Source organism: Bradyrhizobium sp. 26S5 (assembly GCF_036923295.1).
Lineage (GTDB): Bacteria > Pseudomonadota > Alphaproteobacteria > Rhizobiales > Xanthobacteraceae > Bradyrhizobium > Bradyrhizobium septentrionale.
On the sequence record NZ_CP145948.1, the window covers coordinates 8912349 to 9027691 of the forward strand.

Consider the following 115343-nt stretch of genomic DNA (forward strand, 5'->3'; position numbering starts at 1 on the left):
CGGTCTTGTAGACGCCCTTCCACGGCGTGATGTGGTCGGTCATGCCGGCGACGACGTAGCTGTCGGCCTTGACCTTGCTCATGTCGATGGTCTTGTCGTTGAGCTTGAGCTTGCCGGCGTTGACGAACGGGTTGGAGAAATAGAGATCGAGATAGTCGCCATGCAGCGCCGCCGGCAGGCGGGTCGTGTCCGCGTTCCAGTACAGGATGTCAAAGGCCGGCGGCTGGTTGCCGAGCAGATAGTTGTTGACCCAGTAGTTCCAGATCAGATCGTTGGGCCGCATCCAGGCGAACATCCGCGCCAGGTCATGGCCGTCGACGATGCCGCGCAGCTGCGACGAGGCCTTCGCCGCGCGCATGGTCTCGGGTGTCATCAGGCAGCCGAACGTGCTCTCCTCGGCCGAGTTGGGGTCGAGCAGGCAGACCGCCAGCACCAGGTTCTTGATCTTCTTCTCGGCGGCGCTGCCAAGCGTCGCGAAATAGGCTGACGCGGTGATACCGCCGGAGCAGGATCCCATCATCGAGATGTCCTCGCTGCCGGAAATCTCGCGCGCTGCGTCGACGGCCTCGTCCAGCGCTGCGACATAGGTGTCGAGCCCCCAGTCGCGGTGCGCCGCGGTCGGGTTGCGCCAGCTCACCGCAAACACCTGGATGCCGCTCTCGAGCAGGAAGCGCACCATGCTCTTGTCCGGCGAGAGGTCGAGCGCGTAGTACTTGTTGATCTGCGGCGGCGTGATCACCAGCGGCCGCTTCCGAACCGTCGGCGTCGTCGGCGTATACTGGATCAATTCGAGCAGCTCGTTGCGGAAGATCACGGCGCCCGGGGTGGTCGCGAGGTTCTCGCCGACCTTGAAGGCGCTCATGTCCACCATCGACGGCATGCCGCGATTCTGCGTCAGATCCCCGATGTAGTTCTTCAGGCCGGACCACAGGCTCTGTCCGCCGGTGTCGATGAACTTGCGGACCGCCGCCGGGTTGGTGAGCATCGTGTTGGTCGGCGCGACGGCGTCGATCAGGATTTCCGTGATCAGGTGCGCGCGCTGCTTGTCGATATCGCTGAGGCTGGTCTTGTCGACCAGGCCGTTGACCGCCTCGCCCCAGGCCAGATAGGCCTTGAGCAGGCCAGAGTGCAGCGAGCTCTCCTTCCAGGTCGGATCGGCGAACCGCTTGTCGCCCGCCTTCGGCGCGCGCTCGGACTTGCCGGACACGATGGAGCCGAGTTCGCCGACGAAGGACAGCCACTGCTCGGTCGCGACCTTGGGTTCGTTGATGACGGCCTTGAACAGGATGCCGGCGCCCTCGACCAGGTCCTGGCCCTGGATGCCGACCAGTGGATTGAGCGCCAGCGTATTCCTGGACGCCGCCTCGGACACGTCAGACGCCGGCGAATCCGGACCGCGATTTTCTGTGCTCATTGCTTTGCTCCCGCCGCGGGAATCAGAAGGGCCAGCGTTTCGGCGATCAGCGCTGGCTTCTCCGAGCCTTCGACCTCCAGCGTGTTCTGGGTTTTCATGATCACCTGACCGCCGTCCTTCGGCTCGATGCCGGCAAGCACGACGCGCAACCTGACGCGGGCGCCGGACGGCACCGGCGCCAGAAAGCGGACCTTGTCGATCCCGTAGTTCAGGCCGGCTGCGGCGTCGCGCGGGATGATGCCGACCTGCATCGCAAGCGGCGCCACCATCGCGAGCGTCAGATAGCCATGCGCGATCGGACCGCGGAACGGGCTCTCGCGCCTGGCCCGCTCAACGTCGACATGAATCCACTGGTGATCGCCGGTGCAGGACGCAAAGGCGTCGATACGTTGCTGGTCGACCGTGACCCAGTCGGAGATTCCGAGCTCCCGTCCGACATGTTCGCCCAGGCCGGCAAGCGTGAGGTTGCTCATCTTGTGGTCCTCCTCGATCCCTTCTCGGCTGCGCCTGCGCGCTCACATGTTGCCGTACTGCTCGCGCAGCTCCTTCTTGTTGATCTTGCCGACGCTGGTCTTGGGGATGCTGTCGATGAACAGGATCGTCCCGGGGATGCCGTATTTCGAGATGACGCCCTTGTCGGCGAACACCTTGAGGTGGTCCTTGATGGCGACGTCGCTGAGGCCGTCGGCACCGGAGGGCTTCTTGACCACCAGCGCGAGCGGCCGCTCGCCCCATTTCTCGTCCTTGACGCCGATCACCGCGGCCTCGGCAACACCGGCGCATTGCGTGATCAGATCCTCGATCTGCAGCGACGAGACCCATTCACCGCCGGTCTTGATCACATCCTTGATGCGGTCGGTGATCTGGACGTAGCCGCCCGGGCTGACCACCGCGATGTCGCTGGTGTGCAGATAGCCGCCCTCCCAGAGCTGCTCCGAGCCCTCGGGATTGTTGAAGTAGCCCTGGGTGAGCCAGGGTGCCCGCAGCACGATCTCGCCGGCGGACTTGCCGTCATGCGGCACGTCCTTCATGTCGGGATCGACGATGCGCAGGTCGACCAGCGGGCCGGCGATGCCGGCGCGGGTGCGGAATTCGACCTCGCCGTCGGGATCGCCGCCGAGGTCCTTGGATTGGACATGGGAGACCGCGGCGAGCGGGCCGGTCTCCGACATGCCGTAACCGGCGAAGATGTCGATGCCCGCCGCCAGCGCCTGCTTGGCCAGCGCCTTCGGCAACGCCGAGCCGCCGATCACCATCTTGAGACCTTTGAGATCGACGTTCGCCGCAGCGGCGGCGTTGAGCAGCATCTGCAGGATGGTCGGCACGCCGTGGGTGAAGGTGACGCCTTCGCTCTTGATCAGCTTGACCAGCATCGCCGGCTCGTAGCGGCCGGGATAGACCTGCTTGGTGCCGGCCAGCGTCGCCGACCAGGGGAAGCCCCAGGCGTGGACGTGGAACATCGGCGTAATCGGCATGTAGACGTCGTCGCGCGAGAAACGCCCTTGCGTCCCCGCCATGCCGAACAGCGCGAGCCCGGCGAGCGAGTGCAGCACGAGCTGGCGGTGGCTGTAATAGACCCCTTTCGGCAGGCCGGTCGTCCCGGTCGTGTAGAAGGTGGTGGCCTGGGTGTTCTCGTCGAAATCGGGAAAGTCGTAGTCGGGCGAAGCGGCAGCCAGCAGGCTTTCATATTCACCGATGAAGGACAGGCTGCCGGTCTGCGGCGACGGCTTGTCCGACATCACGATCATCCGCTTGACCTTGGGCAGTTGCGCCTTGATGCCTTCAAGCAATCCAACGAACTCGTCGTTGACGAGCAGCGTCGATGCGCCGGCGTGATCGATCGTGTAGGCGATCTGCTCCGGCGACAGACGGACATTCACCGTCTGCAGCACCGCCGCCATCATCGGGATCGCGAAGAAGGCTTCGAGGAAGCGGTGGCTGTCCCATTCGAGCACGCCGACGGTGTCGCCGGGTTCGACGCCTGCCTTGCGGAGCGCCGAGGCGAGGCGGCCGATCCGCTCTCTGGTCTGCCGGTAGGTGAAGCGCTTGAGATCGCGATAGACGATCTCCTGGTCCGGCGCCTGCACGCGCGGCGTGTGCCAGAGCTGCTTGAAGATGAGTGGATATTGATAGGCGGATTGGGCAGTCTGAATCAGTCTTCCAACCATGGAAGCCTCCCTCGACCTGGCATGTCCTCCGGCCAACGTCCGCATTTCTTAAGCGAGCGGATCGCGTGGTCTGCCGTCTTTTGTCACGACGGCCTGACCGTATGACATTAGGACGAAGCCTCGCGTGACGCCCGAGATTTGTGAAGGTCCGAAACGGACATCGGCGGGGTCTTAGCCGGACAAGCTGCTCTCATTGACGGCAGCCGTCTTGAACAAAGCTGCTCTCTCTGACGCCGGCGGCGTCTTTTCGACGCGCTTTCTGCTGCCTTGCAACAAGGGCGAACCCGCTGATATGTCTGCGGATATGACTGGTGATATTTCTTGGGTTGTGCCGCGAACCAGTTATGTTCCGTGATGATGGCGAACGGCCGCCGCTTCGGAGAAGCTGGATCGTCTCAAGCGTTGTCATCTCTATTTGCTGCGCCGCAGGAAAGGCTGGTGCGAGTTGCAACCAACCACGCGACCGAAGAGACCCCTGGGCCCTCGCAGCGACATGCTGAGCGTCGGCGCCGGCGACAAGGTCTACGAGACAACCAAGCTCGGCGCCGTCTTCGACATGCTGGCGAGTCACGGCGTCCCGGCCGACGCCATCCTGCGCAACACGAACATTCCGCTTGCCGAGGTTCATTCGCCGCAAGCGCGGATCTCGCTGACGCAGCTGATAACGGTCTGTCAAAACGCGTTGCGCCTGTCGACCGACCGTCATCTGCCCTATCGAATCGGTGCGTCGATCCACATCTCGACGTACGGAATGTACGGCTATGCGCTGCTGTGCTGCCCGGACTTCCGCAAGGCGATGGAATTCGCGATGCGTTATCACGCGCTCGCGGCGCCACTGGCTGCGATCGACTTCACTGAAGACAAGGCCCATGCGAGATGGACCATCGAGCCCAATCTGCACGCGTTTGCCGATCCCGCGCTCTACCGCTTCGTCGCCGAGATGCAGATCGGCATCCACATCTCTCTGATGCGCGACATCATGGGGCCGGGCTTTGTCCCCTCCGAAATCACGCTCGCTTACCCGCAGGCGGCGGACTTCGATCTCCCGCTCGACCATGTCGGATGTCCGGTGCGCTTCGATCAGCCCGCCAACCAGATCGTCTTCAAGGCGCAATTGCTGGACCGGAGCGCGGATCTCGGCAACAAGACGACATATCCGACCATCGTGGCGCTCTGCGACGACTTGCTCGGAGACTTGAGATTACGAACCGGCGTTGCCGGCAAAATTCGCGCCATCCTGCTCCGCGACATCGCAAATCCCCCGACGTTCGAGGCCATCGCCAAGCAGCTCGGCGTGAACGACCGGTCGTTGCGGCGTCAGCTTCGTCAGCAGGGCTTTTCCTTTCGCGGACTGCACGACGAGCTGCGCACCCAGATTGCCCTGAAATATCTCCGCAACACCACGCTGGCCAACGAAGACATCGCGCTGGCGCTCGGCTTCAGCGACGCGGCAAACTTCCGGCGCGCGTTCCACCGCTGGACCAACAAGGCGCCGAGCGACATCCGCGGCGAATAGTTGCGGGACCGTCGCATCATCTCGCGCGCGAACGCACAGCTTCTAGAAGGCGTAGGACGTCTTGCTCGGCTGCACGGTCAGCCGAAACGCGACATCGGTCGAACCATCCATCAGCTCGATCATGTGGCCGCACACCAGGCAGCGAAACTCACCTGCGGTGCCACCCTTCGACGTCAATTCGATCCGGCGATAGCCGGCCTCGCAATGGGGACAAGTCACATCGGATTTGCGCATCGAATCAGCAAGCGGTTGCTCTCTGCAGTTTTCCCACACACCCATCGTCGGAAATGTGACGGCCGCCTAGCTGGATGTAGGTCGACCGGAGCACCGGGAATTTGTGCTGTCCTTTCAACCGAAAAATTCCCGAGAGCCGCAAGAGCAATGCTGGGCCACAGGCAAACAAAGCGAATGCGCTAAAAAACGAGCGAGCGCTCTCTCAGAAAATTTGCTCATCCCCCTTTTCCGACGGCCGTTTCGTAGGCTAGGAATGACGCAAGGGCGCAAAGCCCACACCCGGACCAGCAACAAAATGAAATGGTCCGGGAACATAGCCAGGGAGGCAATTTGGGTCTCGCGCGTCAGCGGCCGGGGACGAATGCGTTCGCGATGGAGGTGCTTTGCGCACGCATCCTCGAACGTCATCGCGATTCCATCCGGGTCCAGAAAACGCATCTCGCCCTTCCGAACCTCACGCGCATCATCGGCGCGACGCTCACGCTTTCCAACAAGCACGGCTTTCACGCCACCACCCTGCGCCAGCTCGCAGAGGCCTCCGGCCTCAGCATGGGCGGCCTCTACACCTATTTCGACAGCAAACCGACGCTGCTGTCGATGATCCTCGGCGAGGTCGCCGAGACGGCGGCGGAGGTCCTCAACTCGCCGCCCGCCAACGTCAAGCAGGATGCGCGCAAGCATCTGCACTGGATCATCGCGACCCATATTCGCATGAGCGAGGCGATGCAGCCCTGGTTCGTGTTCTGCTTCATGGAAGCGAAGTCGTTTCCGGCCGCAGAACGCCAGCGCGCCATCGAGATGGAGGTGATGACCGAGAAGATCATCGCCGACGTCCTCAGGCAGGGCGTTGCCAGCGGGGTCTTCGCGATCGATCAGATCATGCTGACGGCCTCGCTGATCAAGCCGCTGCTGCAGGACTGGTACGTCAAACGCTGGAAATACCGCAGACGCGGCACCTCGATCGAGGCCTACATCAACGCCGTCGGCACGTTTATCGACGCCGCGGTCGCCGGCAGAGCGCGGCCGAGCCGCGTCGCGACCACCTCCCGCGCAAAATCCAGGCAGACGGGAACAGCCATAGCCGCAGGAAGGACGAGGCAATGAAGCGATTGCGGTTCAATCAGCAGGAGATCGTCTTCGCGGTATTTGCTGCCCTCTTCCTGGCGTTCTCGATTTTCCTGCGCGGCTTTCTGACCCCGGAGAACATGCTGACGCTGCTGCAGAACGTGGCGGTGCTCGGCATCCTCGGGCTTGCGATGGCGATCGTCGTGATCGGGCGCGGCATCGACATCTCCCTGATCGCAGCCCTCGCGGTACCTCCGGGGCTCGTGCTGCAGATGGTGCAGAACGGCCACTCGCTGCCGGCCTCGCTGCTGACGGCCGTGCTGCTCACGATCGGCTTCGGTCTGGTCAATGGCTGGCTGATTGCCTACGCCGAAGTTCCGTCGCTGTTCGCGACACTGGCGAGCGGCCTGCTGCTCGCCGGCCTCGGCCAGACCGCGCTGTTCCAGCTCGACGTCGTGCAGTGGAGCGACGGCATGGCCGGCTTCGAGCGGCTCGGACAAGGTACCATCGTCGGCATTCCGACCTCGATCGTGATGTTCGCGATCGCCTGCGCGGTGGTTGCGTTCCTGCTGCGCCGGACCCGCTGGGGCGCCTACATCTACGCGATCGGCGACAATCCCTATGCGGCCCGCGTCACCGGCATCCCCTCGCGCCCGATCATCGTGCTGCAATATGTCGTCGCGGCGCTGATCGGCTGCTTCGCGGGTCTGGTGATGGCGGCCTCCGTCAACTCGATGCCGACCCGCATCTTCAATTCGACCCTGATCTATGACGTCATCCTGGTCGTCGTGCTCGGCGGCATCGGGCTGTCCGGCGGCCGCGGCGGCGTGCTCAACGTCATCATCGGAACGTTGCTGATCGGCACCATGCTGAACGGCATGACCATCATGGACATCTCCTACGCCGGACAAAATCTCGTCAAGGGTGTCGTCCTGCTGCTCGCGGTCATCACGGATTCATTCCTGAACCCGCGCAACGAAGAAACCGCACAGCAGGGCGACATCTGATCAAGCAGAGAAACAACCATAACCAAGGAGGAAGCGATGAAGCGCATTGTCAGTTCTGCAAAGGTGACCGCCATAGCACTGGGGCTTGCGGCCATCGCCGCACCGGCCCTGGCCCAGCAGGGCCTCGACGAGCCGTTCCAGAAGCCGTTCAAGGAGGCTCTCGCCGGCAAGACGGTGGCCTACGTTCCGGTCGCCATGAACTTCGACCTCACCGAAGGCTGGTACGCCGGCATGAAGAAGGAGCTTGAGCCGTTCGGCGTCAAGTTCGAGATCCGCGATCCGAACTGGAACACCAATGCCGGCGCGCAGGCGGTGACCTCGCTGATCTCGGAAAAGCCGGCCGTGATGGTGATCCACAATCCGGACGTGCAGACCTATGCCAAGCTGCTGCAGCGCGCCGAGAACGAAGGCATCTACGTCATCCAGATCAACATGGGCTCGGCCTATCGCTCTTCGGCCTTCGTCGGCGCCAACTGGATCGAGATCGGCGAGAAAGACACTGAGGCGGTGGTGAAGGCCTGCCAGGGCAAGTCGAACAAGATCGCCATCGTGCAGGGCGCGCTCTCGGCGGCGGCCAGCGCCTACACGCTCAAGGGCGTTGAGAACGCGCTCGCCAAGCATCCTGAGATCAAGGTAGTGTCGAGCCAGGCGGCCGACTGGGATGCCGCGAAGGCCAAGGCGATCACCCAGACGGTGCTGAAGCAGAATCCCGACCTCTGCGGCATCGTCGGCTTCTGGGACGGCATGGACATCGGCACCGCAGCCGCGGTGAAGGAAGCCGGCCTGACCGGCAAGGTGTTCGTGGCGACCTCCGGCGGCGGTGAACGCAAGGGCGCCTGCGAGCTCGTGAAGTCCGGCGCCTTCGACCTCAACCTGAGCTACGACGTGCCGACCCAGGCCGCGCAGATGGCCGGCACGATCAAGTGGCTGCTGTCGTCGGGCGCCAAGGCCGGTTCGATCAAGGGCTCGGAATACACGACCCTGATTCCGATCACCAAGGAGAACGCGGACAGCCAGACCGCGTGCTGGAACCTCAGTGACCTGAAGAAATAGCCTCGCCATTCCCGCTCGACGTCCCGGGTCACGCCCGGGACGTCGACCTCCCAAATCGAACGCCTTTGGAATGCCGATGCGCGACACCTTGACGAGCCTGCGTTACCGCTATTGGCCGGATCATCTCCTCGGCGAGATCCTGTCGAAGCGTTGGACCGAGACCGCAATTCCGGTGATCCTGCTCTTGATCGTCGGCTTCGCGCTCAGCCGCTCCATCGATCATTTCCTGTCGCCGTCGAGCCTCGCCGATACCGCGCGGCAGGCCGGCGAAATCGGCTTCATCGGGCTCGGCATGGCGCTGGTGGTCATCGTCGGCGGCATCGATCTGTCGGTCGGATCGATCTTCGCGCTGACGGATTTCTGCGCGCTCTATCTGCTCGACGTGCTGAACTGGCCGGTGCCGGCAGTGGTGGTGGCCACCCTCCTCTGCGGCGCATTGCTCGGTGCCGTCAATGGCGTGCTGATCGGATACTTGCGGCTACGTGCCTTCATCACCACGCTGATCACCCTGATCATCTACCGTTCGGCGTTCGATCTCCTGATCCAGCGCTATTCGAATTCGATCGCCGCGGCCTTCCCCGACATCCCGTCCTGGAATTTCATCGGCGGCGGCGACGTGTTCGGGATTCCGAGCGTCGCACTGGTCTACATCGTGATCGCGATCTTCGGCCATATCTTCATGACCCGGCTGCGCCCGGGCTGGCACATCACCGCGATCGGCGGCTCGCGCCGCTCGGCCTACAATTCCGGGATTCCGGTTCGCCGCACCATCGCGCTCTGCTATGTCGCAAACGGCGTGCTGACCAGCATCGCCGCACTGTTCTTCGCGGCACGGCTCGGCACCGTTGGCGGCGACATCGGTGTCGGCCTCGAGGTGATCGTGCTGACCGCGACCGTGCTCGGCGGCATCACGCTCGGCGGCGGCAAGGGCTCGGTCGCCAAATCGCTGGTCGGCGTGCTGATCGTGCTCCTGATCACCAACGGCCTGACCACGCTCAACGCGCGGGGCGGCATCAACCGCATGGCGCTGGCGGGAATTCTGCTGATCGCGGCCATGGTCGACATCCGCTGGCAGAAGAACCGCACCCGCATCACCAGCAAGGTCTATGTCGCGCCGACCTATCACGCCTTGCCGCCGCCACCCGCGACCGAGATCGGCCAGGGCGGCCCGTTCGAGCAGAACGACAAGCTGCGCGACGTCGAACTGATCGGCCTCGGCCGCATAGAGGCGCCGGAGGACGTGATCCTCGATCGCAACAACAATCTCTATGCCGGCTCGCGCCATGGCGACATCATGCGCTTCTACGCGCCCGACTATCAGCGGATGGAGGTGTTCGCCCATATCGGCGGTCAGCCGCTCGGCATGGCCTTCGACCGGCAGGACAATCTCTATGTCTGCATCGGCGGCATGGGCCTCTACCGTATCAAGCCGGACGGTACGGTCGAGAAGGCCACCGATGAGACCAACCGCAGCATGCATTCGGTGAACGACGACAGCCGCCTCAGGCTGGCCGACGACCTCGACATCACCGACGACGGCCTGATCTTTTTCTCGGAAGCCACCGTGCGCTACGAGATGGACGAATGGCCGATCGATGGCCTCGAGGCGCGCGGCAACGGCCGCATCATCTGCTACGACACCAAAACCGGCGCCACGCACACCGCGCTGCGCGGCCTCAAATTCCCCAACGGCATCTGCGTCGCCAGCGACGGCCAGTCGATCCTGTTCGCCGAAACCTTCGGCTGCTCGATCAAGCGGCTGTGGTTCGCCGGGCCGAAGAAGGGCCAGGTCGAGGTGGTGATGGACAATCTGCCGGGCTATCCCGACAACATCAATCTCGCCTCCGACGGCAATTACTGGCTGGCGCTGGTCGGCATGCGCAGCCCCTCGCTCGACCTCGCCTGGAAGATGCCCGGCTTCCGCCGCCGCATGGCCAAGCGCGTCCCGGTCGACGAATGGCTGTTCCCGAACATCAACACCGGCTGCGTCGTCAAGTTCAACGAGCAGGGCAAGATTCTCGAATCGCTCTGGGACCTGCGCGGCGAGAACCATCCGATGATCACCTCGATGCGCGAGCATCGCGGCTATCTCTATCTCGGCGGCATCATGAACAACCGGATCGGCCGTTACAAACTCGACAACGCGGACCCGAACTACGTGCAGTATGACAAGCGCTGGGGGAAGCTGTCGTGATCGCGGCTGTCAGGGAATTCGCCAACCGCTTTCTCGGCCGTGGCGAGGCCACCATCACCGTGCCGTCGTTCGACGGTGCGCTGAAGCCGAACCAGAAACTGGAGGCCGCGACCACCGTGCTGGAATGCGAGGCGCCCGAAGACCTCGCAACCGACGGCCGCAATCTCTATGTCGCCGACGGCCGGCGCCTGCTGCGCCTCGACGGCAGTGCCGCGACCGAGCTGCGCAGCTTCGATCGGCCGATCTCGGCGCTCTGCACGCTCGCCGACGGCGGCATCGCGGTCGCGCTTGGCGGCCGCGAGGTGCGACTCTATGCCAACCCCTCGTCTGGCGAGCCGAGCGTGACGTTCAGCGACGCCGCCTTTAATGCGATCAATGCGCTGACGCCGGCGGGTGACGGCGCCTTGATTGCAACCGACGGCTCGGCGACCTGCGGCGTCGACGATTGGGCGCGCGACCTGATGGAGCTCAACCGGAGCGGCCGCGTGTTCCGGCTTGATCCCAGGACCAAGTCGGTGAAGCCGCTGGCGTCGAAGCTCGGCTACGCCTTCGGCGCTTGCGCGCGCGGCGATGGCGTGCTGGTCAGCGAGAGCTGGCGGCATCGTCTCGTCCTGGTCGCGGACGGCAGGCCGCCGCAGATCGTGCTCGGTCACCTGCCCGTCTATCCGTCGCGGCTGTCGAAGGCCGCGGGCGGCGGCTATTGGCTCACCGCATTCACCGCACGCACCCAGCTGATCGAATTCGTGCTGCGCGAGCCGGGCTACCGCCGCCGCATGATGGCCGAGATCGATCCGGCCTATTGGGTGGCGCCGCGGCTGCGCTCGGGCTTCTCGTTCAAGGAGCCGATGCAGGGAGCACACATCAAGACGATGGGCGTCATCAAGCCATGGGCGCCGCCACGCTCCTACGGTCTCGTGATCCGGCTGAGCGAAGACGGCAAGCCAATGTATTCGCTGCACAGCCGGGTCGACGGCATCAATCACGGCGTCGTCGCGGCGATTGAGGTGGGCGACGACCTTGTGCTGATCGCCAAGGGACCGGGCCGCGTGCTGAAACTGCCCCTCGCCGGGCTCGCCGAGGAGGTCGGCTCATGATCGACACCGTGCTGTCCCTGCGCAAGGCCACCAAGCTTTATGCCGGCGTGCCCGCCATCGAGGGCGTCGACTTCGACCTGCGCCGTGGCGAGATCCACGCGCTGGTCGGCGAGAACGGCGCCGGCAAGTCGACGCTGACCAAGGTGATGGCCGGCGTCGTAGCGTTGACCTCGGGCGGCATGACGGTCGATGGCGCGGAGGTCGCGCCGCGGACGCCGCTGGAGGCCCGCAATCTCGGCATCGCCATGGTGTTCCAGGAGAACAGCCTGGTGCCGACCATGACGGTGGCGCAAAATCTCTTCCTCGGGCAGGAGAAATTCTACAACCGGCTACGCGGCATCTACATCGCCGCCCAGCAATTCCTGCAATCGCTCAATTTCGACGTCACGCCGACCGCGACCGTGAGCGGGCTCGGCGCAGCCAAGAAGCAGATGGTGGAGATCGCCCGTGCCGTCCTGCACAAGGCCAAGGTCATCATCTTCGACGAACCGACCGCGTCGCTGACGCCGGAAGAGAAGAAGTACTTCTTCGACCTGGTCCGCGACCTCAAGAAGCGCGGCGTTTCGATCATCTTCATCTCGCACGCCCTGGAAGAGGCTCTGCTGCTCGCCGACCGCATCACCGTGTTGCGCGACGGCAAGCACGTGATCACCGACGACGCGGCGAAATTCGACCGCGCGGCGATCGTGCAGGCGATGGTCGGACGCGACTTGTCCAACACGCTGTACGGCGCGCGGAAGACCAGCGTCCGGCCGGCAGGCGCCCGCGTGCTCACCGTGCAGAACCTCAAGATGGCGCCGATGGTGAAGAACAATTCGCTCTCGGTGTTTGCCGGGCAGATCACCGGCGTGTTCGGCCTGGTCGGCGCGGGCCGCACCGAGACCTTCAAGATCGTCTCCGGCGTGCTGAAGCGCGACTTCTTCCACGGCGGCGAGATCCTGCTGCATGACAAGCCGGTGCGCTACCGGGTCCCGGCGCCGGCGGTCAAAGCCGGCATTGCCTACGTGACCGAGGACCGCAAGGTGGAGGGCTTCTTCGAGACCGCCTCGATCGCCCGCAACATCTATCTCGGCCTGCTCTCCAAGTTCCCCGGCGGGCGGATGCTGCTGTCGGGGCGCGAGACCAACTCGGTCGGCAAGACCTGGACCCAGCGGCTGAAGGTCCGCGCCATCGGCGACGAGGCCAAGGTGGTCGAGCTCTCAGGCGGCAACCAGCAGAAGGTGGTGATCGCCAAGTCGCTGGTGCAGGAGCCTGAGCTGATCATCTTCGACGAGCCGACGCGCGGCGTCGACGTCGGCGCCATCGTCGAGATCCACGAGTTGATCAACCAGCTCGCCGACGAGGGCAAGGCGGTGGTGGTGATCTCGTCCTATCTGCCCGAGATCATGGCGCTCTCGGACCGCATCCTGGTGTCACGCCAGGGCAAGGTGGTCGAGGAATTCTCCGCGCTCGAAGCCACCGAGGAGAGGATCATGTACGCGGCGATCCACTGATGCCGCGACGCGCAAGCGTCACGGCCAGCTCGCGATGCCATCGCCGGAGCACGATCGCATTGAGCGAGCCCGCCGCATCAGCCGCGATCCTGACCGCCTACTGCTTTGGACCAACGGTTCCGGTTGTCTTCAGCCTCGCCGACCGCACCCAACCCGAGACGTCGTTGCCCGTCCGCGGATTGATGTACATCACCGACGACCAGCCATCACTGGTTTGCGCATAGGCGACGAGCTCGTCATTCGGAATGACGAAGACACCGCTGACCGGACAGTGCAGATTCGGCGCCGAATAGAATTGCAGCCGCCCCGTGCCCGTCACCACATTGGCGAGCGGCGGCGAGAATATCGGGACCCGACTGGTGCCGGTCTGCGGCTCCTTGCAGCCCGACGGCGTCTGCGCATGCACGGACGCGCCCAGAGCACCGAGCATCACGGCGCTGCAGACGATGCAGGCGAGTATGGACTTGTCCGACATCATTTCATCCTCCCGGACGCACTGAAGGCCGCCGCCCGTTGGCTTGAGATGTTTGTCGCCGGACATGGCGAACAGGTTCTGCGGCCTGGCTCTCGCAAAAAGCAAATCCGTCGAAGAGAAGGACCGGCAAGTAATCCTGACGGCACTGTTTAGGCCCGGCTCAGACGGAATAGTTAAAGATGATGCAGCTCCAGAAGTCGGCGGACTGCTACAGGCGCTCATTAGAAAACCATGACGCCAGCACGGGGGGCGTGAGAGCGTGAGAACCTTGGCGACGAGGTTGCCGGACGACCCGTCAGCCCCCCGTCAGGTTTGACGCTTACACTCCTCTACTTTTGAGGAGGGTTTCATGTTCAGCCTTTCGAAGCCTGCGACGGATGATTTCGACGCCTCGCGCCCGGTGTCCACCCTCGCCACGGTTACGCTGTTCAGCGTTATCGGCTTGGTTTTGTCTCTCGCTCTCGCGCGCTATGGGATTGATATCGCCGCCAGCATGTAGCGGCGAGCTGCCAGCCTTTTCCGGGAAGAACAATTGACCAACCAATAGCGCAACGGGCCGTTCGATCGCCAAATCCTAGCGGCTTCTCTACGCGTGCGATCGGCGCGATCATCCGCTTATGCCGTCACGCCGCTACACAAAATGGTCCGGCCGCTCCTTCCCGCCCGGTAGCCCCGGGGAATGGCTCGCGGACGGACATGTGACGTGCAACATAAAATGCCATGGCGACTGCAACAGGATGGTGGACGTCCGTCTGGACGCATTGCCGCAGGATCAGTCCTGGTCGCGCGTCGGCTGGCGTTTGGTCTGCACCACCGGTGGCGTTGCTGGCGCTGTGCACATCGTTCCGAACTGGCATGACATGGGGGGCGCCGTGCCATTTTGAGAAAACTGGAGATCGTGATCGAGATCGCTGCCTCAGGCCAGGCGCACGTAGCGATAGCTTAAAACCAGCGCCCCCAGCGCCGGACGTTAGTCACAGCGCCAGGGATCGCTACTCCCAGGGGCTGAGGAGCGACTGGGAGCTGGAACGCCGACTCTTGCCGTATCCATTCGTTCCTACGAACAACGATCAGCGAGCTGCCCCCTCCGAGGTACGAAACGATTGCGCGCCTGCGCGGTATTCTACTCGTCAGGATTTTGCACTTTACATCCTGGGGCTAGAGCCAACGCTGCCCGCGTGCATTTTAAGCGGGCAGCGTTGAGCCCTAATCCCCCGACTGAGATTCGTACGACATCTGGGCGCACCTGAAGTGCACCGCTTGCGGCAAGGTCGGTTGGGTCGATACGCGGCTAGACTGGGGCGAGGTGATAAATTTCAGCAAAGGCGTCTCTGGCTAGGCCACTCCAAAAAGAACCGGCCCCAGCGAGGGGACACAAGCCGGGGCCTAGTTTGGACTTGAAGGATCAGGCGCGCGGTGTTGCGCCCTAGCGGCAACCACGCGAATGGACCGCATATGAATCGTACCGTGCATAGGCGCCGCGACAACCCAGCCGATGCGCATAGGCCTATGCTTTAATTCCTTGGCGGCGTTGAAGCGAAACGGCCCCGGTCGGGCTTGGGGAGCACACCGGGGCCGCTTCGTGGGGCGCCCCTTTCCGGAGGAGCGCCATTCACAGTATCGGGAAAAAGTGGCAATCGGTACTACGCTGGCGGGCTACTCCAGAAGATGCGTGCAACAGAAAGAACCCCAGAGCGTCGGAGCACTGGGGCCAAGTTTTTCCTATGCATCAATGAAAATCGGGGCGTGACACCCGAGATTCCAAATCTAACATGGCTGTCAGGAATTGCCATTTTTTCCCGAATTCGCTGTAGGTAAGGAACGATCGGACCGACCGAACGTCTATATGAAGCTTCCAGCCAAGGGCGCCCCCCCGACTGCTGGAAGAAAACCCGTATCGCTCGGGTTGGCGGCCCCAGGTTGGGGCCGCTTTCGTTGAGTTCGCCAAACGGGCCCCCGATACCTATCTTCCGGGGATGCCGATTACCCGAAAACCGATCGAGATCCCGCCCGAAGTCGCCCGCCAGTTCCGGCCGACATATTACGTTCCATGCCGCGCACGCCTCGATCAAGCGCGACGAGATCGCCACTAATACTCAACACCTGCTCTTGAGCACTTGCCGAAGGGCACGAAGCTCCGACTGGCAAACTGCCCTCGAGTTGTAGTTGATGAGCTGAAGCGCACCCCATTCACGGGCGTGAAAGCCTTGGCGACGACGTTGCCGGACGACACACGCCAAGGCTCACCACACAACGGATTGCCCCTTGAAGGGCCAGCCCCCCGCGTGAGGCCCGCTAACGCACTAGCTCTGAGGTTTGGTCAGGAACGAGTCCTGTGTCCAGGCGGCGGCGCCCATCGCTACAGCGATCGAACCCCCATCGACCCGACCGGAGCTACTGGTCAGATACTGGTTCAGCAACGCAGAGCTGTTGCTTGCCTGAGACGCCGCCGTGCCCTGATCTCCAGACCAAGAGGCCGTCTGCCGTGCGGGGTCTGCCAACGAGCTCGGTTGCGCAAAATCTTGGTTTGCCCAGCTTCCAGTGCTTGCGCCGGTCGTGCTCGCCGACCAGCCGGACGGTGAAGCCAGTCCCATGGCGCTTAGGAAGCTGGGGACGGTCGTTGTAGTAGCCGTTCCCGGGTCGACTGCCGCGGTACTCGGCGAAGTCGTGTCCGAGGTTGCAGTCGGCGTGACAACAGTGGTCGGAGTGGTAGTTGAGGTAGCGGTCGTGTCCGAAGTGCTGGTCGTGGTCGGCTGGGACGGTGGCGTGACCGGCGAGGAGGTGTCGACCCTCGCTCCAGTAACGGAGCCGGCGCCGCCGGGCAATCGATAGAGCTGGATCTCGTCGATCTGCATCTGCATCGTCGAGGGGGTAGAGCCATCAAGTGCAGTATGCCAGCCGGCCGCGTTTGAATTCGCGACCTGATTGCTCATGATCAGCTGCATCGGCTGGTTCGGAATCTGCGCCTGCGCGCTGGTCACCGTCGCGATCTGTCTTCCGTCGAGGTACCAGGTGATCGATTGGCCGGGCACCCAATTGATGCCGTAGGTATGGAAGCCGGCCGTGAGATCGACGCCGGTGTCGACAACACCGCCGACCGTCCCTGACGGCGAGTGAAGATGCCAGGAGAAGGCCTGGTTTGCCGGTCCCGAGCCGGTATATCCCCCCTCCTGGATATCGATCTCGAAATTGTCGCCGCTGTTCGAGCCTGCGCCGGGCATCAGCCAAAGCCCTGGCCATGCACCATTGCCGCTCGGCGCCTTCATGCTGATCTGAAGGTAACCGCCGTTAAACTCGAAGTTGCCGTAGCTGCTGACGGCGCCCGACGTAATCGGAAATGACTGCACCGAGCCCTGATTCATGCCGGTGACGGTCTGCTTGGCCGCCGTGAGATTCAGCAGACCGTTGCTCACGGTCACCTGGCTCGGCATGTCGTAATCGGCATCGTACGCGCCGCCCGGCCCGCTTCCACCCGATCCATAGCTGTTCCACGCCCAACCGTTGGCGGCGCGACTCGTGATGTAGGTGTGCCAGTCGCTGTCTAGCGAACTGGAAAAGCTGTCCTGATAGACGAGATTGCTTGACGTAAAGCCTGCTGGTGCGGCAAGGGCCATTCCATGTTCCTTCCGAGGATTGAACCGAGAATTCCACCGTCGCGAACCGCGCGACCATTCCACTGCCGCGAATTGCGCGACCATTCCAGCGTCGCGAATTGCGCGACGGACCCCCGTGCCCGCAGCGGGTGATGCGGGCAGATTTCAACGCAGTGGAGATTTGAAGGTACGCCCCCCACTGCTAGACTAGCTTGGCTAGTGAGGGAGTATGGCGAAAAAAATAAGGTAGCATGGCGACAATTAGACGAGGTGCGTAGGCGACTGACCCGGCTCAATCGATCATAGCCGGCGGCGAGCATGAAGGCCGCCCCGGCTGATATGGAGTTGATAGTGCTGAAGTCCGTGGCGTTTTTGACCCAACCGATCCTTCCGTTTCTTCTACCCGTGGGCCGAAGCAAGCGGCCAGCTGCCCGTTGAGAAGCACGGAGTTGAAGGTCGCGAATTACGTCGATCGTTTCGTTGTAATTGCGATCAAGGCACATAACTGGGCGCAGGCGCTTCTCGCTAAGAACGCGGACGAAACGAGTGCCGGGAGACGTCGTCAGCCGGGCGACTTTTGGCGTCGGCCGACGCCGTCGAAGAGCGACGCGGCAACGATAGATCAGCCAGCGATGATATCTTCGAACACTGACCGAGGCACGCCACGCTGCGGCCACTGCTCGTACGGGACCGCCCAAGGAACGAAAGGCGTACCTTCGAGACGCAGGTGTTCAGCCTCAAGACGCTCCATCTCATCTCGACCGCCAAAGCGAACACGCTCGTCCCAAGCCAGCGCCTTGGCGTACACGTACTCGGCCATGCGCTTGATCTCGGTGTCATTCAGGCTGGTGCGCTTGATCGTCGGCATGATGGCGGCTGCGAGGCGCGCCTTTGCCTTGGCGATGACGCGGTCAAATTCTGCCAACACGGGCTTGGCGCGTATGTTGACCTCTCGGAGGTCCTTGGTGCCCAGCGAACGCTTCAGGTGTTTCTGCGCGGCCTTGCCGTTGTTCAGCTCGCGCGCAACCGCAGCCTGCAGTCCCTTGGGCTTCTCTGGCACCGTCTTCGGGCACAGTACGTCCCGTGCCGATCCTTGATAACGCCCATCAACATGCGCACGATTTAGCACCACCGCTTGTGACCACCACGCGGCAGCTAAACGCTTGTATCTGCGTTAGTTCTTGATTTTCAATGGGAACTTGCGTGAATGGCGCGCCCGGAACGACTCGAACGTCCGACCCTCAGATTCGTAGTCTGTTGTTCCCTATTGATATTATGGTGTAATTTGGTATTTTGTCGCAAATTTGTTGCATAAGTTGAGACTGCGACGTAATACATCGTGGTCACACCTGCTACAGGACTGGGCCATGTCGATCCGAAAGCGGACGTGGAAAACTGGGAAAGGCGACCTACGCACGGCTTGGGTGCTCGATTACTCCGATCAGAATCGCAAGAGACGCCTACGCACGTTCGACCGCAAACAGGATGCGGAGAAGTTCGAGGCCACAATCCGCATCGAGATCGGTAAGGGCATTCACGTTGCCGATCGTGACTCCATCACGGTTAAAGAGGCTGGAGACATGTGGCTCGCGGAATGTCGGGCGGAAAACCTGGAACCAACGACCCTTGAACAATACGATCAGCACCTTCGGCTGCACATCGTGCCGTTCATCGGGTCAGAGAAGTTGTCGCATCTCAATGTACCGTTCGTCAGTTCCTTCAGGACCAAGCTACGAGATGAAGGGAGGTCCCCCGCAATGGTCCGCGGAGTCATGGGATCGTTGGGATCATTGATTTCGGTCGCTCAGCAACGCGGCCAAGCCGCGCACAACCCCGTCCGTGAATTGAAGCGATCACGACGGAAAGGCAGCGCGAGCCAGCAGCGTCACAAGCCAAAGCTAAAGATCGGCGTGGATATTCCGACGCGTGACGAGATTCGGGCACTGCTTGCGACAGCGAAAGGTCGATACCTGCCTTTGCTGATGACAGCCGTCGTCACTGGACTGCGCGCCTCCGAACTACGCGGCTTGCGATGGGAGGATGTCGATCTAGACACTGAGAAACCCGAACTGCATGTTCGACAGCGTGCTGATCGGCACGGTATCATCGGTCCACCAAAATCGGCATCAGGCTATCGCACGATCCCCCTGCCTCCTGACACTGCTCAAGTGTTGCGCGAATGGAAACTGATTTGCCCGAGAAAGCGAGATCACAAGAAGGATCCGGGCAAGCTAAGCCTCGTCTTTCCGAATGGTGCCGGCAACGTCGAATTGACAGGCAACATCATCAAGCGCGGCCTGATTCCGACCATGATCGCGGCCAAACTCGTCGTACCCGCCCTCGATGAACACAAGAAAATAAAGCGCGACGAGAGCGGCAAGGCGATCTTTGAACCCAAATATACGGGGATGCATGCCCTGCGGCATTTCTTCGCGTCATGGTGCATCAATCGCAAGGTCGATGGTGGTCACGAATTGCCACCGAAAATCGTGCAGGAGCGACTGGGTCATTCGACCATCGCAATGACGCTCGATATCTATGGACATCTCTTCCCGCGTGGTGACGACACTGCCGAATTGGCGGCGGCCGAACAATCGCTGTTTCGCCGCTCTGAAAGAAGTCGTCCTTAATCGCAATGCGAAGCGAGTTTCGCGTTGAACAGCGTAGCAGGCAGCCTCATTACCACCCTCCCCTGGCAGCAACGACCAAAAAAACACCCTCCGCGATCCGCAGCTCGGGCATTTCGGGCCTTCGCCGAAGTGGAAAGATGCTGCCGCACGTCCAAATGAGCGTGCGGAGGTCGAGTTCGTAACTGTAGATGCATGGCCGAATCGACTTCATCCCGTCGCGACGCCCGGCGTTACAGCGAGCGGTCACCCGCCACCCGAGTTGCCAAGCCTCGCCAATCGTCTCGATCATGAGAACCAATAGCGAACACCCACAGCGGAAGTCAGTCGGCGGGTAGACGGTTTTTGCGCAATGTACGATTGTAACCCTCACTACCAGTGGGGGAATTTAGTGGCTGAGAGCGAGCAGAACCGGGAGCGGTTCCAGGTCGCCTACGTCGGCGACGATGACAACAACCACAGCATGGATGTGGAGGCGTTAGGCCCTGCGCTCCTGGCGTTTGGGCAACTCCTCCGCGCTGCGAATACCGAACTCAATCAGAACCGAGCGACCATGAAGGTGCTCGTGGACTCGCGGTTTGAGCACAAGTGCTTCCTTATCAATTTTGAAACGCTGCAAACCATTCTCGATACGGTCAAAGACTTCCTCGACGATGAAGGCGTCAAACACGCCGCCGATGTTCTGCAGAAGCTCGGCGTCACTGCCGGCACAACGGCGGCGGGTCTATTCGGCTATCTCAAATGGCGCAACGGGCGAAAAGTCGAGTCAGCACAAGAGGTAAAGGATTCGCCGGGCGCTGTCGTAATCAAGGTTGAGGGCGACAACAACACGTTCCAGATAGGCAGCGACGTTTTCCGACTGTCGAAAAATCCCGAGGTCTTGGAAGCCGTCGAGGGTACTCTGGCGCCGATAGAACACACGGAAGCCAAAGCGATTGAGTTTCGCAAAGAGGACAAGCCACTCGTCACGTTCAAAGAGAGAGACATCAAAGCGATCGTCGCTTCATGTGAGGATCCTGGCGGTGTCGATCTCGTCGAGAAAGACGAAGAAGAGCCAAAGATTGTCACGGCCGTCTTGTACTCTCATGGACCGGTGTTCGAACCCAAGGCACCTAACTGGCGCTTCCTGTATCGGAAAAAGCCGATCTATGCCGACGTCAGGCAAACGAACATCGCAAAGGAAGCGGTGAAGCGCGGCGCCTCGTTCATGAACGACCGATACAAAGTGAAGATGGAGGTCACGCCGCCGACCGAGGAGCATCCCGAGACGCACTACAAGATCATCGAGGTGTTGGACTTCACGCCTGCCGAGCAGCAAATCAGCATGAAGCTCCGGGCAGCAAAAAGGAAACCGACGAAGAGGGGTGCGACCAAATGAAAAGGCCTCCCCTTTCGGAGAGGCCCAATCATTAGATCAACCGCGCAAGTGCGGCCATTACCGAAGCAACAGTCGGATGGAAACTCCATCCGAAACCGAAGCGGTAAGACCTACCGCACGGCTGACTGGCTTCGAGAACCAGGAACACGCTCAAAAGCGCCTCCTATCTCTCGTGTGCGCGAGGGTCCCTTACGGTGCGTGCCATCGCGACATTAGGCCGGTAGCCCGGGGATTTTTTTGTTGAGTGCACTCGTGACTCCCCAAACACACTGCACGCATTTCGATCCAAATTTTATGTAAGGACGATTTTCCGGTCTTCAAGAGGAGATGAATTGCTGCATCGCAACACAAGAATATCAAAAATATCTTTCCTGGCGCATATGATGAGAGTAAGCTATTTTGCGCAACTTAACCCGCAATGGAGGCAATTATGCGCATCACGGTGAGAGGTTGGGGCCGGGACCTGGGCGAGACGGTCATTTTGTCGGAAGGGCTCGATGCCGCCGAGGAGGTTGGCGAGACCTATCAGCGCGGCAAGCTCTACAAGAAAGTGCTCGAGCCCGAGAACAAGCGGCGCACCAAAGTGCGCATTTCGAGCGGCATCGATGTGCGGCTCGGCGGCCGGTACCTCATGCACGTTGAGCTCTCCCGACAGGAAATCTCGCGGCTGTTCTTCGAGACGCACACCGGCGCGATGGTCCGGATGATCAAGTCGTTCATCGAAGAAGAAGCCCGCGAAGATCGCGAGGAAGATCTCGCCGCTCTACAAGAGCGGATTGAACGGCGCAAGAAGATCGCGGCGGAGATTGCAGCCGCGGAAGCCGAGGCCGGCGAATCCTGCCGAATGAAGCGCGGAGCGTGATGTGGTCGAGATATTGAACGAGCACTACGACCATCCGGCATTCCCGCAGCCGGCAGACCGCAACGCGCTCGTGTGGCGTTATCAAGATTTTGATAAGTTCGCATCACTAGTGACAACAGGCCGCCTGTATATGCGGCGTGCCGATCTCTTCAACAAAGACCAGTTTGAAGGGACAACGCCGCAGGGCGAGATCGACTACTGGGCACAGCGCGCGGCAGATGCCGCTACGCCCCAAGAACGAGCCGCAATCGAGCATAGCCGTGCTGAGCTTGCGGAATATGCCGAACACTTCCGCCGCAACTATTTCGTGAATTGCTGGAACATGGCGCCGGACGAGAATGTCGCCATGTGGGAGCGCTATACTTCGGGCCCGGAATCGGTCGTCATCCGATCGCGATACAGCACGTTCCTCAAGCAATTCCACTTCGGCGTCACCATGTCGGGCAAGTGACTTACATTGACTACAGCCTCGACGCCCTTCCGGGCATGAACATGCTGCATCGGATCACACACAAGCGGCACTTCTTTCGCGACGAGCAGGAAGTCCGCGCGGTCGTCTGCGCGGTCTGCCCCGACCAGGTTAGAAAGCAACTGATCGACCCCTATATGATGCCGGATGGCTGCGGATATGCGCCGCCAGTGAATGTCGCGGAGCTGATCGAGGCAGTGATACTGCACCCGGAGGCGACGCCAGAATTCGCGGCGAAGGTCACCGCATTCTGCGCCAAGCATGGTCCACCGGCGCCGATTCCCTCTGCCATGTCAGCTTCGCCGCGATTTTGAACACAGAACAGCCCGGCGCGTGGCTCGGCTGTAATCAGTAGCACCCCGCCGACCTCGACATGAGGACGACGAACATAGCCAGATTGACGCCTTCAAGGATTCCGTAGGTAACGCAAAGCGGTAAGCTTCATAGAACCATGAAAGCGCTTATCCCAGGCGCCGTGTTCATCGGCTTGAGGACTGTACGACGTAACCAACGCGCACGTTCCCTTGAATACGGTTTTCTGAAACAGCTCGTAATATTTCGCGGCTTCATAGATGCTCGAAGCTACGAGCATGTCATACGAAAGGAGATAAAAAACGTTCATCTGAGCGTGCACCCACCGACGGGCCGCATCCGGGTCGCTGCGCCTCAGAGAATGACACTCGAAGTCCTGCGGGTTTTCGCTATCGCAAAGCTACCCTGGATCAAGAAGCAGCAGAAAAGACTGCGAGAGCAGGAGCGCGAGACGCCTCGGGAATACATCGATCGGGAGAGCCACTATGTTTGGGGCTCGCGCTATCTCCTAAAGGTGGTCGAAGGGGACGAAAAGCCCTCAGTCGAAATCAGTGGCAGACAACTCTTGCTTCGCGTTCGTCGCGACACAAGTTCAGAACGGCGCGAGGCTATTCTCGAAGAGTGGCAACGCGAATTGCTGCACGCGGCAATTCCTCCGCTCATCGCAAAGTGGCAAAAGCTCATGAACACGCGAGTAAACCGCTACTTCGTCCAACGCATGAAGACTAAATGGGGAAGCTGCAATCACCGGGCCGCGACTATTCGGTTAAATACCGACCTCGCTCGCAAGCCTAGGGAGTGCCTAGAGTATATCGTTGTGCACGAAATGGTACATCTGCTCTGATGGACCAATTCATGCCCAAGTGGCAATCCCATCGCGAGGTTCTAAATAGACTACCAATTCGGCACGAGAACTGGGACTACTAAACCATTTCATGTTGTCGGAAGAGAATACTTTTTGACCTTCTCGCGTCCAATCTTAAAAATGACTTGCCGTAATTCATGACCTGCCACACTCTACCTGTGCTTGCAGCACTCGCACAACTGTCTAAGGCACATGTCGATCCTAGCGATGCGCCACTGCGGTCGGCAAAGTGACGTTGGGTGGATACGCCGCGAGCAATCGCTCCAAAGAAGCAGTCAGCTTACAGACTCAAGTGCCAAATGCCCTCGCGCAACGAGTACCATTATGAACCCAACGACTTGGCTTGAGAAGACAGTACCCGGCTTTCGCTTGCTGTCGGAGCCTGAGCGCGCCGCAATCAAGGATTTTGCGGTCCTATGGACGGTCTACGAAGGCAATGTTCTCAACGCTTCGGCTAATGCTGCTGCCATTGTTCGAGTCACAAACTCGCTTGCTACCACCGCCAAATTCTCACTGGATGAACTTTCACTTCCAATAAAGTATTTCAAGGATAGATACTTCGACGGCGCCGAACTGACTGATGCATTTCTGGGTCTTCACATGAGGCGCAATGATCACCCTCAGCTGGTCGAGACCGTACTCCGTGACAGGTCGAAAAACGAAGCCGAGATCTTGTCTGCCATCTTGATCATCATCTATCGTCTACGGAACAATTTATTCCATGGGGTAAAATGGAGCTACGGAATTAGGGATCAACTAGCCAACTTTCAGAATGCCAACGCTGTGCTCATGTGGGTGATCGAAGCCCATTTGAGTGCTGCCGCGGGTTAGTCGTTGCATCTCGTAGGCCGATGGCACTGACCTCGGCACTATTCCTTGTTTCATTCCGTAGAACACAAATCAAGCCTCGCAGTTCTATGAACCCCTATTCGTGTGACCGCAGAGATCACGAGCCATGGCCACTCAGTACGGTGACTACATCAAAGCTCTTCAACGCGGTTTTCGCGAGTACCGAAACACGCACTATGGCAATAGGCCCGAGCTCTTTAAGAGCTACAACGAAGATGGACCCGTCGTATGGACCGACCTGTCTCGTGATCTTAACGTAATGACACCGACATGTGCGCCATCTCTGCGCGAAATGGTCGTGAAGAAAATACCCCGATCCAAGCGTCACAGGCATTTTGGAAGTATGCAAAGCTCGCAAGCCTTGGTGCAATCGACATTCGGGGTAATTGAGGCGTTCGATCGGCTTGCTGTGCTTGCAAATGTTAGGGACGAAGAAGGTGGCCATGCATTTGGTCCTTCTGCGGCAACGGGCAATCTGACCTTTGAGAAGCAAATCACTGCCCTCGGCGAAGATCAAAGGGGGCCACCTCTGTCGATGTCTGGATCGGGGGAGCTTATCGGGTCGCCGTTGAATGCAAGTTGTCCGAGGCAAGCTTCGGAACCTGTTCGAGACCCGGATTGCGCGCTGAGGACCCGAAATACTGCAATGGCAGCTATGAGTATCAAGGCGATCGAACCATCCAACGATGCTCATTGACAGGCGCCGGGGTGCGTTATTGGGATTTTGCTGAATTGGCGTTCGGCTGGTCGCCAACGATCGACCACCGCCCCTGTCCGATGCGATCGCCGTATCAACTCATCAGAAATGTACTAGCTGCCTGCGTATCGTCGGACGGCACCTTCGAAGAGAATAGCGGACATGCTCTCGTCATCTATGACGAACGCAACCCAAGTACGTTCAGGGATGGCGCGTGTGAAATGCAATGGGGGGAGGCACGTTTCGCACTACGGATGCCGCATCTGCTAAGACGGCTTTCCTGGCAGTCGTTCCTCCGTCAATTACCTGATGATGACATCTATAACTGGCTGGCGCACGCGCTGCGCGACAAGTACGGACTTGTTGCCTAAGCCGAAAAGTGATCGATCTAGCGCGCGCCTCAAGAGTCGGAGGCACTGTTCAGTATTTCGTCCTCAAACAAACCAAGCAAAAAGAGCATCAGAGAGCGCTCTTACCGTTATGGCATTGGGAGAAAGCAATGACGCTCAACGAAATCAACATTTGGGGCATACACGGTGGCCGCACTGGGGATGCCGACGGCCTCTTCTTGAAGAAGAACTGCATCGCCGTTGGTTGGGCATCTATGGGTGATCTTAGTGCACTTTCGGCAGATCGGGAGGCGTTCAAATCGAAGGTTGCGCAGGTCTATCCAGAAAAGAAGCCGGGTGCCTGGCCGGTCAACGCGGGACAGTTATTCCGGTTTGTTCATGAAATGAAGGGCGGCGATATCGTTGTCTACCCATCGAAGCGGGATCGCCAAATTCATATTGGCAAAGTGCAGGGTGACTACAAGTACGACCCGACTGGGGAAGCAACCTATCCAAACCGCAGGGCAGTTAAGTGGCTTCATGCCGTGCCACGAACGAAGTTCACGCAAGGTGCGCTTCACGAAATCGGTTCTGCGATGAGCCTGTTCTTGGTCAAAAACTATGCCGAAGAATTTCGTGCCATGCTGGAGGGCACTACAACGCCTGTCACCCCGTTGGCACAGGATGAATCGGTCGCCGCCGTGACCGAAGATATTGAGGAAACGACGAGAGATTTCGTTTTGAAGAGGCTCGCTCAAGAGCTCAAAGGCGCTCCGCTCGAAGGCTTCATCGTCCACCTTCTAGAGTGTATGGGATACCACGCGCGGCTGACCCGAAAAAATGAACCCAGCGTAGATGTTATTGCCCACAAGGATCACCTCGGTGTTGAACCGCCCATCATCAAAGTACAGGTCAAGAGCAGCGACGGTGTAGCAACGGACAAGGACGTCTCCGCCCTTTACGGAAAATTGTCATCCGACGGAGAGTTCGGCCTCTTTATTACACTCGGAACGTTCAGTCCTGCTTCTCGAAACTATGAACAGAGCAAGAGCAATTTGCGCTTGATTGACGGTGATGAGTTGGTTCAACTAATTTTTCAGCACTACGAACACTTCGACTCCCGTCACAAGGGATTACTTCCATTACGCCGCGTCTATGTGCCGGAAGCCATCGAAACTGAAGATGATCAATGAACATGCCGACCTTACAAACCGTTGCCGAGCAACGTTGCGAGCTCGTAGGGCTCGTCTAGAAAATATTCCCGCAGCTCTCGATTCACTCTGGCGTCACCCCTTGCGTACCGGTCATACATCCCTCTCAGCCAGAGATAGCGATCGAGATCGATATAGTCGCTTGAATACAACGCGTAACGATCGCGGAGCTGATGTATGTTTTTGACAAAGCCTCCGTACGTTGTCGACCTGTCGAGATCTCTCGACGAGAGATGATGTTTGATCGCTTCACGTGCCGCGTCGTCGTAGATTGGAAACAGATTGCGATCGACAAAAAATGCACAGAACTTGGAGGCGAAGCTACGAAACTGACGCTTCCTCTGCTGATCCGGTGCAGACGGGGTATCTAGATCAACTGCATCGTCGAGCTGCCGTGGCGGCGTGAGGTCGGCGATGGCTTCGACTAACTCGATCGAATTGGCTGGAGTGATCTCCCGAAATCGCTCCTGTTGTAACACGGTATGAACGTGCCTCCCCATCCGAGTGATGGCAAGAACGTGGGTGGAATAGAGAGCGTTTACGGTTGCGGCCTTCACCAAGCACGCGCCAAGACTATGGCCTGGGTAGCACTGATTTAGAGTGAGTAGCGCATCTTCGGTAGTGCGCCAGAGAGCCAATCTCCCATGCATCTGCTGGGCAATCTTGATTTGGCCGCGCGAAATCGCCGATATCTGTCTTCGCTGCATCCTCACCTCTGAGTAAGCGCTGTTTTCAGGCCACAGCTTTGAGGTCGTGACGGCAATAGGCCCACGGCAGCAGGTGATCGATCTCGTTATTCGGATGACCGTTGACGATCCTGGTGAGCGCGTCGGTCAAGTAGGCAAGCGGATCGACATCGTTCAGCTTACAGGTTTCGACCAGGGAGGCGATGATAGCCCAGTGCTCGGCACCACCGTCGGAGCCTGCGAACAGCGCATTTTTCCGGTTGAGCGTGATCGGACGGATCGAGCGCTCTACGGCGTTGTTGTCGAGCTCGATACGGCCATCATCGATAAAGCGCGTCAGGCCCTCCCAGCGTGAGAGCGCATAGCGGATGGCGTCGGCCAGCTTGCCCTTTTGGCTGATCAACGCGAGCTTTGCGCGGAGCCACTGCTCGAAGGCTTCCGCCAGCGGTCGGCTTTTCTGTTGCCGAACGAGACAGCGCTCCTCGGCGCTACGGCCACGGATGTCCTTCTCGATGGCATAGAACTCGGCGATATGCTTGAGCGCCTCGCCCGCAATGGGCGCGGGACCGGGGGCGGCGAGTTCGTAGAAGTTACGCCGCATGTGGGACCAGCAGAATGCAAGCTGAACGTCGCCACGCTCGGCCAGCTTGCCATAGCCAGCATAGCCATCGACCTGCAGGATCCCCTTGAAGCCTGCCAGATGGGCGATTGGTCGGTCGGCTTTGCGATCGGGAGCATAGACATAGGCGACGCCCGGCGGATCGGCGCCGCCCCATGGCTGGTCGTCCGCTGCATTGTCATTCGGCCTGCAATATTGAGCCCCTAAGCCGGGGGATCGGCGTCCAAAATTGACCCCCTACAGATTGGTCTGTTGCGCTGCCTGCTTTGGAACGAAGCAGGTGGTGGGGGATGCTGATCGTGGAGACGATTGCCCGGATCCGGCGCGAGCACTTCATCAAGGGCAAGACAATCAAGGAGATCGCCCGTGACCTGAAGGTGTCGCGGAACACGGTCCGGAAGGTGCTGAGGTCGGGAGAGACCTCCTTCGAGTACGAGCGGCAGGTGCAGCCGCGGCCAAAGCTGGGACGATGGGCAGTAGAGCTTGACGGATTGCTGGCGGCGAACGCGGCCAAATCGGCTCGTGAACAGCTGACGTTGATCCGGATCTTCGAAGAGCTGCGCGGCCGCGGCTATGACGGCGGTTACGATGCGGTGCGGCGTTACGCCAGGCGGTGGAGCAAAGAACGCGGGCAATCGACCGCGGCCGCTTATGTCCCGCTGAGCTTTGCCCCAGGCGAAGCCTATCAGTTCGACTGGAGCCACGAGGTGGTCTTGCTGAGCGGCACCACGGTAATGGTGAAGGCCGCCCATGTCCGGCTCTGCCACAGCCGCATGCTGTTCGTGCGGGCCTATCCGCGGGAGACGCAGGAGATGGTGTTCGACGCCCACGACCGGGCGTTCGCCCTGTTCAAAGGTACCTGCACCCGCGGCATCTACGACAACATGAAGACTGCCGTAGAGACGATCTTCGTCGGTAAAGGGCGTCTCTACAATCGCCGCTTCCTGCAGATGTGCAGCCACTATCTGGTCGATCCGGTCGCCTGCACGCCAGCGTCGGGCTGGGAGAAGGGGCAGGTCGAGAACCAGGTCGGGCTGGTCAGGGAACGCTTCTTCACGCCGCGGCTGCGGTTCAAAAACCTCGACGAGTTAAACGCCTGGCTGCTCGACAAATGCATCGCCTACGCCAAGGCTCATCGCCATCCGGAGCTGGTCGATCAGACGATCTGGGAAGTGTTCGAAGCCGAACGCCCCAAACTCGTTCCCTATGCCGGCCGCTTCGACGGCTTCCATGCGGTGACGGCATCGGTCTCGAAGACCTGCCTGGTGCGCTTCGACAACAACAAGTACTCGGTCGCAGCCAGCGCAGTCGGACGACCGGTCGAGGTTCAAGCCTATGCCGATCGCATCGTGATCCGTCAGGATGGATGCATCGTTGCCGAGCACCCGCGATCCTTTGGCCGCGGCGATACCGTCTACGACCCCTGGCATTATGTGCCGGTGCTCGCCCGCAAACCCGGCGCCTTGCGCAACGGTGCTCCCTTCAAAGACTGGGTGCTGCCGGCCGCGATCGAGCGGATCCGGCGCAAGCTTGCCAGCACCGACGATGGCAATCGGCAGATGGTCGACATCCTCAACGCGGTGCTGACTGACGGTCTGCCCGCGGTGGAAGCGGCCTGTGCCGAAGCGCTCGGTCATGGCGTCCATTCCGCCGATGTCGTGCTCAATATCCTGGCCCGTCAACGTGAACCCGCCCCACCGGCCAACATCATGACGCCGGCCGCACTGACGCTCCGTCATGCACCGATCGCCGATTGTGCCCGCTACGACAACCTCCGGAGGACCATCTGATGGAACGAACCCAAATCTTCGACCTCATGGGCGAACTGAAGCTCTACGGCATGAAGGCCGCCTTCGACGAGATCATGGCAACCGCCGTCAAGCGCCAGCACGAACCTCAGCGCATTGTCGGCGACCTGCTCAACGCCGAGATCAACGAGAAGCAAGCAAGGTCGATCAAATACCAGCTCACCATTGCCAAGCTGCCGCTTGCCAAGGACATCGCCGACTTCCAGTTCGACGGCACGCCGATCAATCAGACGCTCGTCAATGATCTCGCTGGCGGCGGCTTCATCGCCCAACAACGCAACGTCGTGCTGGTTGGCGGAACCGGCACAGGCAAGACCCACCTGGCCATTGCCATCGCCAGAAGCTGCATCCGATCCGGTGCCCGCGGCCGCTTCTTCAACGTAGTCGACCTCGTCAATCGCCTCGAGACCGAGACCCGCAACGGACGGCAAGGACGGCTCGCCGAGCATCTGACCCGGATGGACTTCATCGTGCTGGATGAACTCGGCTATTTGCCCTTCGCCCAGTCCGGTGGACAGCTTCTCTTCCACCTCGTCAGCCGGCTCTATGAGCGGGCCTCCATCATCGTGACCACCAATCTCGCCTTCGGCGAATGGCCGAGCGTGTTCGGCGACGCCAAAATGACCACCGCGCTGCTCGACCGATTGACCCATCACTGCGACATCGTCGAGACCGGCAACGACAGCTGGCGATTCAAGAGCCGAGACGACGATCACGCCACCCGCGCTCGTCTCGCCTCCGCTATCCCGGCCAGCTCCGACGAGACGAGCGCTACCAGCAAACCCCGCCGCACGAAGGGGTCAAAATTGGACGCCGATGAGGGGTCAAATTTGCAGGCCGATTGACATTGAAGGAAAAACGATGAGCGCTAACGCACCCAACGAACCCGCAGACAGTGCCGACGTTAGTCTACACCGGTGTCGTGAGGACGGGCGTCGAAAGACCAAGGTACGCGAATTGTTCGAAAGCCAAGGTGCCGACGCTGCCTGGGTACTTGGTCTGCGGTTGGGCTTGAAGGAGAGCACACTCCACAACTGGTTCGCTCGCTGGAGACAGAAACGCTGATCAGCGTCGAGAGGACATGCACCGGTCTTTGCTATCCGACGTGCTCCTCGCTTTCGTGGGAGATCGAAATGGTCCAAGTACCGAAGAGCTACCCCTAGTGCGATTTATCGCGGGTACTGCCCCTTCTTGGCTAGCTATTCATTTCACACCATAAAAGGCGCGTCCGATGCTGGCTCCAACTGCGGCTCGTAGCCGCTCCTCTTGTGGAATGCGTCGTCCGCGGGATTGGCCGTTCATGAACTTATCGAACTCGTCGGCACTGACGCCTCCAGCACTCACCAACATGTTCTAATCGCCCGCTACTGCGCGCTCTCACAGGCACGATCCATCGCATTTGTTTGCGTGGCGACGCAAGGTGTAGGCGTCGGGGGTGGCGCCATTACCGGAGGCGTTCGCTTCAGTCGCGCAAGGGCGGTAAATTGACAATGTGCGTCATCAAGCGATCGAACGTGTGTCGCTGCAAACTGCGAATCTCTTGTCGTGAGGCCAATCCTCTGAGATGCTGAAGCTGCTGCAGGTCCCTACAAACCGACGTTACGGTCTGGTCCGCTCGCGTGAAGCGCTTGCGGGAGATCTGGTCCGGTTCTCCTTGTGCGCATCCAGCGTCGAAATAGAAAAATCCCATGTCAAGCTCCTGTCAAATCATAGAAATGATAGGATATCCTCCTCTTTTCGTAAAACTATTAGCAACCTCATCATGTTTTTCTCCTTTAGAGGTTTTCGTCAAAATACAAACGGTCCTATCATTCCTATCACCTCACATTGCGTTTTTCTTTTCGTACTGATTTCGTCCTAAAGTGTTCAGTTCGATGCCGCGATAGAACCGCTTTGCCCCTCTCCCGCCGTATGTGATTTCTGGACAACGCGCATGTAGATCGCGACCAAATACGATAGCACTGCCCGGCGGAATGCCGTTCGCTTCGCACCAGTATTTCCAGGCGTTGTAGAGAACTTTGACGTTGACTTGCGCTTCCGGAGATCGCGCGCACCAGTCCCTTAGGAAAGCGCTGATGGGACTAGCCAAATCAGAGAGCCGCTGCATTGCGTCTGTAGATGACTGGGGCATCCTAAAGAAGCCGCGGCTTCGGAGCCGTTCTAAGCCGCGAAGCGACCAATTGAGAATGCCGCTCAGTTCCTTCGACAGCGTGTGTGTTAAATTGGTATCCTCTTTACCAAGGAACGAGTTGGTCAATGTCAAAATTACGAAACGCGACGCGAACGCTCCTGATGCATCGGCAATGTTGGGGAGCTCATTCGTCAGCATCAGAAATCGCGTTGTGAGGCGACCGCTCCAGTAGTTCTTGTGTTTTCGATTTATGGTCTGAGCGTCTTCGCCCGATACGGATAAGAGGCGCTCGGCCACCGCGTGACTTGTCGCGCGAGTACCGTGTCGCGCATCGGAGATGATCGCCAGATTCTTGTCGATCAACTGCGACAACCCGAAATCCCCACTCAAGCTCGCCATCGACGGACTCGCGATATTGTCAGCTCCTAGCAAAAGCCCGAGGACGCGACCGATGGTACCTTTACCGGACCTCGGCGGGCCTACGAGCATGAATAATTTCTGGAAGCTCGTGTCGGACGTCAGTAGAAGGCCAAAAATTTCCTGCAACGCCAGTCGGGCCGTTTTTCCGTCGTCATCGTCAGGCCAAAGCTGCCTAAGGAATGCTCGCCAGGGCCGTGGAGTAAGCGCATCGGCAACATAGTCAAAGGGCAAGCAGTTGACATTGAAGAACCTCGGACTATGCGGCGTCAAAATGCGAGCATTGGGGTCAAGTAGCCCATTTCGACACGCGATCAGGTGTCCGCAACGCGTATTTGGTTCATCTAACCAGAATGGTACATTCCATCTCGCATCGACCTCCACCACCGCCTGTAGGGCATCAATGACTTGATTGACCTTTGTAGCAGTGGCGTTGAAGGGAGTGCCATTGGATTTGAGGGCGTCGTCTAAGAATTCATACACCTGCGACCGCAGGTGGTCTGCGTCACATTCAACCCAATGGGTACACGTCCACTCGTAGAAGGCGCCCCGATAGTAGACGAGTCCTTGAGCATCGTTTCGCACAAACAATCTTCGCACGAATTCTTTCGCGCTCTCGACGGGGCTTTCCGCTTGGAGCATCAATTTGCCAGCGCGCCGCCATTTTAGATCGGCACGATCCGCCTCAAAGAAAATCGTGCCCGCACCAATCCGTGTTGGTGGTGAACGATATATAGAGTCCCATTCTCTTCGAGTATTTGCTTCGTCATATTTCGAAGACTTGCGCGACCATTGATCGAAAATATGAAAACCTTGATCGCTACCGGATGTTGCTCGAAAAATCGCTAGCCCTAATCTCTTCCAGTCGTCCCAACCAAGATTGTCATTCGGGATCACGGCCATTGCGGCAGTAATGCGTTCGGGATCAGCTTCGGGCTGAGTGTTGCTCTCAAGCGAGTCTTTTGGGCCGCTCCTGTCCAGTAACTTGGTCGGAAAATTGGGCAGCTTGTCGAGGTCGCCTAGGCTACCTCGCATAAATTCGTAGCGCGCACGATCATGATTCGCTGACGGTGGCACGATCACGTAGCCGCCATCCCCGCGAGTATCGATGCCTGGTGCGAGGCGATCCGTTGAGTTGCGGACCTTGCCATCCGATTTGAACCAGAGATGAGCGCCCCCAGAAGGGGTCCGCACAATTAGCAGTGACAAGCTCTCCCACTGAGGGAGAAACGTAAATCCATCGATGAATTCCTGCGGCTTCACATCGATGTCGATGACATCGATGCCGGAGGCAGGACCTGTTGGAACACCGATCATCGCATCAGGCCACTGAGCCCACCAATCTCTGATCTGTTTCTCGTTGCGGGTCGCAGCCTTGAAACCCCTCTTTACTATTGGCGCCTTGGTTTGTCGCTTGCACGGGAATACCGGGAGCCCGAGCCGCGCATATCGGAGAGCATGCATAACCATTGCGCTCCCCGACTCAGAAGGGCTGTTCTTTGTGGGAGCTACCATCGTCAGGCTCCCTTGGTCTTTTTGGCTGGTTGATGCCGCGCAGCGCCTAGTTTGGTCGACAGCGAAACGTCTTCATCAAAGCAGGCGATTTTCGCGTCGTCTCGCGACAGTGCGTGGTCGAGTTCAGACGCCCGTGCGACGATAGTTCTCGGGCCAAGCTTCTTCGCCGGGATCAGGCCCTTTTCGATCAGGTAGTACGTTGTTCGTAGTGGTCGATTGATGTAGCGGGCGATGGATTGCGCGCCCCAAATGAGATCGTTCGGCAAAATGGTCGTTTTCGTCATGGTGGTCTCCGTTATCACCAGGACGAAATTATTGGGACGATGTGTGGGTGTCTTTACGTGCTTAGTCGCGACTAGGGGCCATCGCTATTCTGATCGCACTGACGCTGAAGTCGCATCCGTAATGCTGTCGATCGTAGTCGCGAGCATCCTCGATCGCCTTATCCTCGGCGCTGTTTGCTCCTGTCGCCGCAATGCCCTCCTCTTCGGCCTGTTTCATTAGCTTGGCCCGCGCCGCGAAGCTTTCAGTGCAAGCCGCCTGGTCAAGCAAAACACGAGCATTGTTCAAGCGTTCCTGCTTGCGCTTGCGTGCATGCCCAGCAACGTCGGAGAGAGCCGCTTCCTTAAACTGGGTGGTGAGATGGCTGTCGTTCGGATGGCGGCGGCCGCCGCCTTTGTACATGCCGTTCCGAGCATACTCATTAATCTGCCGATGGAGCGCGGTTGGCAGCGGGAGCAACTCCTGGCCTAAGCGTTCGCGTTCTGCGTTCACCGCGGCCAGAGCCAAGGAGAAGTCTAGGGCACTACGAGGCTTTGGATCTCGCGTCGTCCATTCTGGGAGCATTTCCTTGATCAGGTCGCCATACAGAACAAAAAGGTCGTTCTCCGAGAACTCCGTTGTCATGTCGCATCCATGTTGCATGGAGACATTGTCAGTCTGTGTAAGCCATTGATATCACGAAACATCATCCGGGAGATCATGCAACATACAATTGGAGGAATGACGCCGGGAAATGCCGATAACCAATTGATTTACGTGAGCTTTAAATGGCGCGCCCGGAACGATTCGAACGTCCGACCCTCAGATTCGTAGTCTGATGCTCTATCCAGCTGAGCTACGGGCGCATTTTCGCGGCAGGGCTTGAAGCCCAGACGGCTCCGAGAGGCCCGGAACGTCGCGAAAGAGCGCTCTAGCTACAGGCTCCCGGTCCGGTTGGCAAGGTCTGGAAACGCCAATTTCGGCGCGGTTTTGGCCCGCGCTTCCGGCATACCGGGACGCGTTTACGCCCGCGCCCGCTCGCTGCGGACCGAGAGCAGTTCCACCGGACGATCCGGGATCGAGATCCGGAAGGTGGCGCCGATGGTGCCCTCGACCAGATGGATGTGGCCGCCATGGGCGCGGATCAGCTCGGCGGCAATCGCGAGGCCAAGCCCGCTGCCGCCGGGGCGGCCGGAGGTCTGGAACGCCTCGAACAGGTGCTCGCGCGCCTTGGCGGGCACGCCGGGACCGGTGTCGGAGACCTCGATGATCGCAACCGTCCCCTCGCGGCGGCCGGTGATGCGGATCTGCTGGGCGCCGCCGTCGCTGGCGGTGCGACTTTCCAGCGCCTGCGTCGCGTTGCGGACCAGATTGAGCAGCACGCGGAACAGCTGGTCCGGATCGGCGTCGATGGTGAGCCCGCGTTCGATCGCGCTGATCCAGGTGATCGAGACATCGGTCGCAAGCCCGGCCGACTCGCGGACCTCGGCAACCGCCGGTTCGACCATGATGACGCGGCGATCGGGTGCCGCCTCCTGCGCGCGGCCATAGGACAATGTCGACTGGCAGAAGGCGATGGCGCGCTCGAGCGAGCGCAGCAGTTTCGGCGCGAAGCGCTGCACCCGCGGGTCGGGCACGCTGGCAAGCTGGTCCGACAGCAGCTGTGACGAGGCCAGCAGGTTGCGCAGATCGTGATTGATCTTGGAGACGGCGAGCCCGAGCGCGGCGAGCCGGCTCTTCTGATGCAGCATCGAGACGAGGTCGCGCTGCATGTCCGACAGCTCACGCTCCGCAACGCCGATCTCGTCGCCGCGCTGGCTTGGCACGATGATTCGCGCTGAGCTTTCTGGATTCTCGTGGAAGCCGATCAGGCTCGCGGTCAGCCGCCGCATCGGGCGGACGAACAGATAATGCAGCGCCAGATAGACCAGGCCGGCGGTGAGGCCGGCAATCAGGAGGGCAACGACCAGCACGTTGCGCGAGAAGCGATACATCGCCTGCCGCAGCGGCTTCTCGTCGATCACCACCTCGATGAATTGCGCCTGGCCCGGCGCGGCGCCGACTACGCGGATGGTCTGGTCACCGTGTTCCAGCATGATCTCGAAGGCATCGACGATCGCCGACCACACCGTCATGGTCCGCATGTCGACGTCATGGTCGATCGCGGCCGGCAAATCGGCGCTGGCAAGCAGGCGGCGCTGCTGCCCGAGCTTGATGGCGACGGCGCGGGCACCGATGCTGGTCAGGATCTGCCGCGCCAGCGAATCCGGCACAAGGCCGGAGGGGGCGGCGTCGAGCACCAGCGCCGCGGTATTGGCGGCTGCCAGGCGGTCATTGAGCCGGTTCATCCGGAAGTTGGCGATCGCCGGCACGTAGATCAGGAGCCCGGCGATCATCACCAGGGGGATCGTCAGCAGCAACAGCTTGCCCGACAGCCCGAGCCGAAGGGACGGCTTGGGCCGCTGCTTCTGCGCGGGCGCCTGATCGTCAGTTAGAGCCACAAGATAAGGCCTTGCTTGGCTTAGGGGTCGGAAGATGCCGCCCGGCCCCCAAGCCGGTCAAATTACGGATCGCTAATGTCGGCGGTTCCTAGAGCATTTTCGGTTCTGATTGAATCAGAACCGAAGCTCTAGCTTCTTGTTTTGACGCGTGTTCTTCACGCGAACCGGTGCCCACTTCGCTCGAAAACGCTCTAGAGCGCCCCACAGCGCCCCTCACCGTCAAAAACCCCGCGAAAACAGATATATTCGCCCTAATTGCGACGTTTCGAAGAAGCCCGTTTGCGACGCCCTGTGACATTGACGAAAACAAGACGCTCCCTTATAAGCCGCGCCAACTGTCCGCGATGGCCCGGTTCTTGACCCGGGGGCGGCTCGTTCGGGGCCGTAATCGGCGCGTTTGAGCCCGCCAGCATCACCGGACTTCATCTCAATACAACGGCAAATTGCCCGGTCAGCGGAGAATTACCCGTGAAGCGGACTTATCAACCCAGCAAACTGGTGCGCAAGCGCCGTCACGGCTTCCGCGCCCGTCTCGCCACGGCCGGCGGCCGCAAGGTCCTCGCTGCGCGCCGCGCGCGTGGCCGCAAGCGCCTGAGCGCCTGAGCCCGGACGTCTCCACTCCGGAGATACCCATTATGGATCGGCTGAGGCAGCGGGCGGATTTCCTCGCCGTTGCCAATGGCGCGCGGGCGAATACCGCAGCTTTTGTGCTGCAGGGCCGCCGCCGCGACGATCAGGGCCCGATCCGCGTCGGCTATACCGTCACCAAGAAGAATGGCACCGCGACCGAGCGCAACCGCATTCGCCGCCGGCTTCGCGAAGTGATTAGACGGGTCGGTGCCATATACATGCGGCCGCACCATGATTATGTGCTAGTCGGCCGTCGTGACGCGCTGACCCGCGACTTTGCGACCATGCTTGACGACCTGCGGTCGGCGCTGCGCCGCCTCGACCGGCCTGCGCCAAAGGCGGGTAACACAAGCGCGCCCAATCCGAACGGAATGACGAGACCATAAGAGATGTCCGACAACCGCAACACGATCCTTGCCGTCATTCTGTCCGGCTTCGTCCTGATCGCCTGGCAATATTTCTACAATGTGCCGCAGATGGAGAAGCAGCGCGAGGTCCAGCGCCAGGCCGAGGTGCAGAAGCCAGCGGCGCAGCCGGCGGCTCCGGGTGCCACTCCTGGCGCCGCTCCGGGGACTTCTGCGTCGCCGGCGCCGGGCGCGCCTGCCGCCGACGCCCCGGTGGCGAGCCGCGAGACGGTGCTCGCTTCCGGCCCGCGCATCAAGATCGACACGCCGCGCGTCACCGGCAGCATCGCGTTGAAGGGCGCCCGGATCGACGACCTGGCGCTGGTCCAGTTCCGCGAGACGGTCGACCCCAAATCGCCGGCTGTCGTGCTGCTGTCGCCGTCTGGCACGGCCGAGCCTTATTACGCCGAGTTCCTGTGGCTGACCGCCAACGGCTCGTCGGTGAAGACCCCGAACGGCGAAACCGTCTGGCAGCAGGAAGGCTCGAACAGCCTGTCGCCGACGAGCCCGGTGACGCTGAAATACGATAACGGCCAGGGGCTGATCTTCCGCCGCACCATCGCGATCGACGATCGCTACCTCTTCACCATCAAGGACGAGGTCAACAATCTCGGCAGTGCGCCGGTCACGCTGTATCCGTTTGGGTTGATCTCGCGCGGCGGCAAGCCGCCGGTCTCCGGCTACGCGATCCTGCACGAAGGCCCGATCGGCTATCTCGGCGAACACGGTCTGCAGGAATACACCTACAAGAATCTCGACGAGAGCAAGACCTCGACCGGCGGAAACTCGCGCGGCGTCGTGTTCTCGAAGGTCACCAACGGCTGGCTCGGCATCACCGACAAATACTGGGCCACGGCGCTGCTGCCCGAGACCGACGCAACGCTCGAAACCGCAAGGTTCACCACCGGCGACAAGCGCTACCAGGCCGACTACATGCTCGGCGGGCAGACCATCCCAATAGGCGGCACCGCCGTCGCCAGTGGGCGGCTGTTCGCCGGCGCGAAGGAGGCCGCTGTCGTCGGCCTCAACTTCCCGCTGGTCGGCTTCGGCGGCTACAACAAGCAGCTCGGCCTCAACCATTTCGATCTGCTGATCGACTGGGGCCACTTCTACTTCATCACCAAGCCGATGTTCCTGGCGCTCGACTGGTTCTATCGCCTGGTCGGCAATTTCGGCATCGCGATCCTGCTGGTGACGGTGATCGTGAAGCTGCTGTTCTTCCCGCTCGCCAACAAGTCCTACGCCTCGATGGCGAAGATGAAGTCGGTGCAGCCGCAGCTGGCCGCGCTCAAGGAACGCTATCCTGACGACCGCGTGAAGCAGCAGCAGGAGATGATGGAGATCTACAAGAAGGAGAAGATCAATCCGATCGCCGGCTGTCTTCCCGTCGTTGTCCAGATCCCGGTGTTCTTCTCGCTCTACAAGGTGCTGTTCATCACCATCGAAATGCGGCACGCGCCGTTCTTCGGCTGGATCAAGGACCTCTCGGCGCCCGATCCGACCAACCTGTTCACGCTGTTCGGGCTGATTCCGTTCGATCCGATCGCGCTGCTCGGACCGCATATCGGGGCCTATCTGGTGATGGGCATCTGGCCGATCATCATGGGCATCACGATGTGGGTCCAGATGAAGCTCAACCCGGCGCCGCCGGATCCGACCCAGAAAATGATCTTCGACTGGATGCCGCTGATCTTCACCTTCATGCTGGCGGGTTTCCCGGCGGGTCTCGTGATCTACTGGGCCTGGAACAACCTGCTGTCGGTGCTGCAGCAGAGCTTCATCATGCGCAAGAACGGCGTAAAAGTAGAGTTGTTCGACAATCTCAAATCCACGTTTCAAAAAAAAAGCGTGACGACTGAGACCAAGAAAGCGACGTAGCTTCCGGCAACAACGCTTCAACGCCACGTCATGCCCGGCCTCGTGCCGGGCATCGACGTATTGGAGGGCGGCAGGACGTTGACCTGGATGGCCGGGTCGTCTTACGCCAAAGACACGCCTTGGGCCTTTGCCTGGCCACCACGAGATGGGATCCTTCGCATGAGCACCGAACCCGATGCGGAGCTGATCGAGCAGGGACGAAAGCTGTTCGCCGGCGACTGGCGATTCATCTGGGCCTCGCCCTCGATCGAGACGCTGCCGCCGATGGCCGGCCTCGAGGTCGCCTTTGCCGGCCGTTCCAATGTCGGCAAATCGAGCCTGATCAACGCGCTGACCGGCCGCAATGCGCTAGCTCGCACCTCGCATACGCCGGGCCGCACCCAGGAACTGATCTTCTTCGAGGGCCCGGAAAACGCGGACTTTCGTCTCGTCGACATGCCCGGTTACGGCTACGCCTCGGCGCCGAAGACCAAGGTGGCGTCATGGACGGCGCTGATCCACAAGTTCCTGCTCGGGCGCGCGACGCTGGCGCGGGTCTATGTGCTGATCGACGCGCGCCACGGCATCAAGGACGTCGATCTCGACGTGCTGAAGACGCTGGATAAGTCCGCGGTCAGCTACCAGGTCGTGCTGACCAAGGCCGACCAGGTCAAGGCAGGCGAACTGAAGACTGTGATCGCCGACACGTCAGCGACGCTGGCAAAGCATCCCGCCGCGTTCCCCGAACTGCTGGTGACCTCGTCGCGGACCGGCGACGGCATGCCGGAGTTGCGCGCCGCGATGGTGCGCCTGATCGAGGAACGGCGGCGATGAACGGCCTATCCCGCCTTCTGATCTGCGTTGCCGCCGTCATGGGCGCCTGCGGCGTGATGCTGGCGGCGGGCGCAGCCCATATGCCTGATGCCACGCGGCTGGCGGCGGCGTCCTCGATGCTGCTGTTCCATGCACCCGCCGCCATCGCGACCATTGCCGTTGCGGACCGCGCTGTCATCCATGCCACGTTCGGAATTGCGGCAGCGGCCGGTTTCGTCATCGCGGCGTCATTGTTCGCCGGCGACCTCGTGCTGCGCCAATATGCCGGCCATGGATTGTTTCCAATGGCCGCCCCGACTGGCGGAACGCTGCTGATCCTGAGCTGGCTGGCGCTGGCGGTCGCTGCGATGTGGCCGAAGCGTTGATCACTGCCTTCCTTCTCCCCTTGTGGGAGAAGGTGGCGCGGATGCAATCCGCGCCGGATGAGGGGTCTCTATCCGCGGAGACAGACCCCTCACCCGTCTCAATCGCGCGTTGCGCGATTGATCCACCCTCTCGCACAGGGGGAGAGGGTTTGAAGACCACTTTGCGCCCCGCCCGCCAATCAGATAGAACCCTGCGCGCCCCTCCGCTGACGACGAGACCAGTCCCATGACCGACCAGCACATCAGCCCGCTCGATCAGGCCCGCATCCTGTCCGAGGCGCTGCCGCACATGCAGGAATATGACGAGGAAACCATCGTCATCAAGTATGGCGGCCATGCCATGGGCGCCGAGGACACCGCCAAGGCGTTCGCGCGCGACATCGTGCTGCTGGAGCAGACCGCGATCAACCCGGTGGTCGTGCATGGCGGCGGGCCGCAGATCGCGACCATGCTGAAGCGCCTCGGCATCCAGTCGGAATTCGCCGCCGGCCTGCGCATCACCGACGCCGCGACCATCGAGATCGTCGAGATGGTGCTGGCTGGCTCGGTCAACAAGCAGATCGTCGGTTACATCAATGAGGCCGGCGGCAAGGCCGTGGGCCTCTCCGGCAAGGACGGCAACATGGTGAAGGCGTCGAAGACGACGCGCACCATGGTCGATCCGGATTCCAACATCGAGAAGGCGGTCGATCTCGGCTTCGTCGGCGACCCCGAAAAGGTCGACCTCACGCTGCTCAATCAGCTGATCGGCTATGAGCTGATCCCGGTGCTGGCGCCGCTGGCGACCTCGCAGGACGGTCAGACGCTGAACATCAACGCCGACACCTTTGCCGGCGCGATCGCGGGCGCGCTGAAGGCCAAGCGCCTGCTGCTGCTGACCGACGTGCCCGGCGTGCTCGACAAGTCCAAGAAACTGATCCCGGACCTCTCGATCAAGGAAGCCCGCAAGCTGATCGCCGACGGCACGATCTCCGGCGGCATGATCCCGAAGGTCGAGACCTGCATCTATGCGCTCGAACAGGGCGTGCAGGGCGTCGTGATCATCGACGGCAAGACGCAGCACGCGGTGCTGCTCGAGCTCTTCACCAACCAGGGCACCGGCACGCTGATCCATAAGTAATGGCAGACGCGGCAGCGCGACCAGAGCGTTTTCGAGCGAAGTGGATACCGGTTCGCGTCAAGAAAACGCGTCAAGGCAAAGATCCAGAGCCCCGTTCCGATTCCATCGGAACGGAAAAGGCTCTGAAGGCCGTCATCGCGGGACTTGTGGCGAGAATGCCTCGCCGGTCGCCGGCGACGCGGCTCGCGATGTCGCTGCCGGCCGCGCTGGTATCAATCCTGTTCTCGGCGGCGCCGGCGCATGCCGACCTCAAGCTCTGCAACCGCATGAGCTATGTGATCGAGGCCGCGATCGGCATCGACGACAAGGCGGCGACAGCGACACGCGGCTGGTTCCGCATCGATCCCGCCACCTGCCGGGTGGTGGTGCAGGGCACGCTGACCGCCGACCGCGTGCTGCTCAATGCGCGCGCGCTCGGCGTCTACGGCGCCTCGCCGATCCCGCAGAACGGCACCGACACGCTCTGCGTCGCGCAGGACAATTTCGTGATCGCCGCCGCGCGCCAATGCCGCTCCGGCCAGACGCCGGCGCAATTTACCCAGATCACGCCAACGCAGACCGACGACGGCAATCTCGTCGCCTATCTCGCCGAGGACAGCGAATATGACGATGAGCAGGCGCGGCTCGCCGGCATCCAACGCCTGCTGGTGATCGCAGGCTACGACGCGGCGCCGATCGATGGCGTCGACGGGCCGAAGACCCAGAGCGCGCTGTCGGCGTTCCTGAGGAGCCGCGGGCTCGCCAGCGACATCGTGCAGTCGCCGAATTTCTTCGCCACCATGATCGATGCCGTGCAGAAGCCGTCGGCGTCGGGGCTGACCTGGTGCAACGACACGCAGTACAAGGTGATGGTCGCAGTTGCGACCGATGACGGCAAGGTGGTGACCAGCCGCGGCTGGTATCGAATCGACCCCGGCAAGTGCCTGCATCCCGACGTCACGGGCATGCCGAAGCAGATCTATTCGTTCGCCGAGGCCGTCGACAGCGACAACCGCGCCATCCGCATCAAGGACAAGCCGCTGAACTGGGGCGGCGCGGTGCAGCTCTGCACCCGCGAGAGCAAGTTCGAGATCAACGAGCAGGGCGACTGCGCCACCCGCGGCCTCGCCGCGCTTGGCTTCACCACCGTCGACATGACCAGCGGCGGCAAGACGCTGCGCTTTGCGATGCCGTGATGCGCGGGACGAGAGATTGAGCAAACCATGAAAACTCCCCGCAGCTTCGGCCATGTCGAGACCTGGGTGTTCGACCTCGACAACACGCTGTACCCGCATCACGTCAATCTGTGGCAGCAGGTCGATGCGCGGATCGGCGAATTCGTCAGCAACTGGCTGAAGGTGACGCCAGAGGACGCGCGGCGGATCCAGAAGGACTATTATCTGCGCTACGGCACCACGATGCGCGGCATGATGACGGAGCATGGCGTGCAGGCCGACGACTACCTCGCCTATGTGCACAAGATCGATCATTCCCCGCTGCAGCCGAATCCGGCGATGGGGGCTGCCATCGCCAAACTCACCGGGCGCAAGCTGATCTTGACCAACGGCTCGGTCGACCATGTCGATGCGGTGCTGGGCCGGCTCGGCATCACCAACCATTTCGACGGCGTGTTCGACATCATCGCGGCCGATCTCGAGCCGAAACCGGCGCCGCAGACCTATCAGAAGTTCCTCAGGCTGCACGACGTCGATCCGGCGAAAGCTGCGATGTTCGAGGACCTCGCGCGCAATTTGGTGGTGCCGCATGAGCTCGGCATGACCACCGTGCTGGTGGTGCCCGACGGCAGCCAGGAGGTGGTGCGCGAGACCTGGGAGCTCGAAGGCCGCGACGCTGCCCATGTCGACCATGTCACGGATGATTTGACCGGGTTCTTGCAGCGGCTGAACGGATAGCCCTGATCTCTCCACACGTCGTCCCGGCGAAGGCCGGGACCCATTACCATCAGTCTCTGTATGGCTACGCGCTGTGGCCCCATCGTGCTGCACCGCTGGCATTCGTGGTAATGGGTCCCGGCTGCGCCGGGACGACGTTGAGTTTGCCTTGACTCTCCTGCCCCAAATTCCGAAAAAGCCCTGCAAAATTCCCGTCATAATCACCGATACGCCCAAGGATTGTCCCGATGTCGCTGGCCGCCCTCGAAACCACCGTCAACGCCGCGTTCGACGCCCGCGAAGGCATTTCGACCTCGACCAAGGGCGAGGTCCGCGAGGCCGTCGATCACGCGCTGGAACTGCTCGACAAGGGCGAGACTCGCGTTGCCGAGCGCGAGGCCGGCGGCAAGTGGAAGGTCAATCAGTGGCTGAAGAAGGCGGTGCTGCTCTCGTTCCGCCTCAACGACATGGGCCAGATCGCGGGCGGCCCGGGCAAGGCGTCGTGGTGGGACAAGGTGCCCTCGAAGTTCGAGGGCTGGGGCGAGAACCGCTTCCGCGACGCCGGCTTCCGCGCCGTGCCGGGTGCGATCGTGCGCCGCTCGGCCTTCATCGCCCGCAACGTCGTGCTGATGCCCTCCTTCGTCAATCTCGGCGCCTATGTCGATGAAGCCACCATGATCGACACCTGGTCGACGGTCGGCTCCTGCGCCCAGATCGGCAAGCGCGTGCACATCTCCGGCGGCGTCGGCATCGGCGGCGTGCTCGAGCCGCTGCAGGCCGAGCCCGTCATCGTCGAGGACGACTGCTTCATCGGCGCGCGCAGCGAGGTCGCCGAGGGCGTGATCGTGCGCAAGGGCGCGGTGCTGGCGATGGGCGTGTTCCTGGGCGCCTCCACCAAGATCGTCGACCGCGAGACCGGCGAGATCTTCGTCGGCGAGGTCCCGGAATATGCCGTCGTGGTGCCCGGCACGATGCCGGCCAAGCCGCTGAAGAACGGCCAGCCCGGCCCGGCGGTCGCCTGCGCCGTGATCGTCAAGCGCGTCGACGAGCGCACCCGCGCCAAGACCAGCATCAACGAGCTGCTGCGAGACTGAGAAGCGCTGCGCTAAATTCCTCATCCCGTCACCCTGAGGAGCGCGAAGCGCGTCTCGAAGGGCGACGGCCCGGCTCTCGGCCGTTCACCCTTCGAGGCTCGCTCCGCTCGCACCTCAGGATGACGGGTCCAACGGAGGATCGAACCAATTTCCATCCGACGTCGACAAAACTCCGGGCCGCGAAAATTGCCGCCGCCCGGAGTTTTTTCATGGACTGGGCCAATTACCTGTTCGGCTTCAAGGGCCGCGTCAACCGGGCCAAATTCTGGCTCGCAGGGCTGATCATCGTCTGCTGGATGATGTTCCTCGCCCTGCTGGTGGTCTCGGTCGGCCTTGGCAGCAAGGATGGGTTTGGCTTCAATGTCGACGACATCTTCCGGGCGTTCGACCCGGACAGCTACAAGTCGCTGACTTGGGCCGGATTGCCGGCGCTGCTGGTCAAGGCCTGCGGAACGGCGCTGTTCGTCTGGGTCTATATCGCTGTCTCGATCAAGCGCCTGCACGACCGCGACAAGAGCGGCTGGTGGATGATCCCGTTCTTTGCGATCCCGGGTCTCATGAGCCAATTCTCGGACCGGCTTCCCGACGAATCCTATTGGATCATGGCCGCGGGCTCGGTCGTGTTCGTGCTCTATATCTGGGGCTTCATCGAGCTCGCCTTCCTGCGGGGCACGTCGTACCCAAATCGATACGGTCCCAATCCGCTGGGAAAAACCCATGAGAGGCGAGGAGGCGACCGCGGCAGTGGGTCGCGCTCCGGGAGGGGCTGGGATCAGCAGAGCGAGCTCGATATGGTGCCGCACAAAGCTGGTCCACCCGCGGTGTGACGTGTTAAGCGAGACGCATGAATGATGCCGTCTCGATCACCCGCGATCTCGTTCGCTGCCCCTCCGTCACCCCGGCCGACGCCGGCGCGCTCGGCGTTCTCGAAAGCCTGCTGAAGGCGGCAGGTTTCGAGGTCCATCGCGTGACGTTCTCCGACCCCGGCACCGCCGATGTCGACAATCTCTACGCCCGCATCGGCAGCTCCGCGCCGCACATCACCTTCGCCGGCCACACCGACGTGGTGCCGCCCGGCGATGAATCAGCGTGGACGATCGGCGCATTCTCCGGCGAGGTGAAGGACGGCTTTCTCTACGGCCGCGGCGCCGTCGACATGAAGGGCGGCATCGCCTGCAGCGTCGCCGCGGTGCTGCAATATCTGCAGGACCATGGCGGCAAGCCACAAGACAACGGCAACGGCTCGATCTCCTTCCTGATCACCGGCGACGAGGAAGACGTCTCGATCAACGGCACCGTCAAGCTATTGAAATGGTGCGCCGAGCGCGGCGAGAAATTCGATCATTGCGTGCTCGGCGAGCCCTCCAATGTCGAGGTACTCGGTGACATGATCAAGATCGGCCGGCGCGGCTCACAGTCCGGCACGCTGGTGGTCGATGGCGTGCAGGGCCACGTCGCCTATCCGCACCGCGCCTCGAATCCGGTGCCTGACATCTCGCGGCTGATCGTGGCGCTGAGCGACGAGCCGCTCGATCACGGCAGCGCGCAATTCCAGGCGAGCAACCTCGAATTCACCACGGTCGATGTCGGCAACACCGCCGGCAATGTGATCCCCGGCCAGGCACGGGCGAAATTCAACATCCGCTTCAACGACAATCACACCCAGGAGAGCCTGCGGCAGCTGGTCGACGAGCGGCTGGCAAAAGCCTGCGGCAACCGCATCCGCGCCCACATCGACTGGATGCCGTCGAACTCGAACGTGTTCGTCACCAAGCCGGGGCCGTTCACCGACCTCGCCGTCGCTGCGATCGAGGAGATCACCGGCCGCAAGCCGGAGCTCTCGACCTCGGGCGGCACTTCGGATGCGCGCTTCATCTCGAGCCATTGCCCGGTGATCGAATTCGGCCTGGTCGGCCAGACCATGCACCAGATCGACGAGCGCACGCCGGTGGCCGATCTGGAGAAGCTGACGCGGATATATCGGGGCGTGCTGGATCGGTATTTCGGCTAGCCTCGCGACCGTAGGATGGGTGGAGCGCAGCGATACCCATCGCGTTCGCGGTGAGATGATGGGTATCGCTTCGCTCCACCCATCCTACGAAGCTACTCGCGCCAGACAAAAACATCGAAAACAACCCCATGCACAGTAGGGATTGGGGCCGCTAATAATCCACCCGCATCAGATAGAGCCCGTCCGGTGGCGCGACCGGGCCGCAGGCGGCGCGGTTGCGGGCGGCGAGCGCAGCAGCGAGATCGTCCGCGCTCCAGCGGCCCTCGCCGACCCAGACCAGCGAACCCACCATCGAGCGCACCTGGCTGTGCAGGAACGAGCGCGCCGAAGTGAGGATCGAAACCGCGTCGCCTTCCCTGACCACGTCGAGCTGATCGAGCGTCTTCTCCGGCGACTTGGCCTGGCACTCGGTGTCGCGGAAGGTGGTGAAATCGTGCTTGCCGAGCAACCGCTGCGCAGCCTCGTGCATCGCTGCCGCATCGAGCGCGCGCGGCACGCGCCAGACGCGGCTGATGTCGAGCGCGAGGTTCGCACGCGTGTTGGTGATACGATAGAGGTAGTGCCGCCTGGTCGCGGAGAAGCGCGCCTCGAAATCGTCTGATACGATATCCGCCGCCAACACGCCGATCGGATTGGGCCGCAGATGCGCGTTCAGCCCGTCGCGAAAACGGCCGGGCGGAAAATGCTTGGCGATGTCGCAATGCGCGACCTGGCCGCGCGCGTGCACGCCGGCGTCGGTACGGCCGGCGCCATGGACGCGCACGTCCTCGCCGCAGATCGCTTTCACCGCCGTCTCCAGCGCGCCCTGCACGGTCGGCGCGGTGTCCTGGATCTGCCAGCCGGAGAACGGCGTGCCGTCATATTCGATGGTGAGCTTGTAGCGCGGCATCAGGCGAGCCGCGCAGGCGGCTTCAGCGGCGTGCCGCGCAGAAAATCCGCCGCTTTCATCGGCGCCTTGCCGGCGCGCTGCAATTCGAGAATCCGGACCGCGCCGTCGCCACAGGCGATCGCAAATTTGTCGTCGAGCACATCGCCCGGCTCGCCCGAGCCCTTGGCGAATTCGCAACGCAGGATTTTCAGCCGCACCGGCTCGCCTTCGCCTGATAGCTCGCACCAGGCACCGGGGAATGGCGAGAGCCCGTGAATGTGCCGCAGCACCGCATGCGCCGGCTGCGTCCAGTCGATTCGCGCCTCGGCCTTCTCGATCTTGGCGGCGTAGGTGACGCCGTCCTCGCTCTGCTTCGTAAGCTGCAAGCCGCCACGCTGCAGCGCGCCCATCGCGCGCACCATCAAATCGGCACCGAGCGGCGCCAGCGCGTCGTGCAGATCGGATGCCGTCATGCTGTCTGAGATCGGCAGCCGCTCGGCCATCGCGACGTCGCCCGTGTCGAGACCGACATCCATCTTCATCACCATCACGCCGCTCTCGGCGTCACCCGCCATGATGGCGCGGTTGATCGGCGCGGCGCCGCGCCAGCGCGGCAGCAGTGAGGCGTGCAGGTTGAAGCAGCCGAGCCTGGGCGCGTCGAGAATCGCCTGCGGCAGGATCATGCCATAGGCGACGACGACTGCTGCATCCGCGTCATGCGCGCGAAATTCCTCGAGCGCTTCCGGCGTCTTCAACGTCTTCGGCGTCAGCACCGGAATGCCGAGGCGGCGCGCCTCCTGCTCGACCGGCGTCGGCTGCAACTGCAGCCCGCGCCGCCCGCCCGGCTTCGGCGCGCGAGTGTAGACCGCGGCGACCTCATGGCCATGGGCCACAAGCTCCAGCAGCGTCGGCACTGCGAAATCGGGCGTGCCCATGAAGATCAGACGGAGCGGCATCAACAGCACTCGCTGCGCTCCCTCCCCCCTTGTGGGGGAGGGTTAGGGAGGGGGGTAGCCGCAACGGCGGTGCTTGCGGCTACCCCCCTCTCCGGCTCTCCCCCACAAGGGGGGAGAGGGCGCATCGCACAAGCGGAAACGCTGTTCACGCTACACTCACTCCGCCGCGCGCTTGGCGGCCTTCTCGAATTTCTTGAAAACGCGGTCGCGCTTCAGCTTCGACAGATAGTCCACGAACAGCACGCCGTTGAGGTGGTCGATCTCGTGCTGGATGCAGGTGGCGTAGAGCCCTTCGGCGTCCTCTTCATGCACCTTGCCGTCGAGGTCGGTGAAGCGCAGGCGCACCCGCGCCGGACGCTCGACCTCCTCGTAATATTCGGGGATCGACAGGCAGCCCTCTTCGTAGACCGACAGCTCTTCCGAATGCGAAATGATCTCCGGATTGATGAACACCCGCGGCTGCGGCGTGGTCTCGCCGTTCTCGTCGCGCTTGGCGAGGTCCATGGTGATCAGCCGCAGCGGCTGCGCGACCTGGATTGCCGCGAGCCCGATGCCGGGCGCGTCATACATGGTCTCGAGCATGTCGTCGGCGAGCTTGCGGATCTCCGGCGTCACCTTCTCGATCGCCTTCGACACCAGCCGCAACTGCTTGTCCGGCAGAATGATGATTTCTCTGATAGCCATGGCCGCGATTTAAGCTGCGGGCATGATGCGGTCAATGCGTTCGGGAACCCCTTAAGGCGGCCTTAACCACGTTTCTTTACACAGCGTTAACCAGGAAAATTGAGGGAGCGTTTACCATAAATGTTCCCTTTTCGTTCGGCAGCGACGCCGAATCGGCTACAACGGCTGGCATGAACGAGATTCTCCTCACGATCGGCGACCTCCCGGTCCGCGTCTCCGACGCGTTGATCGGCCTTGGCGCGCTGGCGCTGATGCTGCTGTTCGCCATCGCGGTGGTGATCGCACGAGCCAGCCGGCGCAGCGCGGAACTGGCGATGGCCCAGGCCATTCGGGCCGACGAGCTGGAAGAGCGGCTCGCCGACATGCTGCGAGCCCAGAGCGAGGCCTCCGGGCGGGTCGATGCCATGGGGCAGGCGCTGGCCGGCCGCCAGGCCGAGATGGCCCGTGCCGTCAACGAGCGGCTGGATTCGGTGACCCACCGGGTCGGCCAGTCGATGGAACAGACCACGCGCAACACGATGGATTCGCTGCGTGTGCTGCATGAGCGACTCGGCATCATCGACCACGCCCACAAGAACCTCAACGAACTCACCACCCAGGTCACGACGCTGCGCGACGTGCTCGCCAACAAGCAATCCCGCGGCGCGTTCGGCCAGGCGCGGATGGAGGCGATCGTCCAGGACGGCATGCCGAAGGGCTCGTTCGAGTTCCAGTACACGCTGACCACCGGGAAGCGGCCGGATTGCGTGGTGTTCCTGCCCGACCAGCGCCCGCTCTGCATCGACGCGAAATTCCCGCTCGAAGCCATGACCGCGCTGCACGATGCGCGCAGCGACGAAGAGCGCAAATTCGCCAGCCAGCGGCTGCGCGCCGACGTGCTGAAGCATGTCAGCGACATCGCGGAGAAGTACCTGATCCCCGGCGAGACCCAGGACACCGCGCTGATGTTCGTGCCGTCGGAGTCGGTCTATGCCGAAATCCATGACGGCTTCGACGACGTGATCCAGAAGGCCTATCGCGCCCGCGTCGTGCTGGTATCGCCCTCGCTGCTGATGCTGGCGATCCAGGTGATGCAGCAGATCCTGAAGGACGCCCGCATCCGCGACGCCGCCGACCAGATCCGCAACGAGGTGATGCATCTCGGCGATGATCTGGCCCGCCTGCGCGAGCGCGTGCTCAAGCTGCAGAACCATTTCGGCCAGGTGAACGAGGACGTCAGGCAGATCCTGATCTCCGCCGACAAGATCGAAAAGCGCGCTGGCCGCATCGAGGAACTCGACTTCAGCAAGTCCGAGACCCCGATCGAAGTCCCCCGCTTCGTCAAGCCAGCCGCCCCCGAGCTGTTCCCCGCCCCGCGCAAGCTGCAGGCGGGGGAGTAGGTGTTGTCTTTAGAAGTTGTTTAGCGCGCTCGCGCCACCCAATCGGGGTCATCGCCCGGCTTGACCGGGCAATCCAGTATCCCAGAGACGGAAGTTGGGAACACGTAGCTACTACATCTACATTCTCGCCAGCCGCCTCGGCGGCACACTCTACATCGGTGTGACAAATGACCTCATTCGCCGCGTCGGCGAGCACAGACTGAAACTCATCGAGAGTTTCACTGAGAAATATGATGTGGTGAAGCTCGTTTATTTCGAGCAATTCGATGATCCTGAGAGCGCGATCCATCGCGAGAAGCGGCTCAAGAAATGGCCGCGCGCGTGGAAGATTTCGCTGATTGAGAAGGATAATCCGGACTGGAACGACCTCTATCAGGAAATTGCCGCAGGCGGCGGATAGGCCTCTGGGATACTGGATCGCCCGGTCAAGCCGGGCGATGACAGTCTTTTTGGGGCCGAATCTGGTAACACCGGTTTTATGACAGCACCCGAAGCTACGTCAGACGCGTCCGCGAAGCCGCAGGAACTTGCCGCCACCTCCTGGCGCGACAGCTTCGCGGTCTATCTGCAGCCGCGGGTGCTGATCGTGCTGCTGCTCGGCTTCTCCTCAGGCCTGCCGCTGGCGCTGTCGGGCTCGACGCTGCAGGTGTGGATGAAGGAGGCCGGGGTCGATCTCGGCACCATCGGGCTGCTCGCGCTGATCGGCACCCCCTACACGCTGAAATTCCTCTGGGCGCCGCTGGTCGACGCACTGCATGTGCCGCTGTTCACGCAAATGTTCGGTCGCCGTCGCGGCTGGCTGCTGTTCTCGCAGCTGTTGCTGATCGCGACGATCCTGGTGCTGGCGATGGCCGATCCGGCGCGATCGCCATGGTTCGCGGCCTTTGCCGCGCTGCTGGTTGCAGCCGCCTCATCGACGCAGGACATCGTGGTCGATGCCTTCCGCGTCGAAAGCCTGCCGGAAAGCGAGCAGGCCGCCGGCATGGCGTCCTATGTCGCGGCCTACCGCATCGGCATGCTGGTCTCGACCGCCGGCGCGCTGTTCATCGTCAGCGGTTTCGAGTCCGCCGGAGTGGCGCGCCCGTCGGCCTGGATGTGGGGCTATGTGGTGATGGCCGCGCTGGTCGTGATCGGCATCATCACGGCGCTGGCTGCGACCGAGCCGGCCCAATCGAAAGGCGCGCAGGCGGTCACGCATGCGCAGACCGCAGCCGAACGCGTATGGCACGCGGCGCTCGGCGCGTTCTCCGAGTTCCTCAGCCGCAAGGATGCATTCGCGGCGCTCGCCTTTGTGGTGCTGTTCAAGTTCACCGACGCATTCTCGGGCACCATGACCGCGCCGTTCGTGATCGACATCGGCTTTTCCAAGGTCGATTACGCGGCGATCGTGAAAGGCGTCGGGCTTGCCGCAACCTTGATCGGCGGCTTTGCCGGCGGCTTCGTGGCGCGGCGCTATTCGCTCGCCACCAGCCTCTGGATCGGCGGCGTGCTGCAGGCGATCGCCAACCTCTCGTTCTCATGGCTCGCGCATGTCGGCGTCGATCAATGGGCGCTGGCGCTTGCGATCACGGCGGAGAATTTCACAAGTGCGATCGGCACCGTGATCTTCGTCGCCTATCTCTCGGCGCTGTGCCGCAATCCGCTGCACACCGCGACCCAGTATGCGCTGCTCACGGCGCTGGCGGCGGTCGGCCGCACCTATCTGTCGTCGGGCGCGGGCTATGTGGCCAAGGCCGTCGGCTGGCCGGTGTTCTTCGCGATCTGCGTGCTGGTCGCGATCCCGAGCCTGATCCTGCTCGCCTGGCTGCAGCGCCGCGGGCATTTTGATGAGCTGGGGCCGGTGAGGATTTGACGCTCCACTGTCATCACCCGCGAAGGCGGGTGATCCAGTATTCCAGAGACAGTTGTGCTTGAATCGAGAGGCCGCGGCGTACTGGATCGCCCGGTCCCGTCTACGCCAAGGCTTCGACGAGGCTTGCGGTTCAGGCGCCCGAAGCTTTAGCGGAGGCGGCGAGCCGGGCGATGACATCGTAATTGAGGCACGGCCCTACTTCGCCACCACGCTCCACTTGGTGACGATGGCTTCGCTCATCTGGCCGGCGTCCTGGGCGCAGGCGACCTCGTCGACCTTCACCGAGATTTCCTTGCCGGTAAGACTCTTCAGCTGCGCGGCCTGGGCATCGTTGGTCGGAATGAGCTGGAAGGTTTCCGGCCCGGTCTCGAGGTTGCAGAGACCGTTCGGCGGCGGCAGACGACGCGGCTCGCTGGTGATCTGGTAGGTCGCGACGCGCTTGCCACGGTTCTTGGCATCGCGCACCTTCAGGGCGCTGAGTTCTCCCGACAGCACGTCGCCGGCCCGGATCATCTTGCCGGGCTTCTGCGGCGCGTCGCTCTGCTGCGCAATGGCGCAAGGCGCGGCGAAGGTGGCTGCCAGAAACGCAAAGCCCAAGCGTACGCCGAATCGGTGTGTCGTCATTTTCAGGAGTTCCGTATCTAGATTCGTCAGAGCGTGAATGACCGTCCCCGAATCGCCATCCACCCTATCATTTTGTTTCAGCGCGATCTTTTCGGCTGTCGCCGATCGCCTGGCGAACGTCGCCGTGCCGGCTCTCGATCGCGCGCTAGAACAGCGTCCGCTGCCGCATGGCTGCGGATAGCGTACCTTCATCGAGGTAATCAAGCTCTCCGCCGACCGGCACGCCATGCGCCAGCCGCGTCACCCGCACCTTGGCCTCCGACAGCAGGTCGGTGATGTAATGCGCGGTGGTCTGGCCGTCGACGGTCGCATTCAGCGCGAGAATGATCTCGCTGACCTCAGGCGCATGCGCCCGCGCCACCAGCTGATCGATGGTGAGATCCTGCGGGCCGACGCCGTCGAGCGGCGACAGCGTTGCGCCCAGCACGTGATAGCGGCCATTGGTCGCATTGGCGCGTTCCAGCGCCCAGAGATCGGCGACATCGGCGACCACGACGATGATCGAGGGATCGCGGCGCGGATCGGTGCAGACCGTGCAGGGATTTTGTGTATCGATGTTTCCGCAGGTCTTGCAGACCTGGATCTTGTCGATGGCGACCTGCAACGCCGCGGTCAGCGGCGTCATCAGAGCCTCGCGCTTCTTGATCAGGTGCAGCGCCGCGCGCCGCGCCGAGCGCGGGCCCAGCCCGGGCAGCCGCGCCAGCAGCTGGATCAGGCGTTCAATCTCGGGGCCGGCAACGCTTGCAGCCATTTAGGTCGGACCAAATCCCGGCGGCAGGCCGAGCCCGCCGGTGATAGCCATCATCTTCTCCTGCATCGCGGTCTCCGCCTTGCGGCGGGCGTCGCCGAGCGCGGTGACCAGCAAATCCTCGAGCACCTCGCGTTCCTCCGGCTTCATCAGCGACGGATCGATCTTGATGCCCTTCACGTCCATCTTGGCGGTCATGCGCACCGCGACCAGGCCGCCGCCGGAAATGCCCTCGACCTCGACATTGCCGAGCTCGTCCTGCATCGCCTGCATCTTGGATTGCAGCTGCGCTGCCTGCTTCATCATGCCGAGAAAATCAGCCATGCGTGCGTTCCTATAATCTGATCAATCGTCGTCGCTGTCGGAAGTTTCAATCGGATCCTCGCCGGTCGCATCCGCGACCGGAACCTCGGCGGCCAGGCGGCGGACCTCGACCACCTTCGTGCCGGGGAAGCGCGCCAGCACCTCCTGCACGCGCGGATCGGCTTCCGCAGCGCGCTGATGCTCGCTGCGCGCGAGTTCGTTCTGCGAGCGTACGGTGGGCTGGCCGGCCTCGTTCGAGATGATCACGGTCCAGCGCCGCCCGGTCCACAGTTCGAGCTTGCGCGACAGATCGGTGACGAGCGCGCGCTGCGCCTTCGGCTCAAGCGCGATCTCGAGCTGGCCATCCTCGATGCGCACAAGCCGCACATCGGCCTCCAGCGCACTTTTGGTCATGATATCGCGCTTCTCGCCGGCGAGCGCGATCAGCTGCGGGAAGCTTGATATCCGCAGCGCCGGCGCGGCATCGGCGGCCGGCGCCGCCATCTGCGGACGCGCGGCGAAATCGGCGCGTGGCGCCCCCTGCGGGGCACGGACCGGCGCCGACGACATCGCAGACATCGCCGAGGACGGCGCGCCGCGCGACGGCTGCGACGCGGCCGAGCCTGAGGTCGCGGGCGCTGAGCCACCGCCGTTCTGCTCGATCATCCGGATCGCTTCATCCGGCGTCGGCAGGTCGGCGACATAGGCGATCCGCACCAGCACCATCTCGGCGGCAGCTGCCGGACGCGTCGCGGTCTGCACCTCGGTGATGCCCTTGAACAGCATCTGCCACATCCGCGACAGCACGCGAAACGACAGCTTTGCGGCGAATTCGCGCGCGCGCACCCGCTCGGTCTCGCCGAACGCGACATTGTCGGCGGTCGGCGGCACGGCCTTCACGCGGGTGACGAAATTGACGAACTCGGCAAGGTCGGACAGCACCACCACCGGATCGGCGCCGACGTCATACTGCGCGCGGAATTCGGCGAAGGCTGAGGCGAGATCGCCGCGCGCCAGCGAATCAAAGAGATCGATGACGCGGGTGCGATCGGCGAGGCCGAGCATCTGCCTGACCGCGTCGGCCTTCACAATGCCCGCGGCATGCGCGATCGCCTGGTCGAACAGCGACAGCGAGTCGCGCACTGAGCCTTCGGCCGCGCGCGCGATGATGCCAAGCGCCTCCGGTTCGACCGCGACGCCCTCCTTCGCGGCAATATTGCCGAGATGCTTCATCAGCACGTCGGCCTCGACGCGGCGCAGATCGAAACGCTGGCAGCGCGACAGCACCGTGATCGGCACTTTACGGATTTCGGTGGTGGCGAACACGAACTTGGCGTGCTCCGGCGGCTCCTCCAGCGTCTTCAGGAAGGCGTTGAAGGCCGCCGTCGACAGCATGTGGACTTCGTCGATGATGTAGACCTTGTAGCGCGCGCTCGCCGGCGCATAGCGCACGCTGTCATTGATCTGGCGAACGTCGTCGACGCCGGTGTGGGAGGCGGCGTCCATCTCCAGCACGTCCATGTGCCGGCTTTCCATGATCGCCTGGCAGTGCACGCCGAGGTCGGGCATATGGATGGTCGGCCCCTTCACCGAGCCGTCCGGCTTCGCGTAATTCAAGGCACGGGCGAGGATGCGCGCGGTGGTGGTCTTGCCGACCCCGCGGACGCCGGTGAGGATCCAGGCCTGCGGAATCCGCCCGGTCTCGAACGCGTTCGAGACGGTGCGGACCATGGCCTCCTGGCCGATCAGATCCTCGAAGCTGGAGGGGCGGTATTTGCGGGCGAGAACGCGGTACGGCTTGGCCGTATCCGGCGCGCCACCCAAATCAAAGCCGCTCTGGCTTGCGCCGTCGGACGGTTGGGAGGGGTCGCCAGCGTCATTCATGCATCGATCCGCAACTTGGGAATTGTCTCTTGCAGCCGGCGTGCGGATAGGAGCCGAAATCGAGCGCCGGGCGCGGAGACCGCCATTCCAGCACGATTCGCTCGGAAAAACAGGTAGGAGACTGACGAGCGACCCGATCCGGACCTCGTTAGGGCTGCTTCCTTCCGGACCTGACCCGGTTGGCGAGTGGCTCGTCCACCGCCAATCTCCCGGTCCCTATTTGGGGCCAAAACCGCCGGAAAGCAAGCGGGCTGACCGTGCTTTGTGGGACTTGTGTGGAAACACGGAAAGGCATTATTTGCCCCTCATGTCCGCCTCCAATTGGTCGCTGCATTCGCAGCTCAAAAAAGACACCATCGACATCGGCGACCTGCCGCTGTGCAAGGTGCTCGTCATCAAGGATGCGCATTATCCCTGGCTGCTGCTGGTGCCGCGGCGCGACGGCGCGGTCGAGATCATCGACCTCGGCGAGGTCGAGCAGGCGCAGCTGATGACGGAGATCACCCGCGTCTCGCGGGCCCTGAAAGAGGTCACCAAGTGCGACAAGCTGAATGTCGCCGCGCTCGGCAACCTCGTCCCGCAGCTTCACGTCCATGTCATCGCGCGCCGTACCAGCGACGCTGCATGGCCGCGTCCCGTTTGGGGCGTGATGCCGCCGCTGGCGCATGACGCCGAGGAAGTGCAGAATTTCATCAGCGCGCTTCGCCGCAACATCTGGTTGGGTTGAACTTCAATGTCCGCATCCGATTCCTTTCCGCTCGGCCAGCCGGCCTTCGTCACCCATGTGCTGGACCGCGCCGCCCATCTGCGCAGCAATGACGAAAAACTGTTCGCGCTCGAAGGCCATCGTGAGGCCCGCGCCTATGTGATCTATCGCGACTCGCTGGTGGTGAAGCAGGAGGATGGCGGCGCCCGCGCGCTGCTCTCGCTGGAGGAGGCCCGCGGCTTTGGCGCCAATCCCCGCACGATCTTCCTGGGCTTGCGCGATGCCGCGCCGATCTTCGGCATGGGGATCGCACCACAGGCCGCGGAAAAGCTGGTCGGACGTCCCGACGTCGCGATCACCGAATTGCGCGGCATGGCGATGCAGGGCGTGGTGCCGCCCGAGCAGCTCTCGGCGATCGCGATGGCGAAATCGATGGTGACCTGGCATCAGCGCCACGGCTTCTGCGCGAACTGCGGCACCCGCACGGCGATGAAGGACGGCGGCTGGAAGCGCGAATGCCCGAGCTGCAAGGCCGAGCACTTTCCGCGCACCGATCCGGTCGTGATCATGCTGGTCACGTCAGGCGACAAGGTGCTGCTGGGACGGCAGAAGCAGTTCATGCCCGGCATGTATTCCTGCCTCGCCGGCTTCGTCGAGGCGGCCGAGACCATCGAGGACGCGGTCCGGCGCGAGATTTTCGAGGAGGCCGGCATCCGCTGCACCGACGTCAATTACTACATGACGCAGCCTTGGCCCTATCCGTCGTCGCTGATGATCGGCTGCACAGCGCGCGCGACCAACGAGGACATCGTGGTCGACCGCACCGAGCTGGAGGATGCGCGCTGGTTCGACCACGCCGAGGCGACGCTGATGCTCAAGCGCCAGCACCCCGACGGCCTTGCCGGTCCGCATCCGTTCGCGATTGCCCATCATTTGCTCGGCCGCTGGGTGCATCACCGAAACCCGTTGGACCAGTAGCGGGAACCGGACATCGTTCTGCCGATTAGTCCAGACACAGGTTGTGGCAGTTGGAGCATGATCCGGAAAAGTGCGAAGCGGTTTTCCGAAAAGATCATGCTCAAATAACGGGCTAAAGCGCGGTGAGCATTCAACCTGATCGCATCGCGCTTTAGCGGAACCATTGCGACGGACCCCTGCATGAATTTTCCGAACGGCGCCTCGAAAGTCCCGCCCCGCATCCTCTGCATCGGCCTGCCGGTGCGCGACCTGACCTTCCGCGTCAATGTCCCGGCGCGCGGCTCCAAGGAGAGCGCGACGCATTTCGACGAGATCTGCGGGGGCAATGCGCTGAACGCCGCGATCGGCATCGTCCGGCTGGGCGGCCGCGCCTCGATCTGCGGACCGATGGGCGATTCGCGGGAGACCTCGAGCCGCTACATCTTCGACAAGCTCGGCGAGGAGGGCATCGAGACCAACCATCTCATCCACATGCCGAACCTGGTGACCCCGATCTCGGCGATCATGATCGACGACACCGGCGAGCGCACCATCGTCACCTTCCGCGATCCCGAGCTCTGGAAGGTCAAGCTGCCGCCGACCGAGCTGTTGCTGGAAGATTGCGCGGCGATCCTGACCGAGAGCCGCTGCGCGCCGTTCTGCACCGAGCTGTGCGCCGAGGCCGTCAGGCGCGGCATTCCCGTGGTTGTCGACGTCGACCGCGCGATGTCGATGCGGGAAGGGCTGCTCACCGCCTCCTCCCATCTGGTGTTTTCCAGCGAGCCGCTGCAGGAGACCGCCGACGTCACCGACGACGGCCAAGCGCTGCAGAAGCTCGCCAAGCTCACCCCCTCCTTCCTGGCCGGCACCCGCGGGCCGATGGGGACGATCTGGCTCAACGAGCAGGGCGAGCTCGAGGAAACCCCGGCCTTCCCGGTCCACACCGTCGACACGCTCGGGGCCGGCGACGTCTTCCACGGGGCGTTTGCGCTGGCCATCACCGAGCAGCAGGAGCTGCGGCAGGCGCTGCGATTCGCTTCGGCCGCTGCAGCGCTGAAATGCACCCGCTTCGGGGGTGCTTATGCCGCACCGCAACGTGCTGAAGTTGAAGCGTTTTTGGGCGAACACGCCGAGGCCCGGCCGGCCTGACTGGCCACGACTCGCTTGATTTGGAAGATTTTTCTCTATATGAGGGAGATTGAACCTTCATGTGGAACTTTCTTCTATGACCGATGTCGCCATTCAGCTTCACGACAACAACCGCCGCCTTGACGCGATCGACCGCAAGATCCTGACCGTGCTGCAGGAGGACGCCTCGCTCTCCGTCGCCGAGATCGGCGACCGGGTCGGGCTGTCCTCGACACCGTGCTGGAAGCGCATCCAGCGGCTGGAGGCCGACGGCGTGATCCTGCGCCGCGTCGCACTGGTCGACCAGAACAAGATCGGACTCGGGATTTCGGTGTTCGTCTCGGTCGAGAGCGCCGACCATTCGGAAGCCTGGCTGCGCAAATTCGCCGACGCCGTCAGCGCCATGCCCGAGGTGATGGAGTTCTACCGGATGGCCGGCGACGTCGACTACATGCTGCGCGTCGTGGTCGCGGACATGCAGGCCTATGACGTCTTCTACAAGAAGCTGATCTCGGCGGTGCCGCTGAAGAACGTTACCTCGCGCTTTGCGATGGAGAAGATCAAGTCGGTGACGGCGCTGCCGGTGCCGGCGGCGTAAGCACCACCTTCTCAGCTGTCATCGCCCGGCTTGACCGGGCGATCCAGTACGCCGCGGCCTCTCGGCTCAATCGCTACCGTCTCTGGAATACTGGATCACCCGCTTTCGCGGGTGATGACAATCCAATTTGCCGCTCGCAGCGCGCTCAAATCTTCTGATTGTACTCGCCGACCTCGGGGTGGGTGCGCAGCACGGAATCCATCGCCTCGAACAGGTCGTGCATGCGCTGCTCGCTGACCGGGCTTTCCACCACGACGACGAGCTCCGGCTTGTTCGAGGATGCGCGCACCAGGCCCCAGCTGCCGTCCTCGACCGTGACGCGGACGCCGTTGACGGTGACGAGATCGCGGATGTTCTGGCCCGCGACCTGCGCGCCCTTCTGTTGCAGCGTCTCGAAGTGCTTCACCACAGCGTCGACGACGCCGTATTTCGCCTCGTCGGCGCAATGCGGCGACATGGTCGGCGACGACCAGGTCTTCGGCAGCGCGTCCTTCAGGTCGGCCATCGACTTGCCGGGGGCGCGGTCGAGCATCTCGCAGATCGCGATCGCCGACACCAGGCCGTCGTCATAGCCGCGGCCGAACGGCTTGTTGAAGAAGAAGTGACCTGACTTCTCGAAGCCTGCGAGTGCGCCGAGTTCATTGGTGCGACGCTTCATGTAGGAATGCCCGGTTTTCCAATAGACCGTCTTCGCGCCCTGCTTCTGCAAAACAGGGTCGGTCACGAACAACCCGGTCGACTTCACGTCGACGACGAACTGTGCATTCGGGTTGATCGCCGACATATCGCGCGCCAGCATGACGCCGACCTTGTCGGCAAAGATCTCCTCGCCGGTGTTGTCGACCACGCCGCAGCGGTCGCCGTCGCCGTCGAAGCCCAAACCCACATCAGCCTTGTGCGCCAGCACCGCATCGCGGATCGCGTGCAGCATCGCCATGTCTTCCGGGTTCGGATTGTATTTCGGGAAGGTGTGATCGAGCTCGGTATCGAGCGGGATCACCTCGCAGCCGATCGCTTCCAGCACCTGCGGCGCGAACGCGCCCGCGGTGCCGTTGCCGCAGGCCGCCACCACCTTCAGCTTACGCTTCAGCTTCGGCCGGTTGGTGAGGTCGGCGATGTAGCGCGCCGGATAGTTCTCGTGAAACTGGTAGGAGCCGCCGGTCTTGTTGTCGAACGCGGCGTTGAGCACGATCTCCTTCAGCCGGGTCATCTCATCGGGGCCGAAGGTGAGCGGGCGATTGGCGCCCATCTTGACGCCGGTCCAGCCATTGTCGTTGTGCGAGGCGGTGACCATCGCGACGCAGGGCACGTCGAGATCGAACTGCGCGAAATAGGCCATCGGCGTCACCGCGAGCCCGATGTCGTGCACCTTGCAGCCCGCCGCCATCAGGCCCGAGATCAGCGCGTATTTGATCGAGGCGGAATAGCCGCGGAAATCGTGACCGGTGACGATCTCCTGCTTGACGCCGAGCTCAGCGATCAGCGCGCCGAGCCCCATGCCCAGCGCCTGCACGCCCATCAGGTTGATCTCCTTGTTGAACAGCCAGCGCGCGTCGTATTCGCGAAACCCGGTCGGCTTCACCATCGGCTCGGATTCGAAGGCATAGGTGTTCGGAACCAGCGCGGATTTCGGCTTGGGAAACATGGATCGGCCTTATGGTCATGCAGAGGGTATCGCCGCAGCCTTTAGCGAATGCGCAGGCCGGGCGAAAGCTGAGACTGCGGCTGGTGGCCGACAATTACGGCGGAAATGGCGGCGATATCGGGTCGCCGCGGATACCCCGAAAGGGCTGGATTTATTGCTCCAGCAACAACTTGCCGTTGGCGTATTCGAAGCGCTTCAGCTTCGACAGGAAGGACAGGCCGAGCAGGTTTTCGGACAGCGCCTCGTCCGGCAGCACCAGGGCGTCGACGTCGCGCACGGTGAGGCCGCCGAGCTCGATCATGGCGATGCGGGCACGCGCGGCCTTGATGGTGCCGTTCGCGGTGGTGACGCGCGAGGTGTAATCGCCCGGCACCGGACGCAGGCCGAAGCGGGCGGCCGAGGTTTCGTTCAGGGCCACCACGGAGGCGCCGGTGTCGACCATGAAGTTGATGCGCTGGCCATCGATCCGGCCGTCGGTGGCGAAATGGCCGCGGGGATCGGGCGCAATGCTGAGCGTGCGGGAGCTGGCCTGCGCCACCGTGACGGCGGGGGCGATGGTCTGCTTTGCGGTGGTCGCAGCGGCGGGCGACATCTTGCTGGCCATCTGGGCCATGAAGGTGCCCAGCCCGATCAGGATGGCCGCGAAAATCATCAGGTTACGCATGACACCATACTCGGAAAACCGAACACGCAATTTCACCACGCCGCACGCCCCGCCGCGAGCAAGCGCGGCAGCGCGAGGCTGCCATTTTGGCGAAAAGGATGAGCGAAGAGTTAATGCCAGCCCGTGAGAGGCGGCCAAACGCCATCGGCCGCCTCTCACGGAAGGATTTTGCCGGCTTTCAGGCCGACTTTCAGGCCGTCTTGGCAACCGGGCTCGGCATCGCAACGCGCAGCGCGTAGTAGACAGCGCCCGCGATTCCGACCCCGAAGAACCAGCCATAGACCGCCCACCACGCCGGCAGGATCGAGGTGAAGTTCGGCAGCACCGACGAGAACAGCGCGCCGATGGCGGCTGCGATCAGCGCGCTGACATTCCAGCCGTTCTGGAAGCGATATTCGCCGTTCTCCTGATACAGCGCCGGCACGTTCACGCGGCCTTTGGCGATCAGATAATAGTCGACCATCATGATGCCGAAGATCGGCCCCATTGTCGCGCCGATCAGGCCGACGAACGAGGCGGCGTTGCCCTCCCAGGGCGCGAACGGATACAGCGCCAGCGCGATCAGCGCTGCGATGTAGCCGCCCTTCTTGAAATCGATATGCCGCGGAAACACGTTGGAGAAATCGAACGCCGGCGAGACGAAATTGGCGACGACGTTGATGCCGAGGGTTGCCACCGCAAAGGTAACCGCAGCGAGCAGCGCCAGGAACCAGCTGTCGAACTTCGCCGAGATCTGGTCAGGATGCAGCAGCACCTCGTGATAGACGTTGAACGCCGCGATCGTGGTGACGCCGGCGACCAGCGAGAACAGGATCAGATTGACCGGCAGCCCCCAGATGTTGCCCTTGCGCAGCGCGTGCACGTCGGGCGCATAGCGCGAAAAGTCGCAGAAGTTGAGATAGAGCGCGGCGAAATAGGTGATCCAGGTCGCGGCCACGGCGCAGAGCGCCGGGAAAGAGCCGGGAACGCCGGGCACGCCGGCTTCCTTGGTCTTCTCCAGCAGCACATCCTGCGGGATCGGCGCGGTGAGCGAGATGCCACCGGCCGCGATGCAGAGATAGACCGCAAGGATCAGCATCATCAGCCACACCGCCGGCCCCGCCCAGTCCTGGAAGCGGCGCACCGTTTCCATGCCGCGCTGGATGATCAGGAGTTGTAGCGCCCAGATCACGACGAAGCAGATCACCTCGAGCGTGGAATGGCCGAGCATGTGGCTGGACTGGTGGAACGCCTTGAAGCTGTCCATGCGCGTAAGCAGCGCGACGATCGCACCCGAGGCCGCCGCGGTCTGCGCGCCGTACCAGAAGCAGGCGACGATGGCGCGCACCAGCGCCGGAATGTTGGCGCCCCAGACCCCGAACGAGGCGCGCGCCAGCACCGGATAGGGCACGCCGGTCCGCACGCCGGCATTGCCGATCAGGCTCATCAGCACGAAGATCACCAGCGAGCCGACGCCGATCGCCAGGATGAAATTGACGAAGCTGCCGCAGAGCAGGAACAGGCTGGCGGCGAGATAGTAGCCCCACAGGCTGTGCACGTCCGACGTCCAGACGTTGAAGATGCTGAAGGCGCCCCAGTTGCGTTCCCTGGCCGGCGCCAGGTCTTCGTTGTAGAGCGACGGCGATGCGTTCTTGATCTCCAGGTTCTTGAAGTCCATGGCAGCGTCCCCAAAGTGCGAGCCCGTGATCCCGGCGCGCAAATCTAACCACCGTTTGTCGACGCTCGCCAGCGCAACCGATCAAGCATGAACCGGAAAACGGAGACTCGGTGTCGTCCCGGCGAACGCCGGGACCCATAACCACAAATGTCTCTTGTTGCGCGATGTTGGAACAACGAGTCCCGTCCACAACACCGGCCGCGGTGTATGGGTCCCGGCCTTCGCCGGGACGACGAATGAGAGAAATGCAACCTTGGGGCGCAACAACGCGAAACGTTGACGCGGCACGACAAAGCATTGCCTCGAAGAGTTAGGTTCCGCGCGGTTTCACGCGCCTTGTCGGCATCGCGCTGGCGGGATCTTCCGGCCAGGGGTGGCGCGGATAGCGGCCGCGCAGATCGGAACGAACCGCAGCGTAGCTGCCGCGCCAAAAACCGGGCAGATCGCGCGTCACCTGCACCGGCCGCTGCGCCGGCGACAGCAGTTCCAGCACCAGCGGCACCGCGCCCTTGGCGATCGAGGGATGGATGTTGAGCCCGAACAGCTCCTGCAACCGCACTGCAATGGTCGGCCCCTGCTCGGCCTCGTAATCGATCGCAAGCTGCGTTCCGGTCGGCGCCTCGAAATGAGTCGGCGCCTCGCGGTCGAGCCGCGCGCGCAATTCCCACGGCAACAACGCCATCAGCGCATCCGACAGATCGCCGGCGGACAAATCCTTCAGCGCGGTCTTGTCGTACAGCGCGGGCACCAGCCAGTCCTCGGCACGCGCGGCAAGCGCGGTGTCCGACAGATCGGGCCAGCTCTCGTCCTCGGCCTTGCGCAGGAACATGATCCGGTCGCGCCACTGTTTCGAATGCTTCGACCACGGCAGCCGGTCGAGGCCCGCCGCGATCAGGCCGTCGGCGAAGATGCGCGCGGTCTCGGCCGAGGGCTGCAGCGACATCGGCGCTTCCGACAGCGTGATCGCATGCAGCGAGCGCCTGCGCCGCGCGCGCAGCGCCATCGCGCCGCGGTCGAACGTCACCTCTTCCATGGTCTCGATCTGGTCGGCGAAGCGCTGCTCGATCTCGTCCTGGGTGATCGGCGCCGCCAGCAGGATGCGGCCGCTCGCGGCCGTGCCGGTCAGTTCGGCGACCGCGATATAGGGCAGCCGCGCTAACGCGGACGTCTGCTCGACTGCGGCGCCGCGGCCATTGGCCAGCACGAAGCTGCCATTGCCACGGTTCCTGGCGACGCGATCCGGAAACGCGAAGGCCAGCATGACGCCGGTGGAGAGATCGCCGCGATCGACAGACACTGCTTTTGCGGGCGCCCCTCCCCGGCCCTCCCCCGCAAGGGGGGAGGGAGAAGAAAGTCTCTCAGACCTCTCCACCTGCGAAGCCCAGCGTTCGGCCATGCTGCGCGCGCTCGATGCCCGCTGCGAACGGTCGCGGCGGAACTGGTCGAGCCTGTGGTCGAGATCGACGCTGTCGCCGCCGAGCCCGCGCTCGGTCAGCACCGCGGCGATCTCGGCCGCTTCCTCGCCGGCACTGAGGCGGGCGGAATCCACGATCATGCGCGCCAGCCGCGGCGGCAGCGCCAGCGCGCGCAGGCTCTTGCCCTCCTCGGTGATGCGGCCGTCACCGTCGAGCGCACCGAGCTCTGACAGCAGCGACTTCGCTTCCTTGAGCGCCGGGCCCGGCGGGGGATCGAGGAAGGCAAGGCTAGCGGGATCGCTGACGCCCCATTGCGCGAGGTCGAGCACCAGCGAGGACAGGTCGGCAGAAAGGATCTCGGGCGCGGTGTAGGCCGGAAGCGACGCGGTCTGCGGCTCGTCCCACAGACGGTAGCAGACGCCGGGCTCGATGCGGCCGGCGCGGCCGCGCCGCTGATCGACGGCCGCGCGCGAAGCCCGCACGGTCTCGAGCCGGGTCAACGCAATGTCAGGCTCGTAGCGCGGCACCCGCGCCAGGCCGGAATCCACCACAATGCGCACGCCCTCGATGGTCAGCGAGGTCTCGGCGATCGAGGTCGCCAGCACCACCTTGCGGATGCCTTTCGGCGCCGGCGCGATGGCGCGATCCTGCACGCTCGCATCGAGCGCGCCGAACAGCGGCACGATCTCGACCGACGCATCGTGCACGCGCTCGGCGAGGAAGGTCTGGGTGCGGCGGATCTCGGCCGCGCCCGGCAGGAAGGCGAGCACCGAGCCGGCATCGGCGCGCAGCGCGGTTGCGATCGTCTCCGCCATCTGCCGCTCCAGCGGCGCGTCCACCTTGCGGCCGACATAACGGGTCTCGACCGGAAAGGCACGGCCCTCGCTCTCGACAACAGGCGCATCGCCGAGCAGCCTTGCGACCCGCGCGCCGTCGAGCGTTGCCGACATCACAAGGATGCGCAGATCCGCGCGCAGGCCGGTTTGCGCGTCGCGCGCCAGCGCCAGCCCGAGATCGGCGTCGAGCGAGCGCTCGTGGAATTCGTCGAACAGCACCGCGGCGACGCCGTCGAGCTCGGGATCGTCGAGGATCTGGCGCGAGAAGATGCCCTCGGTGACGACCTCGATCCGCGTCGCGCGCGATACCTTTGAGCCGAAGCGCACGCGATAGCCGACGGTCTCGCCGGCGCGCTCGCCGAGCGTCTTCGCCATTCGCTCGGCGCTGGCGCGCGCAGCGATGCGGCGCGGCTCCAGCACGATGATCTTCTTGCCCTTGGCCCAGGGCGCGTCGAGCAAGGCCAGCGGCACGCGCGTGGTCTTGCCGGCGCCCGGCGGGGCGACCAGCACTGCGGCATTGTGGCCATCGAGCGTGCGGTCGAGCTCATCGAGCACGGCGTCGATCGGCAGCGGGCTATCGAAATGGCGCGGCAAGCACTTTCATCGCGGCAGCGGCTGGGACGGCCTGCGACCCGTGGTTAACGAACGTCTCTGGTCCCTTTCGGAACACTGGGCCTCTTAGACCATTCGCCTGTTGCAGGGAACCGGGGAAAGGCCGGGTTCGGCGGCACATCATTTGTATGAGTAAAGGAGAAAGCAACAGATCGGGCCGATGATAGGCACGATCACGCCGAAACAGGACAAGGATGACCACAAACGGCACAGCAGCTGCGACAGATCGTTCCGCCGGGAACGTGGGCGCGCGCGTCGATTGGGTCGACTATGCCAAAGGCATCTGCATCATCATGGTCGTGATGATGCACTCGGTGCTGGGGGTCGAGAAGGCCGCCGACCAGACCGGCTTCATGCATTATGTCGTGATGTTCGCAAAGCCGTTCCGGATGCCGGACTTCTTCCTGATCTCGGGACTGTTCCTGTCGGTCGTGATCGACCGCGACTGGCGCACCTATCTCGACCGCAAGGTGATGCACTTCGCCTATTTCTACGTGCTGTGGGTGACGATCCAGTTCGGCTTCAAGGCACCGTCGCTGGCCGCCGAGGCGGGCTGGGCCCAGGTCGGGCTCGCGTATCTCGAATCCTTCATCGAGCCGTTCGGCACGCTGTGGTTCATCTATCTGCTGCCGATCTTCTTCGTCGTCACCAAGCTGACGCGCAACGTCCACCCGCTCGTGATCTGGCTGATCGCAGCATTGCTGGAGTCGGCGCATGTCACGACCGGCTGGACCGTGATCGACGAGTTCTGCGCCCGCTTCGTCTATTTCTACACGGGCTATGTCCTCGCCAGCTATGTGTTCGCGTTGTCGGACCGCGCGCGCGCGCAGCCCGCGCTTGCCCTGCTCGGACTTGGTCTCTGGGCATCGATCAATGGCGGCTTGGTTGCGCTCGATATCAGCGAATGGCCGATCGTCTCGCTGGCGCTCGGCTTTGCCGGCGCCTGCGCGATCATCGTGACCGGCACGCTGCTGGCGCGCGCGCACTGGCTCGGCTTCCTGCGCTTCTGCGGCGAGCATTCGATCGTGATCTATCTCGCCTTCTTCCTGCCGATGGCCGCGACACGCACCCTTCTGCTGCGGTTCGAGGTCATCCACGACATCGGCCTGGTTTCGCTGATCGTGACCGCGGTCGGCGTCGCCGGTTCGCTCCTGATCTGGCGGCTGGCGCTGGCGGCGCGGGCCAATTTCCTGTTCGAACGGCCCGATGCGTTCTGGATCGCCCCGAAAAAGGCAGCGCCCGCTTTGCAAGCGGCCGAATAGGCCCGAATAGTGCCAAAAGTCATGGGCCGGATTCGTTCCGACAGGGGCGATTCCAGCCGCCCGAATTTTCCGCGCATTGAAATTACTGGCTTTTTGGCCCCGAATGTTTCGTCGTCGGACCGCCGACGAAACAATTCTCCCGGTCACGAAACCATTTTCCGCTTTTCGCGCAGACATCCGGAAACGGGCGGTAACTAACAATTCTCCTAACGAACCGCCGCCTAACGGCGAATTGGGAGCCTGTCATGCCGAACGTCATCGCCATCAACACTGCAGCCAAGAAGCATATCGACGCTGCCCGCGCGACCTCGGATGAAATGCTGCTCGCGAGTATCGCCAAGAATAACCGCACCGCGATGCACACGCTCTATGCCCGTCACAATGTCCGGGTTTACCGCTTCGTGCTGCGGATGGTCCGCGACACCACGATGGCCGAGGACCTGGTCAGCCAGGTGTTCCTGGACGTCTGGCGCACCGCGGCCCAGTTCGAGGGCCGCTCGCAGGTTTCGACCTGGCTGCTGTCGATCGCCCGCTTCAAGGCGCTGACCGCGCTGCGCCAGCGCAAGCATGAGGATATCGACCAGGACGACGTGCTGGAGATCGCCGATGGCGCCGATACGCCGGAAACCTCGCTCGATCGCGCCACCACCAGCGAGATCCTGCGGGCCTGCGTGGCCAAGCTGTCGCCGGCCCACCGCGAAATCATCAACCTAGTCTACTACCATGAGAAGTCGGTCGAGGAGGCCGGGCAGATCATCGGTATCCCGCAGAGCACGGTGAAGACCCGCATGTTCTATGCCCGCAAGCAGCTCGCCGACCTCCTCAGGGGTGCCGGCGTGGACAGCGTCGCGGCCTAATCTAACGCAAATTCAGATACTTAACAGGAGATCGCGCGGTTCAGGCAATTGTCGACGAAGCCGAAAAAGTCAGGCGACGAAACAATTGAAACAATCGACGACATCACCCGGAAAAACGCGATCTCTATACCCATATCCAACGACGCAACCCCAACCACTACCAGCTCAACGAGTTTCGACGCTTCTCTAGTTCCAACCTCCCAAGTAGCCTCCAACGACCCGGCCGGGATGCCCCCCAGCCGGGTCGCTCTGTTTTTGGCGCGGCGTCGTGATGCCGAACGCGCCTCGTCTCACACGGACGTGACGTCATCCGCGACGGCTCAGCCGTAACGGGCAGACCGTCCTCGCGAAGACCATCAGGCGTACCCGGCATGGCCCTCTGGGCGCGCCGGGAGTTCTGATGGACGGACGACGATGCTCAGCCTTGCCCTAGGTGGTGTGGACTCTAAGGATTCCCTTTTAGGAGCAAATCAGATTCAAGGCTGCTTTTGGGGAGGCCGCCTTGGGTGTGATGGACCGTTTGGTATTGAGCGACGCGGCGTGGGAGCGGATAGCGCCGCTGATCATAGGGCGCCCCGATCAGAAGGGCTCCACCGGGCGCGACAACCGGATGTTCGTGGAAGGTGTGCTGTGGATCGTGCGTACGGGGTCTCCCTGGCGCGATCTTCCGGAGGTGTTTGGGGACTGGAACAGCGTGTTCCGGCGCTTCAGTCGATGGAGCATCAAGGGTGTTTGGTGGCGGATCTTCGAGGCGATGTCCGATGATCCGGACTTCGAATATCTGATCGTCGATTCCACCATTGTTCGGGCGCATCAGCACGCCGCCGGCGCCAAAAAGGGGGGTCTGAAGATCAAGCGGAAGATCAAGCGATCGGCCGCTCGCGCGGCGGCCTGAGCACCAAGATACATATGGCCGTTCGAGGCTTGGGATGTCCGGTGCGGTTCACGCTTACCGCAGGTCAGAAGGGCGATGCACCGCAAGCCGCCGCATTGATCGAAGGCTTATCCGCCGAGGTCGTCATGGCCGATACGGCCTATGACGCCGATCACTTGCGCCAAGCCATCGCCGCCAAAGGCGCGCTCGCCGTGATCCCCAACAACCCGTCACGCGCGCTCAAATATCCACTCGACAAGCATTTCTATGCCCAGCGTCATCTCGTCGAATGCTGCTTCTCAAAGCTCAAGCAGTTCCGCCGCGTCGCAACCCGCTTCGAAAAAACGGCCCGGAACTACCGGGCCGTCGTCACTCTCGCAGCCATCGTTCTATGGATGCGCTAGTGTCCACACCACCTAGCCCTGCTTGCCGGTGTCGCCACCGTCGCCGCCCCCTGCACCCTGCCGATGCTGCCAATCCTGCTTGGGGTATCGATAGGCCAGACCCGCAAGGCGCGGCCCGCGGTGATCGCGCTCGGCTTCGTGATGTCATTCTCTGCGGTGGCATTGCTGCTGAGCGCGATCACGCGTGCGTTCGATTTCGATCCGAATGTGCTGCGCACCGGCGCGGCCGTCCTGCTCGCCGGCTTCGGCCTCTTGATGATCTGGCCGGCGCCGTTCGAATGGCTGTCGATCCGGCTCAGCGGTGCAGCTTACGGCGCCGGTCAGGCTGCGCCGTCGCAGGGCCTGCTCGGCGGCTTCGTGCTCGGCAGCACGCTCGGCCTGGTGTGGACGCCCTGCGCCGGACCGGTGCTCGGCTCGATCCTGACCATCGTCGCGACCTCGAAGGATACGGCGTGGGCGAGCCTGCAGCTCGTCACCTACGCGATCGGCGCCGCGATCCCGATGCTCGCGATTGCCTATGGCGGCCAAGCCGTCACCACCCGCGTGCGCAGCATGGCGCGGATCGCGCCGCGTCTGCAGCAGGGCTTCGGCGTCGTGATCATCGGCTTCGCTGCACTTTCCTACCTGCAATACGACACGCTGATCGTGGCGTGGCTGACCCAGTTCTATCCCAACGGCCAGATCGGCCTCTGAACCCCACAGGAGATATCGATGCCCGTGCGCTTGCTTGCTGTGTCGGCCCTCGTCGGCGCCCTTGGCCTGGGCGGCGCCGTCATCCCCGGCCTCTGCTCGGAGTTCGACACGCCGGCGAAAGCGGTGCCGGTGGCCGCGGCGATGACGGCCGAACAGAGCCAGACCGCGCCCGAATTCGCCGGCATCAGCAACTGGTTCAATTCGAAGCCGCTGAAGCTCGCCGACCTGCGCGGCAAGGTGGTGCTGGTGGATTTCTGGACCTATGGCTGCGTCAACTGCGTCAACACGCTGCCGCACGTCACCGAACTCTATTCAAAGTACCGGGACCACGGCCTCGTCGTGATCGGGGTCCACACCCCGGAATTCCCGTTCGAGCATTCGGCGTCCAACGTGCAGGCGGCACTGAAGCGGCACGGCATCCTCTATCCGGTGGCGCAGGACAACAATTCGCAGACCTGGAACGCCTACGGCAACCAGTATTGGCCGGCGCAATACATCATCGACCAGAACGGCAAGATCGTCTTCCAGCACGCCGGCGAGGGGCGGTACGACGAGATCGACCGCACCGTCGCCCGGCTGCTCAACGCCAACAGCTAGCGTGCACCAGGCGAAACTGACACCGCTTCGCGGCATTTGTGGAGGCCGACGCTGGTTGGGCGTGGCGGTACGGCTCGCAGCTTCCACATCGAAAGCACTTCGATTGCCGACATCACCGCCGAATTGATTGAAGCGGGATTTATCGAATTTCGCCGCCGCTTCCATGATTGCGGCGGTGACTGCGAGTCGAGCGCTTTCGACCTTGTCGGAGATATCATCCGATGTGCTTTGAGAGCGTCAACTCATAGAAAGCCTTCAGGCGGATCGTCGCGCTCTGAAGGGCGATGACATGTTTTTCAAGGTCGCCCTGCTTTATGTGGGGCAATAACTCTCCTTTGCCGCGCAGTTCTTCGGCAAAGCTTGTCTCGATACGAATGTTAAACTCGTTGCTTACCTCGGCGTCTATATGTGCCCTCATCGGGTGGTGGGCAATTCGACGCCGGAACGAGAGTAGATCCTCCAGTTCCCCTCGCACTTTGAGCCACTCTCTGACATCGAGATGGTCATGGCCGCCGTTCTTCTTCTTCCGAACTGGCAGATTAGCTTTTACAAGCTCGTCTACTAGCTTGATGCGTCCATCGAGCTGTGGAGTCCGATAATAAACAATCGAAGCAACTTCAGATCGTGGAGTTCCGAGGCATTTCTGACAGGTCAAGAATAGATGGTCTTCGACGTGTGACCATTGCGTAATACAAATGCCCACCCATCGGTAGAATTCATCGAACGCGTCTGACATGGCAAAAGCGAAGTCCCAAGTTGACAAGTTTCGAGAGGCGGCCCGCGAAGCGCGAGACAGACGATTCCGAGGACGCATTCAACGCAACGCTAAAAACCTGGCTAAATTGCTACGTAAAGAAATGACGCCATCGGCGGACGCTACGGAAGCCGGTGCTTCCTCACGTCAGAAGCCGAAGTCCAGTTGACCCGGCATCGATCGGTAGTGCGAGCAAACATGCTCCCACTTTCCGAACCGGAACCGGTCATACTCGTTTACAAAAACTGGCTTTCGACTACCGCCACTACGCATGACGCTATCCTTTCCTGTTGCGCGGGCGTACGGCCCGCAGGCTCACTCCCTTGGCGTACGCGGGAGCGGGCTGTGGCAACCTCCAGCCCTGTCGGGCCGGATCACAGGAATGGTGCCGATGGCGGCAAACCCCATTAATTCCTGAGAGGATTTATGGGGGAATTTAAGCTGTTTGAGTCGGGCTCGCATGGCAAGCCCTCGGATCTATGAAATCCACAATCGCCCCGCTTCACACGTGATCAAAACAGGAATCTGAGGTCTCGGTTCTGATCCGATCAGAACCGAGAGCCAGACAATCCGCCCTGTGTCGTCGTCACATCCGGCGTGGTAAGGTCCACGCCGGGTCGGCGACAAATGGTGGATCATGTTCGAAGGCTGGGATGCGGTCGTACTCGCCCGCGCGCAATTCGCTTTCACGATGTCGTTCCACATCGTGTTTCCCGCATTCTCGATCGGGCTTGCGAGCTATCTCGCGGTGCTGGAAGCGCTGTGGCTTGCCACCAAGCGCGAAGTCTACATCAACCTGTTCAATTACTGGCTGAAGATCTTCGCGGTCGCGTTCGGCATGGGCGTGGTCTCGGGCATCGTGATGTCCTACCAGTTCGGCACCAACTGGTCGTCCTTTGCCGACAAGACCGGGCCGGTGATCGGCCCGATGATGGCCTATGAGGTCCTGACCGCGTTCTTCCTCGAGGCGGGCTTCCTCGGCGTGATGCTGTTCGGGCTGTCGCGCGTCGGCCCAAGGCTGCACTTCCTGGCGACCCTGATGGTCGCGATCGGCACGCTGATCTCGGCGTTCTGGATTCTGTCGGCCAATTCCTGGATGCAGACGCCGACCGGCCATGCCGTCAATGCCGATGGCCAGTTCGTCGCAGCCGACTGGCTCAAGGTGATCTTCAATCCCTCGTTCCCCTATCGCCTCGTGCACATGGTGCTGGCGGCCTATCTCACCACCTCGCTCGTGGTCGGCGCAGTCGGCGCCTGGCACCTGCTGCGCGACCAGCATCTCGCCGGCCCGCGGGTGATGTTCTCGATGGCGATGTGGATGGCGACGCTGGTGGCGCCGATCCAGATCCTCGCCGGCGACCAGCACGGCCTCAACACGCTGGAGCATCAGCCGGCCAAGGTGATGGCGATGGAAGGCCACTACCAGAGCCACAAGGATGGTGCGCCGCTGATCCTGTTCGGCTGGCCCGACCAGGCCGAAGCGAAGGTGAAATATGCGATTGAGGTGCCGAAGCTCTCGTCGCTGATCCTGAAGCATTCGCTCGACGCCCCGCTCGCCGGCCTCGATACCGTGCCGCGTGAAAACTGGCCGCCGGTGCCGATCACCTTCTGGTCGTTCCGCATCATGGTCGGGCTCGGCTTCCTGATCCTGGGGCTCGGCCTGCTCAGCCTGCTGATGCGCTGGCGCGGCATGATGTACCAGTCGCCGCTGCTGCACCGCTTCGCGGTTCTGATGGGCCCGGCCGGCTTCATCGCGGTGCTGGCCGGCTGGATCACCACGGAGACCGGGCGGCAACCCTTCACCGTCTACGGGCTGTTGCGCACCACCGACTCGGTATCGCCGCTGGCGGCGCCCGCGGTCGGCTCGTCCCTGATTGCCTTCATCATCGTCTATTTCGCCGTGTTCACCGCGGGTGTGATCTATATCCTGCGGCTGATGGCGCAGCCGCCGCATCCCGGCGAACAGGGCCCGACAAAAGATCTTCCCGCCCGTGCCGCCGGCATCACGCCGGCCGCGGGCGCTGTCGTGGAGGGTGCGCGATGAGCATTCCCATCGACCTCACCACGATCTGGGCCTTCATCATCGCGTTTGCCGTGTTCGTCTATGTCGTGATGGACGGCTTCGATCTCGGCCTCGGCATCCTGTTTCCGGTGTTTCCGCAAAAGGCCGACCGCGACGTCATCATGAACACGGTGGCGCCGGTGTGGGACGGCAACGAGACCTGGCTGGTGCTCGGCGGCGGCGGCATGATGGCGGCGTTTCCGCTGGCCTATGCGGTGCTGATGCCGGCGCTCTACACGCCGATGATCGCGATGCTGCTCGGCCTCGTGTTCCGCGGCGTCGCCTTCGAATTCCGCTGGCGGACCCAGAAAGCGCGCAACAAATGGGACCTCGCCTTCGCCGGCGGCTCGCTGGTCGCGACCCTGGCGCAGGGGATCGCGCTCGGCGCCATCCTGCAGGGCATCCATGTCGAGGGACGCCAATATGCCGGCGGCTGGTGGGACTGGCTGACGCCGTTCAGCGTCCTGACCGGCATCGCACTGGTGATCGGCTACGCGCTGCTGGGGGCGACCTGGCTGGTGATGAAGACCGAGGGCGAGTTGCGCGACCGCGCCTATCACCTGAGCTGGATCCTGCTGATCGCGATGCTGTGCGCGATCGGCGCGGTCAGCATCGCAACGCCGTTCCTGGCCGTGCAGTACACCCAGCGCTGGTTCGCCTGGCCCAACATCATCCTCACCGCGCCGGTGCCGATCGCGGTCGCCGCGGCCACCGCGCTGCTGCTGCGCGCGCTCAGCAACAAGAACGACCACCAGCCGTTCTTCCTGACACTGGCGTTGTTCGCACTGTCCTATGCCGGGCTTGGCATCAGCATGTACCCGTACATCGTGCCGCAGAGCATCACGATCTGGCAGGCGGCGGCGCCGGCCAACAGCCAGATCTTCATGCTGTTCGGGGTCTCGATCCTGGTGCCGCTGATCCTCGGCTACACCGCCTGGGCCTATTGGGTGTTCCGCGGCAAGGTGCGGCCCGGCCACGGATACCACTGATGCCGCAGGCCCCGAATCAACGGCCGCTCGGCCAGCGCCTGTTGTGGTTCGCAGCGCTCTGGCTCGGCGGCGTCGGCACGGTCACAGTGATCTCGTTCGCGTTGCGACTCTGGATTGCGCCGAAATGAGGCGGATGGCGCGGCACATCCCGGCGCGCAATGACAAAAAACAGAAGCATTACAGTGATATAGTGTGACGCCCGCCCTAAACTTGCCATCAAGCTGCCGCTCAGATTTGATGCTGCCGCGATTTGGGGTCGAGCAACCATTGGCTGCGCGCCAACAAGGAGAGCTTTGCATGACGAAACTTCGTCACCTGGTCTGGATGTTGATCGCCACGGGCGCACTCGTGCTGTCGACGTCGCAAGGCTTCGCCCAGAGCCGCCCCGATGCCGACGAGCCCGGCCTCGTCGCCGACGACGGCTACGAGCTCGATCCGGAATGGCAGAAGCAGGTGGTGTATTACCGGACCAACGAGGCGCCGGGCACCATCATTGTCGCCACCGCCGAACGCCATCTCTACCTCGTGCAGGGCAATGGCCGCGCGCTCCGCTACGGCATCGGCGTCGGCCGCGAGGGCTTCACGTGGCAGGGCCTGGTCAGCATCACCCGCAAGGCCGAGTGGCCGGACTGGGTGCCGCCGCCGGAGATGATCGCGCGCCAGCCCTATCTGCCGCGCTTCATGGCAGGCGGCCCGGGCAATCCGCTCGGCGCACGCGCAATGTATCTCGGCACCACGGTCTACCGTATCCACGGCACCAACCGGCCCGACACCATCGGCACCGCCGTTTCCTCCGGCTGCTTCCGCCTGGTCAACAACGACGTGGCCGATCTCTATAGCCGCGTTCCCGTCGGCACCAAGGTGATCATCCGCCAGAAGCCCGAACTGTAGCGTCCGATATCCGCCCGTTTCCCCCGATCACTCGCGAGAGAGAACCCATGCGTACATTTCGAGGCGGCCTGACGATCGGGCTCGCGGTCGCCGTGCTGGTTGCGGCAGCCGCCATCACCTATGAGCGTTACGACACCCGCACGCTGAAGCGCACCGTGCGCCGCGGCGACGTGCTGTGCGGCGTCAACAAGGGCCTGCCGGGCTTCTCGATCCCCGACGACAAGGGCAACTGGACCGGCTTCGACGTCGATTTCTGCCGCGCGGTCGCGTCGGCGATCTTCGACGACCCGTCGAAGGCGAAATTCGTTCCGCTCGACGCCAGCGAGCGCTTCAAGGAGCTGCAGAACCGCAAGGTCGACATCCTCTCGCGCAACTCCACCTGGAGCATGTCGCGCGAGACCAATTACGACCTCTATTTCCCGGCAGTCGCCTATTATGACGGCCAGGGCTTCATGCTGCCCCGCGCGCGCAACATCGATTCCGCGCTCGACCTGAACGGCAGCAAGGTCTGCGTGCAGTCCAACACCACGACGCAGCTCAACCTCGCCGACTATTTCCGTGCCAACAACATGAAGTACACGGAGATGAAGTTCGACAAGCTGGACGATGTGGTGAAGGCCTATGATTCCGGCCAATGCGACACGCTGACGTCGGACGCCTCGCAGCTCTATGCGCTGCGGCTCAACCTCTCCAAGCCGAGCGACCACACGATCCTGGCCGACATCATCTCCAAGGAGCCGCTGGCGCCGGTGGTCCGGCTGCGCGACGACGACTGGATGATGATCGTGAAGTGGACGCTCTACGCCATGATCAACGCGGAGGAGCTCGGCATCACCTCGAAGAATATCGACGAGGCGCTGAAGTCGAAGAAGCCGGAGGTGATGCGGCTGGTCGGCACCGAGGGCGCCTATGGCGAGGATCTCGGCCTGACCAAGGACTGGGCCGTGCGCATCATCAAGCATGTCGGCAATTACGGCGAGGTCTTCGACCGCAACGTCGGCGCCGACTCCAAGCTGAAGATCCCGCGCGGCATGAACCAGCTCTGGAACGCCGGCGGCGTCCAGTACGCGCCGCCGATCCGTTGATCGACAGCGCGGCTTAGACCAGCGCTGTCGCCGCACTCTCAATTGTCATCACCCGCGAAGGCGGGTGATCCAGTACGCCGCGGCCTGTCGGCTCAAACACAAACGTCTCTGGAATACTGGATCGCCCGGTCGAGCCGGGCGATGACAGTGTGTTGCGCGGAGATGTCGCCGCCGCTGATCGACCGCGCGGCTTGGCCACCGCTGTCACCGCACTCTCACTGTCATCACCCGCGAAGGCGGGTGATCCAGTACGCCGCGGCCTGTCGGCTCAAACACAAACGTCTCTGGAATACTGGATCGCCCGGTCGAGCCGGGCGATGACAGTGTGCGTGTGGCGGCGACGCCGCGCCTCAGTACCCCTTGCCCTGTGCCAGCTGGTCGGCGTGGAAATTGCTGTCGCCGAACAGCTCCTGGCAGACGCGGGCGCGCTTCATGAAGAAGCCGATGTCGAACTGGTCGGTCATGCCCATGCCGCCATGCATCTGCACGCCTTCCTGGACGGCGAGCGTCGCGGTCGTCCCCGCGCGCGCTTTTGCAACCGCAACCGCATTGCCCGCCTTGTCGAGATCGGCATCGAGCGCCTGCAGCGCCTTCAGCACGGCGGCGCGGGTGATCTCGATATCGATATAGAGCTCGGCAGCGCGATGCTGCAGCGCCTGGAATTCGCCGATCGCCTTGCCGAACTGCTTGCGCTCCTTGAGGTAGGTCACGGTGCGGCCGAACACCTCGTCGGAGAGGCCGACCATTTCGGACGCCACAGTGCCGCGGCCGATATTGAGCACGCCCTCGAGCAGCCCAAAGCCCTGATCGACCTCGCCGAGCACGCTGTCGGCATTGACCTCGACCTTGTCGAACACGATACGCGCCGCGTTATGCGAGTCGACCATCGCGGTGCGCTCGATTGCGAGCCCCTTCGCCTTCGGATCGACCAGGAACAGCGTCAGGCCGTTCTTCTCGCCGGCGCTACCCGCGCTGCGCGCGGCCACGATCAGAAGATCGGCGGTGTGGCCGTCGACCACAAAGGCCTTGTCGCCGGATAGCCTGAAGCCGTTGCCGGAGCGCGTCGCCTGCAATCTGGTCTGCAGCGGGCGATGCTTTGCACCCTCGTCGATCGCGAGCGCCACGAGCAGCGAGCCGTCGGTGATTTTCGGCAGATGCTGCGCCTTCTGCGCCTCGCTGCCGCCGCGCGACAGCGCCGAGGTGGCAAGCACCGAGGTCGCGAGGAACGGCGACGGCATCAAGGTGCGGCCGATCTCCTCCATCACGATGCCGGCCTCGACGCAGCCGAGCCCGCTGCCGCCGAACTGGTCCGGCACCAAAAGGCCGGAGAAGCCCATCTCGGCAAACGTTGTCCAGAGCTCGCGCGAGAAGCCGGTGGCATCCTTGCTGTCGCGCAAGGAGCGCAGATGCGCCACCGGCGCCTTGTCGCTGATGAGGCCGCGCGCACTGTCGCGCAGCATGGATTGTTCTTCGGTGAGGACGAGGGCCATGGATGGATTCCGAAATGACGACGATGAATTTTCCAACTGTTGAACCCCCTCCCCCTGCAAGGGGGAGGGTCGGGGTGGGGGTCTGCCGCTTGCTCCGTGCTTGCGGCTTGACCCCCGCCCGTCGCGCTCAGGGAGCGCAAGAGCGCTCCCGAGCGCGCCGACCTCCCCCTTTCAGGGGGAGGTGAAGATCACGCCCCCGGCAGATCGAGGATGCGCTTCGCGACGATGCCGAGCATCACCTCCGAGGTGCCACCCTCGATCGAATTGGCCTTGGTGCGGAGCCAGGCGCGCGGGCGGGCGCCGCCTTTGGAGCGATCGCTCTCCCATTCCAGCGCGTCGATGCCGCCCGCCGACATCAGGATCTCGTAGCGCCGCTTGTTGAGCTCGGTGCCGTAATATTTCATCGCCGAGGAGAACGCCGGATGCGATTGCCCCGCCTTGGCGAGATCGACCGCGCGTTCCGCGGCCGCGGCGAGCGCGGCTTCATCGACCTCGAAGCTCGCAATCTGGCTGCGCAGCTGCGCGTCGTCGAGCTTGCCCTGCGCATCGGCGCCGACCGAGTCGGCTGCGATCTGGCCGAGCGGACGGCCGACGCCGCGCTCGCCCATGCCCGAGATCATCGCGCGCTCGTGCTGCAGCAGGTACTTCGCGACGTCCCAGCCGCGATTGACGGTGCCCACCACATGCGACTTCGGCACGCGGACATTGTCGAAGAAGGTTTCGCAGAACGGCGAATAGCCCGAGATCAGCAGGATCGGCTTGGTCGACACGCCTTTCGAGGCCATGTCGAACAGGATGAAGCTGATGCCGTCATGCTTCTTCGCCGCCGGATCGGTGCGCACCAGGCAGAAGATCCAGTCGGCATAGTTGGCATAGGAGGTCCAGATCTTCTGGCCGTTGATAATGTAGTCGTCGCCGTCGCCGACCGCGCGGGTCTGCAGCGAGGCGAGGTCGGAGCCGGCGTTCGGCTCGGAATAGCCCTGGCACCAGCGGATCAGGCCCGCGGTGATATCAGGCAGATGCTCCTTCTTCTGCTCCTCGGTGCCGTATTTCAACAGCGCCGGCCCGAGCATCGAGATGCCGAACGAGGTCAGCGGCGCCCGCGCACCGATCGCGGCCATCTCCTGGCGCACGATCTTGGCCTCCTCGCCATCGAGGCCGCCGCCGCCATATTCCTTCGGCCAATGCGGCACGGTCCAGCCCTTGTCGCGCATCCGCTCGAACCAGACGCGCTGCGCGTCCGACGAGAATTTCGTGTTGCGGCCACCCCAGAAGGTGTCGCCATCCGAGGTCATCGGTGTGCGCATCTCGGGCGGACAGTTCTGCTCCAGCCAGGCGCGGGTCTCTGCACGGAATTTCTCGAGGTCAGCCATGGTGCGTTTCCAGTCAAATTCGACGAATTGGAATCGACCTTAGACCTGCGCGGCCGCCGAATTCAATATGGCTTGCGGCCGCGCCATGCTCTGGCGTCGGTGGTCACCTCGCGTGATCGGGTGTATCGGCGAGACAGGTAACGATTGAAAAACAAGAGGAAACGGACATGCGGCTGAAGCTGCTTTCGCCTAGCGAAATGAACGCCGCCCAGAAAGAAACCTACGACGAGTCGATCGCCGGCAAGCGCGGCGCGCCACCGGCGCCGATGATGGCCTGGCTGAACAGCCCGGAGATGGCGCGGCATGCCACGCGGCTCGGCGAGGTGCTGCGCTTCGAGACGATCTTTCCGCCAAAGCTGTCGGAGATCGCGATCCTCGTCACCGCGCGGCACTGGACCGCACATTACGAATGGTATGCCCACAAGCGCCTCGCGCTGAAGGGCGGCCTCGATCCGAAGATCATCGAGGACATCCGCGTGCGCCGGACGCCGAGCTTCGACGATCCCAAGGCCAGGATGATCTATGACGTCGCCAAGGCGCTGCATGAAGGTCACGGCCTGCCGAAGCCGCTCTACTGCGAGGCGATCGAGGTGCTGAGCCAGCGCGGCCTCGTCGAGGTGATCGGCCTCTGCGGCTATTACACGATGGTGTCGATGACGCTGAACACGTTCGAATTCGAGCTGCCCGGCGGCGAACTGTCCGAGCTCGCATAGACTCCACCAAGGATGGCGCTTGCGGAAACGCTGCGTTTCCGGATCAGTCGCTCTGGTCCCGGCAAATCCGGACTATATCAAGCGCTGAGGCCTTGCCCCTGACGGCAAGGCATTGACGCCGACGGAGCCACGACATGTCGCAAAATCCTCCCATCGTCGCGGGCACGCGGATCGGGCATGTTCATCTCAAGGTCGCCGATCTCGACCGCGCGCTCGGCTTCTATTGCGGCGTGCTCGGCTTCGAGCTGCAGCAGCGCTTGGGCGCGGACGCGGCCTTCATCTCGGCCGGCGGCTATCACCACCACATCGGCCTCAACACCTGGGAGAGCAAGGGCGGCCATCCGCCGCCACCCGGCACCACCGGCCTGTTCCACACCGCCATCCTCTATCCGACCCGCCCGGCGCTCGCCGACGCGCTGCATCGGGTGCGGTCCGCCGGCATCCAGCTCGACGGCGCCAGCGACCATGGCGTCAGCCAGGCGCTCTATTTGCGCGACCCCGACGAGAACGGCGTCGAGCTCTATTGGGACCGGCCCGAGGCCGAATGGCCGCGCAGCGCCGACGGCAAGCTCGCGATGTTCACACGGCCGCTCGACCTGGAGGACCTGCTGAAGCAGCGCGCGGCATAATTCCGCGGCCCGGATAATTTCGTAGCCCGGATCGCGCTTCGCCGCATCCGGCTACAGATGTTTATTCCCCTTCCCCCTGAAAGGGGGAAGGTCGGGATGGGGGTCAGCCGCGGGCTCTGCTGCAAGTGGAGAGAGCAGATCCCCACCCGCTTTGCTCTGCGAGCAAAGCGACCTCCCCTTTTCAAGGGGAGGTGGAAAGGCAGATCGGATGGAGTGCAGCGCAATCTGCGGCTTTCTCGCCAATCGATCGAGCGGTCCCGATTACTCTTCGCTCATCCGGGCTACTTCCCCTTCATCATGATCGTCACCGCCGCGATCAGTTCGAGACCGATGCAGCCATAGAACGGCAGCGTGTAGCTGCCGGAGAGATCGTGCAGCAGCCCGATCACGCCGGGGCCGAACGCATAGGTGATCTGGTTGATTGCGGTGATCAGGCTGACCAGCACGCCGAACGCGCGCGGGTCGAATTCGCGCTGCACGATCAGCGCCGGCAGCGTGATCAGATTGCCGACCGAGAAGCCGAACAGCGCGCAGGCCGCGATCTGCGCGAGGTCATTATGCACGTTGATGATGACGACGAGCGCGATCGCCTGGCTGACAAAGGACAGCGCCGACGCCAGCCGCTGGTTGAGCCGGTCGATCACGAAGGAGAAGGAGACGCGGCCGACCACGGCCATCGCGGTCAGCAGCGCCATCGCCACCGTGGCGCGCTCGCGGCCGATCACCTGGTCGAGATAGGCGATCAGATGGACGATGAAGCCGACCTGGGCGAACAGCACCAGCGCGAAGGCAATCGAGACCGAGAGGAAGCGGATGTCGCGCAGCGCCCGCGCGCGCAGCTGCGTCGCCGACGGGACATCGGCCGCCGCTGAAGTCACCGCGTGAAGATGCACCGGCGGACGCCCGACGAAGATCAGGATCACCGGCACCATCACCACGATCAGAAGCACGGCAGCGGCAATCATCGCGCCGGAGAAGCCGAAGGCGCCGATCCCCGCCACCAGCAGCGGCACGCCGACGATGCCGCCGAAGCTCGCGCCGTTCAGCGCCAGGCTGATCGCCATGCCGCGCTTCTTGTCGAACCACAGGCCGAGCGTGTTGGTGATGATGCCGAGGCTGGTGCCGGCCCAACCGAACGCCAACAGCGCATCGGCGAGATAGAGCTGCCAGGGTTCGCGCACCTCGCCGATTGCAACCGCCGCGACCGCCATCGCGAAGGTGCCTGCGATCAGGCAGCTGCGCGCACCGAACGCCTTGATCGCCTCGCTGACGAAAGCGACCAGCGCGGCGCCGAACAGATAGAAGAATGTCGTGCCCGACGAGATCAGCGACGCCGGCCAGCCGTGCAGCCGCTGCAGCTCGGCGACATAGACGCTCTGGCCGTAGAAGCCCAATCCCCAGCCGAAGCTCGCAAGCAGGAAGCAGACCACGACGATGCGCCAGCCCTCGTAACCAAGCGAGGATTCGTCTGGTAGCGTGGATGAGGATGCGTCCATTCTTGCTCTTGCTTCTCACATCGTCATGGCCGGAGTAGTCCGTTCCCACGATGTGAGCAGCCGTGCAAGCCGGTCATTTCGAAACCGATCGAAGTGTCAGCAATTGGCAGCAGAAATTTAAAGGCTCGGGTTCGGGATTTCTTCCACCGTGCGCAATTTTGCCCGCCGTCTGGCGAATGAGGCGAGCGCCAGCACGGCAAGCCCGAGCAGCACCGGCGGGAACACCACCCAATTGACGGCGTTCCAGCCATAATGCGCGAGCAGCTGGCCCGACGAGAACGAGCCGATCGCCATCATGCCGAACACCAGGAAATCGTTGAACGCCTGCACCTTGTTGCGCTCCTGCGGCCGGTGCGTTTCCAGCACCAGCGCGGAGGCGCCGACGAAGGCAAAATTCCAGCCCACGCCGAGCACGAACAGCGTCGCCCAGAAATGCGGCGCAGTGATACCCGACAGGCCGATCATCGCGGCCACCGCCTCCAGCGCCAGCCCGAGCGCGACGATGCGAGGTGCGCCGAACCGCGCGATCAGCGAGCCCGTGAAAAAGCTCGGGCCATACATCGCCACGATGTGCCACTGGATGCCGAAATTGGAATCGCTGACCGACAGCCCGCACATCTTCATGGCGAGCGGCGCCGAGGTCATCACCAGGTTCATCATCGGATAGGCGATCACGCCGCACAGCGCCGCGGCGATGAAGCGCGGCTGCCTTGCGATCTCGAGCAACGGGCGGCCGCCATGCAGATCCGCCGCCGCGGGTTTCGGTGCGTCGACGCCCGAGAGCACGGCCATTGCCACCAGCGCGACCAGCGCCTGCATCACGAAGGAGAACGCGAACAGATAAGGCGGCCAGATGTCCATGGTCCATTGCACGAGCTGCGGCCCGAGCACGCCGGCGAACACGCCGCCGGCCATCACCCAGGACACCGCCTTGGGGCGGAACGCGGCGCTGGCGCCATCGGCCGCGGCAAAGCGATAGGACTGCGCGACGGCGCCATAGAGCCCGCCGAGGAAGGTCGCGCCGCAGAACAGCCAGAACGACGAATGCAGGATCGCCCAGGCGCCGAGCGCGCCGGTCAGCGTGCCGCAGAAGGTGCCGACGATGAAGGCGACGCGCCTGCCATAGACGCGCGAGATCGCGCCGGTCGGCAGCGTGCCGGCGGCAAGCCCGAGCACATACATCGAGAGCGGCACCGTCGCGAGCGAAACGTTCGGCGCCAGCGTCGCGCCGACGATCGAGCCGGTGGCGAAGATCACGGCCGAATTGGCGCCGGTCAGCGCCTGCGCCGCCGCGAGCCGCCACACATTGCCGCGCGCCCGCGCGTCGTCGCTCGTCTCGTCAGCAGCTGTCACGTCGATCATCGGTCGTCCCGCACTGAAGCCCCAGCGGGAGCCTCCAATCGCCTGCACTATGGAGAGCCGGTGCAGGCCGATCAACCGGCTCAAACGGACGTACGCCATGCGGGAGGCGCACGAGAGAGCGCACCGCCCTCGTGTGCTATTGCAGGGATGACACTTCTATCAGTCCCGTCATCCTGAGGTGCGAGCGGAGCGAGCCTCGAAGGATGCACGGCCACCAGCCGGGCCGTCGACCCTTCGAGACGGCCGCTGCGCGGCCTCCTCAGGGTGACGGTGAGAGAGCTTGACGAGCGACGCCTACCGCGCCGGCTTCTTGCCCGGCCGTTTCTCGGCGCGCAGCGCGCCGGTCTTGTGGACCTTGGAGCGCGGCCCCACGAGGTACGGCTTGTGAACGTGCCATTCAAGCGCAAGCGTCGCGGCGAAACCGAAAAAGCTCGAACGGCTCATGCCGAGTCCGGCGGCATGCTTGTCGATCCGTGCGATGAGGCTCTTCGGCAGATAGACGTTGACGCGCTCGGACGGGTCGGGCGGGTCGACGCCGACCATGAAGAAGGCGGCGACGTCCGAGCCCTTCGGCGCCACGATGCGCTCGATCGGGGTCGGCTCCGGCAATGGCTTGCCCTGCTCGACCCAGCCGTCGACGGTCTGCGCCAGCGTATGCTCGGCGCGCTCGATCGCGTCTTCCTGCGATCGCCCCGCGGCAACGCAGCCCGGAAAGTCCGGAAACCATGCCCCGAACGCGCCGCGCGGCCCGCGCTCCAGCACGGCCGGATAAAGCCGTCTCTTCATTCTGGCCTCCATTATCAGGGTATGCTATTTCACACACCCCCATGTGTCAAATAACACAACGAAATGCAGAGGAGAGCAGACATGGACCGGCAGGCCGAACTCCGCATCATCCGCGCCGCCTATGCCAAGCAGATCATGGCTGCCGCCAACGTCAGCGACACACGCGTAGCCGGGGCCTTTGCCGCCATTCCGCGCGAAGACTTCGTCGGGCCGGGACCGTGGATGATGCTGCGATGGTGGACCCGCGACTACGTGCCGACGCCCGATGCCGATCCGGTCTATCTCTCCACCAACGATCTGGTCGCGCTGCTGCCCGATCGCCGTCTCAACAACGGCCAGCCGTCGTTGCACGCACATCTCATGCACCAGGCCGCGCCCGCCGCCGGCGACCATGTGGTGCATGTCGGAACGGGCACAGGCTATTACACCGCGCTCCTTACGCATCTGGTCGGACCGACCGGCCGCGTGACCGGCATCGAATACGATCCGGAGCTTGCCGCACGCGCCCGCGCCAATCTTGCTTCCTGCCGGAATGTCGAGATCATCGAGGGCGACGGCACGCTTGTCGCGTTCGATTCGGCCGACGTGATCTACGTCAACGCCGGCTGCACCCGGCCTGCCGCGCGATGGCTCGACGGCCTCGCCGACGGCGGTCGCCTGATCCTGCCGCTGACGTCGGATCAGGGATTCAAGGGCGGCGCGCCGGAGCAGGTGGCGCGATCCGGTGCGGTGTTCCGGATCCGGCGCGAGAGCGCAGGCTATCAGGCGTCCTGGATATCAGCGGTCGCGATCATCCCCTGCGACGGCGGCCGCGACGAGGCATCTGAAAAGGCATTGGCGGAAGCCTTCGCCGGCGGCGGCTGGCAGAAGGTGACGCGGCTCCATCGCGACGCCGACATTCCCGACGACCGCTGCTGGCTGCGCGGGGATGGCTGGTGCCTCGCCTATAGTTGATCCATACGCGATGTTCGCCACACGACGCGCAATGGACAGCAAGCGGGCGTCCGCGTAGATCAAGTATGATCGTCAAGCCTCCCCTATCATCGTCGATGGAGTCAGCTGTGTCCCCAGACGAAAGGCCCACTCTCGCCGCTCCTGACGATGATCCCTATCTGTGGCTGGAAAATATCGAGGGAGACCGCGCACTCGATTTCGTCGAACGGCAGAACCGGCTGACGCTGGAAAAATTCGGCGGCGCGCGATTTGCGGCTGACCGCGACCTGCTGGCCGCGATCTACGACCGGCCGGACAATATCCCCTACGTCACGCGCCGCGGCGGGCTGCTCTACAATCTCTGGAAGGACGCGAACAATCCGCGCGGCCTATGGCGGCGGACGACGCTTGAGGAGTTTCGCAAGCCGAAGCCCGAATGGGAAATTCTGCTCGATATCGACAAGCTTGCCAGCGAGGAAAACAAGGACTGGCTGCTGAGCTGGACCCATGCGCCTCCCGAAGCGGGTTCGCGCGCGATCGTAAGTCTGTCGCGCGGCGGCAGCGATGCCACCACGCTGCGCGAATACGACCTGGGAACGAAGAGCTTCGTCGTTGACGGATTTGTGTTGCCGGAAGCAAAGAGTGGCGCCGAATGGGCCGATGCCGATACGCTGCTGCTGGCGAGCGTGGTTGGCGAAGGCATGGCTACGACCTCCGGCTATGCCCGCACCGTCAGGCGCTGGCACCGTGGCGAGGCCGTCGAACAGGCTCCGGTGATTTTCGAGGTACCCGCCGACCATATGGCGGCATATTGCGGCGGTGACCGAACTGGGCCAAGTCCCCGCATCTGGTTCACCGATCGCATCGACTTCTTCAATCTCAAGGTCTGGCTCGGCGACGAGACCGGCGCGAAAACCAAGCTCGATCTGCCGACCGACATCTGGCTCGAAGCGCAGCAGGACTGGCTGGCGGTCAAGCTGCGCTCGGCATGGACCGTGGCGGAGAAGACCTATGCGGCCGATTCCGTGCTCGGCATATCGCTGTCGGCCTTTCTCGCAGGCGATCGCCATTTCACTGTCGTGTTCGAACCGGGCGCGCGGCGCGCGCTGCAGGGATTTTTTTGGACCGACGGCGTACTGGTGCTGTCGATCCTGGATGAGTTGCGACCGGTTTTCGAACTCTGCACACCCTCGGCAAATAACTGGACCCGCCGGAATCTGCCAGGGCTTCCCGAGATCGGGGTGGTCGATGTCTGGCGCCTTGATGTGCACGAGTCCGAGAGCAACGGCGACATGCTGGCCAATGTGCAGGACCCGCTGACGCCGCCCTCCCTGATGCTGGTCGATGGCGTCGCGAGCCCGGCACTGTTGAAGCAGGCGCCGAAGACGTTCTCCGCCGACGGGCTCGTGACCACCCAGCACGAGGCCATCTCGGTCGACGGCGAGCGCATCCCCTACGTGCAGACCGGGCCTGCGACCGAGAGCGGCGACGCTCCGGTCTATATGAGCGCCTATGGCGGCTTCGGTCTCGCCGTAAAACCCTATTACAGTTCGGCGCTCGGCAAGCTGTGGCTGGAGCGCGGCGGCTCCACGGTGCAGGCGAACATCCGCGGCGGCGGAGAGTTCGGCACACGCTGGCACGATGCCGGCCGCAATGCCGGCAAGCGGCTGGCGCATGACGACTTCGCCGCGGTCGCTGCCGATCTGGTCAGACGCGGCGTGACACGCGCCAGCCGGATTGCCGCGGAAGGTGGATCGAACGGCGGCATCCTGATCACCAACATGCTGACGCGCTATCCGGAACGGTTCGGCGCCCTGTTCTGCACGATTCCGCTGATCGACATGCGCCGCTACACCAAGCTTCTCGCCGGGGCGAGCTGGATCGCGGAATATGGCGATCCCGACAAGCCGGAGGAGTGGGACTGGTTGCAGACCTACTCGGCCTATCATGCGGCGAAGTCAGGACAGCACTATCCACCGATCCTGATCGCCACCACAAGGCGTGACGACCGTGTTCATCCCGGACACGCGCGGAAGATGACGGCCAAGCTGCAGGCGATGGGATACGAGGCCTATCTCTACGAGCCCGCCGCCGGCGGCCATGGCTACGGCAAGGACAACCAGGAACGCGCCGCCTTCATCGCGCTCGGCTACACCTTCCTGAAGGACAAGATCGGCTGGATCGACAACGGCGCCTGAGCGCGGCTACTTGCGCACGAACATCAGGATCATGTTGTTGGCCGGCATCTCGAAGGCGCCGCCGAGCTTCAGCCCGACGCTCTCCGCAAGCCTCTCGACCTCGGCGATATCGCGCACGCCCCATTCGGCGTCGCGTTCACGCAACGAGGTGTCGAACACGGCGTTGCTGAGCGCGGTGTGCTTGCCGTCGCGCTTGAACGGGCCGTAGAGGAACAGCCGGCCGTCGGCGCGCAGATGCCGCGCGGCGCCGGCGAACAGGCCCTCGGCGACGCGCCACGGCGCGATGTGGATCACGTTGGCGCAGAAGATCGCGAGCAGCTTGTCCGGACCTTCGCCGGCGGACGGCGCCGGCGACCAGGCCGGATCGGACACATCGATCGGTTGCGGCGGCTCGATATTGGCAAGCCCGGCATGCGCGCGCCAGGCGGCGATGCTGCGCAGGTGCGCCGGATGGAGGTCGCTCGGCCACCAAATGATGTCAGGCGTCTGACCCGCGAAATAGACGACATGCTGGCCGGTGCCGCTGCCGGCCTCCAGCACGTCGCCGGATTGGCCGGCGAGGAAGCGTTTCAGGACCGCCCAGATCGGTTGATGGTTGCGGTGGAACGCTGCCGCGTCGAGCCGCCCGTCCGCCTCGACCGGCTGGCCATCCTTGCCGAACTCCACCACGAACTCCGCCACCGCTTCTCTCCCTCACGCCAGCCGCTTGTGAACCGTGCAACTGCCATCGGCAAGAGCGGAACCCGCATAGCATACTGCCAAACCGTCATCCTGAGGTGCGAGCTCTTGCGAGCCTCGAAGGATGCACGGCCACAGTCGGGCCGTCGCCCCTTCGAGGCTCGCTCCGCTCGCACCTCAGGGTGACGGGTTCTAATCTCGTCTTTGCGAGCTGCTTTGCCATTAACCCCGTCGCAACGCGCCTATTCTCCACATTGCCAGCCGATGGCCTTTGTGCTTTCCACTCTTTATATTGCGATGGGATCATCGAGATTGAAGCCCGGGAAACGTCCTTGATCGCCACTTTCTCCAAGCCAGCCTTCGTCCTGGCGCTGCTGGCGGGCACCGCCATGGCGGTGCCCGCGCAGGCCCAATCCGCCGCCGAGGGCCAGAAACTCGCCTTCGACCGCAGCAAGGGCAATTGCCTGACCTGCCATGTCATCAAGGGCGGCGACCTGCCGGGCACGATCGGCCCCGAGCTGACCGGCCTGAAGGCGAGATACAGCCGCGATGAGCTGGTCGCGATCGTGACCGATGAGACCAAGCGCAATCCGCAAACCGTGATGCCGCCGTTCGGCCGAAACCGGATTTTGAGCGAGAAGGAAATCAACGCGGTGGTGGACTTCCTGCAGACGTTGTGACGCCGCGACCGCCGCTTGAGGAGATTTTTTCGATGAACATCACGACCAGCGAATTCTTCAGGACACGCCGCCTGCTGCTGAAGGGCGCCGGCGTCGCCGCACTGATCGGCCTCGGGGTCATTCCGTTCGACGTGCCGCAGGCGCTCGCCGCCGCCAACGACAAATATCCGGAAGACGCGTTCAAGCAGAAGAGCGAGGCCGACGCGATCAAGGCGCTCTACGGCAAGACTGCCGAGCCCTCGGACAAGGTCAAGATGGACGCGCCGGAGATCGCCGAGAACGGCGCGGTGGTGCCGATCTCCGCCACCACGACGCTATCAGACGTCACCTCGATCTCGTTTCTGGTCAGCGAGAACCCGATCTCGCTGGTCGCCTCGTACAAGATTCCGGCCGGCACGCTGCCGACGGTTGCCAACCGCATCAAGATGGCCAAGACCAGCAACGTCACCGTGATCGTCGAGGCCGGCGGCAAGCTCTACAGCGCCCAAAAGGAAATCAAGGTCACCGTCGGCGGCTGCGGCGGCTGATCACGCGCAAACGATAAGGAAACAAACCGATGGCATCGAGCATTCGCGTGCGCGCCACGTCAAACGGCGACACCACCGAGGTGCAGGCGCTGATCCAGCATCCGATGGATTCCGGCTTCGTCAAGGACGCCAAGGGCGAGATCATTCCGCCGCACTTCATCCAGGTGCTGACCTTCGAGTATGACGGCAGGCCGGTGTTCGTCGCCGACTGGGGCGGCGGCGTCTCCAAGGACCCCTATGTCAAGTTCGCCTTCAAGGGCGGCAAGAAGGGCGACGATCTCAAGGTCAGCTGGGTCGACAACAAGGGCGCGACCGACACCGCCACGGCGAAAATTCAATGACGCGGCGCTTCGCAATCCGCGCTCTAGAGCGTTTTCGAGCGAAGTGGACGCCGGTTCGCGTGAAGAAAACGCGTCAAAACAAAAATCTGGTCGCAACGCTCGCGCTCGGCGTTCTGGCCTGCGCTCCGGTGGCGCGCGCGGCCGACACCGTCGATCCCGCCGCCGACAAGGCCGCGTTCCAAAAATTCTTCACCAGCAAATTCCCCAAGCTGAAGCCCGAGGATTTCGTCAACGGTCCCTATTCGATGAATGAGGACCTGCACAAGCAGTGGCAAGAGAAGGAAGAGTTTCCGCCCTACGAGTTCTCGCTCGAAGCCGGCAAGGAGATGTTCTCGACGCCGTTCAAGAACGGCAAAACCTATGCCGACTGCTTTCCGAACCAGGGCATCGGCATCCGCCAGAACTATCCATATTTCGACGAGAAGGAAGGCAAGGTCGTCACGCTCGAGCTCGCGCTCAACCGCTGCCGCGAGGCCAATGGCGAGGCGCCGTTCTCCTATGTGAAAGACGACATGGCGGCGCTCACCGCCTACATGGCCTTCACCTCGCGCGGCAAGCCGATGGACATCAAGATCCCGAACGATCCGCGCGCGCTGGAGGCCTATCAGAAGGGCAAGGAGTATTTCTACACCCGCCGCGGCCAGCTCAATTTCTCCTGCGCCACCTGCCACATCCAGAGCCCGGGCGAACGGATTCGCGCCGAGGTGCTGGCGCCGGCGCTCGGCATCCTGAACGCGATGCCGATCTACCGCTCGGAATGGTCCGGCATGGGCACGACCAGCCGCCGCTTCACCACCTGCAACAGCCAGATCCGCGGCGTGCCGCTCAATCCGCAGGACGACGAGTATCGCAACCTCGAATATTATCTGTCCTATGTCAGCAATGGCCTGCCGATCTCGGGTCCGGGGGCACGGCCATGAGAACGACGGTCATTTTCGCGGCATCGGTCCTGCTGCTCGCGACCGCAACTGGCGCCCTCGCCGCCTCCGAGGCCGACTACAAGGCAGCCTATGCCGCGGCGGAAGCCGCCAACAGGGAAGCAGGCAGCCTGCGCAACCAGTGGACCACCACCGCCGCGACGCTATCCGCCGCAAAAAAGGCCGGTGAGGCTGGTGATTTCGACACCGCCGTCGCCCAGGCCAAGGAGGCCGAGGCACTGGCAAAGGCATCGATCTTCCAGGCCACCAGCGAGAAGGAACGCTGGAAAGACATGGAAATTCGCTGACGCATAGGAGTTAGGAAGGCACTGGCGAAAGGGTTCCCTCCCCCCTTGCGGGGGAGGGTTAGGGAGAGGGGTGAGCCGCACGGGCGGTGTTCGTGGCTCACCCCTCTCTCCAACTCTCCCCCGCAAGGGGGGAGAGAGCTCGACCACCGCCCGCGTGACTTCGAGCCAAGTGCTGAGAGAGTGATGATCATCCGCCGCCGCGAATTCCTGAGAGCTTCGGCCGCCGCGACGCTTGTGGCCGGCCTGCCCCGGCTTGTGCGCGGCGCCGATACCGCGAGCGTCTACGATCTCGAACGCTTCGGCAACGCCCGCATCCTGCACATGACCGACACCCATGCGCAGCTGAAGCCGGTGTTCTTCCGCGAGCCCAGCGTCAATCTCGGCGTCGGCGCGATGACCGGCCAGCCGCCGCATCTGGTCGGCAAGGCGTTCCTCGACCGTTTCGGCATCCGGCCCGACAGCGCCGACGCCTATGCCTTTACCTGCGTCGAGTTCGAGAAGGCCGCCGGCCGCTTCGGCAAGCTCGGCGGCTTTGCCCATCTGAAGACGCTGGTCGACAAGCTGCGCGCCGATGTCGGCGAAAAGCGCTCGATCCTGCTCGATGGCGGCGACCTCTGGCAGGGCTCAGGGCTCGCCAACGCCATGAACGGCGCCGACATGGTGGAGGCCGCCAATTTGCTCGGCATCGAGGCGATGACCGGGCATTGGGAATTCACCTATGGCGAAGAGGTCCTGCGCGACAATCTCGCCCGCTTCAAGGGTGAGTTCCTGGCGCAGAACGTGTTCCTGACTGAGGAAGCCGCGTTCAACGACGCCAAGGCGTTCGATCCGGCCTCGGGGCGTGTGTTCAAGCCGTCTGTCATCAGGGAGATCGGCGGGCACCGCGTCGCGATCATCGGCCAGGCCTTCCCCTATGTGCCGATCGCGCATCCCAAGCGCTTCACGCCGGACTGGAAGTTCGGCATCCGCGACGAGGAGCTGCAAAAGCTGGTCGACGGCCATCGCAACAACGACAAGGTCGAGGCGGTGATCCTGCTGTCGCATAACGGCATGGATGTCGATCTCAAGCTCGCCAGCCGCGTCACCGGCATCGACGTCATCCTCGGCGGCCACACCCATGATGCGATCCCGATCCCGATCACGGTGACCAACGCCGGCGGCGTCACGCTGGTCACCAATGCCGGCTCCAACGGCAAGTTCATCGGCGTGCTCGATCTCGACCTCGCCAAGAGCAAGGTCGCCAATGTCCGCTACCGCCTGCTGCCGGTGTTCGCCGAACTGCTGAAGCCCGATCCGGCGATGCAAACGCTGATCGACAAGATGCGCGACCCGCATGTCGACGACTGGAGCGACAAGCTCGGCACCGCCGACCGGCTGCTCTACCGCCGCGGCAATTTCTCCGGCACCGTCGACCAGTTGATCTGCGACGCGCTCTTGAGCGAGCTCAACGCCGAGATCGCGCTGTCGCCGGGTTTCCGCTGGGGCCTCACCGCGCTCGCCGGCCAGCCGCTGACCATGGAAGACGTGCTGTCGGAAACCGCGATCACCTATCCCGAGACCTACGTCGCCACCATGACCGGCGGCCAGATCAGGGACGTGCTGGAAGACGTCTGCGACAATCTGTTCAACGTCGATCCCTATTATCAGCAAGGCGGCGACATGGTCCGCGTCGGCGGCCTCGCCTATGCCTGCACGCCGGGCGAATCCGTCGGCAAGCGCATTTCCGAGCTGAAGCTCGGCAACGGCAAGCATCTCGAAGCCGGCAAGCACTACAAGGTCGCGGGCTGGGCCTCGGTCAACCAGCAGAGCGGCGCGCCGATCTGGGAAGTCGTGGCCAAGCACCTGCGCTCCGGCCGGCCGCCGAACCGCGACGAGCCCGGCGTGACGCTGAAGGGCGTCGACGACAACCCGGGCATGACGAAGCTCGGATGACGCGGCGCCCGATCATCGCAGCGCTCGGCCTGGCGGCGCTCGCGCTTGCAACGCCGCTCGCCCGCGCCCAGCTGGCGCCGCTGCAGGACAAGCCGTTCGCCGAGCACAAGATCGTGCTGCAGCTCTCCGACAATGATCCGAGGAAGCAGGGCCTCGTCATCAGCGTCGCCAACAATCTGATGAAGCATTACGACCCCGACAAGGTCGCGGTCGAGATCGTCGCCTTCGGCCCGGGCATCGAGCTGCTCAAGCCCGACAACCCAAACCGCAAGCTGGTCGAAAGCCTGGTCGCGCAGGGCGCGCGGGTCGATATCTGCCTCAACACCGTCGACACGATCGAGCGCGACACCGGCAAGCGGCCCGACTACATCGCGGCCGCTACCCCCGTGCAGGTCGGCGTCGCGCAGATCCTGCTCTTGACCGAGAACGGATATACGCTGGTCCGTCCCTGACGGAGCTGCAGGAGCAGGGCTGGAGCTACGTGCGGCCGTAATCGCAAGGGCCGCAATCCCAATCCCGTCATCCTGAGGAGCCGCGCAGCGGCGTCTCGAAGGATGCACGGCCCCGGTGTCTCCGCGCGCATTTGCTCTCCTCGCGGAAAGAGCCGGGCCGTCCACCCTTCGAGACGCCGCTGCGCGGCTCCTCAGGGTGACGGGACCCGTATCCGCGCGGGGATGGATTTGCTTTGAATCGACCCTATCTATGGAATAATATCCTCCCTGTGACTCGGCCCGGAGAATAGGTAAGCCGTCATGATCTTTCGCCAGCTCTTCGACAGCGTGTCCGGCACCTACAGCTATCTGCTCGCGAGCCGCGCCGGCGGCGAGGCGCTGATCCTCGATCCGGTGCTGGAGAAGGCCGACCGCTACTGCAAGCTGCTGCAGGAACTCGACCTCAGGCTGGTCAAGGCCGTCGATACACATCTGCATGCCGATCACGTCACCGGCCTCGGCGAGCTGCGCGACCGCACCCAGTGCATCACCATCATGGGCGAGCAGAGCAAGGCCGACGTGGTGTCGATGCGCGTTTCCGACGGCGACAAAGTGACGATCGAGGGCCTCTGCCTCGAGGCGATGTACACGCCTGGCCACACCGACGATTCCTACAGCTATCTGATGGGCGACCGCGTCTTCACCGGCGATACGCTCTTGATCCGCGGCACCGGCCGCACCGATTTCCAGAACGGCAGCGCGCGGGCGCAGTACGATTCGATCTTCAATCGCCTCTTGAGGCTGCCCGAAGAGACGATGGTATTCCCCGCGCATGACTACAAGGGCGACACCGTCTCCACGATCGGCGAGGAGAAGCGCTACAATCCGCGGCTGCAGGTCAAATCGATCGACGACTATGTCGAGCTGATGAACAACCTCAATCTGCCGAACCCGAAGCTGATGGATGTCGTGCTGCCCGCCAACATGCATGTCGGCCTGCACCAGGACGAGCTCGCCAAGGAAGGCCTCTCCCTCAGCGCCCGAGACGCCATCGCGAGCCTCGGCCGGCCCGATATCCTGCTGGTCGATTTGCGCGAGAGCGGCGAACGGGCCAAGCACGGCACGCTCGCGGGCGCACTGCACGCGCCCTATCCCGGGATTTGCGCCACCTTGCAGCCCGGCGGCATGCTGCGCGAAGTCGCCGCCGCGACCGGCCGCCGCGTCGTGTTCTTCTGCGCCTTCGGCGAACGCTCGGCGATGGCGGTGGCCGCCGCGAAGAAGGCGGGACTGGCGAACACCGCGCATATCGAGGGCGGCATGGACGCCTGGAAGAAGGCCGGCGGGCCGGTGGTGCTGGGGTAATTCCCTAGGCTCTTCGTTAACGCGCGCGAAATTATCGACCGTCACCCTGAGGTGCGAGCCTTGCGGTGCACTTGCACCGCTGGGCGAGCCTCGAAGGGTCGACGGCCACACTGTGTCCGCGCGCATTTGGCGATATCGGGGCCGTGCATCCTTCGAGGCTCGCAAGAGCTCGCACCTCAGGACGACGGGGTTAATTAGAGCGCTCGGCGCTTACCCGCTGCAGCTCCGCCGTCAACCGATCCAGCGCATCCGCCAGCATCACGCCGCCGCAGACGGTGAGCCGCTCCGGCAGCACGATGCGCTTGCTCTCCGGATAGAACCGCTCCAGCGCCGGGTGCAGCAGGAAGGCGCGGCCGTCATCCTCGGCGCGATCGCCCGCCTCCGCCACCAGGATGAAATCCGGCCGCAGTTTCACGATTGCTTCCAGCGAGGCAAATCCGCCGGCGTTGAAGCCGAGCTCGCCGGCCGCGTTGGAAAGACCCGTTGCCGCCAGCAGCGAGCTGACCAGGCTGCTCTCACCCGACACAAAGCCGCGCCGCTCCAGCGGCAGCACGCGATAATGATGACCGTCAGCCACGGCCCGCGCCCGCGCGATCGCCGCGTCGAGCCGCGCGATCCCGGCCTCTGCGCGATCCGGATGCTGCAGCACATCGCCCATCGCGCGGATCTGCTCCCTCACCTCGTCGAGCGTGCGCGGCACCGTGAACTCGACGAGATGCAGCCCCTTCGCCTTCAACAGATCGCGCGTCGCCCGCTTGTCGAACAGGCTGACGACGACAAGGTCGGGCTTGAGCAGCAGCACATCCTCGGCCTCGCCGGACAGCCGCGGATAGTTTCGCGCCTGTTCGGCGGCCCAGGATTGCCAGGCATCGCGGGAGAAACGGCTGAGCCCGAGGATCTGGTCGTGATCAGCCAGCGACAGCACGAGCTGGTCACTGCAGACATTCATCGAGACGATGCGCGGCCCGGCGGCGGACGCGGTACTGGCGGACATGAGCCCAGCAAGAACGGAGAGCGTCAGCAAAAAGCAGAGCCGAGCGTGATGGCTGACACGCAAAAGGTGCGCCCCCTCTCCCGCTTGCGGGGGAGGGTTGGGGTGGGGGTAGCGCCGCAATGAACACTCTTCGAGTGGAGAAAGCCCCCGCCCGCATCGCATCTTTCGATGCGACACAGCCGAAGCCTCGCTTCGGCGTTTCTTAAGAACGGCCGCCGAAGGCGGCCTATGCTCCCCCGCAAGCGGGAGAGGTGCAGCGCGTCCGCGGCGGTACCGCATGCGCATCACACGTCCGCCCACGGCACGATGACGGCCTCGCGCTGAAATTCAGCGCGGTAGGCGCTGACCGGAACACGCTGGCGAGGACCGCTTCCGACAGCGCCTCATCCGGCGGGCCTTGCGCCGCCAGCCGGCCCTCCGACAGCACCAGCACGTGATCGGCAAAGCGCGCCGCGAGCCCGAGATCGTGTGTCACCACGATGACCAAGACGCCGGTGTCGGCGACGTTGCGCAGCTTCTGCATCACGTCGATCTGGTGGCGCGGATCGAGCGACGCGGTCGGCTCGTCGGCGAGGATCACCGGCGCCTCGACCGCGAGCACCCGCGCCAGCGCGACGCGGCTGCGCTCACCGCCGGACAGCTCGGTGACGCGGCGGTCGCTGAATTCAGTGACGTCGACCGCCTGCATCGCCCGCAGCACGGCCTCCATGTCCTTCGGCGATAGCCGCGCCGGATCGGTCGCGCCATGCGGATAGCGGCCGAGCGCAACGATATCGCGCGCCGGCAGCGGCCAATGCACCATGTGCCCCTGCGGCAGATAGGCGAAGCGCTTCGCGCGCTCGCGTAGCGGCAGTGACGCCAATGCGTCGCCGCCAATCCGGATCTCGCCGTCGGACGGAATCAATCCGGCGAGCGCGCGCAGCAGTGTGGTCTTGCCGGCGCCGTTCGGGCCGACCAGCGCGACCAAATGGCCCGATGCCAGCGACAGCGAGACATCGTGCAGCACCTTTCGGCTGCCGAGCGAAGCATCGAGCGCGATGGCGGACAGCAGCGTCATGCCACGCCTCCGCCGAGCGCGCGGCGTTCGCGCATGATCAGATAGAGGAAGAACGGCACGCCGATGATCGAGGTCAGCACGCCGACCTTGATGTCCGAGGTCGAGGGGATGATGCGCACCGCGATATCGGCCGCGAGCAGCAGCGCCGCGCCGGTGAGCGCGCTCGGCACCAGCAGCCGCGCCGGATCGTGACCGATCAGGGGACGCATCAGATGCGGCGCGACGAGCCCGATGAAGCCGATCGTGCCGGTGACCGCGACCGCGCCGCCGACGCCGAGCGCAACGCCCGCGATCACGAAGAGCCGCAGCCGCCCGACATCGACGCCGAGGCTCTGCGCGGCCTCCTCGCCAAGCGTCAGCGCACGGAACGCGTTCGCCTGGCTGAGCAGGATCGCGGCACCCGCGATGATGAAGGGCAGCGCCAGCGCCACATGCTGAAAGCTGCGGTCCTCCAGCGAGCCGAGCAGCCAGAACGCGATCTCCAGCACCACGAAGGGATTGCTGGAAAGATTCATCACCAGCGCGGTCGCAGCACCGGCGAAGCTCGAGATCGCAAGCCCCGCGAGGATCAGGATCAACAGCCCGGCATTGCGGCCGGCGATCGCGAGCAGCGCGAACACCGAGCCGAACGCGGCGATGATCGCCACCACCGGCAACGCGTAGGAGCGCACGTCGGCCAGGCCGAGCGCGATCACCAGCACCGCGCCGAACGCCGCCGATTGCGGCGCACCGAACAGCGACGGCGAGGCCAGCGGATTGCGCAGCAGGCCCTGCAGCGCCGCGCCTGACAGCCCAAGAATGCCGCCGATTGCGAACGCGAGAATGGTGCGCGGCAAACGGATTTCGCGCACGATCACCTGCGCCACATCGCTGCCGCCGCCGAACAGCGCCTCGATCACCGCGAGCGGCGACAGCCGCACCGGCCCGATGCCGAGCGAGATCACGCACAGCAGCACCACAAGCGCGAGCAGCGCCGCGGTGGCGCCCCATCGGCGCCGCGCCGCGACCTCGGCCGCCAAGGCAAAATCCTGCACGCTCATCGGATCCATGCTCTTACAGCGATCGCCGTGGCAGACAAGCGACACTCGACAAAAACCGTGGCCGTCTGACCGCCGCCCGACTTCCGCCGGATTGACTTTGCTGCCCGGCCGAACCCTAGATGAACATGACGGTTCTTTCATGAGATGAAAAGGGAATGCGGTGCGGGGAAACTTCCCCAAGGCCGCGGCTGCCCCCGCAACTGTATGCGGTGAATCCTTCGTCACAGGCCACTGGGAATCTCGGTCCTGGGAAGGCGACGAAGGGTAACGACCCGCGAGCCAGGAGACCTGCCGTCAGCCGTGGTCACACGCGAAGATGCCGGTCGGGGAGTACAGGCATGAGCTTCACCTGAGGCTGTTAGCACGATGGTGAGACTGGTTCGCGGTGACGTGCCACTGACGTTACCGAGGTCTCGCTTATGTCGTCCTACCCATTCCACCATTGGCGGCGCCGCGCGCTTCTGCTCGCGACGACGATGCTCGCGCCGGCAGTCTTCACCGCCGCCGCGCGGGCGCAGCAGGCGCCTGCTCCCGATCAACTACCGGCCATCGAAGTCACCAAGCCGGGCGAACAGAACGTCACGCGCGCCAAGCCGGCTGCGGACGAAGCGCCGGCACCGCGCCGTCCGGCGCCGGGCACCGCAGAGAGCACCAATGTAGGCGGCGGAAGCGGATCGGGCACCACAGGGACAGGCACGGCCACCGGAACGGGCGGCACCAGCGGCGGTCGCCAGTTCGCCGGCATTGTCGGATCGTCCTCGGCCGTGATCACCGCCGACGACATCGCGCATTCGCCGGTGCAGTCGCTGCCTGAAATCCTCGCGCAGGTGCCGGGCGTGCAGCTGCAAACGCTCTATGGCGGGCCGAACGGCGCCAAGACCTCGGTCGACCTGCGCGGCTTCGGCGCATTCGCCACCGACAACACGCTGTTCCTGCTCAATGGCCGCCGGCTCAACGACGTCGACAAGGCCGGCTTCGACCTCACCACGATCCCGCTCGATTCGATCGCGCGCATCGAGATCACGCGCGGCAACAGCGGCGCCGTGCTCTACGGCGACAACGCGGTGGGCGGCGTTGTCAACATCATCACCAAGACCGGTGTCGGCGGTCCGCCGACGGCAATGCGAGCCGAGGCCGGATACGGCTCGTTCAACACCCGCATGGCCGCCGTCTCCGCGGCGCTCAATGCGGGACCGTGGTCCACCTCGTTCTACGGCAACGGCATCAAGTCCGACGGCTACCGCGTCAACAACGCGCTCGACCAGCGCAACGCCGTCGGCAGTATCAACTACACCACGCCCGATCTCACCGCTTTCCTCACCGTCACGGGCAGCGACCAGAAGCTCGGTCTGCCCGGCGGGCGGCTGGTCGATCCCTCGATCGGGGTGAACGAGCTGCAAACCGACCGCAGGGGCAGCAGCACGCCGTTCGACTATGCCAACCAGCAGACCGCCAGCGTCACCGCCGGCTTCACCAAAACGCTGATCAACGGCGTCGACCTGATCGTCGACGGCGGCTGGCGGCAGCGCGATACCCAAAGCGGCTTCTTCGGCACGGTACCGACCATCAGCTTCGCCTCGACCTACAACGATGCCGCGCTGGAGACCTGGTCGCTGACGCCGCGGCTCAGCGTCAAGAACGTGATGCTGGGGATGCCGTCGACGATCCTCACCGGCATCGACTATTACGATTCGACGTTCCGTCAGGCACGCGGCGCGTTCCAGGGCGTCGACCCCTTCCACATCTACAATATCGAGCAGCAGAGCGTGGCCGGCTACTGGCAGCACACGCTCGGATTGCTGCCGACCACTGACTTCGCCTATGGCGCACGCGTCCAGAATACCAGCGTCTCGGCGCGCGATCGCTACGACCCGAATGCGCCGTTCGCGTTCGACACGCAAGCGTCGCCGCTCGACAGCAACGAGACGCAATATGCGCTGCATGTCGGCGTCGAGCATCGCTTCACCGACACATTCTCGGTGTTCGGCCGCGCCGCACGCGCATTCCGCACGCCCGATGTCGACGAACGCGTCGCCTCGGGTCCGTCATTCGACCCGCTAACCTTCCTGCCCATCGCGCAGAATTTTGCGCTCAAGACCCAGACGTCGCAGGACGTCGAGGGCGGCTTCCGGGTCAGGACCAACCGCTTCCAGGTCCAGACCAGCGTTTATCTGATGGATCTCGAGAACGAGATCCATTTCAACCCGGTGCTGTTCTACAACGTCGATCTCGACCCCACCCGCCGCTACGGAAGCGAGACCAGCGCCTCGCTCAAGGTCACCGACAGCGTGACCCTGCGCGGCGGCATGGCGATCACCCGCGCGGTCTTCCGCGAAGGCATCTGGGCCGGCAATGACGTGCCGCTGGTGTCGCGCTACACCGGCAGTCTCGGCGTGACCTGGAATATCTGGCAGAACTATCTGGTGTTCGACGCCACCGCGCGCGCCTGGAGCTCGCGCATCATGGACAACGACCAGGCCAACACCCAGACCCGGATTCCCGCTAACGCCACCGCCGACATCAAGCTGAGCGGGCAAGTCGATCGCTTCTTCTGGTCGCTCAGCGTCAACAACCTGTTCAACGCGCTCTATTACGACTACGCCATCGCGAGCTCATTCACGGATGGCCGCTTCTCGGCCTATCCGCTCCCCGGCCGCACCTACATGGTGAAGGCTGGCGCGACGTTTTAGAGCGTGATCGGGCGCGGCGGGTGTGATCCCGCCGCGCCGTCTCGCTCCATTACAAGCGCCAGCAAACTGGGGTAGAATTCCGGCAGCTGATTTAACCCGCGCAGGGGAAACGCATGGGCAAGGCCGGAAAGACGAGCAAGGGCGCCGACAAGCCCAGCAAGAAGTCCGACGAAAAGTCGAAGGCGCCTCCGCTACCCGCCGCGCCGCCGGACGACGAGTATGACGAGGATGGCGACATCGCCACGCCGAAGATCGACCGCTATGGCAATGACGACGAGCCGTTGTGAGAGATGAACGATATCCATCCCTGCGTCGTCCCGGCGAAAGCCGGGACCCATAACCACAGGGCCGAGTTGTTGAAGCGCGCTGTGGCCCAGCGCGTCGCAACAATCATCATTGGTGGTTATGGGTCCCGGGTCGCGCTTCCGCCTTCGCTCGTTGAGCTACGGCGGACAAGTCGCTTGCCCGGGACGACGAGAATGGGGTCAGCAAAACTCCGCACTCTCGATCTTCTTGATGCTGCCGCGATCGAGCAGATGCGCGCCAAAGCCGCCGCGCGCCAGCGATGATGCGATCTGCGGCGATGCCAGCAGCAGCGCCGTGGTCATCGCCAGCGGCGCGGCGCTGAGCCAATCGAGCCGCACCGGCGTCAACTCTTCCGTACTGCCGCGATAGAGACCGTCACCCGCGGCGATGCGGCCGCATTCCCTGATCAGCTCGCGCCTTGTGCCGTCGCGCGACGCGCTGCCGAGCAGCGCCTGCATCGCCAGATGCGTCCGCACGCCGGCGCGGCCGTCCGCCAGCGGAGCCGGCGTCTCGTCAAGCGAGACGCGCAGCAGCAGGTCGACCAGATCGGTGCCGGACCGGTATGCGTTCATGGGCTCAACCAGCCGCGGGTTGCAGTCGATCAAAAGCGGTGTTGCGCTGTCGAGCGGCATGATGACATCGACCGACAGCGCGCCATGCCAGCCGAGATGCGCGCCGATGGTCTCGAGTGCGGCGCGGATCGCCGGCCGGCTTACGCTCTCCTTGATCGCCTCGCCGCCGCCGACGCCGGCCGCGATCTGCCGGTAGGCGTGGAAGGCAATGAGAGTGCCGCGGCAAAACACCGATTGCGCCTTCTCGACGGTGCCGGTGATGAGGTCCTGCGCCAGCACCTCGCCGGCAAAATCGCCAGCGGATTCGAGATCGTAAAGCGCGCGATGGAGGTCGTTGGCGTCGCGCACGAACCAGATGCCGCGGCTCGCGGTGCCGATCGACGTCTTGACCACGGAGGGAAACCGCAGGCCGTCGCGCAGCTCCTCGACCGAGTTCACGATCCGGGTCGGCGGCTGCGGCAGGCCGAGCTGGTCGAGCAGACGGCTGAAGCCCGCCTTGCTGTGCACGGCGCGATAGCTGGTGAAATCCGGCAGTGCGAGGCCCACGCGCGGTTGCAGCCGTCCCTCGGCGCGGGCGAACAAGAATCCCTGTTCATGGATCGGCAACAGCACATCGAAATGCCGCGACGCCAACAGACGCTCGACGAAGCGCAGGAAGCCGGCCGGATCGGTGCGCAGCGGCGGACAATGGTGGTACTTGCGTACAAAGCGGGAATAGCGCGCCAGGCACCAGCGCGAGGGATCGCAGATTTCGACGTGATGGCCGGCCAGCCCCAGGATCGTGATCGCCTCGCGGCCTGAGGTGCTGGAGCCCTCTGACACGAGCACCCGGAGCGGCTTTTTGGCGTCGATCATGACCGATCATCGCCGCGCCGCCACGCTTTGTCGCCGCCATTAATGCCGCATGTGTCGATCCGGCACGCCCACGCCGGGGGCAGCCATGCAGGCGCGTTCATGGACAATTAGCAGCCAGCCTCTATTTTCGGCGCGCCCTGCCGGGCGTTGGGAAAAGGGTTGTCTCAAAAATGGTCGACGTTCTGGCCGCACCGCAGCAAGCGAGAGCCGACAGCGCGGTGCGCACGCTGACGGGGATTTCGGTCGCCCATTGGGTCAGCCATTTCCATATTTTCGTGCTGCCGATGCTGTTCCCGTTCCTGAAGCAGCAGCTCGGCGTCGGCTATGTCGAGCTCGGCCTGGCGCTGACGGTGTTCGCGGTGGTCTCCGGCCTGACCCAAGCGCCGATCGGCTACCTCGCCGACCATATCGGCGCGCGCAAGATCCTGCTGATCGGGCTGACGATCGGCGGCTGTGCGCTGATCGGGCTCGGCCTGCATCTCAGCTATCCCTCGCTGATCGTCTGCGCCGTGCTGCTCGGGCTTGCCAATAGCGTCTATCATCCGGCTGACTACGCGATCCTCTCGGCCCATATGGACGAGGCGCGGATGGGCCGCGCCTTCTCGATCCATACCTTTGCCGGCTTCCTCGGCGGCGCGGTGGCGCCCGCGATCATGGCGGCGCTGGTCGCCTCGATCGGCGGCCTCGGCGCGCTGATCGTGGCCGGCGCGGTCGGTCCGCTGGTGGCGTTGTTCCTGATCGTGCTCGGCATTCCCGATGCCGGCGCCAACAGGAACAAGGCCAAGGACGACAATGCGCCGAAGGCCAGCGTGATCACGCCGGCGCTGATGGTGCTGACCGCCTTCTTCACGCTGCTCAGCCTGTCGACCTCGGGCATCAACAATTTCGGCGTGGTGGCACTGATGGGCGGCTACGGCGCGTCGTTCTCCACCGCCAATATCGCGCTGACCGCGTTCCTCGGCGCCAGCGCCGCGGGCGTGCTGGCGGGTGGCTATCTCGCCGACTGGACCCATCGTCACAGCCAGGTCGCGGCGGCCTGCTTTGCGATCAATGCCGTGCTCGTGCTGCTGATCGCGGTGATGGACCTGCCCCCCGTCCTGCTCACGCTGGCGATGGGGCTCGCCGGATTCCTTGGCGGCGTGATCGCGCCGTCCCGCGACATGATGGTGCGCAACGCCGCGCCTCCCGGCGCCGCCGGCCGCGCCTTCGGCATCGTCTCCACCGGCTTCAACTTCGGCGGCATCGTCAGCCCGCTGCTGTTCGGCTGGATCATGGACCAGCACATGCTGCACTGGGTGTTCGGTGCCTCGGTGGGCTTCATGGTGCTGACCGTGCTGCTGGCGCTGGTCACCGAGCGCAAGCCGTAGCCCTCCGAGGCTACAATCCGGGCGTAGCCCCGTTCGGCAACCCGGCGCGGCAGGCTCACCGCGCATCGCGCTAACCTCCAGAGGAGCTGCCAAACTCACCGGCCCCAGAATGCCGGCGTCGTCTTGAACCGCCGCCAACTCTTGCGCAGCGTCTTCGCCACCGCGATCTGATCGCGGGCCAGCCAGCCGGCCATCGCGCCGATGCCGAGATGGAGCGCAGGCTGGTCGTCCTGCCGGATGGCATGGAGCAGCGTGCGCGTGCTTCCGATGTCGCACACCCGCCCGAGACTAGCCTGCAGCCCGGCGAGCCGCTTCACGTAGCGCTTCGCCGGCGCGTGCGCGGCATAAAGCGGCAGGAAGAATTCCGCCGCATAGCGCAGCTTCTTGAGGTTGATTCTGAGATTGTGCTGCGCATGGATATCGAGCCGCCGGAACCGCGCACCACGCTTCAACGTCTTGCGATGCAATCGTTCCAGAATTTTGTCGGCGAGCACGGGCATTGGTTGCGACAGGACGGCCAGCGCTTCGCTGTCGATCTCGTTGCGCCAGCTGCGGCGTTCCACCATCTGCCCCAGCGAGAGCAGGAAGCGGCTGCAACGGGGATCGGCCAGAACGCCATGCAAGGCGCCGTAGCTCGACTTCCGCTGCTGTTCAACCGCCTGGCGGAGGCCATCCAGGTCGATATCCGGAGCCGCGCGGGCCAAGCGGGCGATCGTCTCCTTGGCGAAGACGTCCCAATCCCGGGCCCGGCCGAGTTGCCGCATCAGCCATTTTGCTTCGCTGTTGACCGCCAGAAATGCCGGCGACGGAATGTCGCGCCGGAACAGCGCACAGATCGTCCGCAAGCGCCGCAAGGCCACCCGCATCTGGTGCACGCCTTCGGGGTCCGATCCCTGCTCGGCCACCGCGTGGTTTTTCAAAAGATGGTGCCAGCAGGAGCCCACCAGCAGTGCGATGACGTCGTCGACCACAAGCTCCGCGGTAACGCCTGACAACTCGGCTTTCGCTGCCGATGGCGCGACGTCAAACGCAAGCGCATAGCCGCGTTCCGACTTGCTGCGCGTACCAATCTGCAGCGGCGCGGCGTCGAGCAACTGCGCTCCGAGATCGAACAGGACGCCGGCATTGCCCCTCTTCAGTTCAAGCTCGATTTCCGACAGGACCTCCTGGCGCGCATTGGCCTCGATCGTCCCCTCATCGAAGACGACTTCAACCGACGCATCTGGCAGATCGAGCTGCCGTGCGTGCCGGCGCACCTTGGTCGCGAAAACCGGCACCAGCGCGTCGTTACTCAGCGCCGCCAGGGGATCGCCGACCTCGTCGACGGGGAGTCGCGCCAGATCAGGGGCGATGCTTTCAACCGGCGCTTCCCATTGGCGTCGCATCAGAGGCTGCGCGCCGTTGGGGGAAAGCTTCAGCGTCTGGATGAAGGTCTTGCCGCTGCGTCGCACGCGCAATGACATGCCATGCTGAAACAGCAGTCGCTCCGGCGTGTCGTAATACACCGTTTCCAGCCGGTGAAACGCGCCGCGATTGCGCGCATGCTGCACGATGCAAGGTGCCTCGCGCAGTTTTTCGAGGCTTCCTTGCGGCGCAAGCAGCTTGAGTTCGATTTCCGCCTGATCGCCATGCCCGACGGCAATGGCAGTGCCCGCATCGATCACGACCGGCTGCCGCTCATTCAATGATATCGCCCCCAGCTTGGTGTATGAAGGTTTCATGACAATGACAAGGCGTACCCTTGCACGACAGCGTGCATTGCGACGAATTGTACCTAAATTCACGCGGTGAAGTTGAAGGGGGTTGCGCCGCCATCCAAGAGCGAGAAACGCGTGCCACGCGTTTTCGATGCTTGTTCATCAACGCAAGCAACAGGTTCCGCGATATCAGGCCGGGACCGCGCGCCTGACGCGCGATGCGTTGTGCATGCGACGCGGTCAGCCCGACCGCCGCGACAGCACCTGTTTGAGCAACGGCTCGATCCGCGACAGCTCGTCGAGATGAACCGCAGACAGTTCGGCGAGATGATCGGCCGCAAGGCCGGTTAGTTTCAGCAACACCCGCCGCTGGTCGGCGGGATCGAGCACGCGCTCGACCAATCCGGCCTCGGACAGCCGGTCGACGAGCTCGACCGTGGTGTGGTGACGAAGCCGCAGCCGCTCGGCCAGATCGCCGATCGTGACCGGCCCGCCACCCGGATACCCCTTGATCGCCAGCAGAGCCTGATGCTGCCGCGGCGTCAGCCCCTCGGCCTTCGCGGCGTCCTGGCTGAACTCCAGAAAACACCGGATCAAATAACGGAACTGCGACAGCGCCTCGTAATCGGCCTGGGTGGGAACCCGCTTCCGGTTCCTGGCCGGCGATTTCGCAGGCCTTTTCAACGCTGCCATTCGATGTCTCCCGCTTGTAATTATATCGCAATGCGATATGACGCCCGGCGTCCACTTCATCCGAGCCTTACGCCACCCATGAGCGTCATTTCCACCAAATCGAGCGCCTCCGCCAACAACGCCTCCAAGATCGGCGACAAGGCCAGTCATCTTCTGAGCGACTTCACCACCGATCCGCGTGTCGTCGTGATCTCGGCGATCGCCGTGTTCGTCGCCGCCGCCGGCGTGCTGGCCGGGGCGGGCCTGCTGCAGCTGATCAAGCTCGCCACCAACATCGCCTATTTCGGCCGGTTCAGCTTCGCCGATCTGAAATTGCAGGATTCGCCGCTTGGTCTCTGGACCGTGCTGGTGCCGGTCGCTGGCGCGCTGATCATCGGCCTGATGGCGCGCTTCGGCAGCGAGAAGATCCGCGGCCACGGCATTCCGGAAGCCATCGAGGCGATTTTGCTCGGCCGTTCCCGGCTCGACCCCAAGGTGGCGATCCTCAAGCCATTGTCGTCGGCGATTTCGATCGGCACCGGCGGTCCGTTCGGCGCCGAGGGCCCGATCATCATGACCGGCGGCGCGATCGGCTCGCTGATCGCGCAAATGCTTCCGGTGACGGACAACGAGCGCAAGACCCTGCTGGTGGCCGGCGCCGCCGCCGGCATGACCACGGTGTTCGGCACCCCGATCGCCGCGATCATGCTCGCGGTCGAACTGCTGCTGTTCGAATGGACGCCGCGCAGCTTCATCCCCGTCACCGTCGCCGCCGTGGTGGCCGCGGTCGGGCGCACCTTCCTTCACATGCCGGCGCCACTGTTCCCGTTCGCGGGCGGCGTCGACATCTCGGTGCTGCAACTCGGCGCCTGGATGCTGATCGGAATCCTCTCCGGGCTGCTGTCAGGCGTGCTCACTCAGCTGGTTTATGGCTGCGAGGACATTTTCCTGAAGCTGCCGATCCACTGGATGTGGTGGCCGCTGATCGGCGGCCTAGTCGTCGGCCTCGGGGGGCTCATCGAACCCCAGGCGCTCGGTGTCGGCTATGACAATCTTGCCGCGATGCTGAGTGGCGACGTGGTGCTGAAGGCCGCACTGCTGCTGCTCGTGGTGAAGGCCGTGATCTGGTCGGTTGCGCTCGGCTCGGGCACGTCGGGCGGCGTGCTGGCGCCGCTGCTCATCATGGGCGGCGCGATGGGAACGGTGCTGAGCGGTTACCTGCCGCCCGCGAGCCCCGGCTTCTGGGCGCTGCTGGCGATGGCGGCGACGATGGGCGGCACGATGCGCTCGCCCTTGACCGCGACCTTCTTCGCGGTCGAACTCACCGGCAACACCCATGTGCTGCTGCCGCTGATCGCGGCCTGCGGCACCGCGCATGGCGTCACGGTGCTCTCGATGCGGCGGTCGATCCTGACCGAGAAGGTCGCGCGGCGCGGCCATCATCTGGTGCGCGAGTACCGCGTCGATCCCTTCGCGCTGACGCGCGTGCGCGACGTGATGACCAAGGCGGTCGAGACCGTGTCCGACACCATGACGCTGCACGGCGCGGCAGCCTTCCTGACCAACCCGAAGACCGGGCACCCGAGCTTCCCCGTCGTCGACGCCAACCATCACGTGCTCGGCGTGATCGACCCGCCATCCGTGCTGCGCTGGCGCCGCGCCGGCAAGCATCGCACCGCGACGCTCGGCCAGCTGCTGGCCGGCAGCAAGATCACCGTCGCCTATCCCGATGAATATCTCGACCGGCTCGCCGACCGCCTGATGCAGGTCAACGTCTCGCATCTGCCGGTGATCTCGCGCGAGGATCAGCGCCTGGTCGGCTATATCGGCTGGAAGGACCTGATGCGGGTGCGCGCCCGGCTGCAGGCTGAGGAGACCCAGAAGACAGCCTTCTTCGGCGCGCGGTAGGTGTTCAGGCGGCTTCCGCGGCGGCGGGTCATCGACCCGTCGCGGAACAAATTTCCGCCGGGCGGTCGCACTCGATCCTCGCTGGCAAATCGTCGCCAACGCATCCCAGAGCTTCATCGGCGATGGTTGACAGCATCCGGGGGGCACCCATGATGCCGGTAACCAAGAACAGCCTCGGGATGAAACGCCATGACCTCGACCCCAGACCTCGTGATCCGCGGCGGCACTGTCGCCGACGGCAAGGGTGGCGATCTCTATGAAGCCGATGTCGCGATCGCAGGCGGCAAGATCACCGAGGTCGGCAAGGTCTCCGCAAAAGGCAGGCAAGAGATCGACGCCAAGGGCAAGCTGGTCGCGCCCGGCTTCGTCGACGTCCACACCCATTACGACGGCCAGGTGACCTGGAGCCAGGACATCACGCCGTCGTCGCAGAACGGCGTCACCACGGCGATCATGGGCAATTGCGGCGTCGGCTTCGCGCCGTGCCGGCCGAGCGATCACGTCCGGCTGATCCAGCTGATGGAAGGCGTCGAGGACATTCCGGAGCCGGTGCTGAGCGCCGGCATTCCCTGGGCCTGGGAAAGCTTCCCCGACTACATGGAGTGGCTGTCGAAGCGCAGCTTCGACATGGATATCGGCGCGCAGCTGCCGCATGCGGCGCTCCGCGTCTATGTGATGGGCGAGCGCGGCGCGCGCCGCGATCCCGCAACGCCTGACGACAACAAGGCGATGGCGGCGCTGGCCGGCGACGCGGTGCGATCGGGCGCGCTGGGTTTCTCGACCTCGCGCACGCTCAACCACCGCACCTCGACCGGCGACTACACGCCGACCTTGAAAGCCGGCGAAGATGAATTGACCGCGATCGCCGGCGCGATGCACGGCGTCGGCCGTAGTGTGCTGCAATTCGTGCTCGACCAGAGCACCGTCCACGAAGATCTGCCGATGATGCTGCGGGTCGCTGAAAACACAAAGTGCCCGATCTCGTTTTCGGTGGCGCAGGCCGACAAGGCGCCGCGGCGCTGGCGGCAGACCATGAACACCATCAACGAAGCTGCCGCGCGCGGCCTGTCGATCACGACCCAGATCGCCGCGCGGCCGGTCGGGCTATTGCTCGGGCTGGAATTGTCGCGCAACCCGTTCCAGACCCATCCGAGCTACCGTGCCATTGCAAAGCTGCCGCTGGCCGAACGGCTGACCCATCTGCGCCGGCCCGAGATGCGCGCGGCGATCCTGAGCGAGAGCGCGACCTCGACTGACGATCCGCTGTTCTTCCGGCCGAACTACGACAAGATGTATCTGTTGGGCAATCCCCCGGACTACGAACAGCCGCCGGAAAACGCGCTCGGCCCGCAGGCGCGGCGCCAGGGCCGCCAGCCGGAAGAGCTCGCCTATGACGCGATGCTGACCGACGAGGGCCGCGGCATGCTCTATGTGCCGTTCCTCAATTATGCGGACGGCAATCTCGATGCCGTGCACGAAATGCTGCGCGAGCCGAGCGCGGTGCCCGGCCTGTCCGATGGCGGCGCGCATTGCGGCATCATCTGCGACGCCAGCTTCCCGACCTATCTGCTGACGCACTGGACGCGGGACCGCAGCCGCGGCGAGAAGCTCTCGATCCCGTTCGTGGTCGCGGCGCAGTCGCGCAAGACCGCGCTGTCGGTCGGTCTGCACGATCGCGGCGTGATCGCGCCGGGGTTCAAGGCCGACGTCAACGTGATCGATTACGACCGCCTGCATCTGCATCCGCCGAAGGTGCATTACGACCTTCCGGTCGGCGGCCGCCGCTTGCTGCAGCAGGTCGACGGCTACGACGCCACCATCGTGTCAGGCGTGGTGACCCAGCGCGACGGCAGAGCCACCGGCGCGCGGCCCGGCAAGCTCGTGCGCGGTGCGCAGGGGTTGAACTGAAATAGGGCCGGACCGTCTCGGCAAACTCCCGCCTCTCCTCCCCTTGTGGGAGAGGCCGGATCGCATGCAGCGGAGCGCAATGCGATCCGGGTGGGGGGTTGCGGTCTCTCGAGGAACTGAGTTCGCGGAGGCAAACCCCTCACCCGGATTTCCCGCTGACGCGCGAAATCCGGCCTCTCCCACAAGGGGAGAGGGGAAGTGGGGGCGAGTTGCTAGAACAGCGCTCCTTACGTCGGCGACATCGCGCCTTTGATCGTGCCCGCCGGCTGCGCCGTGCCGGTCAGCCGCGCGCGCTCGGTGTTGGGCCACAGCAGCAGCAACCCGAGCACGCCCGAGCCCACCATGATCGCGGCGTTGATGGTGAACCCGGTCATGTAGCCTGCCATCGGCGTGGCGGCGTGCTGGATCACGTTGCCCATCACCATCGGCGCCAGGATGCCCGAGATCGTATACAGCGCGCCGTAGATCGCGATCACGGCGCCGCGCTGCGACACCGGCGTGAACTCGCCGAGCATCGGCGGGCACACCACATAGATCGAACCGCACAGGCCGGAGCCGATCACCAGCAGCGCGATCATCAGCGCGCCTGGCGGAGCATAGGGCAGCGTCGCGAGAATGCAGCCGCCGACGATCAAGGGCGCCGCGCCGAGCACGCCGCGCGCGCCGCGGGTGGTGAAGCCGCGCGCCAGCATCAGCTGCGAAATCCACCCCGTCAGCAGCACGATGGTCGCGCCGAAGATCCAGGGCAGGATCGAGACGAAGCCGGCCTGCTGCTGCGAGAAGCCGAGTCCTTCGATAATGAAGGAGGTGAACCAGGTCAGCCCGAGCGACAGCGCCCAATAGGCGCCGAAGGTCGCGACCACGCAGCCGACGAAGGTGCGCGATGTCAGCAGCTTCCAGTAGGGAATTCGTTGCTCGTCGGCGGCCGCGGCCGCTGTCGACACCAGCGGCCCTTCCTTGCCGAACGCGAACCAGGCGACGGTCCAGATCAGGCCGACGATGCCGAGCGCGCCGAAGGCGTGATGCCAGCTGTGATTGACGATGATCCAGTTCAGCGCGGGCACCGCGAGGATCACGCCGAACGCCGAGCCCTGCGACAGGATCGCGGTCGGCAGCGTGCGCTTCTCATCCGGAAACCATTTGTAGATCGCGTGCGCGGCGACCGCGAAGGCCGGTCCCTCGCCGGCACCGAGGATGATGCGGCAGATCACCAGCGTCGTGTAGCTGACGGTGCCGATCATCGGAAATTGCGCCAGCGACCAGATCACCGCCAGGATCAGCAGCACCCAGCGCGTATCGACGCGGTTGACGATGAAGCCGACCACGATCGCCGAGATCGAGAACAGGATGAAGAAGGCCGAGCCGAGATCGCCGAATTGCTCCGGGCTCAGACCCATCTCCTTGCGGATCGGTACGCCGGCGAGCCCGACCACGATCTTGTCCGCAAAGTTCACCACCATGAACAGGAACAGCAGGAAGGTGATTGTCCAGGCGCCTTTGGGCGTCCCCTTCGACATCCCTCCGGGCGTCGGTTGCGTGGTCATGTCTGGCTCCCCGTCGTTTCGTTTTTGGCTTCGTAAAATCGGCCCCAGCTGGCGATGCTAGCCACGCCTCGCCACGCAACGCAACACCGCATTTCCTCGGGGTTCTGTGGCTGGCGCTACACGATGGCCGGGCAAGTGCACCCGATCACGATCGCGTCGTCACCCCCGTCAAGCGGTGATCTGTCATGTCCCCCCTGCTATGTTCGGGGCCAACGAAAAGCCCGGGGTTATTTCATGAACAAATCGATCCTACGCGCGGCCACCTGCGTTGCACTTGTGTCCGCCGCGCTGCTCGCCGTGCCTCAAGTCCGCGCACAGGACGTCGCCGCTCCCGACTATGCGGCGATCGTCGCCTCGCCCGACCGTAGCGATGCGGATCGCCAGGTCGACCAGCGCCGCCAGCCGGCCAAGATGCTCGCCTTTGCCGGCGTCAAGCCCGGCATGACGATCCTCGACATGGCGGCGAGCGCCGGCTACAGCACCGAGCTGTTGGCGCGCACCGTCGCCCCGTCGGGCAAGGTCTACGCGCAGGATTCCGCTGCCGTCCTCGAGCGTTTCGTGAAGGACAAGTTCGACATTCGCGCGAAGGCGCCCGCGATGAAGAACGTCGTCCATGTGGTGCGGGACTATGACGACCCGATCCCGCCCGAGGTCAAAAACCTCGACATGATCACCTTCTTCTTTTTCTATCACGACATCACCTATCTGCCGGTCGACCGCGCCGCGATGAACAAGAAGATGTTCGCCGCGCTCAAGCCCGGCGGCTTCCTGGTGATCGCCGACCACTCGGCCAAGCCGGGCGACGGCACCAATGTCGCCAAGACCCTGCACCGGATCGAGGAGAGCACCCTGAAGCAGGAGATCGAGGCCGCCGGCTTCAAGCTGGTGGCCGAGGGCGATTTCCTGCATCATGCCGAGGACCCCAGGGACATTCCCGTCTTCAAGGCGCCGGTGCCGATCGACGAGTTCGTCCTGAAATACCAGAAGCCTTGAATGAGGCACGGCCATCGCTTCATCTGACCAGACCGCCGCGGTGCTTCGCGTCACCGGCCTGACCAAGAGTTACCGCTCTGCCGGCGAAGACGTCGCGGTGCTGCGCGGCGTCGACCTCGCGGTTGCGACCGGCGAGAGCGTCGCGCTATCGGGTGAATCCGGTAGCGGCAAGAGCACGCTGCTGCATCTGATCGCCGGGCTCGATGCCGCCGACGGCGGCGAGATCAGGCTTGCCGATACCGTCGTCTCCCAACTCAACGATGCCGGCCGCGCCGAGTTGCGCCGCGACCGGCTCGGCCTCGTGTTCCAGCAGTTCAACCTGATCCCGAGCCTGACGGTTGCGGACAATCTGCTGTTCCAGTCGCGCATCGCCGGCCGGCACGATGCCGCCTGGCATGATGAGCTGGTCGAACGCCTCGGGCTGAAAACCCTCCTGAAGCGCTATCCCGAGCAATTGTCTGGCGGCCAGCAGCAGCGCGTCGCGATCGGCCGCGCGCTGGCGCCGAAGCCGTTGTTGCTGCTCGCCGACGAGCCGACCGGCAATCTCGACGAGGACACCGCCGACGAGGTGCTGCGGCTGGCGCGCGATCTGGTTGTTCGCACCGGCTGCGGCTTCCTGATGGTCACCCACAGCGCGCGGCTCGCCGCAACGCTCGACCGCCAGGTCAATCTGCATGCCGGAGTAATTGCGTGAGGCGCGCGCTCTGGATCCTCGCCGTGCTGCTCAGCCATTGGCGACGGCATCCGATGCAGCTCGCAACGCTGCTGATCGGGTTGATCTCGGCAACCGCGCTGTGGAGCGGCGTCCAGGCGCTGAACCAGCAAGCCCGCATCGCCTATGACCGCGCTGCGGCGACCTTCGGCGGCTCGCGCACCGCAATGCTGGTCGCCAGGGACAGCGCGACCTTCCCGCAAAAGCTGTTCGTCAATCTGCGCCGCGCCGGCTGGCGGGTGTCGCCGATGCTGGAAGGCCGCGTCCAGATCGACGGGCGCAGCTTCCGCCTGCTCGGCGTCGAGCCGGTGACGCTGCCCTCCGAGGTCGGCAACGCGCCGGCGATCGGCCGCGGCAACCTGCAATCCTTCGTCACGCCTCCAGGCGAAATGCTGGTGGCGCCTGAGACGCTGCGCGATCTCGGCCTCAAGGAAGGCGAGCGGCCGCAGGCCAACGGCACGAGCTTGCCGCCGCTGCGCGTGCAGGCCGAGCTCGCGCCCGGCGCGCTGGTCGTCGATATCGGCATCGCGCAGGACATCCTAAAAATGCCCGGCCAGGTGTCGCGCCTGCTGGTCGGCAAGTTGAAAGCGCCGCATGGCACGCTTGAAAGCGTGACCGGTGACAAGCTGCGCCTGGTCGAGCCGAGCGCGGAGAGCGACCTCGAACGCCTCACCGACAGTTTCCATCTCAACCTCACCGCCTTCGGCCTGCTGTCGTTTTTTGTCGGCCTGTTCATCGTCAACTCCGCGATCGGGCTCGCCTTCGAGCAGCGGCTGCCGATGCTGCGCACGCTGCGCGCCTGCGGCGTCTCGGCGCGGATGCTCAACACCGTGCTGGTGATCGAGCTGGTGTCGCTGGCGCTGATCGCCGGCCTGATCGGCCTCGTCTGCGGCTATTTCATCGCGGCGGCGTTGCTGCCGGACGTCGTGGCCTCCCTGCGCGGGCTCTACGGCGCGCAGATCCCCGGACAGCTGTCGCTCAAGCCCATCTGGTGGTTCGCCGGCATCGCGATCAGCATTTTCGGCGCGCTTGCCGCGGCGGCCGCGAGCCTCGCCAAGGCGATCCGGATGCCTGTGCTGGCGACCGCGCAACCGCAGGCCTGGCAGCAGGCGCAGCGGCGCTGGCTCATGCTCCAGAGCGCGGCGGCGCTCGCGGTGTTTGCGCTCGCCGCCGGCCTGATCCAGTTCGGCGATTCCCTGATCGCGGGCTTTGCCGTGCTGGCGGCGCTGATGCTCGGCGCAGCGCTGATCCTGCCGATGGTCCTGCAAATCGCGCTCGCATTCGGCCAGCGCAGCGCGCGCGCGCCTGTTAGCATTTGGTTCTGGGCCGACAGCCGCCAGCAATTGTCGGGCCTGTCGCTGGCGCTGATGGCGCTGCTGCTCGCGCTCGCCGTCAATGTCGGCGTCGGCACCATGGTGGAAAGTTTTAGCCGCACCTTCCTGGTCTGGCTCGATGGCCGGCTCGCCGCCGACGTCTATATCAGCGCCGCCAGCGATACCCAGGCGAAGGAGATCAGGGCCTGGCTGCACGATCGGCCTGAGGTCGAGGCGATCCTGCCCGGCGGCCGCGCCGACACCCAGCTCGCCGGCGCGCCGATCGAAGTGCTCGGCCTGCCCGACCACACCACCTATCGCGACAACTGGCCGTTGCTCGACAGCACCGCCAATGCCTGGGTCAGGCTGCGTCCCGGCGACACCTGTCTGGTCAGCGAGCAGCTGTCGCGACGGATGAAGCTTGGCCTCGGCGATCACATCGAAGTGCCCGCCCCCGGCGGCGCCTGGCCGCTCGAGATTGTCGGCATCTATGCCGATTACGGCAACCCCAAGGGCCAGATCGCGGTCAACTACGCCGCGCTGACA

101 protein-coding genes, 1 tRNA gene, 1 other RNA gene, 4 pseudogenes and 1 riboswitch (2 of these 108 cut by a window edge) are annotated in these 115343 nt (G+C 63.5%); of the genes and pseudogenes, 67 read left to right on the forward strand and 40 right to left on the reverse strand.

Annotated features, from left to right (window positions below; genetic code table 11):
• The 3 genes in view from V5279_RS42165 to V5279_RS42175 are tightly spaced (at most 42 nt apart) and all read right to left on the reverse strand, a layout consistent with a single transcriptional unit that may run on beyond the window.
• On the reverse strand, positions 1-1414 hold the 5' portion of the coding sequence (locus V5279_RS42165) for an alpha/beta fold hydrolase (RefSeq protein ID WP_338692788.1). Its footprint begins 290 nt before the window's first position; 1414 of the gene's 1704 nt are visible here — the first part of the coding sequence; the start codon lies at positions 1412-1414; its stop codon lies beyond the left edge, outside the window.
• Positions 1411-1887 (reverse strand): MaoC family dehydratase, encoded by a 477-nt coding sequence (locus tag V5279_RS42170; protein ID WP_166299552.1) that lies wholly within the window; start codon positions 1885-1887, stop codon positions 1411-1413. The genes V5279_RS42165 and V5279_RS42170 overlap by 4 nt, the downstream gene beginning before the upstream one ends.
• A gap of 42 nt (positions 1888-1929) precedes the next feature.
• The gene (locus V5279_RS42175) at positions 1930-3582 is read right to left on the reverse strand and encodes a fatty acid--CoA ligase (RefSeq protein ID WP_338692791.1); all 1653 of its coding nucleotides are present in this window, start codon (positions 3580-3582) and stop codon (positions 1930-1932) included.
• Positions 3583-4075: 493 nt separating this feature from the next.
• Here V5279_RS42175 and V5279_RS42180 point away from each other — a divergent pair, with 493 nt between their 5' ends.
• The gene (locus tag V5279_RS42180; protein WP_338692793.1) at positions 4076-5098 is read left to right on the forward strand and encodes an AraC family transcriptional regulator; all 1023 of its coding nucleotides are present in this window, start codon (positions 4076-4078) and stop codon (positions 5096-5098) included.
• Positions 5099-5140: 42 nt separating this feature from the next.
• Here the strand turns inward: V5279_RS42180 and V5279_RS42185 are convergent, their stop codons facing one another.
• Positions 5141-5332 (reverse strand): MJ0042-type zinc finger domain-containing protein, encoded by a 192-nt coding sequence (locus tag V5279_RS42185; protein WP_029083160.1) that lies wholly within the window; start codon positions 5330-5332, stop codon positions 5141-5143.
• A gap of 372 nt (positions 5333-5704) precedes the next feature.
• Between V5279_RS42185 and V5279_RS42190 the strand changes: the two genes are divergently transcribed.
• From V5279_RS42190 to V5279_RS42215, 6 genes are all read left to right on the forward strand, one after another.
• Complete coding sequence (locus tag V5279_RS42190) at positions 5705-6436, forward strand: TetR/AcrR family transcriptional regulator (protein ID WP_338701701.1); 732 nt, start codon at positions 5705-5707, stop codon at positions 6434-6436.
• Positions 6433-7404: an ABC transporter permease gene (locus tag V5279_RS42195; RefSeq protein WP_338692797.1), complete on the forward strand. Its 972-nt coding sequence runs from the start codon at positions 6433-6435 to the stop codon at positions 7402-7404. Before V5279_RS42190 ends, V5279_RS42195 begins: the two co-directional genes overlap by 4 nt.
• A gap of 36 nt (positions 7405-7440) precedes the next feature.
• Complete coding sequence (locus tag V5279_RS42200; protein ID WP_338692799.1) at positions 7441-8457, forward strand: sugar ABC transporter substrate-binding protein; 1017 nt, start codon at positions 7441-7443, stop codon at positions 8455-8457.
• 70 nt (positions 8458-8527) lie between these two features.
• Positions 8528-10651, forward strand: a complete 2124-nt coding sequence (locus tag V5279_RS42205) for an ABC transporter permease (RefSeq protein WP_338692801.1) — start codon at positions 8528-8530, stop codon at positions 10649-10651.
• Complete coding sequence (locus V5279_RS42210; protein ID WP_338692803.1) at positions 10648-11745, forward strand: hypothetical protein; 1098 nt, start codon at positions 10648-10650, stop codon at positions 11743-11745. The genes V5279_RS42205 and V5279_RS42210 overlap by 4 nt, the downstream gene beginning before the upstream one ends.
• Positions 11742-13238, forward strand: a complete 1497-nt coding sequence (locus tag V5279_RS42215) for a sugar ABC transporter ATP-binding protein (protein ID WP_338692805.1) — start codon at positions 11742-11744, stop codon at positions 13236-13238. The genes V5279_RS42210 and V5279_RS42215 overlap by 4 nt, the downstream gene beginning before the upstream one ends.
• Positions 13239-13335: 97 nt before the next feature.
• On the opposite strand, the gene V5279_RS42220 is transcribed toward V5279_RS42215, so the two are convergent.
• Positions 13336-13716, reverse strand: coding sequence for a hypothetical protein (locus V5279_RS42220; protein ID WP_338692807.1), 381 nt, complete (start codon positions 13714-13716; stop codon positions 13336-13338).
• 346 nt (positions 13717-14062) lie between these two features.
• Here V5279_RS42220 and V5279_RS42225 point away from each other — a divergent pair, with 346 nt between their 5' ends.
• Entirely contained in the window at positions 14063-14212 is a 150-nt protein-coding gene (locus tag V5279_RS42225) for a hypothetical protein (protein ID WP_338692809.1), read from the forward strand.
• A 1804-nt stretch (positions 14213-16016) separates the two neighbouring features.
• Here V5279_RS42225 and V5279_RS42230 read toward each other — a convergent pair.
• Both V5279_RS42230 and V5279_RS42235 read right to left on the reverse strand, forming a co-directional pair.
• Entirely contained in the window at positions 16017-17327 is a 1311-nt protein-coding gene (locus V5279_RS42230; protein WP_338692811.1) for a glycoside hydrolase family 16 protein, read from the reverse strand.
• 601 nt (positions 17328-17928) lie between these two features.
• Positions 17929-18366 (reverse strand): hypothetical protein, encoded by a 438-nt coding sequence (locus tag V5279_RS42235; RefSeq protein ID WP_338692813.1) that lies wholly within the window; start codon positions 18364-18366, stop codon positions 17929-17931.
• Between the two features lie 307 nt (positions 18367-18673).
• Here V5279_RS42235 and V5279_RS42240 point away from each other — a divergent pair, with 307 nt between their 5' ends.
• The 9 genes from V5279_RS42240 (at position 18674) to V5279_RS42280 (ending at position 26887) form a co-directional block, all read left to right on the forward strand.
• A complete protein-coding gene (locus tag V5279_RS42240) occupies positions 18674-19936 on the forward strand; it encodes a tyrosine-type recombinase/integrase (protein ID WP_338692815.1) in 1263 nt (420 codons plus the stop codon).
• 388 nt (positions 19937-20324) lie between these two features.
• Positions 20325-21311: a hypothetical protein gene (locus V5279_RS42245; RefSeq protein WP_338692817.1), complete on the forward strand. Its 987-nt coding sequence runs from the start codon at positions 20325-20327 to the stop codon at positions 21309-21311.
• Positions 21312-21741: 430 nt separating this feature from the next.
• Positions 21742-22173: a hypothetical protein gene (locus V5279_RS42250; RefSeq protein WP_338692819.1), complete on the forward strand. Its 432-nt coding sequence runs from the start codon at positions 21742-21744 to the stop codon at positions 22171-22173.
• A gap of 1 nt (position 22174) precedes the next feature.
• The gene (locus tag V5279_RS42255) at positions 22175-22624 is read left to right on the forward strand and encodes a hypothetical protein (RefSeq protein ID WP_338692821.1); all 450 of its coding nucleotides are present in this window, start codon (positions 22175-22177) and stop codon (positions 22622-22624) included.
• Positions 22621-22956 (forward strand): hypothetical protein, encoded by a 336-nt coding sequence (locus tag V5279_RS42260; protein ID WP_338692823.1) that lies wholly within the window; start codon positions 22621-22623, stop codon positions 22954-22956. Before V5279_RS42255 ends, V5279_RS42260 begins: the two co-directional genes overlap by 4 nt.
• Before the next feature lie 137 nt (positions 22957-23093).
• Positions 23094-23798, forward strand: coding sequence for a SprT family zinc-dependent metalloprotease (locus tag V5279_RS42265; RefSeq protein WP_338692825.1), 705 nt, complete (start codon positions 23094-23096; stop codon positions 23796-23798).
• A gap of 345 nt (positions 23799-24143) precedes the next feature.
• The gene (locus V5279_RS42270; protein WP_338692827.1) at positions 24144-24650 is read left to right on the forward strand and encodes a hypothetical protein; all 507 of its coding nucleotides are present in this window, start codon (positions 24144-24146) and stop codon (positions 24648-24650) included.
• Between the two features lie 561 nt (positions 24651-25211).
• Complete coding sequence (locus V5279_RS42275) at positions 25212-25736, forward strand: PGN_0703 family putative restriction endonuclease (RefSeq protein ID WP_414645977.1); 525 nt, start codon at positions 25212-25214, stop codon at positions 25734-25736.
• A gap of 128 nt (positions 25737-25864) precedes the next feature.
• Positions 25865-26887: a restriction endonuclease gene (locus V5279_RS42280; RefSeq protein ID WP_338692831.1), complete on the forward strand. Its 1023-nt coding sequence runs from the start codon at positions 25865-25867 to the stop codon at positions 26885-26887.
• 11 nt (positions 26888-26898) lie between these two features.
• Here the strand turns inward: V5279_RS42280 and V5279_RS42285 are convergent, their stop codons facing one another.
• Together V5279_RS42285 and tnpC are read right to left on the reverse strand one after the other, a co-directional pair.
• Positions 26899-27612 carry a hypothetical protein gene (locus V5279_RS42285; RefSeq protein ID WP_338692833.1) on the reverse strand — a complete coding sequence of 238 codons (714 nt, stop codon included), beginning with the start codon at positions 27610-27612 and terminating at the stop codon, positions 26899-26901.
• A gap of 25 nt (positions 27613-27637) precedes the next feature.
• Positions 27638-28384 (reverse strand): annotated as a pseudogene (gene tnpC, locus V5279_RS42290) (IS66 family transposase); the annotation flags it as partial.
• 116 nt (positions 28385-28500) lie between these two features.
• On the opposite strand from tnpC, the pseudogene istA reads away from it, so the two are divergent.
• Both istA and istB read left to right on the forward strand, forming a co-directional pair.
• A pseudogene (istA, locus tag V5279_RS42295) lies at positions 28501-29991 on the forward strand (IS21 family transposase); the annotation flags it as partial.
• An 8-nt stretch (positions 29992-29999) separates the two neighbouring features.
• On the forward strand, positions 30000-30863 hold the full coding sequence (gene istB / locus V5279_RS42300) for an IS21-like element helper ATPase IstB (protein ID WP_338687724.1): 864 nt from the start codon (positions 30000-30002) through the stop codon (positions 30861-30863).
• Between the two features lie 977 nt (positions 30864-31840).
• On the opposite strand, the gene V5279_RS42305 is transcribed toward istB, so the two are convergent.
• The 5 genes from V5279_RS42305 to V5279_RS42325 all read right to left on the reverse strand — a co-directional run bounded on the left by V5279_RS42305 (position 31841) and on the right by V5279_RS42325 (position 36843).
• A complete protein-coding gene (locus tag V5279_RS42305) occupies positions 31841-34081 on the reverse strand; it encodes a phage/plasmid primase, P4 family (RefSeq protein WP_338692835.1) in 2241 nt (746 codons plus the stop codon).
• Positions 34082-34083: 2 nt separating this feature from the next.
• On the reverse strand, positions 34084-34365 hold the full coding sequence (locus V5279_RS42310) for a hypothetical protein (RefSeq protein WP_338692837.1): 282 nt from the start codon (positions 34363-34365) through the stop codon (positions 34084-34086).
• A gap of 61 nt (positions 34366-34426) precedes the next feature.
• A complete protein-coding gene (locus V5279_RS42315) occupies positions 34427-34987 on the reverse strand; it encodes a hypothetical protein (RefSeq protein ID WP_338692839.1) in 561 nt (186 codons plus the stop codon).
• 144 nt (positions 34988-35131) lie between these two features.
• Positions 35132-35208, reverse strand: a tRNA-Arg gene (locus tag V5279_RS42320).
• A 156-nt stretch (positions 35209-35364) separates the two neighbouring features.
• Positions 35365-36843: a HAMP domain-containing sensor histidine kinase gene (locus V5279_RS42325; protein WP_338692841.1), complete on the reverse strand. Its 1479-nt coding sequence runs from the start codon at positions 36841-36843 to the stop codon at positions 35365-35367.
• Between the two features lie 468 nt (positions 36844-37311).
• On the opposite strand from V5279_RS42325, the gene rpmH reads away from it, so the two are divergent.
• The 11 genes from rpmH to dapE all read left to right on the forward strand — a co-directional run bounded on the left by rpmH (position 37312) and on the right by dapE (position 47029).
• On the forward strand, positions 37312-37446 hold the full coding sequence (rpmH, locus tag V5279_RS42330) for a 50S ribosomal protein L34 (protein WP_008542748.1): 135 nt from the start codon (positions 37312-37314) through the stop codon (positions 37444-37446).
• A gap of 32 nt (positions 37447-37478) precedes the next feature.
• Positions 37479-37859 (forward strand): ribonuclease P protein component, encoded by a 381-nt coding sequence (gene rnpA / locus V5279_RS42335; protein ID WP_338692845.1) that lies wholly within the window; start codon positions 37479-37481, stop codon positions 37857-37859.
• 3 nt (positions 37860-37862) lie between these two features.
• Positions 37863-39755, forward strand: coding sequence for a membrane protein insertase YidC (gene yidC / locus V5279_RS42340; protein WP_338692847.1), 1893 nt, complete (start codon positions 37863-37865; stop codon positions 39753-39755).
• A 159-nt stretch (positions 39756-39914) separates the two neighbouring features.
• Positions 39915-40568 carry a ribosome biogenesis GTP-binding protein YihA/YsxC gene (yihA, locus tag V5279_RS42345; protein ID WP_029083634.1) on the forward strand — a complete coding sequence of 218 codons (654 nt, stop codon included), beginning with the start codon at positions 39915-39917 and terminating at the stop codon, positions 40566-40568.
• On the forward strand, positions 40565-40933 hold the full coding sequence (locus V5279_RS42350; RefSeq protein WP_338692849.1) for a DUF423 domain-containing protein: 369 nt from the start codon (positions 40565-40567) through the stop codon (positions 40931-40933). Before yihA ends, V5279_RS42350 begins: the two co-directional genes overlap by 4 nt.
• A 226-nt stretch (positions 40934-41159) precedes the next feature.
• A complete protein-coding gene (gene argB, locus V5279_RS42355; protein ID WP_029083632.1) occupies positions 41160-42053 on the forward strand; it encodes an acetylglutamate kinase in 894 nt (297 codons plus the stop codon).
• 188 nt (positions 42054-42241) lie between these two features.
• Positions 42242-43228, forward strand: a complete 987-nt coding sequence (locus tag V5279_RS42360) for a DUF1036 domain-containing protein (RefSeq protein WP_338701703.1) — start codon at positions 42242-42244, stop codon at positions 43226-43228.
• Between the two features lie 27 nt (positions 43229-43255).
• Positions 43256-43945: a pyrimidine 5'-nucleotidase gene (locus tag V5279_RS42365; protein ID WP_338692854.1), complete on the forward strand. Its 690-nt coding sequence runs from the start codon at positions 43256-43258 to the stop codon at positions 43943-43945.
• Between the two features lie 227 nt (positions 43946-44172).
• Positions 44173-45018 (forward strand): 2,3,4,5-tetrahydropyridine-2,6-dicarboxylate N-succinyltransferase, encoded by an 846-nt coding sequence (gene dapD / locus V5279_RS42370; protein WP_166299618.1) that lies wholly within the window; start codon positions 44173-44175, stop codon positions 45016-45018.
• 209 nt (positions 45019-45227) lie between these two features.
• Positions 45228-45845, forward strand: coding sequence for a DUF805 domain-containing protein (locus V5279_RS42375; protein ID WP_338692858.1), 618 nt, complete (start codon positions 45228-45230; stop codon positions 45843-45845).
• Between the two features lie 17 nt (positions 45846-45862).
• A complete protein-coding gene (dapE, locus tag V5279_RS42380) occupies positions 45863-47029 on the forward strand; it encodes a succinyl-diaminopimelate desuccinylase (protein ID WP_338692860.1) in 1167 nt (388 codons plus the stop codon).
• 151 nt (positions 47030-47180) lie between these two features.
• On the opposite strand, the gene truA is transcribed toward dapE, so the two are convergent.
• The 3 genes from truA to def form a co-directional block, all read right to left on the reverse strand.
• Positions 47181-47918, reverse strand: coding sequence for a tRNA pseudouridine(38-40) synthase TruA (gene truA / locus V5279_RS42385; protein ID WP_338692862.1), 738 nt, complete (start codon positions 47916-47918; stop codon positions 47181-47183).
• On the reverse strand, positions 47918-48853 hold the full coding sequence (fmt, locus tag V5279_RS42390; protein WP_338692864.1) for a methionyl-tRNA formyltransferase: 936 nt from the start codon (positions 48851-48853) through the stop codon (positions 47918-47920). The genes truA and fmt overlap by 1 nt, the downstream gene beginning before the upstream one ends.
• 156 nt (positions 48854-49009) lie before the next feature.
• On the reverse strand, positions 49010-49537 hold the full coding sequence (gene def, locus V5279_RS42395) for a peptide deformylase (RefSeq protein ID WP_166213509.1): 528 nt from the start codon (positions 49535-49537) through the stop codon (positions 49010-49012).
• A 170-nt stretch (positions 49538-49707) separates the two neighbouring features.
• Here def and V5279_RS42400 point away from each other — a divergent pair, with 170 nt between their 5' ends.
• The 3 genes from V5279_RS42400 to V5279_RS42410 all read left to right on the forward strand — a co-directional run bounded on the left by V5279_RS42400 (position 49708) and on the right by V5279_RS42410 (position 52768).
• Positions 49708-50916 carry a DNA recombination protein RmuC gene (locus tag V5279_RS42400; protein ID WP_338692868.1) on the forward strand — a complete coding sequence of 403 codons (1209 nt, stop codon included), beginning with the start codon at positions 49708-49710 and terminating at the stop codon, positions 50914-50916.
• Positions 50917-51010: 94 nt separating this feature from the next.
• Complete coding sequence (locus V5279_RS42405) at positions 51011-51316, forward strand: GIY-YIG nuclease family protein (protein WP_338692870.1); 306 nt, start codon at positions 51011-51013, stop codon at positions 51314-51316.
• Between the two features lie 78 nt (positions 51317-51394).
• Complete coding sequence (locus tag V5279_RS42410) at positions 51395-52768, forward strand: AmpG family muropeptide MFS transporter (RefSeq protein ID WP_338692872.1); 1374 nt, start codon at positions 51395-51397, stop codon at positions 52766-52768.
• Between the two features lie 195 nt (positions 52769-52963).
• Here V5279_RS42410 and V5279_RS42415 read toward each other — a convergent pair whose 3' ends face one another.
• The 5 genes from V5279_RS42415 to ffs form a co-directional block, all read right to left on the reverse strand.
• The gene (locus V5279_RS42415) at positions 52964-53392 is read right to left on the reverse strand and encodes a hypothetical protein (RefSeq protein WP_338692874.1); all 429 of its coding nucleotides are present in this window, start codon (positions 53390-53392) and stop codon (positions 52964-52966) included.
• Positions 53393-53537: 145 nt separating this feature from the next.
• Positions 53538-54143 (reverse strand): recombination mediator RecR, encoded by a 606-nt coding sequence (recR, locus tag V5279_RS42420; RefSeq protein ID WP_338692876.1) that lies wholly within the window; start codon positions 54141-54143, stop codon positions 53538-53540.
• Complete coding sequence (locus V5279_RS42425; RefSeq protein WP_166299634.1) at positions 54144-54464, reverse strand: YbaB/EbfC family nucleoid-associated protein; 321 nt, start codon at positions 54462-54464, stop codon at positions 54144-54146.
• A 21-nt stretch (positions 54465-54485) separates the two neighbouring features.
• Positions 54486-56327, reverse strand: coding sequence for a DNA polymerase III subunit gamma/tau (locus V5279_RS42430; RefSeq protein ID WP_338692879.1), 1842 nt, complete (start codon positions 56325-56327; stop codon positions 54486-54488).
• 113 nt (positions 56328-56440) lie between these two features.
• Positions 56441-56537: signal recognition particle sRNA small type (gene ffs, locus V5279_RS42435), an RNA gene on the reverse strand.
• 97 nt (positions 56538-56634) lie between these two features.
• Between ffs and V5279_RS42440 the strand changes: the two genes are divergently transcribed.
• The 4 genes from V5279_RS42440 (at position 56635) to V5279_RS42455 (ending at position 59716) form a co-directional block, all read left to right on the forward strand.
• Positions 56635-57054 carry an HIT domain-containing protein gene (locus tag V5279_RS42440; RefSeq protein WP_166299635.1) on the forward strand — a complete coding sequence of 140 codons (420 nt, stop codon included), beginning with the start codon at positions 56635-56637 and terminating at the stop codon, positions 57052-57054.
• A 6-nt stretch (positions 57055-57060) separates the two neighbouring features.
• A complete protein-coding gene (nudC, locus tag V5279_RS42445; RefSeq protein ID WP_338692883.1) occupies positions 57061-58011 on the forward strand; it encodes an NAD(+) diphosphatase in 951 nt (316 codons plus the stop codon).
• A gap of 180 nt (positions 58012-58191) precedes the next feature.
• Positions 58192-59139, forward strand: a complete 948-nt coding sequence (locus tag V5279_RS42450) for a sugar kinase (RefSeq protein ID WP_338692885.1) — start codon at positions 58192-58194, stop codon at positions 59137-59139.
• Positions 59140-59215: 76 nt separating this feature from the next.
• Positions 59216-59716 (forward strand): Lrp/AsnC family transcriptional regulator, encoded by a 501-nt coding sequence (locus V5279_RS42455; RefSeq protein ID WP_024578797.1) that lies wholly within the window; start codon positions 59216-59218, stop codon positions 59714-59716.
• A 145-nt stretch (positions 59717-59861) separates the two neighbouring features.
• On the opposite strand, the gene V5279_RS42460 is transcribed toward V5279_RS42455, so the two are convergent.
• From V5279_RS42460 to hrpB, 4 genes are all read right to left on the reverse strand, one after another.
• Positions 59862-61361 carry a phosphomannomutase/phosphoglucomutase gene (locus V5279_RS42460; RefSeq protein WP_338692891.1) on the reverse strand — a complete coding sequence of 500 codons (1500 nt, stop codon included), beginning with the start codon at positions 61359-61361 and terminating at the stop codon, positions 59862-59864.
• 151 nt (positions 61362-61512) lie between these two features.
• Entirely contained in the window at positions 61513-62025 is a 513-nt protein-coding gene (locus V5279_RS42465; RefSeq protein WP_224741310.1) for a TIGR02281 family clan AA aspartic protease, read from the reverse strand.
• Between the two features lie 190 nt (positions 62026-62215).
• Complete coding sequence (locus V5279_RS42470; RefSeq protein ID WP_338692894.1) at positions 62216-63682, reverse strand: NCS1 family nucleobase:cation symporter-1; 1467 nt, start codon at positions 63680-63682, stop codon at positions 62216-62218.
• 310 nt (positions 63683-63992) lie between these two features.
• On the reverse strand, positions 63993-66527 hold the full coding sequence (hrpB, locus tag V5279_RS42475; RefSeq protein WP_338692896.1) for an ATP-dependent helicase HrpB: 2535 nt from the start codon (positions 66525-66527) through the stop codon (positions 63993-63995).
• A 212-nt stretch (positions 66528-66739) separates the two neighbouring features.
• Between hrpB and V5279_RS42480 the strand changes: the two genes are divergently transcribed.
• From V5279_RS42480 to V5279_RS42500, 5 genes and pseudogenes are all read left to right on the forward strand, one after another.
• The gene (locus tag V5279_RS42480; protein WP_338692899.1) at positions 66740-67807 is read left to right on the forward strand and encodes an acyltransferase family protein; all 1068 of its coding nucleotides are present in this window, start codon (positions 66740-66742) and stop codon (positions 67805-67807) included.
• A gap of 245 nt (positions 67808-68052) precedes the next feature.
• A complete protein-coding gene (locus V5279_RS42485) occupies positions 68053-68664 on the forward strand; it encodes a sigma-70 family RNA polymerase sigma factor (protein ID WP_166213495.1) in 612 nt (203 codons plus the stop codon).
• Between the two features lie 502 nt (positions 68665-69166).
• A pseudogene (locus tag V5279_RS42490) lies at positions 69167-69942 on the forward strand (IS5 family transposase).
• A gap of 63 nt (positions 69943-70005) precedes the next feature.
• The gene (locus V5279_RS42495; protein ID WP_338692903.1) at positions 70006-70635 is read left to right on the forward strand and encodes a cytochrome c biogenesis CcdA family protein; all 630 of its coding nucleotides are present in this window, start codon (positions 70006-70008) and stop codon (positions 70633-70635) included.
• A gap of 18 nt (positions 70636-70653) precedes the next feature.
• On the forward strand, positions 70654-71232 hold the full coding sequence (locus V5279_RS42500; RefSeq protein WP_338692904.1) for a thioredoxin family protein: 579 nt from the start codon (positions 70654-70656) through the stop codon (positions 71230-71232).
• Between the two features lie 214 nt (positions 71233-71446).
• Here the strand turns inward: V5279_RS42500 and V5279_RS42505 are convergent, their stop codons facing one another.
• Positions 71447-71968 (reverse strand): hypothetical protein, encoded by a 522-nt coding sequence (locus V5279_RS42505; protein ID WP_338692906.1) that lies wholly within the window; start codon positions 71966-71968, stop codon positions 71447-71449.
• A 655-nt stretch (positions 71969-72623) separates the two neighbouring features.
• Here V5279_RS42505 and V5279_RS42510 point away from each other — a divergent pair.
• The 5 genes from V5279_RS42510 (at position 72624) to V5279_RS42530 (ending at position 77013) form a co-directional block, all read left to right on the forward strand.
• On the forward strand, positions 72624-74030 hold the full coding sequence (locus tag V5279_RS42510) for a cytochrome ubiquinol oxidase subunit I (RefSeq protein WP_338692909.1): 1407 nt from the start codon (positions 72624-72626) through the stop codon (positions 74028-74030).
• Positions 74027-75037 (forward strand): cytochrome d ubiquinol oxidase subunit II, encoded by a 1011-nt coding sequence (cydB, locus tag V5279_RS42515; RefSeq protein ID WP_338692911.1) that lies wholly within the window; start codon positions 74027-74029, stop codon positions 75035-75037. Before V5279_RS42510 ends, cydB begins: the two co-directional genes overlap by 4 nt.
• On the forward strand, positions 75037-75165 hold the full coding sequence (locus tag V5279_RS42520; RefSeq protein WP_156928837.1) for a DUF2474 domain-containing protein: 129 nt from the start codon (positions 75037-75039) through the stop codon (positions 75163-75165). The genes cydB and V5279_RS42520 overlap by 1 nt, the downstream gene beginning before the upstream one ends.
• Before the next feature lie 169 nt (positions 75166-75334).
• Positions 75335-75928 (forward strand): L,D-transpeptidase, encoded by a 594-nt coding sequence (locus V5279_RS42525; protein WP_029083603.1) that lies wholly within the window; start codon positions 75335-75337, stop codon positions 75926-75928.
• Positions 75929-75975: 47 nt separating this feature from the next.
• A complete protein-coding gene (locus V5279_RS42530) occupies positions 75976-77013 on the forward strand; it encodes an amino acid ABC transporter substrate-binding protein (protein WP_338692917.1) in 1038 nt (345 codons plus the stop codon).
• A gap of 350 nt (positions 77014-77363) precedes the next feature.
• On the opposite strand, the gene V5279_RS42535 is transcribed toward V5279_RS42530, so the two are convergent.
• Together V5279_RS42535 and V5279_RS42540 are read right to left on the reverse strand one after the other, a co-directional pair.
• On the reverse strand, positions 77364-78503 hold the full coding sequence (locus tag V5279_RS42535) for an acyl-CoA dehydrogenase family protein (protein WP_338692919.1): 1140 nt from the start codon (positions 78501-78503) through the stop codon (positions 77364-77366).
• Positions 78504-78691: 188 nt separating this feature from the next.
• The gene (locus V5279_RS42540) at positions 78692-79876 is read right to left on the reverse strand and encodes an acyl-CoA dehydrogenase family protein (RefSeq protein WP_338692921.1); all 1185 of its coding nucleotides are present in this window, start codon (positions 79874-79876) and stop codon (positions 78692-78694) included.
• A 167-nt stretch (positions 79877-80043) separates the two neighbouring features.
• Between V5279_RS42540 and V5279_RS42545 the strand changes: the two genes are divergently transcribed.
• Positions 80044-80589: a carboxymuconolactone decarboxylase family protein gene (locus tag V5279_RS42545; protein WP_338692923.1), complete on the forward strand. Its 546-nt coding sequence runs from the start codon at positions 80044-80046 to the stop codon at positions 80587-80589.
• 134 nt (positions 80590-80723) lie between these two features.
• Positions 80724-81218, forward strand: coding sequence for a VOC family protein (locus V5279_RS42550; protein ID WP_338692925.1), 495 nt, complete (start codon positions 80724-80726; stop codon positions 81216-81218).
• Between the two features lie 281 nt (positions 81219-81499).
• Here V5279_RS42550 and V5279_RS42555 read toward each other — a convergent pair whose 3' ends face one another.
• The 3 genes from V5279_RS42555 to V5279_RS42565 form a co-directional block, all read right to left on the reverse strand.
• A complete protein-coding gene (locus tag V5279_RS42555; RefSeq protein ID WP_338692927.1) occupies positions 81500-82714 on the reverse strand; it encodes an MFS transporter in 1215 nt (404 codons plus the stop codon).
• Positions 82715-82831: 117 nt separating this feature from the next.
• Entirely contained in the window at positions 82832-84076 is a 1245-nt protein-coding gene (locus tag V5279_RS42560; protein WP_338692929.1) for an MFS transporter, read from the reverse strand.
• 294 nt (positions 84077-84370) lie between these two features.
• Entirely contained in the window at positions 84371-84862 is a 492-nt protein-coding gene (locus V5279_RS42565; protein WP_166213483.1) for a type II toxin-antitoxin system HicB family antitoxin, read from the reverse strand.
• An 81-nt stretch (positions 84863-84943) separates the two neighbouring features.
• Here V5279_RS42565 and V5279_RS42570 point away from each other — a divergent pair, with 81 nt between their 5' ends.
• Together V5279_RS42570 and V5279_RS42575 are read left to right on the forward strand one after the other, a co-directional pair.
• Positions 84944-85816 (forward strand): protein-L-isoaspartate O-methyltransferase family protein, encoded by an 873-nt coding sequence (locus V5279_RS42570; RefSeq protein ID WP_338692935.1) that lies wholly within the window; start codon positions 84944-84946, stop codon positions 85814-85816.
• A gap of 107 nt (positions 85817-85923) precedes the next feature.
• Positions 85924-87993, forward strand: a complete 2070-nt coding sequence (locus tag V5279_RS42575) for a prolyl oligopeptidase family serine peptidase (RefSeq protein WP_338692937.1) — start codon at positions 85924-85926, stop codon at positions 87991-87993.
• Between the two features lie 6 nt (positions 87994-87999).
• Here the strand turns inward: V5279_RS42575 and V5279_RS42580 are convergent, their stop codons facing one another.
• On the reverse strand, positions 88000-88674 hold the full coding sequence (locus V5279_RS42580; RefSeq protein ID WP_338692939.1) for a DUF938 domain-containing protein: 675 nt from the start codon (positions 88672-88674) through the stop codon (positions 88000-88002).
• 386 nt (positions 88675-89060) lie between these two features.
• Between V5279_RS42580 and soxX the strand changes: the two genes are divergently transcribed.
• The 8 genes from soxX (at position 89061) to V5279_RS42620 (ending at position 95169) form a co-directional block, all read left to right on the forward strand.
• Complete coding sequence (soxX, locus tag V5279_RS42585) at positions 89061-89351, forward strand: sulfur oxidation c-type cytochrome SoxX (protein ID WP_338701705.1); 291 nt, start codon at positions 89061-89063, stop codon at positions 89349-89351.
• Positions 89352-89383: 32 nt separating this feature from the next.
• The gene (gene soxY, locus V5279_RS42590; RefSeq protein WP_338692941.1) at positions 89384-89878 is read left to right on the forward strand and encodes a thiosulfate oxidation carrier protein SoxY; all 495 of its coding nucleotides are present in this window, start codon (positions 89384-89386) and stop codon (positions 89876-89878) included.
• 29 nt (positions 89879-89907) lie between these two features.
• A complete protein-coding gene (gene soxZ / locus V5279_RS42595; protein WP_338692943.1) occupies positions 89908-90219 on the forward strand; it encodes a thiosulfate oxidation carrier complex protein SoxZ in 312 nt (103 codons plus the stop codon).
• A gap of 86 nt (positions 90220-90305) precedes the next feature.
• Positions 90306-91139, forward strand: a complete 834-nt coding sequence (gene soxA, locus V5279_RS42600; RefSeq protein WP_338701707.1) for a sulfur oxidation c-type cytochrome SoxA — start codon at positions 90306-90308, stop codon at positions 91137-91139.
• A complete protein-coding gene (locus tag V5279_RS42605; protein WP_338692945.1) occupies positions 91136-91444 on the forward strand; it encodes a hypothetical protein in 309 nt (102 codons plus the stop codon). The genes soxA and V5279_RS42605 overlap by 4 nt, the downstream gene beginning before the upstream one ends.
• Positions 91445-91627: 183 nt before the next feature.
• Positions 91628-93376: a thiosulfohydrolase SoxB gene (gene soxB / locus V5279_RS42610; protein ID WP_338692947.1), complete on the forward strand. Its 1749-nt coding sequence runs from the start codon at positions 91628-91630 to the stop codon at positions 93374-93376.
• Positions 93373-93828: a hypothetical protein gene (locus V5279_RS42615; protein ID WP_338692949.1), complete on the forward strand. Its 456-nt coding sequence runs from the start codon at positions 93373-93375 to the stop codon at positions 93826-93828. The genes soxB and V5279_RS42615 overlap by 4 nt, the downstream gene beginning before the upstream one ends.
• Before the next feature lie 300 nt (positions 93829-94128).
• The gene (locus V5279_RS42620) at positions 94129-95169 is read left to right on the forward strand and encodes an MBL fold metallo-hydrolase (protein WP_338692951.1); all 1041 of its coding nucleotides are present in this window, start codon (positions 94129-94131) and stop codon (positions 95167-95169) included.
• Positions 95170-95359: 190 nt separating this feature from the next.
• Here the strand turns inward: V5279_RS42620 and V5279_RS42625 are convergent, their stop codons facing one another.
• From V5279_RS42625 to V5279_RS42635, 3 genes and pseudogenes are all read right to left on the reverse strand, one after another.
• Positions 95360-96163, reverse strand: a complete 804-nt coding sequence (locus V5279_RS42625; protein WP_338692953.1) for an ABC transporter substrate-binding protein — start codon at positions 96161-96163, stop codon at positions 95360-95362.
• 284 nt (positions 96164-96447) lie between these two features.
• Positions 96448-97220 (reverse strand): annotated as a pseudogene (locus V5279_RS42630) (ABC transporter ATP-binding protein).
• Positions 97217-98260 (reverse strand): iron ABC transporter permease, encoded by a 1044-nt coding sequence (locus V5279_RS42635; protein ID WP_338692955.1) that lies wholly within the window; start codon positions 98258-98260, stop codon positions 97217-97219. The pseudogene V5279_RS42630 and the gene V5279_RS42635 overlap by 4 nt, the downstream one beginning before the upstream one ends.
• Positions 98261-98372: 112 nt before the next feature.
• Positions 98373-98570: riboswitch (cobalamin riboswitch) on the forward strand.
• Between the two features lie 109 nt (positions 98571-98679).
• On the opposite strand from V5279_RS42635, the gene V5279_RS42640 reads away from it, so the two are divergent.
• Entirely contained in the window at positions 98680-100950 is a 2271-nt protein-coding gene (locus tag V5279_RS42640; RefSeq protein ID WP_338692958.1) for a TonB-dependent receptor, read from the forward strand.
• Positions 100951-101063: 113 nt separating this feature from the next.
• Positions 101064-101237, forward strand: coding sequence for a hypothetical protein (locus tag V5279_RS42645; protein WP_338692960.1), 174 nt, complete (start codon positions 101064-101066; stop codon positions 101235-101237).
• Positions 101238-101435: 198 nt separating this feature from the next.
• Here the strand turns inward: V5279_RS42645 and V5279_RS42650 are convergent, their stop codons facing one another.
• Complete coding sequence (locus tag V5279_RS42650; RefSeq protein WP_338692962.1) at positions 101436-102683, reverse strand: hypothetical protein; 1248 nt, start codon at positions 102681-102683, stop codon at positions 101436-101438.
• Positions 102684-102853: 170 nt separating this feature from the next.
• Here V5279_RS42650 and V5279_RS42655 point away from each other — a divergent pair, with 170 nt between their 5' ends.
• Entirely contained in the window at positions 102854-104050 is a 1197-nt protein-coding gene (locus tag V5279_RS42655; RefSeq protein ID WP_338692964.1) for an MFS transporter, read from the forward strand.
• Positions 104051-104145: 95 nt separating this feature from the next.
• Here the strand turns inward: V5279_RS42655 and V5279_RS42660 are convergent, their stop codons facing one another.
• Both V5279_RS42660 and V5279_RS42665 read right to left on the reverse strand, forming a co-directional pair.
• A complete protein-coding gene (locus V5279_RS42660) occupies positions 104146-105735 on the reverse strand; it encodes a CHAD domain-containing protein (RefSeq protein WP_338692966.1) in 1590 nt (529 codons plus the stop codon).
• Between the two features lie 252 nt (positions 105736-105987).
• A complete protein-coding gene (locus V5279_RS42665; RefSeq protein WP_166307649.1) occupies positions 105988-106440 on the reverse strand; it encodes a MarR family winged helix-turn-helix transcriptional regulator in 453 nt (150 codons plus the stop codon).
• Between the two features lie 78 nt (positions 106441-106518).
• On the opposite strand from V5279_RS42665, the gene V5279_RS42670 reads away from it, so the two are divergent.
• Positions 106519-108327, forward strand: coding sequence for a chloride channel protein (locus V5279_RS42670; protein WP_338692968.1), 1809 nt, complete (start codon positions 106519-106521; stop codon positions 108325-108327).
• Between the two features lie 189 nt (positions 108328-108516).
• On the forward strand, positions 108517-110235 hold the full coding sequence (locus tag V5279_RS42675; protein WP_338692970.1) for an N-acyl-D-amino-acid deacylase family protein: 1719 nt from the start codon (positions 108517-108519) through the stop codon (positions 110233-110235).
• Between the two features lie 227 nt (positions 110236-110462).
• Here V5279_RS42675 and V5279_RS42680 read toward each other — a convergent pair whose 3' ends face one another.
• On the reverse strand, positions 110463-111779 hold the full coding sequence (locus V5279_RS42680; protein ID WP_338692972.1) for an MFS transporter: 1317 nt from the start codon (positions 111777-111779) through the stop codon (positions 110463-110465).
• 234 nt (positions 111780-112013) lie between these two features.
• On the opposite strand from V5279_RS42680, the gene V5279_RS42685 reads away from it, so the two are divergent.
• The 3 genes in view from V5279_RS42685 to V5279_RS42695 are tightly spaced (at most 40 nt apart) and all read left to right on the forward strand, a layout consistent with a single transcriptional unit that may run on beyond the window.
• Positions 112014-112772, forward strand: a complete 759-nt coding sequence (locus tag V5279_RS42685) for a class I SAM-dependent methyltransferase (RefSeq protein WP_338692974.1) — start codon at positions 112014-112016, stop codon at positions 112770-112772.
• A gap of 40 nt (positions 112773-112812) precedes the next feature.
• The gene (locus V5279_RS42690) at positions 112813-113466 is read left to right on the forward strand and encodes an ABC transporter ATP-binding protein (protein WP_338692976.1); all 654 of its coding nucleotides are present in this window, start codon (positions 112813-112815) and stop codon (positions 113464-113466) included.
• Positions 113463-115343, forward strand: partial view of an ABC transporter permease gene (locus V5279_RS42695; RefSeq protein WP_338692978.1) — the 5' portion only. 579 nt of this gene lie beyond the right edge of the window; the window shows 1881 of its 2460 coding nt (coding positions 1-1881); it begins with the start codon at positions 113463-113465; the stop codon falls past the right edge of the window. The genes V5279_RS42690 and V5279_RS42695 overlap by 4 nt, the downstream gene beginning before the upstream one ends.

Bases quoted from the DNA above. Each gene is read 5' to 3' on its own strand.
- V5279_RS42170 (WP_166299552.1), bottom strand. From the start codon at position 1,887: ATGAGCAACCTCACGCTTGCCGGCCTGGGCGAACATGTCGGACGGGAG.
- V5279_RS42175 (WP_338692791.1), bottom strand. From the start codon at position 3,582: ATGGTTGGAAGACTGATTCAGACTGCCCAATCCGCCTATCAATATCCA.
- V5279_RS42180 (WP_338692793.1), top strand. From the start codon at position 4,076: ATGCTGAGCGTCGGCGCCGGCGACAAGGTCTACGAGACAACCAAGCTC.
- V5279_RS42185 (WP_029083160.1), bottom strand. From the start codon at position 5,332: ATGCGCAAATCCGATGTGACTTGTCCCCATTGCGAGGCCGGCTATCGC.
- V5279_RS42190 (WP_338701701.1), top strand. From the start codon at position 5,705: ATGGAGGTGCTTTGCGCACGCATCCTCGAACGTCATCGCGATTCCATC.
- V5279_RS42195 (WP_338692797.1), top strand. From the start codon at position 6,433: ATGAAGCGATTGCGGTTCAATCAGCAGGAGATCGTCTTCGCGGTATTT.
- V5279_RS42200 (WP_338692799.1), top strand. From the start codon at position 7,441: ATGAAGCGCATTGTCAGTTCTGCAAAGGTGACCGCCATAGCACTGGGG.
- V5279_RS42205 (WP_338692801.1), top strand. From the start codon at position 8,528: ATGCCGATGCGCGACACCTTGACGAGCCTGCGTTACCGCTATTGGCCG.
- V5279_RS42215 (WP_338692805.1), top strand. From the start codon at position 11,742: ATGATCGACACCGTGCTGTCCCTGCGCAAGGCCACCAAGCTTTATGCC.
- V5279_RS42220 (WP_338692807.1), bottom strand. From the start codon at position 13,716: ATGATGTCGGACAAGTCCATACTCGCCTGCATCGTCTGCAGCGCCGTG.
- V5279_RS42225 (WP_338692809.1), top strand. From the start codon at position 14,063: ATGTTCAGCCTTTCGAAGCCTGCGACGGATGATTTCGACGCCTCGCGC.
- V5279_RS42230 (WP_338692811.1), bottom strand. From the start codon at position 17,327: ATGGCCCTTGCCGCACCAGCAGGCTTTACGTCAAGCAATCTCGTCTAT.
- V5279_RS42240 (WP_338692815.1), top strand. From the start codon at position 18,674: ATGTCGATCCGAAAGCGGACGTGGAAAACTGGGAAAGGCGACCTACGC.
- V5279_RS42250 (WP_338692819.1), top strand. From the start codon at position 21,742: ATGCGCATCACGGTGAGAGGTTGGGGCCGGGACCTGGGCGAGACGGTC.
- V5279_RS42265 (WP_338692825.1), top strand. From the start codon at position 23,094: ATGAAAGCGCTTATCCCAGGCGCCGTGTTCATCGGCTTGAGGACTGTA.
- V5279_RS42270 (WP_338692827.1), top strand. From the start codon at position 24,144: ATGAACCCAACGACTTGGCTTGAGAAGACAGTACCCGGCTTTCGCTTG.
- V5279_RS42280 (WP_338692831.1), top strand. From the start codon at position 25,865: ATGACGCTCAACGAAATCAACATTTGGGGCATACACGGTGGCCGCACT.
- V5279_RS42285 (WP_338692833.1), bottom strand. From the start codon at position 27,612: ATGCAGCGAAGACAGATATCGGCGATTTCGCGCGGCCAAATCAAGATT.
- istB (WP_338687724.1), top strand. From the start codon at position 30,000: ATGGAACGAACCCAAATCTTCGACCTCATGGGCGAACTGAAGCTCTAC.
- V5279_RS42305 (WP_338692835.1), bottom strand. From the start codon at position 34,081: ATGGTAGCTCCCACAAAGAACAGCCCTTCTGAGTCGGGGAGCGCAATG.
- V5279_RS42310 (WP_338692837.1), bottom strand. From the start codon at position 34,365: ATGACGAAAACGACCATTTTGCCGAACGATCTCATTTGGGGCGCGCAA.
- V5279_RS42315 (WP_338692839.1), bottom strand. From the start codon at position 34,987: ATGACAACGGAGTTCTCGGAGAACGACCTTTTTGTTCTGTATGGCGAC.
- rnpA (WP_338692845.1), top strand. From the start codon at position 37,479: ATGGATCGGCTGAGGCAGCGGGCGGATTTCCTCGCCGTTGCCAATGGC.
- yidC (WP_338692847.1), top strand. From the start codon at position 37,863: ATGTCCGACAACCGCAACACGATCCTTGCCGTCATTCTGTCCGGCTTC.
- yihA (WP_029083634.1), top strand. From the start codon at position 39,915: ATGAGCACCGAACCCGATGCGGAGCTGATCGAGCAGGGACGAAAGCTG.
- V5279_RS42350 (WP_338692849.1), top strand. From the start codon at position 40,565: ATGAACGGCCTATCCCGCCTTCTGATCTGCGTTGCCGCCGTCATGGGC.
- argB (WP_029083632.1), top strand. From the start codon at position 41,160: ATGACCGACCAGCACATCAGCCCGCTCGATCAGGCCCGCATCCTGTCC.
- V5279_RS42360 (WP_338701703.1), top strand. From the start codon at position 42,242: ATGTCGCTGCCGGCCGCGCTGGTATCAATCCTGTTCTCGGCGGCGCCG.
- V5279_RS42365 (WP_338692854.1), top strand. From the start codon at position 43,256: ATGAAAACTCCCCGCAGCTTCGGCCATGTCGAGACCTGGGTGTTCGAC.
- dapD (WP_166299618.1), top strand. From the start codon at position 44,173: ATGTCGCTGGCCGCCCTCGAAACCACCGTCAACGCCGCGTTCGACGCC.
- V5279_RS42375 (WP_338692858.1), top strand. From the start codon at position 45,228: ATGGACTGGGCCAATTACCTGTTCGGCTTCAAGGGCCGCGTCAACCGG.
- dapE (WP_338692860.1), top strand. From the start codon at position 45,863: ATGAATGATGCCGTCTCGATCACCCGCGATCTCGTTCGCTGCCCCTCC.
- truA (WP_338692862.1), bottom strand. From the start codon at position 47,918: ATGCCGCGCTACAAGCTCACCATCGAATATGACGGCACGCCGTTCTCC.
- fmt (WP_338692864.1), bottom strand. From the start codon at position 48,853: ATGCCGCTCCGTCTGATCTTCATGGGCACGCCCGATTTCGCAGTGCCG.
- def (WP_166213509.1), bottom strand. From the start codon at position 49,537: ATGGCTATCAGAGAAATCATCATTCTGCCGGACAAGCAGTTGCGGCTG.
- V5279_RS42400 (WP_338692868.1), top strand. From the start codon at position 49,708: ATGAACGAGATTCTCCTCACGATCGGCGACCTCCCGGTCCGCGTCTCC.
- V5279_RS42410 (WP_338692872.1), top strand. From the start codon at position 51,395: ATGACAGCACCCGAAGCTACGTCAGACGCGTCCGCGAAGCCGCAGGAA.
- V5279_RS42415 (WP_338692874.1), bottom strand. From the start codon at position 53,392: ATGACGACACACCGATTCGGCGTACGCTTGGGCTTTGCGTTTCTGGCA.
- recR (WP_338692876.1), bottom strand. From the start codon at position 54,143: ATGGCTGCAAGCGTTGCCGGCCCCGAGATTGAACGCCTGATCCAGCTG.
- V5279_RS42425 (WP_166299634.1), bottom strand. From the start codon at position 54,464: ATGGCTGATTTTCTCGGCATGATGAAGCAGGCAGCGCAGCTGCAATCC.
- V5279_RS42430 (WP_338692879.1), bottom strand. From the start codon at position 56,327: ATGAATGACGCTGGCGACCCCTCCCAACCGTCCGACGGCGCAAGCCAG.
- V5279_RS42440 (WP_166299635.1), top strand. From the start codon at position 56,635: ATGTCCGCCTCCAATTGGTCGCTGCATTCGCAGCTCAAAAAAGACACC.
- nudC (WP_338692883.1), top strand. From the start codon at position 57,061: ATGTCCGCATCCGATTCCTTTCCGCTCGGCCAGCCGGCCTTCGTCACC.
- V5279_RS42450 (WP_338692885.1), top strand. From the start codon at position 58,192: ATGAATTTTCCGAACGGCGCCTCGAAAGTCCCGCCCCGCATCCTCTGC.
- V5279_RS42455 (WP_024578797.1), top strand. From the start codon at position 59,216: ATGACCGATGTCGCCATTCAGCTTCACGACAACAACCGCCGCCTTGAC.
- V5279_RS42460 (WP_338692891.1), bottom strand. From the start codon at position 61,361: ATGTTTCCCAAGCCGAAATCCGCGCTGGTTCCGAACACCTATGCCTTC.
- V5279_RS42465 (WP_224741310.1), bottom strand. From the start codon at position 62,025: ATGCGTAACCTGATGATTTTCGCGGCCATCCTGATCGGGCTGGGCACC.
- V5279_RS42470 (WP_338692894.1), bottom strand. From the start codon at position 63,682: ATGGACTTCAAGAACCTGGAGATCAAGAACGCATCGCCGTCGCTCTAC.
- V5279_RS42480 (WP_338692899.1), top strand. From the start codon at position 66,740: ATGACCACAAACGGCACAGCAGCTGCGACAGATCGTTCCGCCGGGAAC.
- V5279_RS42485 (WP_166213495.1), top strand. From the start codon at position 68,053: ATGCCGAACGTCATCGCCATCAACACTGCAGCCAAGAAGCATATCGAC.
- V5279_RS42495 (WP_338692903.1), top strand. From the start codon at position 70,006: ATGCTGCCAATCCTGCTTGGGGTATCGATAGGCCAGACCCGCAAGGCG.
- V5279_RS42500 (WP_338692904.1), top strand. From the start codon at position 70,654: ATGCCCGTGCGCTTGCTTGCTGTGTCGGCCCTCGTCGGCGCCCTTGGC.
- V5279_RS42505 (WP_338692906.1), bottom strand. From the start codon at position 71,968: ATGTCAGACGCGTTCGATGAATTCTACCGATGGGTGGGCATTTGTATT.
- V5279_RS42510 (WP_338692909.1), top strand. From the start codon at position 72,624: ATGTTCGAAGGCTGGGATGCGGTCGTACTCGCCCGCGCGCAATTCGCT.
- cydB (WP_338692911.1), top strand. From the start codon at position 74,027: ATGAGCATTCCCATCGACCTCACCACGATCTGGGCCTTCATCATCGCG.
- V5279_RS42520 (WP_156928837.1), top strand. From the start codon at position 75,037: ATGCCGCAGGCCCCGAATCAACGGCCGCTCGGCCAGCGCCTGTTGTGG.
- V5279_RS42525 (WP_029083603.1), top strand. From the start codon at position 75,335: ATGACGAAACTTCGTCACCTGGTCTGGATGTTGATCGCCACGGGCGCA.
- V5279_RS42530 (WP_338692917.1), top strand. From the start codon at position 75,976: ATGCGTACATTTCGAGGCGGCCTGACGATCGGGCTCGCGGTCGCCGTG.
- V5279_RS42535 (WP_338692919.1), bottom strand. From the start codon at position 78,503: ATGGCCCTCGTCCTCACCGAAGAACAATCCATGCTGCGCGACAGTGCG.
- V5279_RS42540 (WP_338692921.1), bottom strand. From the start codon at position 79,876: ATGGCTGACCTCGAGAAATTCCGTGCAGAGACCCGCGCCTGGCTGGAG.
- V5279_RS42545 (WP_338692923.1), top strand. From the start codon at position 80,044: ATGCGGCTGAAGCTGCTTTCGCCTAGCGAAATGAACGCCGCCCAGAAA.
- V5279_RS42550 (WP_338692925.1), top strand. From the start codon at position 80,724: ATGTCGCAAAATCCTCCCATCGTCGCGGGCACGCGGATCGGGCATGTT.
- V5279_RS42555 (WP_338692927.1), bottom strand. From the start codon at position 82,714: ATGGACGCATCCTCATCCACGCTACCAGACGAATCCTCGCTTGGTTAC.
- V5279_RS42560 (WP_338692929.1), bottom strand. From the start codon at position 84,076: ATGATCGACGTGACAGCTGCTGACGAGACGAGCGACGACGCGCGGGCG.
- V5279_RS42565 (WP_166213483.1), bottom strand. From the start codon at position 84,862: ATGAAGAGACGGCTTTATCCGGCCGTGCTGGAGCGCGGGCCGCGCGGC.
- V5279_RS42570 (WP_338692935.1), top strand. From the start codon at position 84,944: ATGGACCGGCAGGCCGAACTCCGCATCATCCGCGCCGCCTATGCCAAG.
- soxX (WP_338701705.1), top strand. From the start codon at position 89,061: ATGGCGGTGCCCGCGCAGGCCCAATCCGCCGCCGAGGGCCAGAAACTC.
- soxY (WP_338692941.1), top strand. From the start codon at position 89,384: ATGAACATCACGACCAGCGAATTCTTCAGGACACGCCGCCTGCTGCTG.
- soxZ (WP_338692943.1), top strand. From the start codon at position 89,908: ATGGCATCGAGCATTCGCGTGCGCGCCACGTCAAACGGCGACACCACC.
- V5279_RS42605 (WP_338692945.1), top strand. From the start codon at position 91,136: ATGAGAACGACGGTCATTTTCGCGGCATCGGTCCTGCTGCTCGCGACC.
- soxB (WP_338692947.1), top strand. From the start codon at position 91,628: ATGATCATCCGCCGCCGCGAATTCCTGAGAGCTTCGGCCGCCGCGACG.
- V5279_RS42615 (WP_338692949.1), top strand. From the start codon at position 93,373: ATGACGCGGCGCCCGATCATCGCAGCGCTCGGCCTGGCGGCGCTCGCG.
- V5279_RS42620 (WP_338692951.1), top strand. From the start codon at position 94,129: ATGATCTTTCGCCAGCTCTTCGACAGCGTGTCCGGCACCTACAGCTAT.
- V5279_RS42625 (WP_338692953.1), bottom strand. From the start codon at position 96,163: ATGTCCGCCAGTACCGCGTCCGCCGCCGGGCCGCGCATCGTCTCGATG.
- V5279_RS42635 (WP_338692955.1), bottom strand. From the start codon at position 98,260: ATGAGCGTGCAGGATTTTGCCTTGGCGGCCGAGGTCGCGGCGCGGCGC.
- V5279_RS42640 (WP_338692958.1), top strand. From the start codon at position 98,680: ATGTCGTCCTACCCATTCCACCATTGGCGGCGCCGCGCGCTTCTGCTC.
- V5279_RS42645 (WP_338692960.1), top strand. From the start codon at position 101,064: ATGGGCAAGGCCGGAAAGACGAGCAAGGGCGCCGACAAGCCCAGCAAG.
- V5279_RS42650 (WP_338692962.1), bottom strand. From the start codon at position 102,683: ATGATCGACGCCAAAAAGCCGCTCCGGGTGCTCGTGTCAGAGGGCTCC.
- V5279_RS42655 (WP_338692964.1), top strand. From the start codon at position 102,854: ATGGTCGACGTTCTGGCCGCACCGCAGCAAGCGAGAGCCGACAGCGCG.
- V5279_RS42665 (WP_166307649.1), bottom strand. From the start codon at position 106,440: ATGGCAGCGTTGAAAAGGCCTGCGAAATCGCCGGCCAGGAACCGGAAG.
- V5279_RS42670 (WP_338692968.1), top strand. From the start codon at position 106,519: ATGAGCGTCATTTCCACCAAATCGAGCGCCTCCGCCAACAACGCCTCC.
- V5279_RS42675 (WP_338692970.1), top strand. From the start codon at position 108,517: ATGACCTCGACCCCAGACCTCGTGATCCGCGGCGGCACTGTCGCCGAC.
- V5279_RS42680 (WP_338692972.1), bottom strand. From the start codon at position 111,779: ATGACCACGCAACCGACGCCCGGAGGGATGTCGAAGGGGACGCCCAAA.
- V5279_RS42685 (WP_338692974.1), top strand. From the start codon at position 112,014: ATGAACAAATCGATCCTACGCGCGGCCACCTGCGTTGCACTTGTGTCC.